The 115343-nt window shown below is 54.9% G+C and carries 91 protein-coding genes, 1 tRNA gene and 1 pseudogene (1 of these 93 only partly in view); 68 read left to right on the plus strand and 25 right to left on the minus strand.

All coding sequences use genetic code 11. The annotated features are described in order from the left end of the window. Positions 1–319: 319 nt before the first annotated feature. Positions 320–395: transfer RNA gene (locus J3U87_RS17015), tRNA-Thr, on the plus strand. A 780-nt stretch (positions 396–1175) separates the two neighbouring features. Here J3U87_RS17015 and J3U87_RS17020 read toward each other — a convergent pair. From J3U87_RS17020 to J3U87_RS17030, 3 genes are all read right to left on the minus strand, one after another. Next, positions 1176–2003 (minus strand): hypothetical protein, encoded by an 828-nt coding sequence (locus J3U87_RS17020; protein WP_237384254.1) that lies wholly within the window; start codon positions 2001–2003, stop codon positions 1176–1178. Positions 2004–2239: 236 nt separating this feature from the next. Further along, positions 2240–3310, minus strand: a complete 1071-nt coding sequence (locus J3U87_RS17025; protein WP_237384255.1) for a hypothetical protein — start codon at positions 3308–3310, stop codon at positions 2240–2242. A gap of 233 nt (positions 3311–3543) precedes the next feature. Beyond that, positions 3544–3903, minus strand: a complete 360-nt coding sequence (locus J3U87_RS17030; RefSeq protein WP_237384256.1) for a hypothetical protein — start codon at positions 3901–3903, stop codon at positions 3544–3546. A 42-nt stretch (positions 3904–3945) separates the two neighbouring features. Here J3U87_RS17030 and J3U87_RS17035 point away from each other — a divergent pair, with 42 nt between their 5' ends. The 12 genes from J3U87_RS17035 (at position 3946) to J3U87_RS17090 (ending at position 17902) form a co-directional block, all read left to right on the plus strand. Further along, positions 3946–4452, plus strand: a complete 507-nt coding sequence (locus J3U87_RS17035) for a DUF2924 domain-containing protein (protein WP_237384257.1) — start codon at positions 3946–3948, stop codon at positions 4450–4452. A gap of 23 nt (positions 4453–4475) precedes the next feature. Next, positions 4476–6029, plus strand: a complete 1554-nt coding sequence (locus J3U87_RS17040) for a recombinase family protein (protein WP_237384509.1) — start codon at positions 4476–4478, stop codon at positions 6027–6029. Positions 6030–6749: 720 nt separating this feature from the next. Further along, positions 6750–7070 (plus strand): hypothetical protein, encoded by a 321-nt coding sequence (locus J3U87_RS17045; protein WP_237384258.1) that lies wholly within the window; start codon positions 6750–6752, stop codon positions 7068–7070. A gap of 445 nt (positions 7071–7515) precedes the next feature. Beyond that, positions 7516–8094, plus strand: a complete 579-nt coding sequence (locus tag J3U87_RS17050) for a sigma-70 RNA polymerase sigma factor region 4 domain-containing protein (protein ID WP_237384259.1) — start codon at positions 7516–7518, stop codon at positions 8092–8094. A gap of 278 nt (positions 8095–8372) precedes the next feature. Further along, complete coding sequence (locus J3U87_RS17055) at positions 8373–8723, plus strand: hypothetical protein (protein ID WP_237384260.1); 351 nt, start codon at positions 8373–8375, stop codon at positions 8721–8723. Beyond that, a complete protein-coding gene (locus J3U87_RS17060; RefSeq protein ID WP_237384261.1) occupies positions 8720–9736 on the plus strand; it encodes a PD-(D/E)XK nuclease family protein in 1017 nt (338 codons plus the stop codon). The genes J3U87_RS17055 and J3U87_RS17060 overlap by 4 nt, the downstream gene beginning before the upstream one ends. Positions 9737–9765: 29 nt before the next feature. Then, positions 9766–10482 carry an ATP-binding protein gene (locus J3U87_RS17065; protein ID WP_237384262.1) on the plus strand — a complete coding sequence of 239 codons (717 nt, stop codon included), beginning with the start codon at positions 9766–9768 and terminating at the stop codon, positions 10480–10482. 77 nt (positions 10483–10559) lie between these two features. Further along, positions 10560–11126 carry a hypothetical protein gene (locus J3U87_RS17070; RefSeq protein ID WP_237384263.1) on the plus strand — a complete coding sequence of 189 codons (567 nt, stop codon included), beginning with the start codon at positions 10560–10562 and terminating at the stop codon, positions 11124–11126. 306 nt (positions 11127–11432) lie between these two features. Next, positions 11433–11879 carry a DUF669 domain-containing protein gene (locus J3U87_RS17075; RefSeq protein WP_237384264.1) on the plus strand — a complete coding sequence of 149 codons (447 nt, stop codon included), beginning with the start codon at positions 11433–11435 and terminating at the stop codon, positions 11877–11879. A gap of 2 nt (positions 11880–11881) precedes the next feature. Continuing rightward, a complete protein-coding gene (locus J3U87_RS17080; RefSeq protein WP_237384265.1) occupies positions 11882–12322 on the plus strand; it encodes an ERCC4 domain-containing protein in 441 nt (146 codons plus the stop codon). Continuing rightward, positions 12319–14538 (plus strand): SF1B family DNA helicase RecD2, encoded by a 2220-nt coding sequence (gene recD2 / locus J3U87_RS17085; RefSeq protein ID WP_449222368.1) that lies wholly within the window; start codon positions 12319–12321, stop codon positions 14536–14538. Before J3U87_RS17080 ends, recD2 begins: the two co-directional genes overlap by 4 nt. Beyond that, on the plus strand, positions 14528–17902 hold the full coding sequence (locus J3U87_RS17090) for a hypothetical protein (RefSeq protein ID WP_237384267.1): 3375 nt from the start codon (positions 14528–14530) through the stop codon (positions 17900–17902). Before recD2 ends, J3U87_RS17090 begins: the two co-directional genes overlap by 11 nt. Before the next feature lie 106 nt (positions 17903–18008). Here the strand turns inward: J3U87_RS17090 and J3U87_RS17095 are convergent, their stop codons facing one another. Further along, positions 18009–18839, minus strand: coding sequence for a hypothetical protein (locus J3U87_RS17095; RefSeq protein ID WP_237384268.1), 831 nt, complete (start codon positions 18837–18839; stop codon positions 18009–18011). A gap of 1713 nt (positions 18840–20552) precedes the next feature. Between J3U87_RS17095 and J3U87_RS17100 the strand changes: the two genes are divergently transcribed. Beyond that, entirely contained in the window at positions 20553–20870 is a 318-nt protein-coding gene (locus tag J3U87_RS17100; protein WP_237384269.1) for a hypothetical protein, read from the plus strand. 101 nt (positions 20871–20971) lie between these two features. Then, a complete protein-coding gene (locus J3U87_RS17105; RefSeq protein WP_237384270.1) occupies positions 20972–21505 on the plus strand; it encodes a hypothetical protein in 534 nt (177 codons plus the stop codon). A gap of 220 nt (positions 21506–21725) precedes the next feature. Here J3U87_RS17105 and J3U87_RS17110 read toward each other — a convergent pair whose 3' ends face one another. Both J3U87_RS17110 and J3U87_RS17115 read right to left on the minus strand, forming a co-directional pair. Continuing rightward, entirely contained in the window at positions 21726–22628 is a 903-nt protein-coding gene (locus J3U87_RS17110) for a tyrosine-type recombinase/integrase (protein WP_237384271.1), read from the minus strand. Between the two features lies 1 nt (position 22629). Continuing rightward, entirely contained in the window at positions 22630–23370 is a 741-nt protein-coding gene (locus J3U87_RS17115; protein ID WP_237384272.1) for a hypothetical protein, read from the minus strand. Positions 23371–23576: 206 nt separating this feature from the next. On the opposite strand from J3U87_RS17115, the gene J3U87_RS17120 reads away from it, so the two are divergent. From J3U87_RS17120 to J3U87_RS17135, 4 genes are all read left to right on the plus strand, one after another. Continuing rightward, on the plus strand, positions 23577–25103 hold the full coding sequence (locus J3U87_RS17120) for a terminase large subunit domain-containing protein (protein WP_237384273.1): 1527 nt from the start codon (positions 23577–23579) through the stop codon (positions 25101–25103). A gap of 159 nt (positions 25104–25262) precedes the next feature. After that, positions 25263–25697 carry a hypothetical protein gene (locus J3U87_RS17125; protein ID WP_237384274.1) on the plus strand — a complete coding sequence of 145 codons (435 nt, stop codon included), beginning with the start codon at positions 25263–25265 and terminating at the stop codon, positions 25695–25697. Positions 25698–25949: 252 nt separating this feature from the next. Then, positions 25950–26303, plus strand: a complete 354-nt coding sequence (locus J3U87_RS17130) for a hypothetical protein (RefSeq protein ID WP_237384275.1) — start codon at positions 25950–25952, stop codon at positions 26301–26303. A gap of 362 nt (positions 26304–26665) precedes the next feature. After that, positions 26666–27574: an amidoligase family protein gene (locus J3U87_RS17135; protein ID WP_237384276.1), complete on the plus strand. Its 909-nt coding sequence runs from the start codon at positions 26666–26668 to the stop codon at positions 27572–27574. A 93-nt stretch (positions 27575–27667) separates the two neighbouring features. Here the strand turns inward: J3U87_RS17135 and J3U87_RS17140 are convergent, their stop codons facing one another. Further along, on the minus strand, positions 27668–29602 hold the full coding sequence (locus J3U87_RS17140) for a COR domain-containing protein (RefSeq protein ID WP_237384277.1): 1935 nt from the start codon (positions 29600–29602) through the stop codon (positions 27668–27670). Beyond that, complete coding sequence (locus J3U87_RS17145; protein ID WP_237384278.1) at positions 29599–30717, minus strand: leucine-rich repeat domain-containing protein; 1119 nt, start codon at positions 30715–30717, stop codon at positions 29599–29601. Before J3U87_RS17145 ends, J3U87_RS17140 begins: the two co-directional genes overlap by 4 nt. 527 nt (positions 30718–31244) lie before the next feature. Here J3U87_RS17145 and J3U87_RS17150 point away from each other — a divergent pair. The 20 genes from J3U87_RS17150 (at position 31245) to J3U87_RS17245 (ending at position 54179) form a co-directional block, all read left to right on the plus strand. Then, positions 31245–32744 carry a phage portal protein gene (locus tag J3U87_RS17150; RefSeq protein WP_237384279.1) on the plus strand — a complete coding sequence of 500 codons (1500 nt, stop codon included), beginning with the start codon at positions 31245–31247 and terminating at the stop codon, positions 32742–32744. Between the two features lie 10 nt (positions 32745–32754). After that, a complete protein-coding gene (locus tag J3U87_RS17155) occupies positions 32755–34251 on the plus strand; it encodes a phage head morphogenesis protein (protein ID WP_237384280.1) in 1497 nt (498 codons plus the stop codon). Between the two features lie 105 nt (positions 34252–34356). Further along, entirely contained in the window at positions 34357–36711 is a 2355-nt protein-coding gene (locus tag J3U87_RS17160) for a DNA adenine methylase (protein ID WP_237384510.1), read from the plus strand. 13 nt (positions 36712–36724) lie between these two features. Next, complete coding sequence (locus J3U87_RS17165; protein ID WP_237384281.1) at positions 36725–37087, plus strand: hypothetical protein; 363 nt, start codon at positions 36725–36727, stop codon at positions 37085–37087. 10 nt (positions 37088–37097) lie between these two features. Continuing rightward, the gene (locus J3U87_RS17170) at positions 37098–37964 is read left to right on the plus strand and encodes an HK97-fold major capsid protein (RefSeq protein ID WP_237384282.1); all 867 of its coding nucleotides are present in this window, start codon (positions 37098–37100) and stop codon (positions 37962–37964) included. A gap of 11 nt (positions 37965–37975) precedes the next feature. Beyond that, positions 37976–38269, plus strand: a complete 294-nt coding sequence (locus J3U87_RS17175) for a hypothetical protein (RefSeq protein ID WP_237384283.1) — start codon at positions 37976–37978, stop codon at positions 38267–38269. Continuing rightward, positions 38256–38714, plus strand: coding sequence for a hypothetical protein (locus tag J3U87_RS17180; RefSeq protein WP_237384284.1), 459 nt, complete (start codon positions 38256–38258; stop codon positions 38712–38714). The genes J3U87_RS17175 and J3U87_RS17180 overlap by 14 nt, the downstream gene beginning before the upstream one ends. Continuing rightward, complete coding sequence (locus J3U87_RS17185; RefSeq protein ID WP_237384285.1) at positions 38711–39064, plus strand: hypothetical protein; 354 nt, start codon at positions 38711–38713, stop codon at positions 39062–39064. Before J3U87_RS17180 ends, J3U87_RS17185 begins: the two co-directional genes overlap by 4 nt. Before the next feature lie 13 nt (positions 39065–39077). Continuing rightward, positions 39078–39569, plus strand: coding sequence for a phage virion morphogenesis protein (locus J3U87_RS17190; protein ID WP_237384286.1), 492 nt, complete (start codon positions 39078–39080; stop codon positions 39567–39569). An 86-nt stretch (positions 39570–39655) separates the two neighbouring features. Then, positions 39656–39949, plus strand: coding sequence for a PadR family transcriptional regulator (locus J3U87_RS17195; protein WP_237384287.1), 294 nt, complete (start codon positions 39656–39658; stop codon positions 39947–39949). Beyond that, positions 39946–40887 (plus strand): hypothetical protein, encoded by a 942-nt coding sequence (locus tag J3U87_RS17200; protein WP_237384288.1) that lies wholly within the window; start codon positions 39946–39948, stop codon positions 40885–40887. Before J3U87_RS17195 ends, J3U87_RS17200 begins: the two co-directional genes overlap by 4 nt. Before the next feature lie 45 nt (positions 40888–40932). After that, positions 40933–41421 carry a hypothetical protein gene (locus tag J3U87_RS17205; RefSeq protein ID WP_237384289.1) on the plus strand — a complete coding sequence of 163 codons (489 nt, stop codon included), beginning with the start codon at positions 40933–40935 and terminating at the stop codon, positions 41419–41421. 139 nt (positions 41422–41560) lie between these two features. After that, positions 41561–45406 carry a tetratricopeptide repeat protein gene (locus tag J3U87_RS17210; RefSeq protein ID WP_237384290.1) on the plus strand — a complete coding sequence of 1282 codons (3846 nt, stop codon included), beginning with the start codon at positions 41561–41563 and terminating at the stop codon, positions 45404–45406. Between the two features lie 285 nt (positions 45407–45691). Next, positions 45692–46258 (plus strand): hypothetical protein, encoded by a 567-nt coding sequence (locus tag J3U87_RS17215; protein ID WP_237384291.1) that lies wholly within the window; start codon positions 45692–45694, stop codon positions 46256–46258. Beyond that, the gene (locus J3U87_RS17220) at positions 46255–46485 is read left to right on the plus strand and encodes a hypothetical protein (RefSeq protein WP_237384292.1); all 231 of its coding nucleotides are present in this window, start codon (positions 46255–46257) and stop codon (positions 46483–46485) included. Before J3U87_RS17215 ends, J3U87_RS17220 begins: the two co-directional genes overlap by 4 nt. Further along, positions 46482–48347 (plus strand): phage tail sheath C-terminal domain-containing protein, encoded by a 1866-nt coding sequence (locus J3U87_RS17225; RefSeq protein WP_237384293.1) that lies wholly within the window; start codon positions 46482–46484, stop codon positions 48345–48347. The genes J3U87_RS17220 and J3U87_RS17225 overlap by 4 nt, the downstream gene beginning before the upstream one ends. Before the next feature lie 4 nt (positions 48348–48351). Continuing rightward, positions 48352–48816: a phage tail protein gene (locus J3U87_RS17230; protein WP_237384294.1), complete on the plus strand. Its 465-nt coding sequence runs from the start codon at positions 48352–48354 to the stop codon at positions 48814–48816. 11 nt (positions 48817–48827) lie between these two features. Beyond that, positions 48828–49505 carry a T4 family baseplate hub assembly chaperone gene (locus J3U87_RS17235; RefSeq protein ID WP_237384295.1) on the plus strand — a complete coding sequence of 226 codons (678 nt, stop codon included), beginning with the start codon at positions 48828–48830 and terminating at the stop codon, positions 49503–49505. A 148-nt stretch (positions 49506–49653) separates the two neighbouring features. After that, the gene (locus tag J3U87_RS17240; protein WP_237384296.1) at positions 49654–53709 is read left to right on the plus strand and encodes a phage tail tape measure protein; all 4056 of its coding nucleotides are present in this window, start codon (positions 49654–49656) and stop codon (positions 53707–53709) included. Continuing rightward, positions 53709–54179 (plus strand): CIS tube protein, encoded by a 471-nt coding sequence (locus J3U87_RS17245; RefSeq protein ID WP_237384297.1) that lies wholly within the window; start codon positions 53709–53711, stop codon positions 54177–54179. The genes J3U87_RS17240 and J3U87_RS17245 overlap by 1 nt, the downstream gene beginning before the upstream one ends. A gap of 646 nt (positions 54180–54825) precedes the next feature. Here the strand turns inward: J3U87_RS17245 and J3U87_RS17250 are convergent. Then, the gene (locus J3U87_RS17250) at positions 54826–56328 is read right to left on the minus strand and encodes an anti-phage dCTP deaminase (RefSeq protein WP_237384298.1); all 1503 of its coding nucleotides are present in this window, start codon (positions 56326–56328) and stop codon (positions 54826–54828) included. A gap of 309 nt (positions 56329–56637) precedes the next feature. On the opposite strand from J3U87_RS17250, the gene J3U87_RS17255 reads away from it, so the two are divergent. The 23 genes from J3U87_RS17255 (at position 56638) to J3U87_RS17365 (ending at position 82418) form a co-directional block, all read left to right on the plus strand. Continuing rightward, positions 56638–57921 carry a phage late control D family protein gene (locus J3U87_RS17255; protein WP_237384299.1) on the plus strand — a complete coding sequence of 428 codons (1284 nt, stop codon included), beginning with the start codon at positions 56638–56640 and terminating at the stop codon, positions 57919–57921. Between the two features lie 101 nt (positions 57922–58022). After that, positions 58023–58403, plus strand: a complete 381-nt coding sequence (locus tag J3U87_RS17260) for a YcbK family protein (RefSeq protein WP_237384300.1) — start codon at positions 58023–58025, stop codon at positions 58401–58403. A gap of 8 nt (positions 58404–58411) precedes the next feature. Continuing rightward, positions 58412–58726, plus strand: coding sequence for a hypothetical protein (locus tag J3U87_RS17265; protein WP_237384301.1), 315 nt, complete (start codon positions 58412–58414; stop codon positions 58724–58726). 49 nt (positions 58727–58775) lie between these two features. Continuing rightward, entirely contained in the window at positions 58776–59759 is a 984-nt protein-coding gene (locus tag J3U87_RS17270) for a phage baseplate assembly protein V (protein WP_237384302.1), read from the plus strand. Between the two features lie 11 nt (positions 59760–59770). Further along, complete coding sequence (locus tag J3U87_RS17275; protein ID WP_237384303.1) at positions 59771–60532, plus strand: glycosyltransferase; 762 nt, start codon at positions 59771–59773, stop codon at positions 60530–60532. Continuing rightward, on the plus strand, positions 60529–60894 hold the full coding sequence (locus tag J3U87_RS17280) for a hypothetical protein (RefSeq protein WP_237384304.1): 366 nt from the start codon (positions 60529–60531) through the stop codon (positions 60892–60894). Before J3U87_RS17275 ends, J3U87_RS17280 begins: the two co-directional genes overlap by 4 nt. Continuing rightward, positions 60887–61150: a PAAR domain-containing protein gene (locus tag J3U87_RS17285; RefSeq protein WP_237384305.1), complete on the plus strand. Its 264-nt coding sequence runs from the start codon at positions 60887–60889 to the stop codon at positions 61148–61150. Before J3U87_RS17280 ends, J3U87_RS17285 begins: the two co-directional genes overlap by 8 nt. Before the next feature lie 12 nt (positions 61151–61162). Further along, positions 61163–61489 (plus strand): hypothetical protein, encoded by a 327-nt coding sequence (locus tag J3U87_RS17290; protein ID WP_237384306.1) that lies wholly within the window; start codon positions 61163–61165, stop codon positions 61487–61489. Between the two features lies 1 nt (position 61490). Then, on the plus strand, positions 61491–62291 hold the full coding sequence (locus tag J3U87_RS17295) for a hypothetical protein (protein WP_237384307.1): 801 nt from the start codon (positions 61491–61493) through the stop codon (positions 62289–62291). Between the two features lie 65 nt (positions 62292–62356). After that, entirely contained in the window at positions 62357–62722 is a 366-nt protein-coding gene (locus J3U87_RS17300) for a GPW/gp25 family protein (protein WP_237384308.1), read from the plus strand. Positions 62723–62844: 122 nt separating this feature from the next. Continuing rightward, on the plus strand, positions 62845–64248 hold the full coding sequence (locus J3U87_RS17305; protein WP_237384309.1) for a baseplate J/gp47 family protein: 1404 nt from the start codon (positions 62845–62847) through the stop codon (positions 64246–64248). After that, a complete protein-coding gene (locus J3U87_RS17310; protein WP_237384310.1) occupies positions 64248–65834 on the plus strand; it encodes a phage tail protein in 1587 nt (528 codons plus the stop codon). Before J3U87_RS17305 ends, J3U87_RS17310 begins: the two co-directional genes overlap by 1 nt. Beyond that, positions 65831–66424: a hypothetical protein gene (locus J3U87_RS17315; RefSeq protein WP_237384311.1), complete on the plus strand. Its 594-nt coding sequence runs from the start codon at positions 65831–65833 to the stop codon at positions 66422–66424. The genes J3U87_RS17310 and J3U87_RS17315 overlap by 4 nt, the downstream gene beginning before the upstream one ends. Positions 66425–66462: 38 nt before the next feature. After that, positions 66463–67446: a hypothetical protein gene (locus tag J3U87_RS17320; RefSeq protein ID WP_237384312.1), complete on the plus strand. Its 984-nt coding sequence runs from the start codon at positions 66463–66465 to the stop codon at positions 67444–67446. A gap of 122 nt (positions 67447–67568) precedes the next feature. Next, entirely contained in the window at positions 67569–68171 is a 603-nt protein-coding gene (locus tag J3U87_RS17325) for a hypothetical protein (protein WP_237384313.1), read from the plus strand. 11 nt (positions 68172–68182) lie between these two features. Further along, positions 68183–68716 (plus strand): hypothetical protein, encoded by a 534-nt coding sequence (locus J3U87_RS17330; RefSeq protein ID WP_237384314.1) that lies wholly within the window; start codon positions 68183–68185, stop codon positions 68714–68716. An 11-nt stretch (positions 68717–68727) separates the two neighbouring features. Beyond that, a complete protein-coding gene (locus tag J3U87_RS17335) occupies positions 68728–72306 on the plus strand; it encodes a DUF4815 domain-containing protein (protein WP_237384315.1) in 3579 nt (1192 codons plus the stop codon). 452 nt (positions 72307–72758) lie between these two features. Beyond that, the gene (locus J3U87_RS17340; protein ID WP_237384316.1) at positions 72759–73118 is read left to right on the plus strand and encodes a hypothetical protein; all 360 of its coding nucleotides are present in this window, start codon (positions 72759–72761) and stop codon (positions 73116–73118) included. Positions 73119–73122: 4 nt separating this feature from the next. Continuing rightward, positions 73123–74292: a hypothetical protein gene (locus J3U87_RS17345; RefSeq protein WP_237384317.1), complete on the plus strand. Its 1170-nt coding sequence runs from the start codon at positions 73123–73125 to the stop codon at positions 74290–74292. A gap of 1 nt (position 74293) precedes the next feature. Further along, complete coding sequence (locus tag J3U87_RS17350; RefSeq protein WP_237384318.1) at positions 74294–74563, plus strand: hypothetical protein; 270 nt, start codon at positions 74294–74296, stop codon at positions 74561–74563. 624 nt (positions 74564–75187) lie between these two features. Further along, entirely contained in the window at positions 75188–76027 is an 840-nt protein-coding gene (locus J3U87_RS17355; RefSeq protein ID WP_237384319.1) for a PP2C family protein-serine/threonine phosphatase, read from the plus strand. Between the two features lie 776 nt (positions 76028–76803). Continuing rightward, positions 76804–81945, plus strand: a complete 5142-nt coding sequence (locus J3U87_RS17360; RefSeq protein WP_237384320.1) for an RHS repeat domain-containing protein — start codon at positions 76804–76806, stop codon at positions 81943–81945. Beyond that, positions 81945–82418 carry an Imm26 family immunity protein gene (locus J3U87_RS17365; RefSeq protein WP_237384321.1) on the plus strand — a complete coding sequence of 158 codons (474 nt, stop codon included), beginning with the start codon at positions 81945–81947 and terminating at the stop codon, positions 82416–82418. The genes J3U87_RS17360 and J3U87_RS17365 overlap by 1 nt, the downstream gene beginning before the upstream one ends. Before the next feature lie 396 nt (positions 82419–82814). Here the strand turns inward: J3U87_RS17365 and J3U87_RS17370 are convergent, their stop codons facing one another. The 5 genes and pseudogenes from J3U87_RS17370 to J3U87_RS35510 form a co-directional block, all read right to left on the minus strand. Continuing rightward, the gene (locus J3U87_RS17370; protein ID WP_237384322.1) at positions 82815–84968 is read right to left on the minus strand and encodes a PAS domain-containing protein; all 2154 of its coding nucleotides are present in this window, start codon (positions 84966–84968) and stop codon (positions 82815–82817) included. Between the two features lie 718 nt (positions 84969–85686). After that, positions 85687–86454 carry an IS21-like element helper ATPase IstB gene (gene istB / locus J3U87_RS17375; protein WP_237380620.1) on the minus strand — a complete coding sequence of 256 codons (768 nt, stop codon included), beginning with the start codon at positions 86452–86454 and terminating at the stop codon, positions 85687–85689. After that, entirely contained in the window at positions 86451–87629 is a 1179-nt protein-coding gene (locus J3U87_RS17380) for a Mu transposase domain-containing protein (protein ID WP_237384323.1), read from the minus strand. Before J3U87_RS17380 ends, istB begins: the two co-directional genes overlap by 4 nt. Before the next feature lie 96 nt (positions 87630–87725). Further along, on the minus strand, positions 87726–87848 hold the full coding sequence (locus tag J3U87_RS17385; protein WP_237384324.1) for a helix-turn-helix domain-containing protein: 123 nt from the start codon (positions 87846–87848) through the stop codon (positions 87726–87728). A gap of 364 nt (positions 87849–88212) precedes the next feature. Continuing rightward, a pseudogene (locus J3U87_RS35510) lies at positions 88213–88830 on the minus strand (ParB/RepB/Spo0J family partition protein); the annotation flags it as partial. A gap of 2153 nt (positions 88831–90983) precedes the next feature. Here J3U87_RS35510 and J3U87_RS17395 point away from each other — a divergent pair. Together J3U87_RS17395 and tnpB are read left to right on the plus strand one after the other, a co-directional pair. Further along, on the plus strand, positions 90984–91919 hold the full coding sequence (locus tag J3U87_RS17395) for a DUF5655 domain-containing protein (RefSeq protein ID WP_237384326.1): 936 nt from the start codon (positions 90984–90986) through the stop codon (positions 91917–91919). 109 nt (positions 91920–92028) lie between these two features. Further along, entirely contained in the window at positions 92029–92406 is a 378-nt protein-coding gene (gene tnpB, locus J3U87_RS17400; protein WP_237384327.1) for an IS66 family insertion sequence element accessory protein TnpB, read from the plus strand. A gap of 1042 nt (positions 92407–93448) precedes the next feature. On the opposite strand, the gene J3U87_RS17405 is transcribed toward tnpB, so the two are convergent. From J3U87_RS17405 to J3U87_RS17450, 10 genes are all read right to left on the minus strand, one after another. After that, the gene (locus tag J3U87_RS17405; RefSeq protein WP_237384328.1) at positions 93449–93904 is read right to left on the minus strand and encodes a hypothetical protein; all 456 of its coding nucleotides are present in this window, start codon (positions 93902–93904) and stop codon (positions 93449–93451) included. A gap of 278 nt (positions 93905–94182) precedes the next feature. After that, positions 94183–94347 carry a transposase gene (locus tag J3U87_RS17410; RefSeq protein ID WP_237384329.1) on the minus strand — a complete coding sequence of 55 codons (165 nt, stop codon included), beginning with the start codon at positions 94345–94347 and terminating at the stop codon, positions 94183–94185. Between the two features lie 154 nt (positions 94348–94501). Next, positions 94502–95182, minus strand: a complete 681-nt coding sequence (locus J3U87_RS17415) for a class I SAM-dependent methyltransferase (RefSeq protein ID WP_237384330.1) — start codon at positions 95180–95182, stop codon at positions 94502–94504. A 539-nt stretch (positions 95183–95721) separates the two neighbouring features. After that, positions 95722–95991, minus strand: coding sequence for a class I SAM-dependent methyltransferase (locus J3U87_RS17420; RefSeq protein WP_237384331.1), 270 nt, complete (start codon positions 95989–95991; stop codon positions 95722–95724). Positions 95992–96941: 950 nt separating this feature from the next. After that, complete coding sequence (locus J3U87_RS17425; RefSeq protein WP_237384332.1) at positions 96942–97232, minus strand: DUF2185 domain-containing protein; 291 nt, start codon at positions 97230–97232, stop codon at positions 96942–96944. Next, a complete protein-coding gene (locus J3U87_RS35130) occupies positions 97229–99439 on the minus strand; it encodes an RHS repeat-associated core domain-containing protein (protein ID WP_337249575.1) in 2211 nt (736 codons plus the stop codon). Before J3U87_RS35130 ends, J3U87_RS17425 begins: the two co-directional genes overlap by 4 nt. Positions 99440–99533: 94 nt before the next feature. After that, positions 99534–102041, minus strand: a complete 2508-nt coding sequence (locus J3U87_RS17435) for an RHS repeat domain-containing protein (protein WP_237384333.1) — start codon at positions 102039–102041, stop codon at positions 99534–99536. A gap of 627 nt (positions 102042–102668) precedes the next feature. Next, positions 102669–106343: an amino acid adenylation domain-containing protein gene (locus J3U87_RS17440; RefSeq protein WP_237384334.1), complete on the minus strand. Its 3675-nt coding sequence runs from the start codon at positions 106341–106343 to the stop codon at positions 102669–102671. 88 nt (positions 106344–106431) lie between these two features. Next, a complete protein-coding gene (locus J3U87_RS17445) occupies positions 106432–106863 on the minus strand; it encodes a hypothetical protein (RefSeq protein ID WP_237384335.1) in 432 nt (143 codons plus the stop codon). Between the two features lie 112 nt (positions 106864–106975). Beyond that, positions 106976–110041, minus strand: coding sequence for a CHAT domain-containing protein (locus J3U87_RS17450; RefSeq protein ID WP_237384336.1), 3066 nt, complete (start codon positions 110039–110041; stop codon positions 106976–106978). A gap of 245 nt (positions 110042–110286) precedes the next feature. On the opposite strand from J3U87_RS17450, the gene J3U87_RS17455 reads away from it, so the two are divergent. The 4 genes from J3U87_RS17455 (at position 110287) to J3U87_RS17470 (ending at position 115102) form a co-directional block, all read left to right on the plus strand. Further along, positions 110287–110787, plus strand: a complete 501-nt coding sequence (locus J3U87_RS17455; RefSeq protein ID WP_237384337.1) for an ACT domain-containing protein — start codon at positions 110287–110289, stop codon at positions 110785–110787. A 216-nt stretch (positions 110788–111003) separates the two neighbouring features. Continuing rightward, complete coding sequence (locus J3U87_RS17460) at positions 111004–113400, plus strand: TonB-dependent receptor (protein WP_237384338.1); 2397 nt, start codon at positions 111004–111006, stop codon at positions 113398–113400. An 86-nt stretch (positions 113401–113486) separates the two neighbouring features. After that, positions 113487–114539, plus strand: coding sequence for a CobW family GTP-binding protein (locus J3U87_RS17465; protein ID WP_237384339.1), 1053 nt, complete (start codon positions 113487–113489; stop codon positions 114537–114539). Positions 114540–114691: 152 nt separating this feature from the next. Beyond that, positions 114692–115102, plus strand: coding sequence for a MerC domain-containing protein (locus J3U87_RS17470; protein WP_237384340.1), 411 nt, complete (start codon positions 114692–114694; stop codon positions 115100–115102). Between the two features lie 91 nt (positions 115103–115193). Here the strand turns inward: J3U87_RS17470 and J3U87_RS17475 are convergent, their stop codons facing one another. Continuing rightward, positions 115194–115343, minus strand: partial view of a TetR/AcrR family transcriptional regulator gene (locus J3U87_RS17475; RefSeq protein ID WP_237384341.1) — the final stretch only. Its footprint extends 426 nt past the window's final position; only the last 150 of its 576 coding nucleotides appear in the window; its start codon lies beyond the right edge, outside the window; its stop codon occupies positions 115194–115196.

Here is a 115343-nt window from a genome sequence, read left to right on the forward strand (position 1 = left end):
CCGAGGTGGAAGGGAGCTAGGCGATGGTGGGTTATCGTAGGCGGCTGCCAAGTTGGAAGGGGGCTAGGCGATGGAGTGCTAACGAGAGAAGGCTACCGAGGTGGAGGGGAGCTAGGCGGTGATTGGAGACTTCCGAGGGAAGACCGTTGTTTTTCGATTTCAGGAGGAAAACTTGTGGCTTTGGGGTTGGCAGAAGGCCACCAATGATGGCATAATTCCGAGTCCTGTTGGGTCCTGACTATTTCCCGACAGGTTTTGAGAACGGTACCAACCACCGCGTTCACGTACAGGTCAGGAAAAAAAGAAGTTAACAAAGAGTGCCGCCATAGCTCAGTTGGTAGAGCGACGGATTCGTAACCCGTAGGTCTCCAGTTCGACTCTGGATGGCGGCACCATCTCCCCTCCAGTGGGAAAGCCCGCAAAGCGCGGGTAACCAAAAGCCCGGAGCAACACGCTTGCGGGTTTTCTGCATTTAAGGTGTTATTTTTTAGTAGTTTGGCGCTGGTGGCATTTCGTGGGATGGTTGAGACCATAGAGGCCAGATAAAAATGCTATCCCCGCCTACGAGTGGCCACCGAGAAGAATATTGCGTTTATCGACCCGTTTTATCGGTTTTATCTGCCCAGCTTGGCCCGCAGGGTTACGAGCAAATCGGCTGGATAAACCCGATAATTTCGACTTCAGACTGAAGCGCGTCGATCTCATTTGGCGGTGTGGAAATCGATTTCTGCAACTAAAAGCGATGTGCAGTTTTGGGTGTCGAAACGGTGGTTCGGGAACGAAGAATGATGCGCGATTTGAAGTGGAGCTTTTATTCGACTCTGGATAGATAGAGCGCCCACAGGAGGTGATTTATGCTATTCGTAACCGAGTTTAAATTATCGCCGGGCTAATCAGTAACCCCGCTTTGCTTTATTGCCATATTTTTACTTCAGAAAAGATAGTATAGTAATCTGGTTTTGAGTTTTGCACGATTGGCCTTGTGTAAAATTTTGACTTGTGATACATAGAAAAAAATTTCTGTGTTTTCTAAGTGTGTATTTTTTTTATTACATGCGGAATGAACGTCTTGATTGATTGCATTGGCACAAGTTATATGCTTTAGGCTTTCTGCGACCTGGCTGTTGCGAATCAAGTCCTTCGTCTTGAAGGAGTGTCTTAATTGAGACAGGCGCTCAGCTTGTTATTAGCCCAGTAATGACAGCTTGATTTATTTTTTTCATTGCGCCCGCTGAGCTTTCAGTGATTTTTCCGTCCTTTCGCATGTACCATTCACTATCTTCGGAGATTTTGAAATCATCTATCCTTGACAGATAGAATGAAAATACCTCTTCGGAATTTACCTTTGGTTCGTATGTGAAATTCATAATATCTAATTGAAATTCTAAAGACCTCAATCCAGACCCTGTGACACTGTCAAGTTGCTTAACTTCATCTTTCAAGTGTAGCGTTTCTATAGTCTGCGAACCTGACTTTTGCATTTTCGTGGCCCAGGATCTTGTGAAACCCCGAATATTGTTTTTGGTGTTTTTCTTTTTTGCTATGTGCTTCTTTGGGTCACCCTGGTATGCATGAAGTAGGTAGCGAGCAGCTTTACTGTCTGAAATATTGTTTTCAGGCGGGAGGGTAACCAATCTTATGATATCTTTAAGAAGTAATAATACAACCTTTAGCGAGTCGATAGTGGGCTTGTTATTAATGTTAAGGCGGAAATATTTTGCTTCAAGCCAGTTGTGTTGATAAATTCCATATTGCTTTAACTCTGGTGTTAGGATTTTCATTGCCTCTAAGTCAAGGTGTAAGTCTGCTCGCATTTCAGTAGTGTCTCTATATTTCACTTCAGATCGCAAGCACGAAATCGGATTATTTATATTTCGGCCATTCAGTTCTTGAAGAACTGCCATTGAAAATGCTGACAACAATGTGCCTTCAAAGTCGGGACTTTGATAGGGAAGACCTGTGAGAAACTCTGGTAGCGACATAAAAGCTTGTTCAAATAGCAACTTGTACCCCTCCCTCGAGATGTTTCGGCTAGATGTTGTTTTATTGAGAGAGTTTTGTTGTGGCCATATAGCCTTGTTGGATTTTGCGCGAATCTACCCGAACCCGGCGGAAGGCATGTCGGGAGATCGGTTCCGCCAAACCTTCTGGTATCTAAAATGCACTTGTCTTTGATTTTCTTGTGAAGCCTTTTTAGGGGTAGTTGTTTTTAAGGAGCGGGAATTAAAAAACAAAAAGGTCAGGGTTTATGCCTTGACTCGGCTGAGGATTGGCTTAAAGCCCACTCTTTTAAAGAAAACGCCTCAAGCACCCTAAGAGACTCTCTGCCATCAACCAGGCAGTAGTACCTAGGGTTACTAGGCTGGGTAGCGAAAGCTTTCAATGTTTCGATTACTGAAGGTGTAATATCATGACAATGTTGTACAATCAGAACATCTGCTGGCTCTTTTGAGAGTCGAACAATTTGGTCTCCATTGGCTCCCAAGTGCTTCATAGTCATTGGAGAAAATTTTGAAGGCCCCTTTAAAAGAAAAGCACCTCTTAATCTCCTTCCTCTGAGATGGAGATGAGATGTGAAAAAATCGGAAGTCTCTCCTCCCCAGTCTTTAGGAGTGGATTCAGACAGAATCCTACCAAGCGCGCTTTTGAAAGTTTTTTCTTTAATATGCTTCATTTCAGAAAAGTTCGAAGACAGTTTGTAATCTCGGACTCGTGAAAACTCATCAAAATTCTCAATGTACACATTGTAGTAGTCATTATAAAGATTCCAGGTGAGATTTCCGGTGTCCATGTCCATCATATGAGGGAGGCCGATTATTAGTGGGTGAAAAAGAAGCTGTTTGCCGGCTTTCCTTTCCAGAAGTGCTACTATTGCAAACTCGCCTCCGTAGTGCAGGCGGGATTTCAGAGTATCTCCAGTTACTTTTTTTACTGTGACCCTAAATACAACATCTAATCCTACACTTTTAAATGACGCACACTCCAGGTGTACCTCTTGCTTGTTGTATATTTCCGGACAGGGCAGGAGTTTGACTACTGAGCAAAAGAGTCGACCTTTCCTGCTTAAAATAAGATGGTCTAGAGATGAGATGTTATTCACCTTGCAAAAATCAACAACAACTTTGGTATAACATTTGTCAAAAAAAATCTGTTTCTGCCATTCAGGAGTGGATGGGGACATTTGGTCAGTAAACCTCTTGATCAACTCCATTCCATTATCTCCTAGAACAGAAATAACCTTTCGGTGATTTACAAAACCTGGGTCTATTATCATTTTTTCGTTTGTCATTTTCTCCCTGTAAATGTCCAAGTCTCAAATGCGCCTTGTTGAGGACGCGCATTCTGCAGGGGTGTAGGTGTATAGTAGTCACCATGCTACCACCTTCCTTTGTTGCCTTCCAGAGGTAGCTCATGAATAATGTTCCTTTCCTGAGAAACGGATTTAGTAAATATTCGATTCTCCAAAAGAATCTTTCAGTTTTCACTTTAAAGCTACAGATCTCTCCGATGGTCAAGAAGGTCTTTTAAGCAACTCGTGGCTAGTCAAAAGCTCGGGACCTGATTTCCAGGGCAAATCTGGCGCTCCCCTGACCCGATTTCCGGTTCTCTCCTGTAGTTAGTCTCCAACCGCGATAAATACGCGGGCAACCAAAACCACCGGAGGCTTCCTTGCAGCACCATCCCAGCGAGATGTCCCCAGACCAAATCCGGGCAGAGGTCGGCGATATCCTCATTCGTGGCTATTTGCGAAGTCACCTCGGCGAGAGCCTTACCCAATCGGGCGAACAGCCAGAATTCCGTACAGGGCTCCAGAAACCCGTTAACGATATCAGGGAAGTGAAACGAGAACCGCTTCGTAATCCCCAGAAAAGACTTGCTGGCAGCGCAAAAAAAGAGCTCCATAGAGACGCTCCTTTTGGACAAAAACAATAAAGAGAGCTGTTTATGTATTCTGAAGTAGAGAAAAAAATCAAGGCCCTCGACCGCATGAACGGCCTTGAGCTTCGTGCTGCCTACATCGAGGTGTTCAACGAGCGTCCCCATTCCCACCGGCACCAGTGGCTGAAACGTCGAATTGCTTGGGGCATTCAGGCGAAAGCTGAAGGTGGTTGGTCCGAACGCTTCATTGCCGAGGCCCAAAAAGCGGATCTCACCGAATTGAGGGTGATGGCGCCTGGTTCTTCCCCAATCAAAAGGAAGAAACAAACGGAGCCCAAGACCGGCGAGGATTCGGCGCTGGACGACACGGGGCGGGACCCCCGAATCCCCAAACCCGGCACGGTCCTGGAGCGGGAGTTCAAGGGCCGCCAAGTTCGCATCACCATCAAGCGCTCAGGCTTCGAGTGGGACGGCAAGGTCTACGCGAGTTTCAGCGCAGCCGTCAAAGCCGCGACCGGCGCCAGTTACTCACCCTATGTCTTCTTTAAGCTGGGGGCCAAACCAAAGTCCTGACCGGAGGCAACGATCGCGTGAGAATGAAAGTCAATTCGAATACCAAGCCAGAGGGGGCCAAACCCGTGCTGGTGGCAGTTTATACCCGCAAGTCCACCGCGAAGGGCTTGAATGTTGAAGACAACACGCTTCAATTTCAGCGGGAGGCCTGTGAAGACTTCATCAAGGCCAAGCGCGGTATCGGCTGGGAAGTCTATCCAGAATATTACGACGACGGGGGGTTCACCGGCGCAAATACCGATCGACCGGCACTGCAACGATTGCTTGCAGATGCGAAGGTTGGGAAGTTCGACGCGATCGCTGTGTACAAAGTCGACCGGATTAGTCGGAGCGTCGGCGACCTTGTGTCCATGGTCGAAGAGTTTCAAAGGCTCAACATTGACTTTGTCAGCGTCTCGCAAAGCTTTGATACCTCGAATTCGATGGGACGCTTGATCTTGAATATCCTAGCCTCGTTCGGCCAATTCGAGCGAGAGACCATCGTGGAGCGAATCCGGGACAAGAGGGACGCCGCCCGGCGAAAAGGAAAGTTCCTCGGTGGCCCTCCGCCTTTGGGCTACGACATACATCCTGAAGGAAAACGGCTTGTCGTGAATGAAGAGGAGGCCGCCACCGTTTGTGAAGTCTTCCAGCTCTACCTGGAGCGCCAATCCATATTGGAGGTCATGGAAGAGTTGGCCGAACGAGGGGTTCGCACCAAGCGGCGGACCACTATTACAGGGCGGATCACGGGAGGCGTCCAACTCTCTCGTCCATATGTTTCCGGGATCCTTCGAAACCGGCTGTACCTTGGACAGGTCGCCTACAACGGGGAAGTCTTTGAAGGGGAGCACAAGGCAATCATCGACGAGCAAACTTTTGCCAAGGCCCAAGCACTGCTCTCCCAGAAGAACCCCCGCGATCGCAGGGCACGGTCGCGCAAGTCGTATGCACTCCTGCAGGGCCTCATCTATTGCCAGCATTCCGGCGAGCTGATGAGCCCGACCTACACGAAGCGGAACGGAAAGAAATACATTTACTATCAGTGCTCACGGTACAACCGAAAGGGGGAGTGTGGTTGCAAGAAACGGCGGATCTCGGCCGCGATGATCGAGCAGGATGTCATCGGTGAACTGCGGCGGATCGGCTCCGATTCCGAGTTCATCGAGTCCCTGATCACACCTGCGGAAGCCAAATATGAGGCTCAGGTTTTTGCGCTCCGAGAAAACGAGGCCAACCTCAAGGTTGAGCGGAAAAGACTCCATGCACGGCTTAGGTATTGCGAACGAAAACCTGAGAAAGCAGAAGAAGTCGAGACCATTCAAGAGGGGCTTGAGGATATCCGTCAGGGTCTGGATCAAATAAGAAACCAGCTTGAACGAATAGGCTTGTTGCCGTTTTCCGCCTCTGATTTCAGGGACGCACTCGCCCGTTTCAACCCAGCTTGGGATGCTCTCTCGTTTGGCGAACGACGTCGTATGGTTGAACTGTTGATAGATCGAATCGTGTTCGACGGCAACGAGGGAAAATTCGGAGCATTCGAGATCGTCGTGAGGAATAGTGGAATCGTCGCCTTGACGGAACAGCACGAGGTTTGAGGTGAAAAAGCAGCGGACCTTCACATTGCCGAAAAGAGATGTCGGCATTCATTCGGCTCCCCAGATACTGGGCCTTTGGGATCTAGAGCAAACTGTGCCAGCAGGTCGCGTCCCGCGAATTTCTCGATTGATGCGGTGTGCTTTTTTGATCGACCAAAAGATTCGAAATGGGGAATATGAAAACCAGGCAGACTTTGCGAGAAAACACCATCTTTCCAAGAATCGAGTAACGCAGATCTTAAACTTGCTACTGCTCGCTCCTGATATCGCGGAGGATATCATTGATCTCCCGTTGGTATATAAGGGGCCTGATCCCATCAATGAGCGATTGGTGAGGCCGCTGACCCATGAACGCTTATGGTCGATGCAGCGAATAAAATGGGCAAATCTCAAAGTTAGAGCCAGGTTGTAATTTTTTGAATAGGGCGTGGTTTGTCCTGCTGACGGACACTTTTGAGGGGCGGGAGAAAATAGAAGGTTGCTGCTTTTTTCTAACTAGCTGGAACCAGGGTGATTAACCTTCTCGTAAAAAGTCTGAAAAAACAGAACGGGGTGTTGACTAACGTGCCTGGTTTGTCGTCAAATACACGAACTTTCGATGTCTTCGTGCTGACTATCACACCTGTCTCAATATAGTCTATGAGCGTTCTTTATGGGTGGTGGTCATTCGTTGCGACTTCGAAAACCCTAATCTTTTCGAATTTCTCAGGAGAATAGCGAATGACCTATTCCACGGTACGCCAATTGTCCGCCCTCCGTCAGTTGCTCTACAAGAAAGTGACCTGTGAGCTTCTCTTCGGTGAAATCAAGGACTTGTACGTGACGAACGGCGAACCACTGCTCGATCCTCCGCCGACAATCATCAAGAAATCCAGATATCCCGTGCGAAACAACCCACCGAAACCTTTTAATCCCGAGGCAACCCTTAGCCAGAGCTGGATCGATTTTTTTGTCGAGTTGGACGAAATCAAAAACGGATGGATTGATCAAATCAAAATCACCAACGGTGAGCCCAGAGAGCTGGAACACGAAAAAGCCTAAGTGATTTGATTCACCCATTCGAATGACACGTAAACGAAAATCGCCTCGCCTGGCTGGCAGGCTTCCAGCCACCGAAGAGGATTATTTTCACATTTTGTGACGCGGTTCCCCTTCGCTTTCTGTAGTTAGTGCATGAACGAAGGAACCTGGCGTCCCACCTGCCCTTCGACGTCATCGATGAGGCTCACTCGGACGCCCCCTTTTTCGTTTACCCGCCCCATTCCAAAGCGCTTATCCAACAAGAGGCACGCCTGACCTGCGGTCCAAAGTAAGCGTGTGGCCACCAAAATACAACCCATTCTGAACATCGACTGACCGGAACAAGCGGAGGTCGTTGTGGGTACTGCTACCGCAGTATCGCAACGGCCTCCGTGTGTCTGCAGGGCCGGTCTGCGATTCGGTACCCGCAACGGCCTTCCTCTGCCCCGGCAGAGGGAGAGCCTTTTTGAAACATCAAGAGATTCGTGAATTGTTCGGCAAGTACCTCGCAGGCTACATCAAGTACAAAGCAGCCCATGTGATTGAAACCCTTGGCCTGCCTCGACATCACGTCGAGGATCTCGAACAGGAATTGATCATCCATCTTTGGGGAAAACAGCCCGATTGGAACCAAACCCTCGGGACCTGGAACTCCTTCGGCAAAATGGTGGTGGACCAGCGCGCCCGTAATTTCATCGACGAATGCACTGCGCAGAAACGGGATTGTCGGAAAACGTGTTCCATGAATGATCCTATCCCGCTAAACGGGGTCAATGAGAGCCCTCTTTTCAGTCAGCACCAGAACCAAACGCGCTTCAAGGCACCATCAACCACTGAAGCGACTCATTTCAGAGTGGATTTAGAGCGATTCCTCCAGCGGCTCCCCGAAGGGCTGGCTGCTGTGGCGCTCGCCTTTCAAATGATGAGCGCTCCCGAGGTAGCTCGGGCCTTTGGCGTTTCTGAGTCGACCGCAAAACGCTACAAGAAAAACCTCCGGCAGCGATTGGCCAGAAGCGGTTTCCAAGATTATTTCAGGTTTGCCTGAGCCGATTTGCCAACCGCGCCTGTAGTTAGTCCTCAACCCAACGAGGGCGGAAGGCCCGAAAAAGACGGGTCGCGATCGACAGCCAAGATGGATGATCCGTTTCTCTCCTGCTTCCGGTATTTAGTCTCCAACACGCCCCGAAGGGTTTCAGCTCCCTCGGGGTCAAAACGGGACACCAAGCTCGATCCTAAAAAAAATAAAAAATCCTGACCGGATTCGCCGCTGGTTTCTGTATTTAGCCCCTACCCATGCCGACCACCTCCCGAAAGGACCCACCCATGCCCAAGCTCATCTACAAATACGAGTTCAAAGACCACGTGTCCATGGACGCCGTCGAAAGCGACCTGGCGCTTGCCCTGATCTCGGCCGAGGCCTTGTTTGGCCAGTCCCGCGTGCTCCTCGAATGCGATCTGGCCGCCGACTTCAAGAGGCGGACCCTGGTGATCCAGGCCGGGAACCAGGTCGGCCAAACCGTGAACACGTTGTTCGTCGGCCTGGTCCATCGTTTCCTCGGCCAAGATGCCTTCTCGCTTTCCCGCATTCACCCCTGCCCCAGCCAGCCACCTCGACACCCGCGCAACCGGAAGAAACGCAGACGCAAAAAGTCTGCGGCCGAGGCTGCATCATGAAACCGAAGACGCTGATCACCTATTCCCAGCTCGCCACCTTCCTGAGCTGCCGCCAGAAAATGCGCTGGCGTTACATCGAAGAGCTGGTGCCGCTGGAACGGGCACAGGCCCTTTCGTTCGGTTCGCTGATCCACGACTGCTTGGAGTCCTGGCACAGCCAACAGGACCTGCCGGCAGTGCTGGATCACATCGATCGGATCTATTCCGATCGAGCCACCGACGAGAAACAACGCGCCGACTGGCATCTCGCGACCGCCATGATGAAGGGCTACGTCAAACGCTACCCCACCGAGGATTTCGAAATCATGGCGCTCGAGAAAAAGTTCGAGGGCCCGATCGTGAATCCGAAGTCGGGCCGCGTGTCCCGGTCCTTCCGGTTCGCGGGTAAGGTCGACGGGATCGTGAAGCGGGGCGACGACCACTTCCTGCTGGAGACCAAGACGGCCTCGCAAGTGGACGCCGCCTACTTGGAACGGCTGTGGCGAGATTTTCAGATCTCGATCTATTCCCTATACGCCCGGCGCGTTTGGGGCCTCGAGATCAAAGGTGTCATCTACAACGTCTTGTGCAAGGCGCGCCTCCAGCAAAGCCGGGGCGAAACCGAGGCCGAGTTCGAAGCCCGCCGCGCAGCGCTGATCGCGAAATCGAAAACTGGTCGGTCCTCCGCGAAGCGACGGCTGCCGGAATCCGACGAAGCCTTCAAAGACCGGCTTGCTGCCAAATACGACGAGCCCGGCATGTTCGTCCGCGAGGAGGTCCTGTTCACCCAAGGTGACCTGCAGCAGGTCGCCGGGGAAATCTGGGACCTGACTCAGGCCCTGCTCGAAGCCCGCCGAGCAAACGCCTATTTGCCGAACCGAGGCGCCTGCTACCAGTACGGCCGCGCGTGCGCCTACCTGCCGTTGTGCCAGTCGCCCGACAACGAACACCTCATCCCCACCTTCTACGAACGTCAACCCCCGCATTCGGAGCTGGCCGAGGAACCGGCCGCAGCCGAAGCGCCCATCTTTTGACCCATACATATAAATAAGGAGACCCCTGCGTGAAACTCCCCACCGAAAAGCAACCCAAGAACCAATCACTCATTTCCCAAACCGTCCTGTTGTACGGCCCAAACAAAATCGGCAAAACCGAGCTGTGCGCCCAGATTCCCGACACGCTGTTCCTCGCTACCGAAGCGGGCCACAACCATGTCGAGGCATTCGTCCAACCGATCAAGAACTGGGAGGATTTCCTTAAGGCGTGTGCCGAGATTGCGAAGATGGACCATTCCTTCAAGGTCATCTGCATCGACACGGTCACAAACCTGCTGTGCTTCTGCACGGACCATGTGTGCGCGCAGCACGGCATCCAGCACGAAAGCGACATGGGCTACGGCAAAGGTTATGCGTTGGTGCGCAACGAGTTCATCCGTGCCCTGACCAAGTTGAGCATGCTCCCGGTCGGCCTTTGGATGACCGCGCACAGCACCGAGAAGGCCATCGAAACCCGAACCGGCACGCGAACGCGGATCGTGCCGAACCTCCCGGAGAAGATGGGACAGTTCATTCTCGACTTGGCCGACATCGTGGCGCTGTGCTCGGTAGATCGAAATGAGAAGGGACTAAACCAGGCCGAACGGGTGATCTACACCAAGCCAAGTCCGGACTACGTCGCCGGTGACCGTTCAGGTCGGCTGGAGGCCAAGCTGCCCATGACCTACGCGGCTCTGGCCAAAGCCTTCGAGGCCACCACCCCCGAACCCCAAACCCAAGCCTAACCATTGAAACTCGGCAAGGCATGACATGGCTGCGGCTCCCGCTTGGCTAGGCAAGGACACTCAGGAGAACCAGAATAATGCGACACATTCACACAACCATCACAGGCATTACGCCCTTACTTATCAACCGATGTTCCGAGGAGACCTACGGCGGCGGACACGCGAGCGGTTCACGCCGGGCTCCGGCCGACGAAGCGGAAGCCCGGCTCTACACCGATGAAGCCGGATTCCCGGTGATTCCGCAGCCGAACCTGCTGCGCTGCATCCTCGATGCCGAGAGACTCATCCAACCCGTTCGCGATCTCCGCACAGCCGCAATCAAGGAAGACAGCTTGGTTGCCAACGGCCTCGATATCGAGGGCTACGAGATGCGGATCCAAAGCGACTGCGGCTGGGCAGTCGACGAACGGACCATTCGCATCCCGTCCACCGGAAAGCGCGTGCTGCGGTACTGGCCGATTTTCCGCGACTGGGCACTATCCTTTGAGATGACCCTGGACACCGACTTCCTCACGGTTGCTTCACTTCGGAAACTGGTGGACATCGCCGGGAGGCGAATTGGCCTGGGTGATTTCCGGCCCGACCGCCGAGGCCCGTTCGGCAAGTTCCGGGTGACCCAGTGGCAGGTCGAGAGTGCAGCCTGAAATCCTGACCCGATCACTCATCCACCAGCATGCTTTCAAAGAGGAGGCGGATCGATCGAAACCCGTTTTGACCCATAGCGCAGGGACCGCCCTCGGTCGCCTACCCGCCAAGCTTCCCGCGAATCTTCAAGCCATCACCAACGCATTCGTGGGAACCGACAACACCTAGCGCAATCGAGTTAACCAGCTCGTTTTAAACCACAAACCACAACACCATTGGCTTGGATTCCCAGGTGCCTGGATGACCGACATCCCGGCGCCCTGGCACCGCTGTGCCCGAATCCAGAGCCGCTAGGAGAAACAACCATGAGTGATTTCGAACAAATCGACCTGGCCGAACTTGACAACAAGTTCGAATCCGAGGAAGCCAGCGAAACAAATCACACACCTGTGCCCGACGGCAAGTATCAGGTGAATGTGGACAAAATCGAACTGACCAGATCCAAATCCGGCAATCCGATGCTCAAGTGGACGTTGCGGATCATCGGACCCACCCAGCGCAAACGGCTGCTTTGGAAGAACAGCGTGATCACCGAGGCCAGCATCAAGTGGCTGAAAAGAGACCTGATCATTGCCGGATTGGTCCTGGCTAAATTGTCGGATTTGGAACATCGGCTTCATGAGTTGCTGGACATCCAACTGGAGGTCAAAAAGGTCACCAAGAACGACTACGAAAACATCTACCTGCAGCGACTGATCGAAATCGATGACCCCGACGCGCAGGCCAGCACCCAAGACAGTGTGCCCTTCTGACCATGAACACGAAGCCCACGGTCGTCATCGATACCCGTGAGCAGCTTCCTTATGCGTTCGCCGACGAGCGGTTTAATTCCGTTCGTCGGGCGCTTCCGGCCGGTGATTACTCACTTGCCGGACACGAAACGGCCGTCGCCGTGGAACGCAAGTCCCTGCCCGACTTGGTCGGCACGCTCATTCGCGGCCGGGACCGCTTTCGCCGGGAGCTGCACAAACTCCAAACCTACGAACGGGCCTGTGTCGTTGTCGAGGGTCATCTGCGCGATGTGCTCGACGGTAACTATCGGAGCAAGGTCCACCCCAACGCCATCCTCGGTTCCGTGATTGCGATCTGCGTGGATCACGACATCCCGATCTATTTCTGCTCCGACCGCGAAGCCGCTCGCCGGTTCACCGAAACCTATCTACTTCGATTTTTCAAAAAGGTGTGTGCGACATGAACAACCACGAAAACAGTACTTCCAAAACCCTGACTGGTGAAGTCTGCCGGATCACCTATCAAAATGGACCCTTCATGATTGGGAAACTTCGAACGGAGTCAGGCGAAGTCAAGACATTCAAAGGGAACCTCTCGGCCCAGGTTGGCCAGCGCATCACCTTGAAGGGGACTTGGAAACACCATTCCAAATTTGGTTGGCAGATGGATGTGGCTACTGTCCAGGTGTCCCTGGATCTTACACCCGAGGGTCTGTGCAACTACCTCGCCGGGAATCCAGCCTTTTCAGGTATTGGAACCGCGAAAGCTGCCGCGATCGCCGATGCCTTCGGTTCCGATTTTGAACGGGTTCTTTTCGAGGAGCCGGAGCGAATCAAGGAAGTGGCCCATGTCCCCATGGAAACGATCGAGAACATCCGGGCTGCTTGGCGCGGGAACCAGACCAACAACGAGGTGATGGCGTACCTCTCGGCCTACGACCTGACCCACCACCAGGTCGCCACCTTGATCAGCACCTATGGGCACGATGTCGTTGGCATTTTGAAAACCAATCCCTATCGAATCATTGAGGATGTCCCTGGTTTTGGATTCAAAAAAGCCGATGAGATTGCGTTGAAGGTAGGGGTCGCTCAGGATGCGGATTGCCGTATTGAAGCGGCCCTACGCCACAAGGTAAGGGAGGAGAAAGAAAACGCAGGTCATTGCTATGTCGACTGGGAAGCCCTTATTGAGAAGACCGAAAAGGACCTGGCTTTGGATGCCAACGATAGCGAGGAGCGAATTGATCGTTGCCTGACCGGCCTCGTCGAAAAGGGAAAACTTGTTCAATCGTCGGTCCACGGCCGTTTCGTGCTGTCGCATCCGCTCATTTATCAATATGAGACGGAGCTCCGGGACATGTTCCACGATGCCTGGAAAACCAACTGTCACTTCGAGTACGAGGACATTGCGTCCATCATCACCGAGGCAGATACGGGCGAGCATCAATTGCTGGCCGGTCAGCGCCAGGCCGTCGAATATGCCTTGCGGCACCGAATCGCGCTCATGAGCGGCGGTGCCGGCAGTGGCAAAACGTTCACCATTCGAAAGGTCAAGGAGATCTACGAGGAACGCAGATTGGCGGTGACCCTTTGTGCGCCAACTGGGAAAGCCGCCAAACGAATGGAGCAGGTCACCGAGATGGATGCCTCCACCATTCACCGGTTGTTGGGGTACCAAGGGAAGCAATTCCGCCGCCTCGATAGAGATCCGATCGATACCGACATCATCATCGTCGATGAATTTTCCATGGTCGACGTCGAATTAGCTTGGGCCCTGTTCCAGTGCATTGACCTGGAACGGACCACGGTGCTGTTGGTAGGCGATCATAACCAGATCGAACCGGTCGGGCCGGGAAACCCGTTGCGGGACCTGATCCGGTCCAAGGCCATCCCCACGGTCATTCTTGATGAAGTGGTCCGCCAAGCGGGAGAGCTGAAAGAGAACTGCATGGCCATCCTGAAAGGCCACGTCATGCCCACTCCCAAAGGGGACGGCAGGAAGCCTTGGTACTCGGTAGAGAACTTCAAGCAGGTCACGATGGTCCAAGAATTCCTGGTGTCCCTCTACGAAGGCCGGCTGGAGCGTGGTCTTGGCTTGGACCCGGTAAAGGATGCCCAGATCCTCACCCCGCAGAGGAAAGGGCCTTTGGGGACCATTGCCCTCAACAAACTGATCCAATCGGCGGTGCAGAAACACCACTATGGAGTGATCGTCCCCCGCGTCGGCGAAAAACAGAAACCGAAGTTCTACAGACACGACAAGGTGATCCAGACGCGCAACAACTATGACTTGGGCGTCATGAACGGCGCGGTCGGTACTGTTTTGGAAGTGGCTTCAAACGGGGTTGTGACAGTCGTGTTCGAGGATCAGACGGTATCCATCGCAGGGAAGGATTTGATAAATCTCGAACTGGCCTATGTCCTGACGGTCCACAAGGCCCAGGGGTCCGAGTACCCCTGCGCCATTGTCGTCGCCCACGAAACCCACCAGTTCTTCAACAACCAAAACCTGCTGTACACGGCTGTCACCCGTGCCAGGAAGACCGTCATGCTGGTCGGCGACGGCTGGGGCGCCAAAGGTGCGGCCCAGAAACGAAACGTCAACAAACGACAAACCCTTTTGGGCACCCTGCTGGCCGGAGAGCCCGTTGATTTGAAAGGAACCGCACATGCCTCGTGATCCCCAAGTGACGCAGTACTATAAAACGTTGACCGCCGTGCCCATTTCGGACGTGGCCCGGGATCTTCTCGGCTCCCGGATCACGGAGGCGTCGGCTCACAGGCTTGAATGTGATTGCCCGCATCACCAAAGCACATCCAAGCGAAGCTTGCACGTGTTCCTGGATACCAACTCCTGGCGGTGCTGGGGCTGTCAGGTCGGCGGGGACGTGCTTCACCTGGTCGAGTTCATCCAGTCAGGCCAATGCACCACCAAGATGCGTGGGTCCATGACGGAATCGCACAAGGCCGCGCGGGACTACCTGGCCAGCCGGTGCGGCTTGAAACCTTTGGGTGCGCATCGCAAATCCGAGGCCGAAATCAAAGCCATGGAGGAAGCATACTTCCATAAGGAGCAATGCTTGACCGCTTTGGCCGCCATTGCCGAGCTGTTCCACAGGCGATTGCTCGAAAACGCTCGGGCACTGGGTTGGATCCGCGAGAATTATGGCCTCACCATGGAAACAATCACCGATCTGAAAATCGGCATTGCCAACCTCTCCAGCCAGGAGACCATCGAGCAACTTCACACAGAATTCGGCATCGAACGCCGCGACGCGATTCGGACCGGCGCGTTCTGGCTGACCGAAAACAAAATGGCGAAGTCCCTGCTCAAGGATCGAGTCACCTTTCCCTATTGGCGCGGCGGCCGGATCGTCTCCATGATTGGACGGAAGACGCCCTGGTCAAAAAAGGACACCATGGGCAAGTACCTGAAACTGCTGGTTCATGATCCCAAAAAGCGTCCCTACGTCGATCCCTGCATGGACAACAGCACCTTTTACAATGAGGACTGCCTGCTTCGCAAACCGGAGCAGGTGCTCATCACCGAGGGCGTGACCGATTGCATCGCGGCCATGCAGCAGGGTCTCGCCGTGATCTCGCCTGTCACAGTCGGGTTCCCAAAAAGGGATGTAGCCCGCCTGGCCGAAGCACTTGCGCACGTCAAGCACGTATTCATCTGCCAGGATAACGAATTGAGCCGGGTCGGGCTGAGCGGTGCGATCATGACGGCGACACTGTTGGAGGAGAAGCACATCGACGCGCGGATTGTCACGCTTCCGTTGGGTCGCAAACAACGAGACGCCCGCGATCAACTTCTCAAGGATTTCGGGATCGGGCCGGACTCGGATCCGAGGAACCTGAAAGCGTCACTGAGGGATCCGAGCGAGGAGGACCTGGCCACTGTCAAACGCTTGATTGCCGACGCCAAGATTGATCTCAACGGCTATTTCACCTTGGGTTACACCGCCGAGGAATTTCAAGAGCTGCTCGCGGAGGCGAAGTCACCCATCGAGATCAAAATTGCCCAACTCGATATCACGCTGGACGACAAGCAAAGGTTCAAGCAGCGCCAGCCGCTCATGGTGGAGATTGCCAAGTTGCCGGAATACCTCAAGGAAAAATGCTTGAAGCTCATCCAGCAACGATACGGGAAGAAGGCGATCACCCTGAAGGCACTTCGAAGCGAGCTTCGGGCCGGGAGCAAAGCCGCGAAAGCCGAAAAAAAATCCGGGGACCAGCGCCAACAGTTGGCGACCCAGCTTCAGGCCGTCAAAGAGGGGTCCTGCCAAGAGGCGATGCTCAAATATCGGTTGGCGGCTGATGATCCTTCCAGGGTCACAAATGAAGAACTGGGCCAGGTCGTGTACCAGTGGTTCAAAGAAAACGGTGCGAAGTTTTTCTACACCCAGCATGAGGAACCGTTCGTGTATTTCCAAAACGAAATCCTGGAGTCGGGTAGCCGGAATGTCGGGAGGCGACGCTCGTACCTATCCGTATTTCAAAAGCACACGGGGCTTACAAAGGAGTCTTCGTCAGGCCGGGTCATCCTCGAAACCCTGCGGAACCTTGCGCGGGAGGAGGGTGTCCAAGTCGCCAACCTAGCCTGGATTTACTCCCAGACGGACACATTCACCGTGTATTTCAACTTGAATAACGACGCCAATGAAATCGCCTGCATCTCACCTGATGGCGTGAGGCTTCTCAAGAATGGCGACAACCCAAAAGGGATCGTGCTTCGTGAATCGGATAAGATGCGGCCGATCCAGTTTATCCCCGATGCCGACCCCGTTGAGGCAGCGAAGCTGGTCGACAGGATCATCATGCAAAACATGACCTGTGCTGCGCATGACCGAAAGTTCGTCATGGCCTGGCTTTCTTGTTTTCTTCTCATCGATTTCGCCGGGACGCGACCCATGACCCGTTTTGAAGGTAAGCAAGGCTCGGGCAAATCGGCAGCCGGAAAAATGATCACGACGCTCATCTATGGTGACCCTCAGTTGCGCACAAGCACCACCCCCGCTGATTATGCCGATGCCGCGAGGAATCCGCTATGCGCCCTGGACAATGTGGAAGTGAAGAACGTCGACACTGAGAAAAACCAGTTTTTTCTTCTCGCGACGACCCAGGCCGTTCGGGAGAAGATCGCCATCGGGACCAATTCCGATGTGGTCAAGACACCGACCAAGTGCCTAATCAACACGACGGGAATCGAACCCCTGGGTGCGGAACTCGGCGAAATCCAGACCCGGCTCTTCACCATCGAGTTCGATGAAGCGCATGGCCGATCCGGGTTCATCGAGTTTTCCGTGCTCAATGAAATCCGAAAGCACCGAGACTACATCTTGTCAGCCTTGATGATTCGGACGGCCGGGGTTTTGGCCTTGATCAAAGCAGGCTGGCACCAAGCCGCCGTGGAATTGCTGGAGAACCGGTTGGGTAACCACAACAAGAAGCGATGCCATGACTACCTTAGCTTGATGTACCTGATGATCATCTGCATCGAGGAGCCGGAAGAAATCGTCGCCGCCCTCCAAACCCTGCGGGAATCTTTCTCCTTCATGATCGAGCGATTGAATGAAGTCACCGAGGAAACGGAGGCGGATGGGAACCAAATCGCACTCGGCCTGTCGATCCTATTTCAGGCATACCGGAAAGCCCTGGAGGCTGACGAGGCGAGGCAGACCAAAGACTCCTCGGCTAGTTTTGGAGAGCGATACCTTATCTCCTTCCATTCGCCTTTTCGGATCAAAAAGGTCTTGGCCAAGGAACTCCTGGTCAGCCTTCAGCGCGTGTTCAAGGATTTCACCGGAAAACCATTTGGTATCCAGAACGCGCGACAGTTGGGCCACCGATTATTGAATGACCGGAAAGCCATCGAAGCAGCCGGGTTTCAACTTGAAAGAGTAAAAGGTAGCGGGAACCGGTATCGGTACACGATCGAGCAGGTCGCTTTTGATGAAGAGATGGACGCCGTGGAGGAGGCCGCAGAAAATCCCGAGCGCCAAAGTAATGAAGCCCTTGTGGTTGCCATGACCCGTTGAGCTAACCCGCAAGTCGAGCCCGCTGGCCGCACCCTTTGCCAAAAATGGCGATGGGCGCGGCCTATTTTGGGTACCAGCCCTCACAAGGAAGGGCTCTGGGTGAGGCTCAATCCTTCGGTTTTTGGAAGCGGAGGATCGAATTGGCTGGCGCCGGTTTGATGATCTCGATGTGGTCCGCTCGCACCTGGCCGATTTGGTCAGCGTCCTTCACAAAACAAATCAGGCCATAGCCATCGCCGAATGGGAACTTGAAGGTTCCCCGATTCTGCCAAAGCGAACCTTCTGTCCAGCCCTTTGCCAAGGCTTTCGCCTGAATCGCAGCCACCTTTTCCCGTGCCGACTCGGCAACGGGCGTCCAAAACGACCAAGAGTCATCGGCGGCTTTTTCGGGAAACAGGTAGGCTTGCTTGCGCCGGTCCTCCTCGGCGCGGTCTCGGTCCTCCGGTGCTGGTTCGAACCCCAGGCGAATCAATGGCTCCATCGATGGAGGCTTGTAAAGGCGGGCACGAAGCGCGAACGCCTTGCGGGCTTTGTCGATCGAGTCTTCGTCGAATGTCACCAAGGCCCAGGCGTAGATTTCTTGAAAGCGCTGCGACACCTGATCGAAAAGCGCTTGCGGCATCTTACCCGTGTGGTGAGCCCACTGGACCTTTTCCATTTGTTGCCACAGCCAGGCGAAATAGATTGGGTCCAGCCGACGATAACAGGTGCCGTTCACACCAAGGTCCCCAGCGAGGCCAGTCGGCCGATCGGTTCGCCAGTAAGTACAATCCGTGGCCACGTACAGCGCCTCATCATCGCAGGACGGACGCTGGTGGGCTTGCCGGTCGTCGCAGGCTTGGCGGACGGCGACGGTATCTTCCTGCGCGGCCGCTTCCTTGGCTTGGTTGGCGAGGTAGGCTTGGTGGGTGCGGTCCAGCATCTCAAGGGTGATCATGGTTCACCTACCTGAAACCGGCTGTTCAGCGTGTTCCCGGAGTGAGGGGCCGTCTGGGATGATGGGTCCATTCTGTGTGTCTCCTTTGGGAATTGGGGTTGGAGACTAACTACAAAAATGAACCCTGAATCGGGTCAAAGGAGATCGTTTTCGTCGTTTTGTGGACCCGCCCCGTCATGGCTCGCCAGTGCCCATCAAACAGGTCAGCCTGGGCGTGATCCGTTCAGAATGGTCACGCCAAGCTGGCCGTGGGGCCGGTCCTCGTTAGAAAACGGGGCAATGTGAGAAGCGCGGAGGCAGGATCAATGGGCATTGCGCCAAATGGGTGCGATCTGGAATGAACAACCCGAAGAGTTCGGTCATGCTTAACATGCTTGCTTTGTAATGCTGAAAGAGGAAGGTGTTAGTTGTTGGTTTCATTCTCGGAAATATGCACCCCTTTTATTTTGCATTTTTGCGTTTTTTCTTTTTTGGGCCTTCTCGACCTGCTGCCTACCTGGTCACCAGAGGCGTCCTTTTCAGCATTTATTTAGGAGCATTTTTCCGCCTTACTACTAACTAAACTAACTATTTTAATATAAATATATATAATACAACAGTTTAGGTCTGGTGGTTGCGCCGGTGGTCCTGGTGGTAGTTCTTCAGGAACAACTCGCCAGGGGGTCTGGGATCTTCGGTTAAGGGTTAAACTAAGTTGTTGAATTCATTAATCTTAACCAGTGTAGCTTTTGAGTTGTCACGGATTCAGTGAACTGGCGCTGGCTCGCCCCCTTGACCAACGACCTGTGCTCGGACGTTCTGAACGGCGACAGCAACTGTTTGAAGCCAAGCAGGATCCTGGGACCGATTCCGGCTCCTTCCAAGTGCGCCCTCAACCGGTTCAGATTTTTCGGCCTGATGTCCTGTCAGAGTGATGAAAGTGGCCACCCCCGATTCATAGAGCCCTGCTTTCGGGCATCCCTGCGCCAACGCCAGGTCCGCAATCACTTCGACTGTTTTCCGAGCTAGCTCCGATCGGCTTCCAAAAGAAAAGGCACCATCGTCGGCCTGGTCACTGGCCGGGAAACCATTCAGCAGGTTACGACGCGTTTCTTCGGCTATCGCCAGGAACTCGGACACCGGCTCGGAGCCTTCAGTGATGCACGGATCCTCGCTTGGCGGCCTGAATGCCGGTTCCGCGGTTTAGTGGTCCTGGCAGTTTGTCGAGATTCTGTTTGCCGTACCCTTGTCAAGCCCATCTGATGGCACAGCCTGGCGAATTACATGGGGCCCGGTTTCCGAAAACTACAGCTTTCGCCAGTGCTCTCCTCGGATTCCCCGAGCCGCCCATGGGCCAACGAAAGAAAACATCCCGCAGGAGCACAACGACACCCAGGACTCCTGTCGGCTTCGTTGGCGGCGTTCTTTGACGGAGCCTGATCTTGACGGTTGCGATCAGCTCGCTCCGATCGTTGGCGGGAAGGCTGTCGACCATTCTTCAAATACGGGTGACCCGATCCGCATTTGAAATCTGTAGTTAGTCCTCAACCGGGCAACTTGCTTCCCGGTAACCATCGGATCGGCTACCGGGCCACGTGCTGGAAGTCGATCACCGGAACCGGCACCGATTGGTGTCGTGAAGACCAGCACGTGGAAGGAAAAAGGAAATATGTATGACCACGTTCAAAATTCTCAAAGCACCGAGACTTGAGACACATGAGTAGGAGTGCGGATTTGACTGAACAGGTAACTTCGAGAAGGCAAGGCGGCCCTGATTCGGCATTGACTGACGTGGAGCTGGGCATGATGCAGACCTTGGACCGGGCCAGTATTGCCACCGAGGCCATCGTGACGACCTTGATGATCCTGGCGGACGAAGGTTCGGACCAGGATGTAATGTTGCGGATCCTGGCGGATGCCGCATCGGCGAACAAGGCGATTGTGGGTGCGATTTCGGCTGTGAATGAGACTGAAAGGAAAGGGGTTGGTGAGGAACGAAAGGCATCGAGAACGGGGCGTCATGGATCGGCTTCGGAGTTCATCGGGCTTTGATAAGTTCTGTTTATGGCGATCGTTGAAGGAGAAAACAAAATTAATGCAGTTTTTTGCCCCCTTTCAGTTCAACGGGTTCAAATTAATCGGAGGTAGCAATTTTGGCAGGAAAAAATTCCCAAGGCTTGAGCAAAAGCGACCTGGCCGATCTCAAAGCCTGGCAAAAGAACAGCGATGTCCAGGTGGGTCCCGGCGCACCGAAAGGAAATGCGAATGCGCTCAAGTCCGGCATCTTCTCCAACAAGGTGTTGGACCCCGACGAACTCAAGCTGTACCGAGCCATCATCGACGCGCTCAACGAGGACTTTACCTTCAACCGGTCGTCCGATCGGCTCCAGTGCGAACTGGTCGGGGTGAACTACGTCAAGCTTGCGCGGGCCTTCGCCGCTGGCGATTTCGAGAACGCCGAGCGGATCGACCGGATGGTCCGGTACCACTTGAAGGACCTGAAGGCCACGAAGTCGGCCCGCGAAGGCGAGACGACCAAGAACGAGCCGCAAACCACACCCGCCGAATGGGCCACCGCACTGCTCGAACGGGTCGCCGAGGCCAAGATCGAATTGAGCAGCGACGATCCCGAAGCGGATGCCGACGCCGCCGAGAAGCCCAAGTCCCGGAAAAGGCGAAAAAAATAGCGACTTTGCCAAAAAGGTTATTTCGCGAGCCTTTGGGCCAAGCGCCTCCTCGTTCACCCCTTCAGGCCGGTTTCGCAAATAACCAAAAGTTAGTCGACATTTTCCAATCCCCGAAACGACTGTTTCCGAAACACGAAGATCAAAAAAGCCCGTGGTTCCATCCGCCGAAAAAATCGCGGATAAAACCACGGGCTTCCATTCGAAACCGAGCCGTCGAGCCTTATAGGTTTTCGATGGCCTCGGCTAAGTCGTCATCCACCACGTGCGCGTAAATCGCGGTCGACGTGATGTTCGTGTGGCCCAACGCCCTCTGAACCAACTTGAGGTTGCCTCCTTGCTGGAGCAGGTGGGTCGCGAAGGTGTGCCGCAACTTGTGCGGGCTGATCCGCTTGGTGATGCCCGCCGCCTTGACCCAGTGCTTGACGCGGGTCTCCACTTGCCGGTGGGAAATCCGTTTCAGGCGGTTCGAGAGAAACAGAGCAGGCTCGCCGTCCACCTTCGGGCGGTACCGCGAAAGGTACGTTTTGAGCAGTGTGCGCAAACTCGACTTGATGAACTTGACGTGTTCCTTGCCGCCCTTGGCCCGGATGCGGAATTTCTTGTCGTCCAAATCGACGTCGTCCACATTCAGGCCGATCAACTCGCTGACTCGCATGCCGGTGCGCAGCAAGATCTCGATCATGACGCGATCCCGAATCGAGATCTTGGTCGCCCTGCTCCGCAGGGTTTTCAGCAGGCGCTTTTTCTCCTGCAAGTTCAGGAACACCGGCAGCTTCCGTTCCGGGTGCCGGACGCGGATCGTCTTGGCCGGGTTGTCGTCTCGGACTTTGGCGGCCATGGCCCAGGAGAAAAAGGCCAGGGCCGAGGATTTGATCCGCTTGATGGTCGCGGGAGCCCTTGGCTGGCCGTCCAATCGGTTTTGGATCTTGGGTGACGCCAACGCGGCCACCAGGTCCTCGCGTGTGACGGTTTCCAGTGTGGTGTCGGGTTCGGTGATCTGGATCGCTTCCGTGAGCAGCGCCAGGTCATCGGTGTACGCGGTGATCGTTTTGGCGGCCCGCCCGTCGGTCTTCAACCAGTTGGTGAAGGCTTCGAGCGTGCCGTCCAGGTTTCGCTTCGCCACCTTACTTGGTCGGCTTGGCGGTTTTGGTTTCGGTCGCCTGGGATTTTTTGGCCTGGGCCTTGACGGCTTTTTCGGGTTCGGTGGCCTTCTTGGCGGCCTCTTTGGCCTTGGTCTTTTCTTCCTTGGCCTGGGCCTTTGCGGCTTCGGCTTCTTTGCGGGCCAGCTCGGCCTTGGCCTTGCGCTCCTCGGCGGCCTTCTCCTTTTCAGCGGCCGACCGGCTCCCCATCGGCAGGTTTTTGGGGATCGGCGCCTTCTCGATGCGGCCAGTCGCTTCCAGCCATTCGAGGTACATCTTAAAGAGCCGCAGGGTCTTTTTGATGGTCGGCTTGGCGCAGGGTTTGCCGTCTTGGGTCATGTCTTTGCGCAGGCAGTGGGGCGATTTGGCGAAGGCGGTCACGCGTTCCTCGGTAATCTCGGTGACCGGCGTGTCGCCGCCGTAAAAGGCGATGACGCGGGCGAAGTCGCGGTCGTAGGAGAGCAGCGTCGCTTCGCCGCATTGCCGCTCCTTGCGCAGGTAGTCGCGGCTGAAAGGGACCCAACACTTGAGCAGCGTGTTATCCGGCGTCGGGTTTCCTTTGGTCGGCTCGGCCGCTTTTTCCGGCTTGGGGCTGGCCGTTTGTTTTGCCTTGGTCTGTGCTGCCTTCACGGGCTTGGTTTTGGGGGGTTGGGTCTTGGCCTGGTTGGTGGCGGGATTGGTTTTGGATTGAATGGTGGCGGCATTGGTCTTGGCTTGGGTCGTCATGGGAAATCTCCTGTTGGTTAATTGGTTAACTTGTCTGTTTGCAATCGCTTATCGCGTTTGCCTGCACATGTAACCTCGGCTTGCCGAAAGAGCCAAGTCCAATCTGCAAGGAGAGCGAAGATTTTTTTGCGGGCTCGGGAGACGGGCTTGTTTGGTACTTAAACACATTGATTTGATTGACTTAAAGCGGGACGTATGGAGCGAAAATGACCCAGCCGAAGAACCAAGATCGCATCATGGCGGAAACGCTCCGCAACCCGGCCAAGTGGGGCGAGGCTTACCTCCGAAATCGGGATGGTAGTCCACGAGAGTACTGGCCTCATCAAGTGGAGGACCTTGAGTGTGAGGCGCCAACCATCGTCCACCTGGACGGGCGGGCGGCAGGAAAAACGCTGTCGCTTTCAACCGACGCCCTTCATTTCGCGTTCACGCGCCGAGGCGGAAAGGGGCTTCTCGCCGCGCCGCATCAGGGCCAACTCGATACGCTGATTGAAGAAATCGAGTTCCAGCTCGAATCGAATCCCGAACTAATGGCCAGCATCGCGACCACCAGGGCAGGCAAGCCCAAGATCGTCCGCAAGCCGTATTTCCGGCTTGAGTTTTCCAACGGGTCGATCTTGTACTTCCGGCCCGCTGGCGCACACGGTGAGAGCTTCCGCAGTCTTCACGTCCAGCGGATCTGGGTTGACGAGGCCGCCTGGCTGTCCGAGCGGGCCTGGAAAGCCCTGCGCCGGTGTCTCGTGTCCGGCGGTCAGCTTCGCGTATACAGCACACCCAACGGCCTGCGAAACACGACCTACTATCGGCTGACCATGTCGCCGAACGTCACGCTCTTCCGTTGGCCGAGCTGGCTCAACCCGAATTGGACCAAGGAGATGGAAGCGGAGCTTCTTGAGTTCTACGGCGGCCGGGACTCGTCCGGCTGGGCCCACGAAGTCGCGGGCGAACATGGGCGGCCGACTTACGGCGCCTTCAACGCGGAGCACCTCAACCTTGCGTTTAAGGAATTACTTGAGTACCAGAAGATCATCATCACCGGGAACGAACTCAAGGACTGCGAAACCGAAGAAGAAGCGGCCAGCCGCCTGGAAATGTTTTTGAACCTGACGCCGAAGTCCGGCGTGTTCTGGCTCGGTGGCGACCTTGGCTACACTAACGACCCGACCGAACTGGTCGTGTTCCGCGAAGACCCGGTCGGTAACCACCCGGTGCTCAAGTTGGTTCTCCGCGTCCACATGGAGCGGGTGGCCTACCCCAACATCGCCCAGACCATCGCGCTGCTGGACCACTATTTCGGATTCGTCGGCCTCGGCGTCGACTACGGCGGCAACGGGATGGCAACGGTTCAGGAGCTGCTGACCCTGGACAAATACAAGCCGCTCGACTTGGAAGGGCGCCTCGAAGGCTTTCACTTCGGCGGGATGACGACCCTCGCGGTCCAGGGCGGTCGGGAGATCCGTAAGCGGACGAAGGAGCTGATGACGTCGCTGATCAGTGGGGCCTTGCAGCGGCGGCAACTGATTTTCCCATCCGATGATAGCGACATCGAAGACGAATTCTCGACCCACACCTACTCGCTCCGCGACGGCAAGATCATCTACAGCAAAGGCAACGACCACATCGTCGACGCCGTGCGCTGCGCGATGCTGGCCAGGGAACGCGGCAACCTTGAGGAAGTTCACGAGGAAACCGTCTCGATCCGGCCGGTTTACACGGATCCGGTTTTTGTGTGAGAGCAAGATCGGGAAATGGCATTCGTAATCACCCAGCGAAAAGTCTCAAACATCTGGTTTTAATACAAAAAATCGCTTCACTTCGTGCCGAAGTCGAGCCAACATGTCGCTGGCTCGGCAGAGCCTTTTCTAAATCCATGATTGAGAAGGGAGGCCTCCGTGCCTCATGTTTCCCCACAGATTGAACCGACAACGTCCAGCCCCGCCTGTGAATTGCGCCGGGTCTCTGAAAGCTGGCAGCACCCCACGGACGCCGCAGGCAGTCTCCAACCGCTCTGGCCCCACTGGATGTTCGAAGAAGACGACTATGACCATTACGTGAGGCTCGACTTGCGCGTCCTTTCCGGTCAGTACCTGACACTGGAGGAGGCGTCGAAGGCGTGCGCGCATGAGGCCCCGGAACCTGACCGGTACATGCCAGCGTTCGAAGCGCCGACCCATGTCCAGGCATATGAAAACGAAACGGGCGGGACGCCGATCAGCCCGGTGTTCCGAACCGACGAAGAGCTTGTCGACTACCTGGCTGAGCACGGCACGTTGAATGGTCAACCAGCTTCACCAGACGAGTGGCGCGCCGTTCTGGACCTGACTTAGCCGACAAATCGAAACGGATGTTTCGTGTCCCTCCGGCGGAGGGCCGAAACGGGTCGGTTTGCGCGCGGGTTTTTGCCCGGATTTTGGGTGCTCGGCTCAGGCTGGAAGTCAAGTCAAAAAGGCCAAAGGAAAACGTCTAACTTTCTGAAAAATATACACTTAAGAGCTTGCGTTCTGATCGAATCAGAGCGAAACTACAGGGGTAGGGCGGGGCGGCTAACCCGCTCAAAAAGAAGAACTTAGGAGTTAATCATGACAACACGAAGCATCATTTCCGCAAAGTTTGGCGATCAAATTGTCAGCACTTACCTTCACAACGGCGGCGAGGAGCAGGTCAACAACCTTCTGCTTGACTTTTACCAAACCGAAGACGAGGTCAAAGAGTTACTTGGCGAAGGCGACCTGAGCAGTTTGGCCGAAACGCCGGAAGCTTGCGACGCTTACCACAAACGCGGTGAGGCTTGGGAAAACATCAAGCCCGTGATCACCAAACACCTCAACGGCCTCCGCCCAAAATTAGACCGGGGTTTGGGAAGCCACTTTCACTTTGATGGGGCCGCCTGGACGTACAACGGGAGGCCGTTAAAGCGGACTTACGGCGGCTAAAGCGGCCAACCGGCCCTCGGGAAACCGGGGGCCTTTTCCGCCTCGCGACGCCGTTTAAAGGCAAACGGCCAAAGGATTGCGAAGGCGACGCCGGGAGACCTGCGGGCCAAAAGCGAGTCAACGCGCTTTGGTCATGACAGGGGCGGATCTCACTTCTCCCGGAGAGAAAAGGGGCTCCGGCCAGTTTGGCTGGGCCCCTTTTCTGCTTGACAAACCGACCTCAGCACACAATCCATAACCACTTCTTTTTATTGAGTTTAATGCCAGAATCAACTTGATACCCCAAACCACCTGAGCGAACATGGGACCACCTTGAAGGGACACGCTCAAGGCGCACAAATTAAATAACTTAGGTGGTCAACATGGACATGCGGGAATTCAAGTTTGGGATCGAAATCGAATGCTTTGGCCGGATGCGCTCGGAAGTCGCCAAGCGCATCCAAACGGTGGTCGGCGGCACCGCCCGACCAATCGGCGGATGGTACGACGAAACCAGCTCCTGGGTGGTCGATGACCGCCAACGCCGCACCTGGAAGATTGTCAATGACAGCTCGATCAACGCGACCCACGGTCAGAAAATCGAAATTGTGAGTCCGATTTTGACCTACACGGATATTCCCCAGCTTCAAGAGGTCGTTCGGGCGGTTCGCCGACTGGGCTGCAAGGTCAACGACACGACCGGGATTCACATCCACGTCGACAAAACCATTTTCACCGCCAAGACCCTGACCAACTTTGTGAAGATTTTCTACAAGCAGGAAGCCCTGCTTTTCGAGGCGCTCCAAGTCCAACCACAACGTGAGCTGAACTACTGCAAATCCACAACGGATTACCTGATCGACAGGCTCAACCAGGTCAAGCCGAAAACCCTTCAAGAACTAAGTGACATCTGGTACGAACAGTACCCCAACCAACGCAGGAACACTAAATACCACAGCAGCCGCTACAGAGCCCTAAACGTGCATGCCGCCCTCACCGGCCCTACAATCGAATGCCGGATTTTCAATAGCACGCTTCACGCGGGAAAAGTTAAGGCTTACGTCCAGCTCGTTTTGGCCATGGCCGCAAAGGCCGCGAATAGCCGATCGGCTCGAGCCGACCAACGGCCCTTTAACCCCGAAAGCGCGAAATTCGACTTCCGGTGCTTTTTGCTGAACTTGGGCCTGATTGGCGAAGAGTTCGCGACCGCGCGCCTCCACCTTTTGAAACACCTGCCTGGCGATGCGGCCTTCAAAAAGGGCCGGAAATCGCGACCGGCGAGGGCGGCCTAGATCCTTTGTCACCCCTGATTGATCCATCAAGCCAATCAGGGACGACAAAGAACCTAGATCGGCTTTGTTGGGTTCAGAGCTCGGATTTGAAGGTTATTTTTTGCGATTGAATACTTTCTCAACAAGTTTAAGCAAGTCCACTTGAAAAAGGCCGGGGATGCCGACCCTGGAGGACAGCAAGTCCTTAACCTTGTCCCACTCGTTGCCGCCATAGTCCTTGTGGTGTTTGAGTTCCAAAACGGTGTCGCGGATTTCGTCCACTGTTTGGACCAGGTCACCACCGTCGATACCTTCGAGGATCTTCCGCAACGGCACGAATTCCTCCGATCGATCACAAGGGAACGCACCGTCCGGTTTTTTGAGGTAAAAGCTCAAGGCTTTGTGGTATTTGAAAAAGTGTGGCTGAGCCTCTTCATGGCAATCCCTACACGGGCAACCGATGCTTTCAGTCACTGCAAGATTGGGGAAATCGCCGTGGATTGCGGTCAGTTCCTCCCGCAGCACCGCCAGGAAATCGCGTTTTTGCCTGCCCTCGATCCAAATATCGATACGGTGTCTGTTGCGATCGGCGCGAATAAGGGCGCGAGCGCCGCTAGTTGTGGCACGCAGCACCATGCCGTACCTCCAGCGCAAGGAGTCCTCGATGGTGCGGTATGACCTCACCATCAGGCGGGGCAAGACGGTGGGTGGCAGAAACTCCGGGTACTGGCACCGGAATTTTGTTGCGCCGCGAAAATCGAAACGGAACTCGGGCTCGTCCTTGGGAAGTAAATTTGGAATTAGGATCTTGGTGTTATTGGAATCCAGTGGGAAGCACAATTCGAACCGACGCATCAACTCGATGAGGTATCCGTGTTTTTCGCGCGGGTAGGTGAACTGCGGGGCGCTGGAGGCTTTTTGGTCAGCGTGGACCGGTGTTTCGAGCAGGTTGGTTAGGGTCGACCGGTCGGTTGGTACAATGCCGTGTGCTTTAATCACCCTCGGGTGGTTGAGGATGCGATAAACCCCGTTGGTCACCCACTCGGGATTGAGCACGTGGGTGTCATCCAAATGGAGATCCTCGAAGTGAATGGCGATGCCCAGGTCGTTGAAAAAGCGGACAAGGGCTTCCTGCTGGCCGGTATGGTCAACTTTGGCCTTGTGGCATAGATGGGAGAATTCGTCGCGAGTGAGAAAAGGTTTTTCGGTTGTTTCCAGTTCCGCTTTGACTTCCAGCCAGGCTTCTGGCCACTGGGTGCGAATCATGGGCACTGCCAGCAATTCCTTGCGGAGCGCCGCACAGAATTCGGCGATACCCTCCGCCCCTTGTTTGCAGGAAGTGCGAATGAAGCCGCGAATATTGGGGAACATTTCTCGGAGCCTCTTAGTTTCGAACTGGTAGTTTGGATGGAGGTCAGATTTATTGAGAACCACCAATACTGGCGCGTCGGGGGCATAGGTGCTTGCGTGGCCGAGCCAATAACTGGGGTCTTCGTCCTGGCGGCCATCGAGGACCACAACGAAGAGGCTGCGACGCGAAAGGAAGAACCTATGGGTGGCGTGCATGATCTCCTGGCCGCCAAAATCCCACAACCGGACTTGAAGTTGGTGGTCGGGGGTGGGGACGAAATAATCGCGGATATTAATGCCGTGGGTTTGGTCTTCATGGGGATCGAAGGGCTCACCCAGCAGTTGTTTGACCAGAGAGGTTTTTCCTGCCTGGCCATGGCCGAGAAGGACCAGTTTGACTTCTGCCAAGGCTCGGGTTGGTCCAGATTGGTCGAAATAGGCCGTCACCGCATCGTGCCCAGCTTCGAATAATTCAAGTGGCGGCGAAACCAACGGATTGCCTTCAATTCCTAACTTCCAAAGTGAAGGTATTTTAAAAAGGACTGAAGGTAAGGTATCGATGTGGTTTTCAGATAGCCACAAAGTGTGGAGTTTTCTGAGATTAGCGAGCTCGGGTATTAGGGCCGTCAGTTGGTTGTTTCTAAGATTGAGGTCGGTGAGGTTGGTGAGGGAAGCAAGCGCCGGGGGAAAGGTCGTCAATTGATGAAGCTCAAGTTGAGATCGTCAAGGTTAGTGAGGGAAGAAAGTTCGGGAGGTATTGCCGTCAGTAGGTTGCTGCCCAGATCGAGGGAGGAAAGGTTGGTGAGGGAAGAAAGCTCGGGAGGAAGTGTGCTCAGTCGGTTACCACTCAGGTCGAGGTGAGAAAGGTTGGTGAGGGTGGTGAGTTCGGGTGGCAGGGCCGTCATTTGGTTGCCGCTCAAATCGAGGTGAGACAGGTTAGCAAGGGAAGCGAACTCGAATGGCAGGGCTGTTATTTGATTGTCCCCCAGAAAGAGGCGGGTAAGGTTGGTGAGAGAACCAACCTCGGGTGGCAGGGTTGTCAGTTGGTTTCCGCCCAGGTTGAGGTCGGTAAGGTTGGTGAGGGAAGCGAGCTCTGGTGGTAGGGCTGTAAGTTGGTTGCCCCTCAGGCTGAGGCCGGAAAGGTTGGTGAGGGAAGTGAGTTCGGGTGACAAAGCTGTAAGTTGGTTGCCCCTCAAAAAGAGTTGGGAAAGATGGGTGAGGGAAGCGAACTTGGGTGGCAGGGCCGTCAGTTGGTTGTCGTTCAGATCAAGAAAGGTAAGGCTCGTGAGGGAAGCGAACTCGTATGGCAAGGTCGTCAGCTGGCTGCCGCTTAGATATAGGACGGAAAGCTTGGCGAGGGAAGCGAACTCGGGTGGCAGGGCCGTCAGTTGGATATTCCTAAGATCGAGGTGGGTAAGGTTGGTGAGGGAAGTGAGTACGGGTGGCAGGGCCGTCAGTTGGTTGCCGCTCAGATATAGGACGGAAAGGTTGGTGAGGGCAGTGAGCTCGGGTGGCAGGGTCGTCAGCCGGTTGTCCCTAAGATCGAGGTGAGAGAGGTTAGAGAGGGAAGCGAGCACGGGTGGTAGGGTCGCCAGTTGGTTGCGGCTCAGATAGAGGCGAGAAAGGTTGGTGAGGGAAGCGAGCTCTGGCGGCAGAGTCGACAGTTGGTTGTCGTCCAGATCGAGGCGGGTAAGGTTGGTGAGTGAAGCAAGCTCTGGGGGGATGCGCCACAGGTCCATATGAGATAAATCTAGCTCAGCTTGCCCAGTTCGGTTTGCCTCGGAAATTTTCTGCTGAGCTCTCTCATAACTCATAACGACTCCTCTTTTACCACAGCTCTGCTCACCCCGCGTGCTCAGCTCACATCCCCAGATGCTTGCTGACGAGCAGGCGGGAAATCCAATGAGCCATTTTCTTATGGCGAAATTAGCCAACCGTAGGGGACACGCTTAATGAGGATGCCTCGCTGGTTGCGGCTCGTTCCTCACATTCTTTTGGAATCCTTTCACGTTCACCCGAGTCTCGCGGTGAGTCTCTTGGTTGGCTACCGGTTTGGTTTTTCCGTGAGTGTTTTGGGTTTGAGCCAAGGCTGACTGCAAGTCTGGGTACGACCAAACCTCCTTAAGCCACGGCTCTCCGATCACATAAGCTCAATACAGGTGCTGGTGTTTTGAATTTGGGGTGAGTTGATTCCTTAATTAGAGATAGAAAAACCAAATAGCGCAAAATCCCTCAACCTGACAATGTCGAACCAGGTCATTGCACGCCATCCCTAATTTGGATGACTCGCCCTCCCATTGGTTTCTGTAATTAGTCCCTAACCAGACATCAGGAGGAATTTTTGCAGCAGACCGAGTCATCCCCACAATATATCCTCACAACAACTGGAATCCCGACCCAGCCACTGGCCACGGCGGCGGCGTTAGACGCGTCCGCTTTCGCTGCGGTCACTGCCGACGATGGGATCCCTACAACGTGGGAGGACCGGGCCAAACAGGCGTGGACCTACTACCTGGAAGAGCCGATCGTCAAAAACGCGATCAACTCGTGGCGGACCTTCGCGGTCGGTGAGGAAATCAAAATCACGTCCGAGGACGACAACCTAAAGGCCGAGGCCACCGATATGGCCCGGCGGCTGAACCTTTCCAGTTGGATCAAGGACATGGTGCTTCAGATGCTGGTCAAGGGCGACGCGGTCGGGTTCAAAAAAGCCGGGCAAGGCGACGTATTGGAAGAACTAGTCTCGGTCAATCCGGTTTCGGTCAAGGTGAAGTACGTCCAAGGCCAGCTCGTCGAAGCCAAGCAGCACTCCGAAAATCCCGGAACCGCCGACGTGCTGGACTTGCCCGTCGACCAGGTGCTGCACCTGAAATGGGACGCGCCGGGATTCAGTCCACGCGGCAATTCCATGGTGCTGCCCGCCTTCCAGAGCATCGAGCTATTGTGGGACTACCGCAAAGCCGAGCGGGCCATCGCCAAGCGCTGGGCCACGCCGTTTCGCCTGCTCAAGGTCGGCGGCTCGTTCGGGCCCAAGCTCGTCATGCCCGATCAGAAAATGCTCGAAACGGTGCGGGACATGGTGAACCGGATGGATATGAAATCCGGCCTGGTCGTTCCATTCTACGTGAATGTGGAGACGCACGGCACCGAAGGCAGCGTGCTCAACGCGGAAGAGAAGGTTCGCGAAGTCAAAGAGGACATCATGATCGCGTTGGGCCTGAGCAAGAGCCTCGTCTCAGGCGACGGGCCGAACTTCGCCACGGCTTCGGTCAGCTTGCAAAAAATGCTGATCATGATCCGCGAAATCAAGCACGCGGCGCTGCGAATGCTCCACTGGGTTTTTGACGACTGGCTACAGGCGCGGGGCCAAAAACGTGGTGCGATCCAGTTTCTGTTCAACGACCTGGACCCGAGCGACGCGGTCGATTTCAAGCGCCTGCTGTTGGAGCTTTACGATCGAAACCTGATCAGCCGGGCAAGCCTGCAAACCAAGATGGACCTGGATCCCGACTTCGAGAAGGCCAACCAAGAAGCCGAGCAGGTGCGGGTTTCCATCGCAGACGACCGGCAGGTGGGCAACATCCTCGGCATGGTGGCCGCAGGCATCATGGGGCCCGAAACGGCGCAGGAGCTGCTCGGCCTTGATCCAGGGAAAAATCCGACGGGGATCAGCCGCGCTGAATCCGATTGGGGCGGGCTGAATGCTGCCGGGAGGCATCACGACGAATTATGTGATGCCTGTGGTCATTTCGATGCAGACGAAAGCCGGTGCCGTGTCCACCAGAGCGACCGGACCTTTGATGAATTCGCCTGCCGCTTTTTCGAACGGTGTGTGGTCTAAGGTGGCAACCATGCAGACACACGCCACGCAGGCCGAAAGTATTCTGGCCAAGCGCATCCGCCTGGCCACCGAGCGAAGCACACAGACTCGAAACCGATATACGGAGCAGGCCATTCGCGAATTGACCGAGGTGCTGGACCAGGCCGAGCAAAACGTCAAAAAGGCGATTACCCGGTATGCGAGCCTGGGTTCCCTGCCGGACAACAAACTCAAGGCCCGCGACGGTCTGGAACGATTGCAGGCCGATATCCAGGAAACCATGCGCGAGCTGAAGAAGGCGCAAACCTTGCGGTTCCGACGTTCGGTCAAGGACGCTTTCAAGCTCGGGATTCAGGGCGGCGTTGACGAGCTGGTCGAAGCGCGCTGGCCGGGCTGGTCGCTTGATGCGGAAGGAGTCCAATCACTGGCCAGGGACGCCTTCACCCTGATCGACCGTGATGCCTTAGACTTCATGGTCAATTACAGCCTGGTACTCGCCGGTGACGTCCAGCGAGAGCTGTCGGGCGGGATCAAGCGCACCATCCTGAGCGGGATCACCACCGGCAAGGGACCAAACGACATCGTCCGAGATCTCGGTCGGGTTGTCCAAGATCCCGAATCGTTTCGACATGCGGGCAGCCGGGTCTTTTCAAAAGCCCAGTACCGAATGGAAGTGATCGCGCGGACGGAAGTGCTGCGTGCCCACAACCAAGGCCGAATGAAATTCCACCGCGAGGTGGGTGTCCAGCGCCTCGAATGGCTGACCATGGCAGACGAACGGACCTGTCCGGTTTGCGGCCCACTGGACGGGAAGGTGTTCCCGATCGACAGGTTCCCGCAGATCCCACGACATCCACAGTGCCGCTGCGGCAGTATTGTGGCCCTCCCGATCGAACTGCTTGCGCCACAACAGATCCGAGACCAGGCCAGATCTAAAACCCGCCGAAAACGGGAAGCCAAGCTGGCGTTCGAGGCCGGTGGAAAGGCCGACCTGGCCAGCCTGACGTATCGCCAACTCGCCGATCTGAGCCAGGAGCACGGCGTGTCGCGGTCGCGAACCAAACGGGAGCTGGTCAGACTGCTCGATCAGGCCGAACCGGGCATTGATCACGGTGAACTCAGCGGGGCAGCCTTGAGGGCCAAGCTGGCCCAGCACGGGATCGGACGGAAGCGATCCAAAACCGAGTTGGCGAATCTGCTCGCCAGAAAGCAGGCCGCGTTGCTGGAAGCCCGAAAGGAAGTCGAGACGATCCGCGCGAATCCGAAATCCAAGCTGTGGGAACTCACCGTGAACGAGCTCCAGGGTCTCGCCAAAAAACGCGGCATCTCGACCTACCTGTCGCGGGCCGAAGTGATCGAACTCCTCGACGAGCGGGACCCAGGACGTAACCATGTGGCCCTGACCGGCAAGGAGCTGGCCGAAGCGAAGAAACGCTTTCAACTGGGTCGCCACAAGACCAAATCATTATTGATCCGGGCCTTGGAAAAGCAGGCAGGCTTGCAGCTCGCGGAGGACCTTTTGGCCTAAACGATCCTTTTTTCGAAAATGTGGTCCGGTTTGCCTCACGGATCTGTAGTTAGTCCTCAACCCGACATGGGCAGCACACCAACCAGGGGACGAACTGTGGAACTCATGCAAACGGACCTGGATCGCATCCAGTTCCTTCTCGAAACGGAGGCGGGCCTTACCCTCGGCGAGGACCTTCGCACCGAAGGCAAAGCCGAAGAGGGCGAGCGTCCCGCCTACAAAACCAGTTACTTGGGAAGCAAACAGAAACTCGTCGACTGGATCTGGAAGCACACACCGGACGGCGTCAAAATCGTCTTCGATGCGTTTGCCGGGTCCGCCGCTGTCGGCTACATGTACAAGACCAAGGGCCTGCAGGTCATCGCCAGCGATCGTCTGCGGATCAGCTATCACATGGCCCGCGCGATCATCGAGAACCAGAAAACGCGCCTCTCGGATGAAGACGTGGCCATGCTGCTGGCGGCCAACGCGGACGCCGGAACCTTCGTTCGTAATCACTTCAAAGGGATGTACTTCAACAAGGGCGTCCACGAGCGCATCGACACGATCCGATCCAACATCGACAAGCTAAAGGGCTACAAAAAGGATCTGGCCCTCTTCGCGTTGGTCCGAACCTGCATGCTGGGCACCGACCACGGGCACTTCGGCAGTCGGACGCCGGACTCGCGTCTGGTGCTCAATGCGAAGGCGTTCGACGAAGGCTTCCAGCGGTTCGTGAAACGGATCAACCAGTTGGTCTTCGACAACGGTCAAGACAACAGGGTGATCCAGGGCGACATCGAGTCCGTGTTGCCGCAGGTCAAGGCGGACCTGGTCTATTTCGACCCGCCCTATGCGACCGAGTTCAGTGCGGCCAATTACACGGCCGTGTACCACTTTGTCGAAGGCTTGATGACCTATTGGAAAGGGATGGCGCTTCGCGATACGGCCCTAAAAACCTTCGAGACCGACCACAAGGCGATCAGCCCGAAAACAGCTCCGGCATTCTTCGAGAAGTTCCTGGGCGCGGCCCAGCACATTCCCATCTGGTTGATCAGCTACCGCGATAAGGCGTTCCCCAACGAGTCGCAAATGCGCGGCATTTTCGCCAAGCTGGGTCGCACGTCCACCATGCGGTCGAAGGATCACAAGTACAACCTCTTCAACAAGCGGGCCTCCGATGCGAACCAACCGAAGGAACGGCTGTTCCTGGCGACCCGAGACTCGGCCAAGTCGAAAGCCGACGTCGAAATCATCCAACTCGACGGGAACGGGCACGAGGAGGAACCGCAGACTGCCGCATGCCACACGGAATTCCCGGTTGAGATCGAGCTAATTCCCAACGCGCCGCTCAAAACCTCGGCGGAACAGCAGTCCCCTCTCGGTGACCCTCAGTTCCGGTGTGTCTTGTGCCGGGTTGGAACAAACAAGAACGGCGACCACTTCAGCCACGCGGAACTGTCGACCCGCTACACCACGGCCATCAACAAGAAGGTCGACCTGAAACACAGCCAGGAATTCGACGACATCGTCGGCGGCATCATCGGTTCGGACTTCGTGGAAGACGACCAAGGCGCCCGTGTGGAAGTCGTCGGCGAGCTCTACCTGGCCGAGAGCGCCCACGCCGCGCTGGCCTACAAGCTGATGAAGCGCGGCATCGTCCGCCAGGTGTCGATGGAGTGCGACTACGCCGAGGGAGAGTGCTCGGTCTGTCACAAGCGGTTCGGCTCCAAGGCCAACTATTGCATTCACTTGGCCAAGTTCAAGGGCGCGCAGTTTCAGGGTCAGCCGGTTTACGAAATTCTACACGGCGTCACCTTCACTGGCCTCGGCCTGCTCGACCGGAAGGGCGCCGACGAAAACGCCAAGATCACCCAGGTCGGGTCCGAACAATCGGGATTCGATCGCCAACCCTCCCAAGGAGAAGACATGGAAGACAAAGCGAAGGACCATGCCGAAGCCGCCAAAGACCCCGGAGACGGCGGTGGTGGGGGCACCGGTCAACCTGAATCCTTGGAGCAGCAGAACCGAGCGCTCCAGGAAGAGAACAAGAAACTCAAACAGCAGGTTCAGGAACTTACCAAGCGGATTGAAGAGCTCGAAGCCGAGCAAAAGGCGGCGGCCAATCGGGTCCGCGCCGAGAAGCTGCTGGCGCAATACGCGAAGAAAGGTGTGTCCTTTTCCACCGACGAAGCGCGCAAAAAGGAGCTCGATCGGCTGGCGGGCCTCTCGGATGAAGCCTTCGCCGCGACCGAGGCCGCTTTGGCAGTTCTCCCGGAACCGTCGGTGCCCAAAGCAGAAAAGGAGCCCGAAAAGGCCAAGACGGAAGCGCCGAAAGCGGCAGCCAACCTGAGTACCGAAGCCCAGGTGCGACCGCACGACGTGGACGACACACCTGCATCCCTCGAAGACGAACTCACCCAAGGCTTCATGGCCGCGTACCGAGAACGGCTCGGCTTTACCGCCAGCGGTTCCTCTTAAAGGAGATTTGTGCATGCCATTTATCTACACGAGCCACCAGAGCCTGTCCTACGGCGACGGCTACCTGCAGGCCGAAGGGCAGACCGGCCAGGTGGTGCGCCTGGTCGGGAATGATCTGTTCGCGGTCAACACCGACCCCACCGAGAAATCGTTCGGCATCCTCATCCGAGACTACAAAGCAGGCGACATGCCGGGCATTTACTGCAACGGCGGGGTGCTGACCACGGATGTGTACGAGGGCTCCCCTGCGGCGGGCGACGAGCTCAAGGTATCCAGCCAAGGGTACCTGACGCCAGGGCCGCAAGCGGGCGAACAGGTGATCGGCCAGGTCATTTCGGCCGATGGCGGCATTCTTAAATTCAAGCTGCTGGTATAGGGAGGATTCTTTGATTGGAACACAGGGGTTGGCCGCAGGCTCCCAGAACTTCATGGCCGCCATGGCCGCGTTGATGCGACAGGCACTGGAATCACCGGAAGGGATGCGCGCTTTGGCGGCGGCGATTGCCAAGCCCATCGAAACCGAGATCAAGCGCAAGGAGATCAGCTCGCTGTTGCTGACCCGGCACGATCTGCCGAAAGGCGAACGTCCGGTTTACCAAAAGAAGCCCAAGGTTCGCGCGTTCTGGATCAGTAAGGACGGTGAGGCACAGATGCAGGAGGTCGGTCGGGACGAGATCGAGTTCCCGACGCATCGAATCCACGCCAACCCGATGGTGGATATCTCCGTGTTGAAGCACGGGAACATCGGGTCCTTGATGGACCTCCAAACGGCTACAGCCGAGCAGATCCGTCGCGAGATCGACAAGCGGACCATCGACGTGATTTCGAGGGCCGTTCCGGCAGAGAACACTGTCACGGTTGCGGGGAGCACCTTGACTGAGGCTGCGCTGAACGAGGCGATGAGCATCATCGAGGATCTGGAATTGACGGTGAAGTTCATCCTCCTGCGCGGTCGTCGTTTCAACGACCTTCGCGGTTGGAACCTGGACCCCGAAACCAAGCTGGAGCTGCGTCAGAAGGGCATCATCAAGAACTACGGGACAGCGTCGATTCTTACGACGTCCGCAGCCCCGATGGACGAGATCATCCTGATCCCGGATCAGGAGGTCGGCAAAATGCCCGTGCGCGAGAAGTTGATGGTCGACTCCATCGAGCAGAAGGGCCGCTTCAAGACCGGCTGGCTGGTGTGGCAGGAGCTGGGCCAGGGGATCACCCGGCCCGACCTGCTGGCCAAGATCAGACTGCAAGGATGAGGAGGTGTGCCTTGAAAACGTTCAAAAGCACGTGCTCGGGCATCTTGATCGTGCCGGAAGCGAACTTGCGCCTGTCGCCTGGTGAATCGTTCATCTGCGATCAGGTCTCCAAAGAGGTTGCGGCGGCCGTCGCCAAAGGGCTCCTGGTCGCGGTAGAGCCGAACGCTGGGCAAGCCGATCCCGAAACGGAACCTCGCCCAGCCAAGGAGATCCGCGAATTGGAGCCCGGCTTGAATGCGCCACGCCCGCGGGGCCGACCCCGGAAAGTGAGAACTCCCGAGGAGCAGTCGGGTGCCGCTGACTGACCTGATCAGCACCCTTAGCCTGGACCTTGGGGACCCAGACGGGCACCTGTTCACGGAGGAATCCCTGAGCAGGTGCCTGCTCAAAGGCTTGTTCCCACTAAGCCGCGACCTCGCCGTGACCTATCGAGTGGTGGACGATGAGATCCAACCCGAGCTGGGCGGCGAGGCTCGTGAGCTGTTGCTGCTGCTCGGCCAGATCCATGCGTGCCAATTGATGCGGGCATCAACCGCCAACGGCTTCTCGTTCTCGTCGGGCGACAAGCGGGTGGACAAAAGCAAGCAACCGGAGCACTGGGCCAAGTTGGAAGCGGATCTCAAGCAGCAATACAAACAGCGATTCGCGGTCCTTCAATCGGACGGCGGGTCGGCGTCAACGGATGACGAGGTGCTGTTGACGCCAGGTTTGGTCCGACCCGTGGTGTACGAGCAAGGGAGCGAGGTGTGACGGTGTTGACCGAGGTGGAAAAGGCGAGCGTCGCGCGCGATGTCCGGGATCTGATCGAGGGGTCCGGGCAAAGGGCGACGCTGCTGCGCGTCACTGGGGCCAAGCTATATGGCTCGGACGACCAGGCCACCGAGCCGATCGGGGAGATCCCAATCGAGCTGGTCGAAACGCCTTCGGTTAACCTGTCGGACAACGTGGACGCGACGGGGCATGTCCTGCCGGAAGCGGACGTCCGTCCCACGGATCGCATCCGTCTGGCCGGCGCCACCTATCGGGTTCAAACCGTGAAACCTCAGAATCTGTTCGGCGTGATCACCCACCAGGTGGTCACGTTGATCCATTTACGGTAAGAGGGGAACGAGGATGGCTGTTAAGCGAACGGGTGATTGGCAGAAGGCCCGCGAGATGTTGAGCGACCGCCGGTTGCAGCGCGTTTCTGAAGCGCTGCAGCAGGCCACGCACAAAGCCTCACTGTTGCTGGTGCGGGAAATCAAGCGCGGGATTGTCGCCCAGGCTCCAGGCGGGAAAGCCTTCGAACCTTTGGCCGAGAGCACCATTAAACGAAAAGGGTCTAGCAAAGCGTTGATCGATACGCCCTTCCTGATTCACCAGATCACCCAACGAATCATGAGAGACAAGGCTTTCGTGGGCTTGCTGCGAGGCACCGACCACCCTAATGGCGAAGACCTGGCCAATATCGGCGCCGTGATGGAATTCGGGGCGACCATCAATCACCCCAATGGAGCCACGATCATCATTCCACCAAGACCGTTCCTGCATCCGGTGATGGAGAAGTATCGGGATGACATCAGATTTTTTTATTCCTGCGCTTTACAGAGGATCCTGGGTTATTGACGATCACGAGGTGGCAGGAGCTTGACTCTTACGATTGTAGGATCTAGAATGGGTATGCTTGAGTCGTACAAAAGCAGGAGTGACAAATGCTACCAGACTTATCAAACAAGGAACACTTAATATTGGGCCTCCTGGTTACTCACGGACAGCTATATGGCTTAGAGCTGGTCAAAAAATCTGAGGGGCAATTAAAACGGGGCACAGTTTATACAACTTTAAGCCGGATGATTGATAAAGGGTATTTGAATTTTTCTGTCGAAGAAAATGCTACTCATTCCGGTCTCCCCCGGCGAAAATATTCTCTAACAGGACATGGTCGCAAAGTGTTTGAGGAGTTCAATGTATATGCTGCAAGCTTTGTAAAGGGGTTTGCCATATGAAAAACTCGGTTATTATTCCAGTTTGGAAAGTAAAACTTGCAATAATCGGTTTTGGCTTGTCCTTTTTTTGCCCCCTTGTAGCGATTAGTATAGCCTTAATGATGTCTCCTGATAAAATATTCTCACAGATCGACAAAGAACAAATGCTTGAAAGCGTCAACATTGCATTTGATTCCACGAGGAATACAGAGTCTTTTGCGAATATTTCATCTGAAGCTTTAGATATAGAATTCCATGGAGTGTTAAGCCATGGGAGCAAACAAGAAAAAATTCTAAAGTTGAAAGACGAAATGAATTGTTTTATTCAAGATGCTTTCGAGAGTGAAACCTTAAATGAAACCATATTCTCGATTCACCAGTACGGGTATGGTTCATTTGAAAAAATGTTGAACCCCATGCTTGAAAATTCACCTGCTTATAATAACGGAAGGAGGGTGAATCAAGACGCATTGGAAATATTTAGAGATAGCTCGATTGCTTTGAGTTTAATCTCAAAAAATACTTTATCCCTGCTTCAGAATAATCAGAAAAAAGCCAACTATTTGGGGATGAAATTAGTCGCCTCTCAATATGCTACCTATGTTTTGACTGGCCTTGGTTTTTTGGGGTTGTTACTTACCTTACCCTTCTTTTTTGTTAACATCGAGACAAAGAACGAAAAAACCTTGTTGATAAAAGCTCCCGGGTGGCGCCTTTCGCTCTTCTCTAGATTGGTTTTTGGACAAAAAGCCTACAGTGCAGAATTCTTAGAGCTTCAATCGAATTTAGATGATGAATATTTTGAGGCGTATTCCGATGGTAGGATTAAGGAAGCAAGCTGGATTCATCTCAGATATATAGTTATATTCTGGACTCTCTTTTTGAAAAAAGTGCTCAGAGGCCCCTTCTACCTTTTCAAAGAGTTAGTGTCAATCCAAAACAAAATCGACAAACTTTAAGCTCTTTATGGCCTTCTGACAGGAGTTTTGATTTATGGAAACACTATGAGTTCATCGCATGGACTATACATCTTCACCGTCTTTAATTGTTTTTCCAGGCAGGGGCAGGTCTCGACTCTGTTTGATGAAGACTGTGTAAGAAGAAACTTACTAATTTGGAGTCTTCAAGGCCCGGCCCTACAGGAAACCATAGAGATGGGACCAAAAAATCAAACTTGTGAGCAAACCAGTCAGGTGACTTTGTGCAAAATAGCGTTGCACCTACAAGGCTTCCAGTTGTACTTTCTCACTGCCCAGTACAAAACACTGATCCGCTCAGCAATGCCACTGGCCAAACAGAGAAACGACCGGTCTACCTACAAAATCACCGGCATCGAGATCAAAGGGGCCATCCCGACGATCAAAGCGGAGCGGTTCTCCACGCTGAGATGCTACACCGACTCGGGATTCTTCATCCGGGTGCGCCTCGGTGAAAATGGCAAGTACATGATTATTGAAGAATACACGGAGACCCAGCCCCATTCCGATTGCTGAGTTACAGAAAGAGAAATAAGGCGATTTCCGTGAGAATCTACTAGTTGTTATCGGTGGAAAATATCGTCGCAAAAAAATGGGGCACTTTTAGTCTCGGGGAAAGGGAGCGAGCTTGCCATTTGAAATGGGGAGGGGCAAGATGGATTTAGCGTGGAAGGATAAAGGATATCTACTACTTCAGTTTAAAATGCGGTGTTATAAGCAAAATGCTATTGAATTTCAAAGTTTTTTTGAAGAGGTAATGGAGGAGGTATATGATGACTTTCGGAAGATAAGGCCTCATGGAAACCTTGGAGATGGTGGGAATGATGGATATCGACCTAGCGTAGGCGAATACTATCAGGTTTACTCTCCTCGTCAGCCACAGTTTAAAGACACCGATGCTGCCAAAAAGTTTAAAGACAATTTTAAAACTCTGAAAGCAACCTGGGGTGAATTTGACAATGTAAAAACGTATTATCTTGTATTTAACGATAAATATCATGGGTCTTCACTTCCCCTGGAAAAGGCACGCATAGAACTAAAAAGAGAAAATCCAGATGTTTTATTTGATATAGTTCTTGCTAGAGATTTTGAAAGGCTGTTTTTAAAGTTAGGTCAAGAGTCTTTGCTTCGACTTGATTTTGATATTGACAGTAGAAGAGCAGTGGAGATCGTTACAAATATTTTTGATCAGGTCAAAGATTTATTGAAAAAAGGGCAAGGTGAAAGCGCCTATGGCTTGTTGCAAGCAAATGAAATTGGGTTACATATACTGAATGATGATCATTTGTTGCATCAGCAAAGGGTTCTGGAATGTAGGTGTTTAATTTCCTTAGAACGAATCCCAGAAGTAAAAGAAAAATGCCAGCACCTACTGCTTGGAAAACCAGAAGATATAGATTTCCTTTGCATCCTCATGGATCTAAGTTTGAGCTGCCGAGACTTTGCTGGATTTGAAGAAAAATTAAACCAAGCCAAACATATCGACCAGGGCAGCATAAGAGCTTATTGCCTCGAGCTTGAGTGTATTATGTTGTCTAATGGTGAGGTGACGGATGAAAACCTGAACTACTTGTACAAAAGAGCCGATTACTCACCGCCGTTTGTAAGTGTGACATTATCCTATGCTTGTGATTATTTGGGAAGGTTTGAAGAGGCAGATAAATGGATGAGGTTTGTAGAAAACAATGACCAAGACGATCTGGCTGCTCACTTGGGGGCGTTGTGTATTTTGCATTCTAGGGGGAATCGAGCCCAGGATCCTCAGAAGAGAGCAGAGATTAATAAAGAGCTACAGGAAAAATCTAAACTTGTTTATGATCACTTTAGTCAATTTGGCCCTCTCTCTCCGAGGGACAGGGTTCTTTTGCAATACTTATCAATTCAGAATGACTTAGAGACAAGGGACTATGAGCAAATTATTAATAAGTCTTCTCATGCGATTTCACTCGTTATGAAATGCTATTTTGATTACCAGATAGCAATTATTCTGACTAAAAATTTGCAAGTAGCTGAGTTGTCAAAAAAGATACTAAGCGAGCTATTGGCTTTTCTTGAGGCATCTTCGTTTTCTCCGCCATTGTTTCTGCAAAAACAATTGTTATTACTGTTTTTGTCTTCGAATATTTCCATGAGCGAAATCAAAGAATACTTCATAAATACTCAGCAAAGGCAGTTACTATCTCTCCTGGAGAATATTGAGGAGAAACGCTTTGAGGGGGCCCTGGAAGAGCTCCGAAACGATTTAGATTTCGCTTACCATCTGGCGCTGGGCGTTAAACGGTTTCCTGAGTTTCGTAGATATTTGTATTCAAAACTTCCTGACTTGCCTGATCATCCAAAGGGTGCTATTTCCCTCATTTTGTCTGTGGACGAGGGTTGTTATGAAGAGACGTTAAAGTTTCTGCAAAATATCTGTTTAGATACCCTGAGCTACTACCATAAAAACTATTTGCTCAAGGCTGTGAGAGACAAGAAGGCGTGGGATATTGAGATTTTCTTACTGGAGAAACTTCTAGGGGAAGAATGGGACTCTGAAAAGCTATGGTCAATTAAATACAGGTTAATCTATCTGTATTATTCATCGCAACAATACCTTAAAGTCATCCTCTTAGGAGAAGAGCTTCTTCTGGCTTGTCTAGAGGAAAACGTTCTTACCAAAGAGGAGGTTAGGCGTGTGCTTTGGGCAACTCTTCAATCATGCCTGTGCCAAGGGAAAGTGGAGTCTCGTTTTTTTGACAGAGCCCTAGATCTGCTCGAGCGCTTTTCTGGCTATGACTCAAGTTTTGATTTTCTCTTGAACACCAAAGCTATTGCAGAAATAAAAAGTAATAACCCAAAAGCAGCAACTGAAACCATACTCAAGGCGATAAAGGAAAAAGGCCTCCTCTCCCTTGAGGATTGTAATAGCGTATTCCAGGTAGTCGTATTTGAATTAGGAGAATCTGAGTGTCTTTCAAATAGCTCGCTTGAAGTGGTTACTCCTGACTCGTTTGTAAAATTTAAAGACAGTGACAAGTGGTATGTGATGAGCGAATCTTCTCTGCTTGAAGCTGTTCCGGTCCCTAAGAAATCTTCAAGGTACAAGGTTTACTTAGGACAAAGACCCAATGTTCCATTCATATTTTCGAGAAAGTTCTCCTCTGAAACACTAGAAATAGAACGGATTTTTTGCTTTAAGAACTATGCGTTTTGGTATGTTTTCCAAAAGATTGGTCATGCAATAAATCAAGATTTGATTCCAGGGGTTGTCTCAATTCCTGTTAAAAAAGATAGCAAAGGATTTGACTTTGGGAATCTAATTTCCGTACTGAAAGAAGAAAGGAATCATGGTGCAGAGTATTTTCACCAATATTGTAACAACAATTGGCCTTTTGCTGCATTAGCAACACATGAAGGAGGAATCCTTTCTGCAGTTCAGAGAATAGCGAGCGAAGGAAGAGGTAGCATACGTTTTAGAGCAGGCGGTATTCAAGAGTATCAAAATCAACTTTGCACAGCGAGAAAGTTAATTGAGGAAAAGCGCTCCTTTTTCCTTGATGGAACATCGGCATTTTTTCTGGTGATTTCAGGTCTATTGGATAAGGTGTGCGATTCTTTCCCTGGTATGAGAGTTCCGCAATCCGTTGTCAATTTATTAGCTCAAATTGTCGATCGATACGAGGATAGAGCCAATTCTAGAGGTTTTCTTGGTCTTCGAAATGATCAGCTTTTGTTGACAGTTATTAGCTCCGAAGATAGAAGAGCTAACAAGGATCAGATCACTAAGGCTATCCAGAAAATCCAGAGCACTCACGAGAGGGTCGTTTTCATTTCCGATGCTAATAGGTCGGATTTTTTTTCAGAAAAAGAAATACTTCCAGAGTTTGCAGATGCAACAATTTTGGCCCAAAAAGAAGGATGCTGCATTCTAACCGATGATTTTTATTACCTTCACCTTAATCACATGGAAACAGGCAAACCCATTCCCGATTACACCTCTTCTCTTGGGCTTATTACCGAAATGCTCACTGCAGGTTTAATATCCTTTGAACAGTATCTTGATTTTTTTCAGTTATTGTCTCGATTTCGTTTTGCCCCTCTACCTCTTGGTGAATCAGAAATTAAAAGGGCAATATTTGGAATGAGACGAATTGTCGAGTTAAATTTTGACAATATTAGTAAATTGAACCTACCTTATATTTTATCCTCTGCGAATGGAGCCATTAGAAAGAAGGTGGGAGTTCTTTTTGCTGATTTTTTTCGAGAGCTTCTCTTTGATCATTCGATTTCTTCGGGAATTATTGGCAAATTATTTGCTGAAATCCTAAAAAATCTTCCAGAGGAAATGGATTCCACTCAAATTGGACAAGAAATTCTCGCCTATTGTGTAATTGCAAGCCAGAAAGGGAAATCTGCAGTACTGTACTGGCCCAGTGATCAAGTGGTTGAACAAAAATTATTTTCGCTTTTTGAAGTTTTAACATTGTGTGATTTTAGAAGAAAGGCTGGATATTCGATATAGATTAATGCTGTATCAGTGCGTCGTTCTTGATATGTTTTTTTTGCCCCCCTCCTTGTTTTCTAAAGTCTGAGCCCACATAAATCTTACCCCATGGTGAAGTGGCTCTCATGGTCTCCGCGGCGGGTGCGATATTAGGATGGGGGCTCTTTTACCGATTGCGCGCTATTAGGGTTTGCATTGAGTGCATGAGCTTGAAAAATAATTTTCGATAAATCCATCAAAATCGACCCGTTTTCCTTCGGCTTTCTGTAGTTAGTCCTCAACCCACCGAGGTTGGAGGACGCCGTGGAAACCCTACGCGACATCGTCGAAGCCCTGATCCGCCTGTTCCAGCGAGAGGTCCATGAACGGGCCGTGCTGGTGCCTCTCGACGACGTCCACGAAATCAAAAGCCCGCCGAGCCTGATCCTTCAGGGCCCGGCCTTGGCCGAGAACCGGTGCCGTCGGGTCCAAGCCTTCGAAGTCTGCAAGGATCTCGACCGGCTGACCTATGAGCGCTGGCCCGCGCCGAGGCTCTACCACCTGGACTTCGATATCGTCGCGACCACGGCCAACGATGCCCAGTTGCTGGATCTCCAGGCGAAGATCACGCGCTTCTATCTCGACCACCCGGTCCTCGCCATCGAGGATCGCGGCGCGTTGAACCTGACCGAGCTGGTGCCAATGGGAAGTCTGCGGCGGGTCAACCTCTCCAATCTCAAGCAAAGTGCCGGTCGCCTTCGCATCGAGGATTGCCCGATCTACGGGAACGCCGTCGAGGAAGGACGACTGATCGTCGACCGCCACTTCGAATTCCGGGGTGGCCTGGTCGAAGACCGTCGGTTCACATCTCAACCTGAGGAGTCGCCTTGATAGCCATCAAAAACCTGTTGTTTCAACCGCTTGCGATCCCGCTGACTGGAGGTCAGAGCCTTCATCTTCAACCAAGAGAGACACAGGAAGTTCCCGATAACCAGATCTCACATGATCTCCTGGCAGCCGAAAAGCGTGGCCTGATCCACATGGAAACCAAGGCCGGAACCCAGTCTGCCAATTCGAAACCCAAACCCACCAGAAGAAAAAGGAAGCCCCGCGCATGACGACCTATCTTTCGCCCGGCATTTACACGAAGGAAACGGATTTTTCCTTCTACGTCAAACAGATCTCCACATCCAGCGCGGCCATGGTCGGTGTCGCCGAACGCGTGCCCATCAATTCTCCCTCACTGGTAACGAGCTGGGAGCAGTTCGCCAACCGCTACGGCGGCTACATCCAGGCCGGATACCTTGCCTACGCGGCCAGGGCCTTTTTCGATAATGGCGGAAGAACCTTGTACGTCAACCGCGTGGCGCACCTAACCGATCCCATGGATCGACAATCGCTCACCGCGGTCTCGGCATCCCACACGCTGCTGGACCGGCGCGGTGTGACCGCCTCGCTCGAAACCGGCCAGGCCGGGACCGACCGCATCACCTGGCAAGCCCGGGAAGCCGGTACTTCGGGCAACGTCCTTTCGGTGGTGCTTGACGCAAGCGGGATCGACACACCGCTTTCCGTCGAAGTCGCCGGCAACGTGATTCGTGTCCACTTGGCAACCGATTCGGCAGGGACCGCCACCAGCACGGCCAATGAGATTGTGGCGGCCATCGATACGGACAGCGAGGCCTCGGCTCTGGTCACCCTTCGATCCGAGGACACGGGTTTTGTCACGCCTGTGACAGAAACCCCGCTGGCCGGCGGAACAAACGGCCAAGCCACCTTGGAAGTTACCGCCATCAATGAAGGGACATGGGGTAATGACCTGACCGTCTACACTGTAGACAGCACGCGACAGCCTACGGACCGATTCAACCTCATCGTCCGCTATCAGAACCGCATCGTCGAAGTTCACCGCGACCTGAGCATGGACGAATCCTCCCGCGACCATGTCGAAGCGGTTGTGAACGAGGCTTCGGAGTTCATCCGGGTCCGGGATCTGGGCAATGGATCCGGCTATCCCGACGACCGGCCCGGTATCGGTGAATTCGTACTGTCCGGTGGTGATGACGGCCTGGCCGGTCTGAATGACCAAGACTTCATCGGTGATGCGGCAGCCCACTCCGGCATTCGCGCCTTTGACGAAATCGATGCGCTCAATCTGGTGGCGGTGCCCGGCGTGACCACGGCGCCCGTCATTCAAGCCGGCATCACCTACGCCGAGAACCGCAAAGACCTGTTGTTCATCGCCGACGCACCGCTGCACCTGGAACCTCTGGAAGTGATCCAGTGGCGGAAAGGTCAAGGCGGCTACACGCACACAGCGTTCAATTCGACCTATGGGGCCGTCTACTATCCCTGGCTGCAAATCAGCGATCCGCTGACCAGCAAAAAGAAGTTGATTCCTCCGAGCGGCGCGGTTTGCGGCTGCATTGCCCGCAGCGATCAGAAAACCAATGTCTGGTCGGCGCCCGCTGGCACGGAGCGCGGTCGGATTTTCAACGTGCTGAATGTCGGCTATCGCGTTTCGCGCGGCGACATGGACGCACTTTACCCGGAAGGGATCAATTCGATTGTGGCCAACCCGGACACGGGCGTCGTGATTTGGGGCCAAAGGACCTTGACTCTCCAACCTTCGGCCCTGGATCGGATCAATGTGCGTCGCCTCATGATGTACATGGAAGAGGCCATCGGCGAGAGTTCGCGGTTTGTCATCTTCGAACCGAATCATCCGCAGACCTGGCGGGCTTTGCTTCGCCTGTTAAATCCGTTTCTTTTGGACATCCAACAGAACGGCGGCCTGTATGAGTTTCGCGTCCAGTGCGACGAGGAGACCAACACGCCGGCCGTCATTGACCGGAACGAGATGCGAGCCCGCGTCTTCGTCAAGCCCACCAAAACCGCTGAATTCGTGGAGTTGAATTTCGTGTTGATCACAACCGGCGCCAGCTTCGACGAAATCTTCGCTGAGACCAACAGGAGGTAACCCTATGGAACACGCGGGAACCATGCCCAAGTCCTTGTACCAGAATTGGCAGTTCGCCATCGAAATCAACGGGTTCGACGTGGCCCTGTTCAAGAAGGCGAGCTTGCCCAAGACCGAGTTCGACGAGACCACCTTCTCGCCTGGCGGGTCCATGTTCGACCAAAAGGTCGCGGGCCGCGCCAAGTTCGAGGACGTCAACCTCGAAAAAGGGATCTTCCAAGACGGCAGCGACGAGGCCGCGCGCGACTGGGTCAAGAAGATCGTCGACGTCAATGCCGGTGTCAGCAAACTGCCAAGCGACTACATGCGCGACGTGGATCTGGTCCAGTACGATCGAACCGGCTCAGAAACCCGGCGCTGGACATTGCACGGTGCTTGGATCAAGTCCCTTGAATACGACGAGCTGGACGGCTCCAGCTCGGAAAACACCCTCGAAAAGCTGGTCATCACCTACCAATACTGGACCTAAAGGAGATTTGGTTGTTTACCTTTGAATTGCCCTGCGGCCTGGAGGCCGAAATCCGGGAAATGACCGGCGCCGAAGAGGAAATTCTCACCAACCAGCGCCTGATCCGCAACGGCTCGGCGATCAATCAAGTGTTGAAGAACTGCCTTGTGCGCCTTGGGGACAACGACTCCCCGACGATGAACGACGTGCTTGACCTGCTGTCGGGTGATCGGTTGGCCCTGCTGGTCGAGCTTCGTCGTGTGTCTCTTGGCAGCGAAGTGGAACTCGAGCTGGTGTGTACCAACCCGACCTGTCGGGAGGCCAACCCTTTCACCGTGGATCTCGGCGCGCTTGAAACCAAGCCCTATGGTGACGCCCGCGAGTTCGAGTTCACCTTGCCGTCATCAAATCGAACAGTGAGGTTCCGGTACTTGGACGGCCACATGGAAAAGCGGTTGGCGACCTTGAAAGAGCCATCGATCGCGTCCGCCATGACGATGCGCATCATCGACATCGACGGGAAGCCGCCGTCCAAAAGGGTCATGCAGGACATGAGCCTTCGCGATCGCCAAGCCCTTCGCGCTGAAATGGACCGTGTCAACGCCGGGATCGACACCGCGATCACTGTGGATTGCGAGGCCTGCGGCGAGCGGTTGCGCACTCGGCTCGAAGCGGAACCGGGTTTTTTGTTTCCCGGAGCCGCCTTGTAAACGACGCATTCTTCCTCGCATACGGGGGGCTCCATTGGGGCTTCCACGACATTCGCCATCTTCCGATTCGGCGGCGACAGGAGTTCGTGGAAGCCCTTGAACGGCAACTGGAATTCGAGCGGCGGGAAGCCGAAAAAGCGAGGCGATGATGGATCTCGGGCTTGGCATTGTGGTGTCCCTGAAAGACATGTTGTCCCGGAACTCCGGCAAAGTTGAGCATGCCATGGAGAAGTTGGACGGGACCGTGGCGCGCACAAGCGAGAGAATGACGCGGAACCTGGAGCGCATCCAAAAGGGCACGATGATGGCTGGCGCGGGGCTCGCCTTGTTGGCGACACCCATCGCTTTGCTTTCGGCGACCGCTGAAACCCATAGGGCGCTCGGGGAGCTGGCCTCCCTGGGCGTCAAAGACTTGCGGGCCTTGGAGAATGCCGCCGAGTCGTTCACCAACGCTTGGGCGGGGACCACTAAGGCGCAGTTCATCACGAGCGCGTACGACGTGCGCAGCGCACTGGCGAATCTCTCCGATGAGGCGGTCGGCACCTTCACCGCGATGGCCGCCCTTGCGGCGAAGGCAACGAAGGCCACAACCGACGAAATGGTGGGGACCTTCACGACGTCCTATGGGATCTTCAAGCCGCTGATGAAGGACATGTCCGACATGGAATGGGCCCGGACCTTCGCCGGCGGCATGGCCCAAACCGTGGCCAGCTTCAAAACGAACGGCAAGCAAATGGCCGACGCAATCAAGAATATCGGCGCGGTCGCGGCCAGTGCCAACGTGCCCATGGAAGAGCAATTGGCGATTCTTGGCCAGTTACAGACGACGATGCCTGGCTCTGAAGCGGGTACGCTCTACAAGGCTTTCATCATGAAGGCCGCCGAAGCGGGTGATAAGCTGGGCGTCTCCATGGTCGGGGCCGACGGGAGGCTCAAGGGCATCATTCCCATGTTGGAAGTGCTCCGCAAGGAATTCCCCGACTTCAGCCAGGCGGCCACACAGGTCGAGATCAAGAAGGCGTTCGGATCCGACGAAGCCGTGAAGTTCTTGCTCCAAATGAGTCAGGGGCTGGACGGTCTGAAAACCAACATCCAGAGCGTCCGCCAGGCGATGGAGACTGGCACCGTGGTCACCGAAAAGATGGCTCGGGCGATGAACCAGGACATCGGGGCCAGTTTCGAGGTGATCCGCCAACAGATTGCCAACCTCATGGAGATTCTCGGGCGGACCCTGCTCCCCATCGTCACCCCTGTCTTGAAGGCGGTGTCCAGCATCATCATGGGGCTTCAATCGATGGCGAAGGCGGTGCCTGGATTGACCGGTGGCGTCCTTGCCCTGATTACCGCGCTTGGGGCGTTCCTGGTTGTAGTCGGTGGCATCGTGGCATCGATCGGCGCGGTGGGCCTGGCGATGCCCGCCATCAAAGCAGGAATCGCCGGGTTTGGTGCCGCCTTGGCCGGGGCCGGGTCGGCCATCGCTTCGGCATTCTTGCCGGTGACGGCAACGATTGCTGGTGTTGTGGCGGCCATCTATTTATTGAAAAAGGCATGGGACACCAACTTCGGCGGCATTCGCGAAATGGTCGAAGGTGCTTTTGCGCGGGTTCGACTCGCCTTTCGGGGCATCCGAACGTTGATTCGATCCCTGCGGGGCAGCGCGGGCGAAATGTCCGCCGAACTCGCCCAGAAGCTGAAAGCGTCCGGACTCATGGGCTTCGTAGTAGGCGTCTTCAAGATCTATTACCGGGTCCGCCAGTTCTTTGCAGGATTCCATGCAGCCATTACCCACGCCTTTTCGAGAGCGGGCGCGATCCTGGGCCCGGCCGTTAAAGCGCTGGTTACCGCCTTTGTGGATCTCTACAAGGCCGGGTGGTCGATCTTGGAGGTGATTGGCATCGTTTCGAGTTCGGCCAACGGGAAGGCTTTCTATGGCCTCGGTGAAGGGCTCGGTATGGTCCTAGGCCTGCTGGTCCAAGTCGGTGCCTTTCTTCTGAAGGTGATCATTTACCCCATTGCCTTCTTGATCAAGCTGGTCGGCTACGTGGTCAAGGCCTTTGTGTGGCTCGGCAAATCCATCGTCAAGGGCATGGTCGCGGGGGTGAAGGCGATCTACACCTACTTCCTGCCATTGCGCCTGGTCGTCCAGGCGTTTCGAATGCTGGGCCGCATGGGCCTGGCCATGTGGGACATGCTCACAGGTGGCACGTCGGTACTCGGCTTCTGGAAAGCGATTGGTAAGGCCATCTGGGACTTTCTCGGGACCCCGTTTCGCTGGGTTGCCGATGCTGCACGGGGTTTATGGCGGGCTTTGAGAAACAGCTTCGCCAACACGGTCCAAATGTGGGAAGGACTGGGGGAAACCATTTGGAACGGCTTGAAGAACACACCCTTGATTCGCGTGTTCTCCCAGTTGCTGGACTTGTCCAAGGTCCTGCAGGAAAAGAAGCGGGCCTTTTTCAACGCCGGGAAGGAATGGATTCTGTCCTTGGCCAAAGGGATCTGGTCAGCGATGACCGCTCCCATTCAGCAGGTGAAAAAGGGTTTGGCCAAGTTGCGCAGCATGCTGTCGTGGTTTGGAAAAGAGAAGGCGTCCGAACCGAAGGTGGGCATCGAACAGGCTCAGGCGGCATCCCATCAGAAGACACCTGAAATCGTCGGTGTGGACTCGCCGGCAACATCTATGATTTGGCCACAACGTTTCCTGGAAAAAATCTGGACATCTGGGGAGAGAATGGTGGCCAAAGCGAAAGCCGGGATGGCGTCTACTCTGACCCCAAGCGCGCAGCGGGCCATTGAAACGGCGCGCGCCCTTCGCGATCAATTGCAATCGGGATTCGGTGCAGTCACCCAACGCTTTCGGACGGTTCTCCAGGAGGCCCGCAAACCGTTCACGCTCCGGCTGCGAGACACCTTCATTGAGACGTTTGGTAGGGCTTGGGAAGCCATGGTCGGCCTCCTGGTGAAGCGGCTCAAAGCAGCGCTCCAGTTTTCGGCCCAAAAGGCTGGAGGAGCTTACCAATACGGGATCAGGCCAGTCGCGGTCGGCGCGATGGCCCTTTCGCCAATCCTGGCAGGCCCCTTACCGGCGGCAGCCGTCGGAGTGGGTGGGTTCCCGGTTCAGCAGATTCAACAAAATGAACCCGTGCGGGTTCAGGTCCAGGGGGCGTCGTGGCGTGCGGCCAAACCCCAAACGATGATCGCACATCAGAGACTGGCTCCAATGACCGGAACGACCGCCACTTACCGCTCGAGCCAACCGGCCCCCACCATCGATCAACCCGTCCTACAGATGGACTCGGGGCGCGACAGGCATCGCGTGTATGCTCGTCCTGGTGTTTTCGAAAAGGGCCAAACGGTTGTGGGCACAAGCCAGGCCATGGCCTCGATTCAGAAAACGGGTCCCAGCTCTGCGTCACCAGCCTTCCAGGGCGCGATCGCTCACGATGGGCAAGTGGTTTCTCGACCAGAGCCAGGTCTGATCGTTCATCAGCGGATACTGGACAATCAGCAGAATACGTGGCGGTACGTGCCTCGCGCGATTGTCCCCGCGATTTCCGACCCAAACCAAAGCTATCGACAAACCGACACAACGTCAGTTGGCGTTCGTGTTGCGGTCCCAGCTACAAATGTCGGCACCGCCTCTCTTGGCGTGCCCCACCAAGAATTGACTGGAATGGATGCCCCGCACCAGCCAATCCGATTGGTCGTGGGTCTGAACGCTTCCGCGAGCGAGCAATCCTTGGCAGCTAACCAAACCCGAACCGCGAATCGAATCGCCGTCACGAGAATAGGGCTTTCACCGACACAGGAAGCCTATCGCGGCGTGGCGTGGGTTGCCCACCAAGTCGTTTCCTCGGTTGAGCACCTGTATCACGCAGTCCAAATGGTTGACCCCATCATGGCTGCTTTTGAAGAAGTGCCTGGATTCCAGCGGACGATCGACGCGGCTATTCCAGTGGATCGGCAGCGGCTCTTGTTTCAATCGCGACAAGGAGCGAGACCAAACCAAGACCAAGTCGCCGAGGCGAGCATCATCGCCCAAACGATCAGGCCCTTCATGGATCAGCTTGCGCAAAAGAACGAGGAATTGGCCGCTCGGCCGATCGACATCATCGTGAAAACAGAATTGGACGGTCGCGAAATCGCCGAGGCGGTCTATCGCGACATACGGGACCAAAAAATCAAGAATTACGAGACGTTTTGATGACTTGGGACACGAAAGAACAGCAAGCATTTTTGGTGGATATTGATACGAGCGAGCGGCTAGCGTTTCAGTTCAATCCGAACGAGATTGTCGATGAAAAGAGCACGGCCTACGCGACCATTCGGATACCGGGGATGTCGCACCCACGGTATCAGTTTGTGGCAGGTGAAGCGCGCCGTATCTCGGTGAAAATTCAGCTCTTCAAGGGCCCGGTGCGACAGCAGGTGGCCTGGCTGCAATCGCTTTGCTATCCAGAGCACGCGGGAACGATGCTCAAGAACGCGCCACATCGCGTGATGCTGGTGTACGGCCAGCTGTATCCGGGCCTGGTTTGCATCGTGAAGCAGGTCAAGGCCCGGTTTTTTGAATTGTTCGATCGAGAAAGCCTGCTGCCGCAGCGAGCCGAAGTGGACCTGACCTTGGAGGAATACATAGAGCGATCAGTCGAGGTAATGGAGGTGCGCTTGTGATTGGGAAAAGCTCGCGGTATCAGATGTCTATTCTGCATCGATTGAAGGATGGGGACATTTTTGGGCTCCGTTCGCTGATTGATATTCCCCCGAGTGCGGATGATCGTTTTCATACGGTGGTGGAGGGTGATCGGATCGATGCGTTGGCACACCTTTACTTAGGAGATGCAAACCTATGGTGGGTAATTTGTGACTCCAATGACATTTTCTTTCCGCTGAAGTTAGAAACTGGATCCACATTACGAGTTCTCGCTACTCAGCGTGTCTGGGATTTTCTTGAGTAAAAGCACTGGGACCAACGTTTCTGTCCGTTCTTGAATGCCCCGATTACCAACGGCCGCCTTTCTCCTCTGCAGGTTCAAAAGCTCATGGTATAGGCCATATGGATCTTATTTCCTCGCTGAAAGATTCGGTAGAAGACCTTGCTAACGCTCTGTTTTGCTCGCCAGGATTACCTGTTTTTGTCTTTGGGGGTCTGTGTGTTGCTGATCACAGACTTGCTCTCGGTTGTTCGGCTCTCTGACGGTTGCGAATATGGACCTGGAGCAACAACTGCCGTTCGTTTCCATTCTGGCCAGTTGTTCACTTTATCGCCAGAACGCTTGAGATTTTTGAAAAAAGTACCGCTTTTCGCCATCATATCTCCTCATTTCTTCAAAAGCTTCTCAAGGCGGTTCAGTGCAACCCCCTCCCGATCTAAATACGAAATAGGCAGTAATTGCAACCTCAATTTCGCCCCTGGTCGTTTCCAGTTGACCGCCAGGCCATTCTTAGAGTTTTTTCGCTTGAGTTCGTATCCAATTCCAAGATTTAAAGAAAACAAATTGAAATAACTCCGTGGCCCAACTCCAATAAAAGGCTCGAACAATACTTTATTAAGGGTGTTTTCGACGGAGATTGAATCTTTGTGAAAATCCAAGGCTTTGCTTTTGGGATAAGGTTCTATAAAAACGACGCGGCGAACTCCGGAGGAAATGATGTGTTTTGCACAATTATGACACGGGAAAGTAGTGCAGAAAATTTCTGCATCCTGAGTGCTAATTCCCATCCGGCTGCAGGTTAGTAATGCTTCCATTTCGGCATGAACAACTCGGCCATATTCAGTTATATCCATAACGGAACTTTGCTTTAGTGCTTTTTTTATCTTTTTTCGCGATTTTTTAGGAGCATCATTGACGATTTTATCAATAATCTTTCTCTTCTCTGTGGTATTTGTGTCATACCCAAGGCGGTAGTCTCTACCGCCTTCAGAGTCGCAAAAAATTCGCTCTTGCTCGTTGTAAGATGGCCAATAGAGACCTCCATCAGCCTTTGGCACATCATTTGCTCCTGTTGCTATTATGTTCGTTCCTTTGGTTAGAACTGCCCCCACCTGCCTCGACAAGTCGGCTGAGCGTAATGCCGAAGAAAAGGCCAAAAACATGGAGTACTCATCAAATGTTGGTGTCACAAATGGATTTCCAAAAATCAGATCGAGTATCCGGGATATTTGTGCCTCTAAATAATTTAAATTGGAGTTAAAAGAAATAAAAAAATCTGAGAGATGAAATGCAGCTCTAACCTGTTGACCATGTTTTTTTGACTCAGCTTCGTCGCGACGGATCAATTTTTCAGCCTGGTCTTCATGCATCCCTTTGCGAATCAGGCGTTGAATACGGTCTGTTTCGCAAGAATATACCCCAAAAATAAATACGCCAGGGTGGTAAATATTTCTAAGTCGCTCTATTTCATAATGGTGTTTGAGAGAGTTTATTATTGTCGCAGTTCGTTTTTTGGGAGTGACTCCGTTGTCATCTTCCGAGGATTCTCGAGTATCGTAGATTCGTGCCGCTGCAGCTAGTGCTAAAATCGAGTTGTCGCCAGATTTTTCTCTTAATTTATTCCCTTCATTCATTAACGCATTGGCTCGCTCGAAGGCCCCATCTGGAATCTTTGCGTCAGTCAAAGTCTCTATAATTTGATTTGAGACTTTGATCGTCTCAACTTGATACTGAAACACTTTCAAAAAACCTTTTATTAAATCACAGACTAAATCCAGAGGAGTACCAATCGCGCCAACGAGCCCAATTATCAACTCAGAATCAGAATACTGAGGTTCTTTCTTTGATTTTTTTGATGTACTTCTACCGCCATTTTGGTTTTTGCTCATTAATTACCTGCAAAAAGGTGAAGAAATTCAGATTTTTTATCACTTTGAAGTCTTAGTTAGAATACACGTTACTTTGCCCAAATGTCAATCACAACAACAATTCAGCCCGCACGCAATTGAGCTGTTCATATGAATTTCATCGAAACCGAAAGCCGGGATATAGGTCTTGTGAAAAGGCTTCCGTGTTTTCCGCAAAGAACTAGATGTCTCTGTGCGCACTTGTCTGGGATCGTGGATTCTTGTGAGCCGAAAACCATTTTCTTCCTGTAGTTAGTCCCCAACACGCCATTTCGGCCAGAGTTGGGGACCATGACCATCGATCCGTTCAAACCGACCTTCCTCATCCAAATCGAGGGCGAGACCCTTGCCGAGGACATTACCCAGGAGATCACGTCTTTTACCTTCGAGGACAACGAGAAGGGACTGGACGTACTCACCCTGACGGTGACGAATCGGAACCATCAGTTCGTCGACCACCCGTTATTCCAGGAAGGCAACGAGATCGTGGCCCGCTGGGGCTACGTCGACAACCTGTCACCGCGCAAAAAGGCGGTGATCAAGGATGTCGATTATGAGTTCCCCGAAAACGGCGATCCGCGAATCCGCCTGAAAGCCTTCGACAAAGGGTTCAAGCTTTCTGGCAAAGAGAACCAGAAGGTGTGGCAAAAGCCCGCGCCGGGGATCTTGTATTCGGAGATCGCGGAGCACATTGCGAGGGCCAATGGCTTATCACCGGTTATCGAGCCGACCCTGACGCCGCACCTTCGCGTGGTGCAAAGCAACCAGTCTGACGCCCACTTCCTTCAAGAGCTGGCCAAAAAGGCCAGGGCCCAAGATGGTGATGGTGCGGCCGGCTATGTCTTCTTCATTCAAGATGACACGCTCCACTTCCACCCGCGCCGACTGGAGCAGGCTCCCGCCATGGTTCTGGAGTACTTCACCAGCCGCCAGGGCTTGCTCCGATCCGTCCGGGTGGATGCTCGATCCCAGGGCGCAAAGGGTGCGGGCACCGAGACCACTACGATCGGGCTCGATCCCAGGAAGAAAGAACCGGTCGTTTACAAGGCCAATAACGACACCACGCCGGAACGCACATCCCTCGGCAAGCGAACCTATCTCGTCGACGCCAACACCGGCGAGGGCGGGTTCAAAGAGCAGGAGACCGGACACGTGGTGCCGACCTTCGAATCTGCCGAAGCGCTTCATGAAAAACCGACCCACGAGCCTTCCCAGGACGCGGCCGAGAGCCAGTTCAAGGAAACCGAACTTCGCCAAGTCGAGGCCACGGCCCAAACCATTGGGATTCCGCAACTGACCGCCAAGGCCAATGTCGAACTTCGTGGCCTCGGCCAAAAGCTGAGCGGAATCTATTACGTGACCTCGATCCGCCACCAAATCGGAGAAAGCGGGTACACCTGCGACCTCCGACTTCGCAGGAATGCGCTGGGCGCCGGTGCCGGGGACAAGTCTGAAAAATCCAAGGGTATCCCCAACGAGCAGGCCGGCCCGGCAACGCCCCAGGAGAAACCGCCAGCCATGGTGACGGTGGACGCGGACACCGGCGACATCATCGAGGATCCGAGGGAGGGGTGATGATCGCGCCTTTCTTTTTCCTTATTGCAACGGCCGTCAGCAGAGTTTGGCCGTCCCCTGGACCTGGCGATCGTGCCCATGTCACATGGCTGACAGCCGACTTGGAACCATCCCGGTTCGCCTGCCGTCATTGCGGCGACGTGGTGATCGATCGCCGACTTCTGGACGCCCTTTTAGCGCTCCAAGGGAAGGTAGGCCGCCCCTTGGTGATTCTCAGCGGGTATCGCTGCCCGCCGCACAACCGGGACATCGGCGGGGAGCTGAGAAGCTACCACACCAAGGGTCAAGCGGCCGACATTCGCGCACCCGGCGTTCCGATCATGGCCCTATTCCAGGCCGCATTGGAGATCCCCGCCTTTCGCGGCGGCGGGATCGGCCTTTACCTCAATCGCAAGTTCCTCCACCTAGACATTCGCCCGCAGCGCTTTCGGTGGATTGTCCCACCACGGAACGCGCTGCCCAACAAAACCCATAGCCATTAGGAGAGTTCATGAACGTTCTCGATTTCCTCCAGGAGTATCAGGCCGCCCTGATTTCTTTGGCCGTTGCCGTGATCGGCGCGGTGAAACTGACCTCATGGGGCCGGGCCAGGGCCGAAGTCCTCGACACCCTCGTGACCATCATCGAATCGTTGGGCCTGAAAGAGGCCAAGGCCGTCATGGCCGTCCAGGAGCGCCGCCTGTCTCAAGGTGCTCAAGATGCACTTGCCCACGCCGTGAGCAAGGCGGATCCCAAGAAAAAGCCCAAACCACTGGGGCAGCGCCTCCTTGGTGAAGCGCTGCGGGGCATCATCCCCAAACGGTAACCCACTCAGCGCGGTCTTTCGGGGCCGCGCCATTTTCGAGGTTTCTTGAATGATTGCGACGGAAGACAAGCAACATGTCGAACGCTACCGAGACCGATGGTTCGGCAAGTACCGAGCGATCGCTCGCGACAACAACGATCCCGAACGGCTCGGCCGCTTGCGGTTGGAAATACCCGCGGTGCTCGGGACCGGCCGAGAGAATTGGAGCGACTGGGCCTCACCCTGCTTCGCTTATGGCGGGCTTGACGATGTCGGTACGTTCCTAGTGCCCGAGGAAGGGGCGAGCGTCTGGGCCGAATTCGAGGGCGGGCAGGTCCAATACCCGATATGGACGGGCGTCTGGTTGGCGAAGAGCAACCCCGGCGAACAGCCCGAGGAAGCTACACGGCTCTGCAGCCATCCGACTTGCTTCGACTGCGAGGACAAGTTGGAGCATGCCCCGCATCCGTTCGACGGGCCGGAGCACCGGAAGTACCACGGGCACCCGCCCTATTACTGCCCGCGCCGGAAGGTGCTCATCAAAACCGAAACCGGCCACACCATCGTGATGGATGACCGCGACCAGGAAGAGTTCCTGAAAATCATCGATCGCGCGGGTCAGATGCTCCACATGGCGTCACCCGTGAAGCGGACTGTTCAAACGGGAAACGCTCGACCGCGCCAAACGAGGGAAGCGGAACGTGGAGACCAGCTCGACCTTCGATCAGACATCCACGACCAGACTGCCAGAATTCAGATCACCGACTTGTCGGGCCAGCACCTGCTATTGGAAGCCCGCCAAGACAAGGAGAAGATCCACCTCGAATCGCGCGACCGGGAGCGGACGAGGTGGCAGAAGGTTCTGCTGGACACCACGTCCGGCAAGGAGAAGGTCCATATCTGGGGGCTCAACGGAGCGCAGGAGGTGCTCATCGACTCGACTGCGGGCCGGGAGAAGATCCAGCTTCGCGACAAGGCCGGTTCCACCGTGATCATGGACGGCGTCACCGGGAACATCGTGGTTCGTGCCACAAAGAAAGTTCTGATCGGGTAGGAAGGCTATCGATGCAACCAAAAGTGTCGGTCGTCATGACCGTCTTCAACCGCCAGGACTACCTCGGCCAGGCCGTGCAGAGCGTTTTGGCTCAGACCTTCCCCGATTTCGAGCTGATCATCGTGGACGACGGCTCCACCGACGCGTCGCCGCTGATCGCCCAGCGATTCGCCCTTCGGGATTCTCGCATTCAGTTCGAGGCCCGGCCTCATCGCGGTCGCATCCCTGCTTTGGCTGATGCCATGGAGCTGGCTACGGGTGATTATGTCGGCTGGGTCGACAGCGACGATCTCTTGGAGCCCGAAGCCCTGGCCGAAACGGTGCGATTCCTCGAGCGGCACCATCATGTGGGCCTCGTGTACACCGACTACCTCGACATCGACGATGAGGGCCACGTCCTCGGCATCGGCAGTCGGTGCCGCGTGCCTTTTTCCCACCACGGTTTGCTGCGGACCTTCATGACCTTTCATTTCAGGCTCTTTCGGCGATCGCTGTTCGACCAGATCGGCGGTCTGACCGACGCCGTGCCCATGGCCGAGGATTACGACTTCTGCTTGCGGGCCTCGGAAGTCGCTCGATTCGGCCGGATCCGAAAACCGCTTTACCGGTACCGGAAACATGCGAATCGGGTGACGGATACCCATCGCCTCGCCCAAATCCACGGTGCCAAAGAAGCGATCCGGCGTGCGCTGGCGCGTCGCGGCCTCGACGCTCAATGGAACCTTCACCTGGAACTCAGAGGCCAATTCGAATTGAGGAGGAAATCGAGTTGACACACCCCACTTCTCCACCATCGGAAGCCTTTTTCTCTCGTGTCTTTGGCGAGTGGCGTGCCGAGTTTCGCGCCATACTCGAAGGCCACAAACAGGACATCCAGGCCCGCCTAGAAAAAATCGAGCTCAGCCTGGAAAAGAAGAGCGACAAGGAACACGTCACCCTGCTCGTTACGGGCCTCCAAGAGGACCTGCGGCGGCACGCTCAGGACATCAATCACATTCAAAACGAGCTCACCCAGAAGTTGAACACCGAAGCGTTGTGGAAACTCATCGGCTTGGTGTTGACGGTGGGCAGCGCGTTCGGGGGACTGATCGGCTTCGTGGTCAGCATGCTCCTGCGGAGTCGCGGTCATGGGTAAACCCGTGGCCCGGCTGGGCGACACCACCAATCACGGAGGCGCCATTGTCACGGGATCGACCGGCACCATCGTCAACGGAAAACCGGTGGCCCGGATGGGTGATCTGCACGCATGCCCTCGAAAGGGTCATGGCCTCACCCGAATCGTTTCGGGCAGTTCGATGACCCTGACGGAAGGAAAACCAACCGCTCGCATGGGCGACACCACGGGATGCGGTGCAGTTATCGTGACCGCCAGCCCCGACACCACGGGATAAGGGAGATGCTAAATGCCAGAAAACAACGTACCTCGTTATTGGGACATCGAGCCCAAACACATCCGACAGTCGTTCCACGCCGAGGGCGTGTGCGTGCCGATCACGGTGCGCGGCGCGCCGAGAGGTTCCCTCGTGGTCCAAAGCCTGGATAGCAGCGTCGCCACGGTGGAGGGCGGTTGGATTCGCTTGGGCCAACAAGTGGGTGCCACCATGATTCTGGTTTCCGATTCGGCGGCGGGCGACAGCATGCGTTACATCCAAGTCGAAGTGTTTGATCCGGGTTCGGGTGGCACCGATCCTTACGGCGGGGGCGATATCCCGCCGGATTGGGGGATTTGAGATGGGATCTGCCACGTTTTCACCCGGCTCGGGCGCAATCTACGACATAACCACGACCTCACCCGTGGCCCATGTGCTACACCTGAGCCACGCGGCCTCAGAAGCCATGCGCCAGGAAGCCGAATCTGCCCTCGAAGCCCACCAGCAGGCGGCGGCCGAGTACAGCCAGCAACTGGACCAACCGGACTTTCACCCGTTCGTGTCATTGCCCGCAGGCACCCTGCAGCGTGATTTGTCGAACGGCCAGCGGCTCTTCGTCCTGCCGGACGGCACCTTTTTGGGAACGACCGACCAGGAACACTTCGTGTTCGTGGACTCCGCCGGCGTTCCGTACCAGATACCGGAGCACGACGGCAAGGTCACCCTTCCCGATAGCCGCGTCTTCGAATTGGTCCCCGAAGCGCGGGCAACGCATGCGACAGATTGGATCCAAGGCCTGCCGGCAGGTGTTCATCCGGTCCAAGTTGCCGACGGGCGGTTCCGTATCGTTTTCGCTACGGGTCTTCGGCTGGATGTCTCCATCCCGGATCGTCGGGTTGTCCTTCTCAATCCGACGGCAACCGTGATCGAGTTGGGTAAGAAGATCCAGGCCATTGGCGAGGAAATCCAAGTCAACCTGGTGGACAACGGCGGGCGTGGGTTCTCGGCCCTGGAATCCCAGCATCGTGGATTCATCGATCAGTCCGGCGACATCCTGTTGAGCTTGGTCAGCGGCGAAGACTTAGCGATCACCTTCCCGACACAAGACCAAAACGGAGAGGAGAATCCTCATCGCTACTACCAATGTGGGGGCCCGGTATGACGTCGTTCGATTTCCTCGGCAAGGGCATCAAGTTCCCATTCCGTTTCGATCGGAAAACCGGTGGCGTGGCCACATCGGAGGTCACCTCTCAAGACCATGCCCGCATCCGTGAGAGCATCGTCCAGATCCTGGGCACCCGAGTTGGCGAACGGTTCATGCGGCCCGACTTCGGCTCGCGTTTGCACGAGCTGGTTTTTGAGCCCAATGATTCGGTGCTCAAGGGTTTGATCCGCCACTATGTAATAGATGCAATTCGAAAGTGGGAAAAGCGTGTGGTGATCACCGAAGTGACGTTTGAAGACGGACCCGAACAGGTGGACGCCAATGTCTTACAAGTACGCATCCACTATCGGCTGATCCAGTCCCCCGTGACGGGGAACTTGGTTTTTCCGTTCCATCGTGAAGGTCGAACCGAACAGCCGAACGGCTAATGAAGGCCTCCCAGCCAGACGTGACCTTTTCAAATTTTTGTGGCCCGGCTTCCCTCCCAAATCTGTAGTTAGTCCCCAACCGAGCAAAGAACTCGGGGTCGAACTCAAGGAGGGAAGCCGCCATGGCCGGAATCCTCAACCACACCAATCGCGACTACGAGTCCATGCGCCGGGAGCTGCTCGACCGCGTCCCGCAGCTCACCGAGCGCTGGACCGATTTCAACCCTTCCGATCTCGGCGTCGTCCTGCTCGAACTGTTCGCTGGCGTTGGCGACATGTTGGCTTATTACATCGATGCCCAGATTTCAGAAGCGTTTCTGCCGACGGCGCGGCAACGACAGGCGATTATCAACCTGTGCAAGCTCATCAGTTACCGTCTCGATGCGCCGGTCGCGGCCTCGACTGAGCTAACCTTCCTGCTCGGGGACCCGCTCGATTTCGACGTGGTCATTCCCAAAGGGGTCCGGTGCCGGGCTTACGTGGACCAGGAACAGATTCCCTTCGAAACCGTCGAGGCCACGACCATTTTCCGGGGGCAAACCCAGACGACCGTCGCCGCGCGGCAAGGCTGGCGGGAGTTGGTGTCCTTTGTCGGGACTGGTCTGCCGTGGCAGGAATACCGCCTGTCGGCCCGAGACGTCGCACAAGACACCATCGCTGTCACCATCAACGGCGAAGTCTGGACAGAGGTGCTTCACTTCCAGGAGTCTGGCCGGGAGGATCGCCACTTTCGTACCGAAACGGACGCACTAGACACGACCAAGGTCGTCTTCGGCGACGGGATTCGTGGTGCGGCGCCTCCGGCTGGAACGGCCATCGGCATCGACTACCTGCGAACCCTGGGTGCGGCCGGGAACCTGGGTCGCAATCTGATCACCCAGTTGCAGGACACCATTCGGGCCAACGGCTCCTCGATCGGTGTATCCGTGGTCAACCACCAACCCGCCACAGGAGGGGCCAACCGTGAGACGCTGGAGTCGGCGAAGAAGCAAGCGCCTGCCGAGCTTCGAACGCTTTGGAAGGCCGTCACCAAGGAGGATTTCCAAGCGTTGGCCGAGGGCTTCCCTGGCGTGGCGAAGGCCCAGATTCTGGATGTGAACGACTGCGGCCATCACCACTACTTCACCGTGAACCTGGCAGTAGCCCCGAATGGTGGCGGTGCGCCATCGCAACTCTTGATGGACGATCTCGCTGCCTTCCTCGAATCTCGCAAATTGATCACGACCGAGATCACGCTGTACGAGCCGTTCTACCGGCCGGTGAATATTGATGCCGAAGTGATCCCCTTGGCAGGCCAGGACCCGGACCTGGTCAAGCTGCGGGTCGAAGAGGCCCTGGCCGACTTTTTCCGGTTTGAGCGGGTCGGCTTCGGCCAGGACATTCACGTGTCCGACATCGTTGCGCTGATCGACAACCTGCGAGGTGTCAGCCATGTCCATCTGTTTTCACCGAGCGCGGACGTGGACATCCGAAACGGGCAGATCCCCGTGTTGGGTGAAGTCCAAATCACCATGGCAGGTGCTTGATGTCCTATTTCGAGGCAAAGCTCTGGGAACTCCTGCCGGACATCTACCGGCTCAATGACCCACATGGCGACCTGGCCGCGCTTCTGAAAAACGTCGGGATCACGCTCGACGAATTGAAGGAGCTGATCGATCAGCTACCGGCAAAGTTTGATCTGGACAAAACGCCCGCTTCGTACGTGCCGCTGCTTGGCGAGCTGGTCGGCCATCGTTTCGCCGCGACCCAGGATGTCGAGGCCCAACGTCGCGATATCCGAGAGGCCGTCGAATTCTATCGACGCAAGGGCACCGTCCCCGCCATTCATCGGGCTTTGGACCAAATTGGGTGGCAAGGGCGGATCCGAGAGACTTTCCGGGATGCAGCACGACTAAATCGGCGAGCCTCGATCAACCAGTCTCGGCTACCAGGCCGTATTTACAGCCTCGGTGTTTACCGCGTTGAAAGCGACAACCAGGTTCAAGGCCTCCGCGATGCCTTGGCCCCGCACCATCCCGCCGGAACCGCGACGTACTATCTGCAATGGTTGAGCACCTTGCTTTCCGCCGAACATCATTTCGAAGCATTCCTCAAACGGTTCATTCAAGGCGTTGCCTTCGTCGACCTGGACGAGACCTTCATCGTGAACCGCAACCCGCTCAATAGCGACCGGCACCTCACCCGCCAAAAGACGATCTGGGAACTGGTCCAGGTGACCAATAGCACGACGCTTCACCAGGGAATCGAAACCGGTGCCGTGTGTCGGAACCACTGGCATGCGCGCGGCACGCGATTTCGAACCAACCTGTCCGTGCTGAACCAAGGCCGCAAACTGCCCAACCTCTGGTTGAGCGAACGTCGCTCTGCGAGCTGCTGCCCGGTCGTCACCGAGGAAACGCGGCTCACCAACGACAAGCCCTCAATGCGCTTGGCCGGTCAAGCCTTGAACCAGGCTCGGCTTAACTGGATTCCTGCGCGGTGCGAGGTACGGTTCCAGCAAAAGGATCTGCTCTCAACGGCTAACCATCCAGAGCGTTCCAGCCAGGACGAATCGAAAAGTTTGTCCCTGGTGAGCCAGGCCCTGCCGTCGCGGAGCTTCCGAACCGGGCACCATGCGCTGTCGGGGAATACCAAGCTACAGGGCGAGACCAGTCGCCAATCCGTCCTCATGTCGGTTCTGGCCGAGGCGACTTGGGCCGAGATCCAATCCGCTGGCGACCTGGTTCACCGCTGGCAGAAGCGGAGACCCGGTTTCGGCTTGAATGGGCGGACCTTGAACCAGGCACCCCTGACCAACGGGACGCTCACCGAGGATCGAGCCACGTTTTCCATCCGCGTCGACACCGGAGCCCCGCGAAAGCGTTTGGTCCAGCCGGTTGCACTAAACCGAGGGCGGCTGAATCGGTCAGGGCTCCGCCTTTCGCGCCAGCGAACCCTGCCGCTGCGTTTGGGGAGCATGGCCTTGAATCAAGCCGGATTCCAAATGACGGAACCAGCCATCGAGTGGCAGTTCCGGCAACGCGATGTCACCACCCAGGATACGGCAACCATTGATTCGGCAACCAACACCTTCACGGCCACCATCTGGCCCGAACCGAGGAGCGACACATGACTCTACATATATATATGGACGCAGCACTGACCGATCCCCTGTCGGAAGGCGACCTGTCCAACCCCGACCAGGACGTGTTCAACGGGACCGACGGCGATTCGAAGGATCGCCAGTTGTTCTTGGCGAACGAGTGGGCCACATTGGCTCAAGCGCTGTCTATCGATGACGTGGTTCTAGAGCTGACCGCGCCTGGCTTCGCGAGCACGGAACTGATCGTCATCGGCGCCGAACAACTCCGCATCGTGAACGGGGGCGGCACCTCCTCGCTCACCATCGAACGCGGCTACGGCGGCACTCAGCCAGCCGAGCATCAGGCGGGCGCCCTCGCCTATTCCGCCTATGACTACAGCCAGATTCAGGTGCAGGTCACCGACACGGCCGAAACCGATGAATCGTCATGGGTCCGCCTGGCCGCTTCCCAAGAGCACCTCGACAGCGCCGACCCTGGTGCCAGTGTCGATTTGGGGCCCAAAAACTATTCCGCCTCGCTGTCCTTTTGGCGGCGCATCACCGTTCCTGCCGGGACACCTGTGCAGAACAAGACAGATCTCAAACTGCGCGTCACCGCCATGGAAAGTCCGATTCTCTAATCCTTCAAACCAGTCAGAGCCAAGAGGAGTCACATACCATGGCCTACCACAGCACAGCGGGCACCGCGCAAAACTCACGGGACCTAATGACCATCCTGCGTCAATACCTGACCGATACCGTGGGGTGGACCCTCCACGACAGCCAGAATGATGCCTCGCCCTACTTCGTCGTGACCGCCACCGGCGAAAGTGGAAAGGAAGACATTTACCTCTATGTGTCCGATGACAACAACGCCAATCGATTGGGCGTGCGCGCCTATCACTATTGGAACCAGGCGAGCCATCAGGGGACCAAGCCAGCCTACAACAGCAGCTACACCTACATTCGCACTTCGGACGGGACACCGTTCCTCTACTGGATCTTCGCCGACCTGGACCACTGGTTCCTCGTCACCAAGCTGGGCGCCACCTACTACGGCCAATACTCCGGCCTGATCTCCCGGTTCTGGTCGGGCGAGGTTGCGGTGGCCCAGTCGACCTTGGATACAGGCACCGAGGTGGTGGCCCAAGTGGATGACGCCAACCATTTCGAAATCGGGAAGCCCTACCTCATCCGAGACAACGTCGACATCGAACGCGTCGAGGTTACCGCGATCGACACGGCCAGCACGCCCCACACCGTGACCCTGGCCAATGTATCCAGATCGTTTGTGGTCGGGTCCAAAATCGGAGAAGATCCGGCGCCCTTGATCGTGGGGAGCAACGACTCCCCGAGCCGGTTTTATGCGACGAACCGGTTCGACGGTTACAGCGGCAACAGCAGCCATCAGGGTGAATGTAAGGCGGCCGATGGTGGCCTTGCCGGGTCGAGCAATCACGACAAGCGCTACGGCCTGACGGTCATGTACCCCTGGCTGACGGCCCACACCAGCCAAGGCTACAACGAGCTTCGCGGCCAGTTAATCGAGGTCTATTCCGTTGGGTCGACCAACTTGGACTCTGAGGACGTGATCCAGCAGGGGACCGAGACCTTCCGCGTGTTCAACCTCAGCAGCGCCGGTTTCTGCGCGGTTCGGGAGTAGCCATATGCCCACCAAGCAAGGGGTCACTCTTCCTATCCGCACAGAAACGGGACAGCGGATTCCCGCGTTCAGAGCGCCGCGTCCGGTCCAACAGGGGCGTCCGCTCGACGGGAGGCTGAACCGTGCCTGAGTCACCAGGCGTGCGGTTTCTTCCCGTGCTGCGCTCTGGGAAGCGATCGCCGCGGTTTCGATTGAACCGGCCGATTGCGCCGGCATCCACTTTCGAGATGCTGGGCCAATCACAGGAGGTTCCTGAACCCGAACGCCAAATCAGCATCGATTCGGATCTTCAGTTGTCGGTGTCTCGACCTGTCGCGGTGGCGCCGGATCTCGTTTTGACCATTTTGCGGCCAACCGTATTGCAAGTCGACCTTCGTGCGGTTGTGTCGGGGCTCCAGTCGACAGCAATCGATACCAGCTTGGCGGTTTATGGTGTGACGCAGGTGGTGGGCGATCTGGTCTGTCGGGTCCAGCAAGGGATGGTGCCCTTCGTGGCTGACATCCTCGTCGACGTCCGGCTTCCCGAGTCTCGGTTTTCCGATCTCCACTTGGTCATTGGCGCGCGTAGGCGCTGGGCCTTGGACAGCCAACAATTCGTGACTGGAAGGCTGGTACTTGAAGCCGACACCACCTGCGAAATCGGGACTTTCAGAACCATCCGAATCGATACCCATCAAACCGTATACCGCGTGGTCCTCCATGAGGAACACGAGATCCAAACCTGAAAGGAGCCTTTGTGCCACTTGGACTCATCACCCGTGCGGGCCGGATCCTGACTGCCCGCCTTCTTTTGGGCGATCCCATCGATGGATTGACCCACTGCGCCATCGGCGACGGTGACGCCACGTTCACCGATCCACTCAATCCGCCGGCGCCGGAGATCGACCAAACCAGCCTGCGACATGAGCGGGCGCGGAAACGCTACTACAAACGGACCTTTCTCAAGGAAGACCCGGAAGGTGTGTTGCGCGTCAATGGGATCCGGTACCTCGAAACCACCGAGCAAACCCAGACCATCGGTGTGTTTTTCCGCTTCGAAGAGCACGAAGCCAACGGCATCACCATCCGTGAGTACGGCTTCTTCGGCGGGGCGGTGACCTATGCCGACGGGCACCAGGATGCCTTGGCGCTTGATGGCGTCCATCACCCCGACACCAATCCAACCGGCCAGGTTCAAAACCCTGGCTATTTGTATGAGTTGAAACACATCCCCGATTTCACCAAGACGTCCGACACGCGCGTGGAGCTGGTCGGCGTCATCAAAGTTTGATGGAGTAGTGCATGTCGATTTCCAGACAGACGTTTGATCCCGAGAAGAATTACAAGGCGGTTCGATTCCATCAGGATCGCGATCTTTTGGATTCGGAGTTGAACGAACTCCAGTCCTTGGCCAGCCATGAGCAACGCAAACTCGCGGACGCTATCTTTGCCGAAGGCGCGATTATTTCCGGCCTGACGGTTACCAAGGCGAGCCATGTTCTGACGCTGGCGCCTGGTGTGGTTTACCTGCAAGGGCGCATCGAGGCCGTGCCTGGCGCGGCGCTCACCTTCGATCCCGCCAAAGACACGGGCGTCGATTATGTGTGGGTTGAGCTTCTGAAGTACGAATATGGGTTCAACCAGGATTCGACCTTGATCAACCCGGCAACCGGAGAACCTACCGCGGAGCGTGAGAAATGGGTTTTGCGATTGTCCGAAAGGAACACGTCCGGAGATTCGCTTCCGACCCATGCGACCGGCCGCCATATCTTGCCCGTTTACAAGTTCGACCGAGCCGATGGTTCGGTGACGCTGGTCGTGAAGCACAAGAACCAACTTGTTCTGGAAGACCTTGTCGGAACGCTACCCGGTGACCGAATTCGCGTTTCCTCGATCACGGAATCGCAACTGTCCTTCAAGGCCGCCGAGGGGATGAATTCGTTGCTGGACAACATGGCCGAACGGACCCATGACCAAGCGGGAAGCTATCTGGTTTCCGGGTTCGATGCCCAAGTGGGTGAGGCCGACAGCGATCATGTTACCGTGATGACGAATGCTGGACGCGCCTATATCCGCGGCTTTCGCCTCCAAAGGGACCTTCCGAGCCATACCCTCGTTCCGGTTTCGAAGGCGGATAAGCGTGTGCGCGGTGAGCAAAAGACCTACAACGGCACAACCCGCCGATATCCACTCAACAGCGTGCCCCTGAAATCAACCGTTCAGGTGGAGGCGATTGTCGAGACGACTCAAAACGTCACGAGGGGCAGTGTCGCCGGCGGAGAGGACCTTCTTTCGCCGAACCCCGTGGTGACTGTTCTCGAGGTGAGTCAAGGTGCGACCGTATTCCAGCCCGGAACGGATTGGAACCAGTCGGGGAACTTCGTCGATTGGACAGGAAACGGGAGCGAACCCGGCATCGGGACAACTTACACCGTTCGTTGGACATATACGCGTCAAATGGAACGCGACGTCGACTATACCGATGGTGGATGGTTTGGGCGGGCTGACTATCCCGGCGCGGGCCTTTACCACTATCTCGTGACGGTTCGCGACTCCCAGGGGGAATCTGGTTTCGTCGCCGCCAATGTGGTCACGCGAACCGCTCCGGTTGGCGGGATCAATGCGCTGTCATGGCTGCCCGTCAACGGTGCCACCGGATACCGAATTTATCGCGGATCAGGTGCAATAGAAGCAGATCAGTTCGGACTGTTGGTCGAACTTCCGCCAGGTGTGACGCGGTTTGAAGACGATGGCGTTGAAGACACTTCGAGCCAGGTTCCGCTAAGCGTTCCTACCTCGCCCGCGATCATGTCGCGAGTACAACTCCAGAGTGGGAATACGGACGTGATCAACTTCGGCCGCGCTGATCGTGGGCAGAAACCCGTTCATGGTTCCAATTGCAGCGTGGACTACGATTACTTCCAAGGAAGGATCGACGTCCTTTATGCGACCGCGTCGGCGATCAAACGCTTGGAAGGTCCGCCCTCCGACGATCCAAAAATGCCGGTTTTGCCGGACGGTGCGTTAGGGCTCACCGCGATTCATTGCCCACCAGACAGCGCGGCAATGACTGCGAGAAACTTTGGCTTGCGACGGATCACCATGGACCAGATTCACGACCTGATTCGGGATGTCGAACAGCTCAAATACAACGACGCAAAAAACCAAATGAACGCAGATCTTTCGCATCGTGATGAGGGCCAGAAAAAGGGAATCTACGCCGACGATTTCTCAAACGAGTCTCAAAGCGATGTGTATCATCCCGAATGGTCGGCCCGAGTGGATACGGTCGGCCGAGTGGTCGCGCCACCGCGAACAACGGTGTCCCACGCGCTTCAAGTTGACACCGTTCGTTCTACCGTTGAGCTTCACGGGTCGCTCGCCTTGCTTCCTGGTGAGGAAACGGTTCTTGTGGAACAGGCGGATTGGAGCGAGTCCAGGAACATCAACCCCTTCGCTGCATATGAAGCACCTTCACCTATTTTTTCGGTTACCCCGAGTGTGGGTCGTCGCGGTTCGACCTTGGTGACTGTTACTGCCAGCTTTTTTCCGCCAAATGTTTCGGCCTCCGTGCGGTGTTCGGGAATTGTGGTGGCGGATGGGGTGATGACGGACGCAGTGGGACGGATGACCGCGAGCTTTATCATTCCTGTTGATGCCCCGACAGGGAATCGGCGGGTATCTGTGTCTGACGGGACAAGGGGCGCAAGTGCGCCTTTGGAAATCAACGGTCCGACCGATATCGCGCGAATCGACCGTGTGGTCATCGATCCCGAGTTCCAAGAAACTCGCATCGTCCGGCGCTCTGTTCGGGACCGTGTCTGGACAACCCGCTTTCAACCCTCAAAGCAGGACCCATTGGCGCAGACCTTCAGTGTTTCGCAAAACCGAGTCATCACTGCCGTCGGCGTTTGGTTTGCCGCGAAGGATCCGACCATTCCGGTCACTGTTCAAGTTCGAGGGGTCACCACCGGTCTTCCGAACGACCAAATCCTCGCAGAGAAAGTGGTTGCTCCCTCCGAGATCACTACAGGAACCGAGACCAAGGTGACTTTCGACGACCCGGTCTATGCCGAAGCGAACACGTCCTATGCAGTGGTGCTTCTGACCCACAGCAGCAGCTACCAAGTGCAGGTGGCGACGTTGGGCCAAATGTCTCAATTGGGCGACCGCGGGATCATCACCAGCCAGGCATATCCGGCCGGCGTATTGTTGGAGTCGAGCAATGCCGAATCCTGGGTTCCCTTGAACGCATCGGATCTTCGCTGCTCGATCTACGGGCAAGCGTTCGAGCCAAACGGTGAAATCTGGTTCCATCCAATCACAGGTGTGAGCTTGAGCAATTTGAACCTCGATGAGTTCAGTCACATTCCCGAGGGGACATCCATCGCTTGGGAATACTCGCTCGATGGTGGAACCACTTGGGATGCGTTGGTGCCTGCCGAGGAAGAGCGATTGCCGAACCTGGCCACACAAATCCTTGTTCGCGCGAAGCTGACTCGGGCTGCGGCGTTGGTCGGCGAAAGCCCCGCTTTGGTTTTCGGCGATGTGGCTCTGGTGGGCTACCTCAATGAGGGTTCGGGAACTTATGTGACTCGGGAGAACACCGTGACGCAAGGGATAGAGGCATCAAAGGTGTATGCCGAAATGAACATCCCAAGCGGAACCACGATCATCTGGTTCTCAAGTAACGACGGCGGCGGGTCTTGGGAGGAGATGACCTTAGAGGAGACTCGGCAGGTCACCCACCAATGGACCGAATACACCTACTCCGTCACGTTCGCCGATCCGTCAGGCCGGGAAATCCGGTACAAGGCGGAAATGGTTGGTACGGCTTTGACCGGTCCTAGAATTCATCGAATTGGGGCGACGTTGAGCTGAAGGAGAAAGTATGGAAATCTAGAAATGGGGGTGCCTAAAGACCGCATTAAAAGGCTTAGATGACCCGAGTTGCCTGGAATAGCGGCTCGGGTCTTGCCTTTCGTCGCTCGAATGGGTCCGTTTATCGAAAAGAATAAATGATTGGGTCAGCACTCATGATGGCGCCAAGGCGCCGCCATTTGGTTTTTTGAGTATTTGAGGAAATTTGCCAAATTGCCTCCAAACTCTGCGCATGTGAGTTCGAGTGGGTTGCGGTGCCTACTTCGGCTGCGAACAAAAGACTGTACCTGAAAAAGCCGGACGGCTATACTCGTGCGTAAAATTTCTCTGACCGGCCGCACGATTTCAGGGCTCTCTTATTTGGGTACAAGTGCCATTAACAGCCTGGTCAGCCTGTACTTGTAGATCACACTGCTCTACTTGAATTAATCTGTAGAAACGGAACATGACTCATGGCAACACACAATCGTTACTCAGTCTTGTTTGAAAGTATTCCCTCCGATGAATTGGTTTCACCCACCGATGTGGTCCATCGCGCAAAGAGAGCCGGGGTTTGGGAACCATACTGTTTGGCGGTGGGCTACGACCCAAATAAGGACGAGGAAAAACTCGTCAGAACGTTAAGAAAGCGCATGAAAAAATCTGTGTTTGAAGGAAAAGTTGTCAAATATCAATCCCCCTATACTGGTCAAATGACAACTGGAGCCCTGGCAAGTGTGTGGAAATACGATCTTGGTCTGATTGACGAAATCCCTTCCGAGTCAAAGGATTTCTCAGAGCTAAACCAAGAATTCAAAGCTCTCCGAGGTTAAAGAAGTGTCACAAAAAATCGACCAACTGAAGAATTTTAAAAATAAAGACTCTCAGCAGGTTGCGGAGTTTTTGCGTGAGGGGCTGCTTCGCATTGAGAAAGGGATGAATCCACTTTTGGAAAGCCCTCCATATCTAATTGTTCAAGCGCCAAAAAAGGGTAGGCGCCTGCAAATCCACGATATTACGGACCCAGATTATGCCGAAGCAGCGCCCATGCCAGAAGAAACCGCATTCTGGAAACGAAAACACGATGAAGCTCGGGAGGAGCTGTTTAAAATCCAAGTAAAAGCTGAGCGAGAAAACAGAAGTGGTTTTTCTCGAAAAATAGCAATAGCATTAGTTGCTATTTTTTTCATCACTACAGCAGGGACAGCCGAATTTATTCGACGTGGTGTTTTCGATGTTCGAAAAAACAAAGGGACAAAGGCCGCACTCAGCCTGGCTGAATCTAACAAATCGCCTTCACCCAGGCAGGAGTACGAGCAAGCTTTTCTACTTTTCTTTGATAACCGCCGAAATGAAGCGAAATCCCTTGCGTGGCACGCTCTAAAAACAGGCAATCCAGAGGTTCGGGCTTTATGTTACCACTTGTTAGGCATGATTTTTTGGGACGAGGGCAATCGAGAACTGGGTCACAAGTATTTTTACAGTGCACTTGATTATGACGGTCTGACGGATTTGCAGCGGGCCGGGATTCTGATTAGTTTGGGCAGGCGACTTCGCGATCAAGATCTTTTAGCAGAAGCTGTATCCATGATAGATGAGGAAAACCCAGGCTACTGGAAGATTCAGGCTGGCCATGCGCGTGCTCAGGTCGACCTTTCCACAGATGCAGAGACAGGTTATCAGTGGGCTTTACTGGGTGCCGAAGCATGTCGAAAAACCGGCGACAAGCGCAAGCTCGCCTGGTTTTTAAAGGATATTTCCACATGGGAAGCAATTCTTTCCATAGCTCCATCCTTCTCTAGTATGGAAGCTCAGCAAATTGCGGTGGAAATGCAGGATAGCCGCCTTTGGCATTTTACCTTGATTCCCGAAGCTCTCATCGCGAAGCAAAATGGGGACGATATTCGGTATAGTTGGATCATCGGGACCTTGGATGCCTACCTCGCTCGGCATCCAAACTCGATGTTACAAGCGAACACCGAATATGTAAAAGAATGGAGTCCCTGAAATGTCAAACACTTTCCCTGTGGGAGACCCGGGTGCCGATGACCCACCAAGATTAAGGATTACTCCTCCAGAGGGGCAGCAACTACAACTGAAAGCCGAAGGTAGAACTTCTCCAATTAGTGCCGTGGGTTCTGAGATTCCCAAACTTGATGAAATTGAACTTTCTCCTCAAGCACTTCAAGCGGCTGAGACTCAGGATGATTTTCCGAAAGCAGATACTTCACCACAACCAGAGGAAGGCCGGCTGGCAGGAATTGATTTGATTGTCTGATTTTTTTCAAGCCTCGCGCTTCTCCAAGCCTCCGCCAGACTCGCTTCTGTTGGAGGCTTTTTACTTTTCAAGTCGCCTTGGGAACCGTGACAAATATCACACAACATGCAGCACAGGGTTACTTTTTAAACATCTGGCATAAAACGGCTTGATCCTCAAAAGGAGCCTGATTCTAGGGTTTTGGGGTCACCTTTTTACCCTATAGCCAGCTTGGTTTTTTGCCGGTAAAACTATCGCTCATCCGGTATGGACGTCATTTTCCCAGGGCCTTCTCTGGGGCTCATACCGGTGTTCGCTTGGGTTCTCGTCGGTGCTCTCAGTGACCGGCGGGAACCTACCCCCTAAAACGATCCGGTCCTATGGGCGTGTCGATCCTTTTCGGTTCGCCTCCTGGTGCCGTCGGTTTTAGGGCCTGTTCTTTTTGCTCACGACAGACGAATGATTCGCTGTTCTTCCGACCCGAGGCTTCGAGCGTTCACTCTCTCGGGATCAAGGGACCTGAACTGTTGCTGTCGTGGCCCTTCCGTTGCTCCCACTCATAGGGGGAACTTGCGCTTTCCGCAGAAATCGAAAAGAGGTTGAATGACAAAGGGAGGATTCCATTGGAGTCGAACCTTTCGCCGCATGATGAAGGTGATCACCTGGCTGGTGAGATGGCCCAATCGAGTACTACAGCACAACGCAAGTCTGCGTTCGTTGTCCGCCTTCGGGGCCACCCATATCGGCCGAGTTCGAGCGGTGAACGAGGATTGCTTTTGGATGGACCCCGACCTGGGCACTTTTGCTGTCAGTGATGGCCTTGGCGGCGAGAACGCGGGCGATGTGGCCAGTAAGCTAGCGATCCGCCAGTTCCAGCGAAGCATGGCGGACGCCAGGTCGAACGACCGTTGGGTTTGGCCGATCCACTGGCCTAAAGCCGATTTTGACCAGGCGCCGAGCTTGTGCTCTGGGATCTTGTTTTGCGCGATCCAAGATTCCCACAAGGCGTTGCTGAAGGCTGTCGAATCCAACCCCGCCTGGTCAGGCATGGGCGCGACGCTCATCGGCGCTATCGTCGCTGATGGAATCCTTCACGTCAGCCACGTGGGCGATTCGAGGGCCTATCTGTGGCGGGATGGGGACCTTCGGCAATTGACCAGGGACCACACCTTGACCCAGGTCCTGCTCGATTCAGGAAAGCTTACGCCGCAACAAGCCCAGGACCATTTCGGGCAGAACCAGCTTTGTTTCTGTCTGGGCTCAGAGAAGGTGGCCATCGAAGAGGTCGAGGAAAAGATCCAGCCCGGTGACCGTGTGCTGCTTTGTTCCGACGGCGTTCATCGCATGATCCAGCATGACCGACTATCGGAGATCTTGGGCGAACCCGGTGTTTCACCCGTCCGGGTCGTCAGGAATTTGATCGAAGTCGCCAATGACCTCGGCGGCAAAGACAACATCACGGCCGTGGTGGTGTTTCTGCCTTGACCGCCCACTTCAATCCAAACGTTGGGTATGCGCCTTTCTGGGCCATCCCGCCTAATCCATCCGCGTCGGCCTGATTGAGGCGATTCATCCAGGGGCTTACGCAAAACGAGAACCCTTGCCTGGAACGAAACCACCCAAACCTGACCAGGCATCCAGCAGACAAATGTAGACATGGAAATGGAAAGATTTGCCGGGGATGTGCGGGTTCCTGTCATGCCCGGCCTTTTTTCCGCAAAGTGGAACGTCTCTGAATGCCAGTGCCGTTCCGCGATTCGAGAGAGATCCTGGTCTTGTAGAGGTGACAGGGGCTGTCCTTTTGACTTGATATCATGGCCCTAGCCCACACCTGGCGTTTTTCAGATGGTTCCACTTCCTTTTTCGAACCATAGCTGGTTTCTCCTTTTCGACCTTTCGCCCTCAACTTGAATGTTTCCAGGCTATCCGCACGATCAGAACCCCAGCCTGAGAGAAGAAAACCAAACCCATTTCATACCAAGGCGATCCGCGCTCCGATGTGCGGCCTGGCCGTGGCCTGCCTTGGCGATAGCCCCTATCCGAGCGGTGCACCCATTCAGCATCGCCCATTGACCATTTTTTTGGACCCGTCCATCGAGTCCCAGGAGTCTTTGATGTTGTTCCCATCCCAATTCCCGCGCCCTATCCGAACGAGCCTTTTATTTTTCCTTCTGGTCCTGCCGCTCTTCGCCTCCGAGACTGAACAGCAAGAGAACGCCGTTTCACGCAATCCAGCCCTAACAGAACCGCAGAACGGTGTCGTGGCACTCTCTTCAGATGCCAACTACCTGGGCGCAGATACGACCGCCCCTCATACGACCGTCAACGAGTTCACCGGCAAGCTCAACATCGCCCTCGACCCGATCGGGGTACCCGGCATGTTCCTGCAGCCCCTTTACAAGTCTCCGCAGGAAAAATATTGCGACGACGAGAGCGGGTTCCGACTCTGCCCGATGAACGAGGCACCCGCCGGCCAGGGGCTAGGTTACGGTTGGAGCTTCAACTTCGGCTACATCTTGGCCCGCAACGCGATCTTTGGGCACGGCACCACGCCGTCCTCGTCCGACTGGGAACGCGTGCGGTTCGTCGATACGGCGGGCAACGTCAGCGTGTTCGGCCGAGATGGCGTCTTTCAGGCCGACGCCTCAAATGGTGGCGCCAGTGATGCCTGCCTACCCGATGGTTGTGCGCCGGTCCATGCCGACATCCACTTCATCGATGATCAGTTGCGCCGGATCACTCGGGCACGCACCTTGGACGGAACCTCCCTAGAAGGCTTTTCCCAAAACAGCTATTTCCTAATGGACCCCAATGGCCAGCGCACTGAGTACCAGGCGGTTCGTCGCGTCACGGATTGGAACAATGCGACGGCCGTGCGCTTCTACCCGGTCGAAATCCGGCTCCCAAACCAACGCACTCTTTCGATCTCCTACGTCGGAGGCAGTGATCCCGACGGCACCTTGCCGGACTCGGCGCTCATCGATCGGGTAGCCGATTCCTTTGGGCGAGCCTTGCAGTTCCATTACGAAGGTGACAGGTTGAAGCGGGTCACTCTGGAATCCGACCAAGGCTCTCAATTGTTGCGCACCTTCGAATACCAGACCGTCCAGGCCGCAGGCCAGGCGTTCACGGTGCTCCACAAGGTGATCACACCGCTGGGGCACGAAACGGTGTTCACCACCGAAGATATCGGCGAGCGGGTACCCTATGTCACCGCCATGACCCTACCGACAGGGGGGACCGTTCGGTATCAGTACGCATCACAGTTGTTCCAATATGTCGAGGTGGATACCAGCGACTGCCGCGCTCCGCGAGATGATGGTTGTGAAGTACTTACCACCCGATCTCGTCGGTACGTGCGCCTCCGCGAACTTTCCTATGCCGGTGGCCGGTACCGTTTTGACTACCGGCAATGGACCTCGGATGAGGAACGCGGCACCTCCTGGGATGAGGGGCGGATCGATGTCACCGTGACCGAACTCAATGGCGGGGTGGCCTATGAGCGGGTGACCAGCTACGTCAACACGCCCATCCACCACACCTTGTTCCAAACATGGGACCAAAGCCACGTCGTTGGCCGCCCCAGGACCCGAACCGTTACCTATCGGGATTCCAGCTACGAAGAGACCTGGACCTATACACCACCGCTCACGATCGGCGGCCATGCCGGTGGCGATCAGGTACAAGTGCATGCGCTCCGCCGTCACAGCCAGCGCGAGGAGCAAGTCTGGCTCGATACCGATTACCACTACTCATGGTTCGATGAAGGGGGCCTCGACGGCCAGCATTTCGATGTCCACTTCATGCAACCGACCGCGGTCATCCGCCAGGCCCGCAATGGTTCCCACGTATTGCGCAAATCCTTTGACTACGAGCATCGGGCCGTCAGAGCGTTTGGCGAACACGACCACACCTTTGATGACCCTTATGCCCTGAATCTCACCAGCGAGGTTTTGGAGACCTTCCAACGCGGCGCGATCATGGAAACCACCGGACGCACGACCTACAAGTACGAGAACGCGATCTTCCCCTTTGCAACGGAAATCCGCCGTTGGCGCAATGGGGACGAGTGCGAGCGCGACACCTTCGCCTACTACCAAACCGGCCCTTTTCGCGGCCTGCTCCTGCAGCAAACCCATGGCGACAGCACCGTGGTCACCAGCTATCACGACTACCGGTTCGGTGTGGCCCAACGGATGGATCATCCCGAGGGCGTCGACACCACGCGCACGATCAACCCTGGCGGCTCGGTGGCCACGGAGACCGTTGATGGCGTGACCCGCAGCTACGCCTACGATCTGGATGGCCGTCTCACGCGAACCGAGCAACCGGATACCGCCGACCTCATCACCGAGTACTCCCAGCCGAGAGCCACCCATCCTTACGTGACCCGTTTCTATCGACTCGATGCCCTGCAACGTAATACCGCCGAGATGGCGCTTCCGATTGTCACCCGAACCAAGAGTGGCAACACGATTCCGGTGATGTTCCGGCAATTCGACACCTGGGGCCGGGAGACCCGCGAAACCATCCGCACGATCGATTGGAAACCTTGGAACCGCGACACGACCTACACCGCATTGGGCTTGATCGAGCGCAAGACCAACGGTCTCGGTGGGGATTGGTCTTACGAGTACGATGTCTTCGGACGTCCCACCCGGATTTACCACACCTGGCGCCAGGCTTCTCGAATCCTTCAGGACACGTCCTTCGCGTATGCCCGAACGGCGGATGGTGGGTCGGTGATCTCCCAAAGCACGACGGCCTACGGCATAGACCGAGCCTTGCGACGCACGAAGGAAACGGATTTCCTCGGCCGCACGACCATGGCGAGCACCAATGGGCAGGGCACCTTCTTCCAGTATTTCCCACACACGAAGGGCTTGGAAATCAAGGTCCGACCCTTTGGCAATGCATCGCTGGAACGCACCACCGTCAGCACCTGGCTGGGACAACGGTTGACCGAAACCCATCCCGAGAGCGCCGAGCCGACCCACTACGCGTACAACAGCCGTGGACTATTGGAGAACCGGTATCAAGGTGCTGCCGCGAACCCCACGACGGTCACTCGATTCGTTTATGACGGTCTTGGCCGTGTCCGGGAAACCTGGAATCGACAAGCCAACGAAGCCAATGAATCGCTCGTGACGACCTTTTCTTACGACGTCAACAACCGCATGTCCGAGGCGGTTCAGTACACCGATGGCGGCTTGCCGGTGACCTATACCTACAAGGATTTCGATGACGCCAACCGCCTGACGGGGATGAGGATCACCCTGCCTCAATTGGACGGGACCAGCCTTGAAGGTGTTGGGGCTCCCTTCGAGGTGATGCCCGGTGAACGTTCCTATGAGTTGGCCATCGCCTACGATGAAATCGGCCGCGAGCGTTGGTTCCAGCATCCCGAGGGCGCCTATGAATCCTATGGCTACCACTACTACGGACAGCCGGAAAGCGTCTACTATGGGTTCGGCCCGAACCATCCCGAGGGGCCCGTCTTCGAGCACCTGATCGAACAAGCCCAATACAACCCGTACAGCGGACAACTGGTGGGCGCGGTTTGGGACCAAGGCGGCTGTGATTCCGAGGCATGTGGGCCCGCGCTTCAACGCATGACAGAGCCCGTGTCTGAGGCAGAGCAACGCAGGCCCGAATTGGACGAAACCCTGGTGCTCGACGTGGCCGCGCTTTCTGAGGTGGCCGAACGCGGTCAAGAATCGGGGATGGGGGTTCTCAACACCTGGTGGCCGGATTCGATGGGACGAGCGGTTACGGTTCAGCTCTTCCCGCATGGCGGTGATCCCGAGTACCTGTATCGGCGGCTCCTCACGACCTACAACGAGTGGGGATTCATCGAATCGTTCTCTCGCGATGACCGCCTGTTTCCCAGCCGAACGGAGATCCGGCACGCCTACACGGATCGCGGGCAGTTGCATTCGTTTTCCGTGGACAACGAGGCCATCACTTATGGCTACGACCAGGTCGGCAACCTGACCAGCCGCTCGGGGATGAGTTTCCACACGGGGACGTCCACGCTCGCGGTGGCCTCGCATTCAGCGAGCTTCGGTCAGGGCAACCGATTCCATCGGGACGGTGGTTACACCTACGACGTTCAAGGCCGGTTGACCCAGACTCCGAACCATTCAGTGCGCTACAACCGCGCTGGCCAAATCTCCCAAGTCCTGAGCGACCGACGGGTCGATGGCGAACACCGCTCCGGTTCAGGGGATCGGCTTTTCCTTTACGACGCCTTCGGTCAACGCGTCGCTGCCGTGCGGGAGAACACGCAGACCGTAACTTACTCCATCCGCCACGCCGACGGCCGGATCATCACCGAGGAAGACTTCGCCACAGGCGCGGGCAACCAACTGAAGCAACGGCGGCAGTACGTCACCCTCCAGGGCAAGGCCATCTATGTCGAAAAGGAGGATTTCCAAAACGGCAAGCCCATCCATGTGGAGAAGACCCACTATTTCCGCGATCGTCTCGGAAACCCGGTAGTGACCTGGAACGGTGAAACCAACGAAGTCATTACGGCGGCCTATGAACCCTACGGCCAACCACTGATCGAAGCGGCACGCCACAAGGGGGCTCACGGCTTCACCGGGCACGATGAAGATCCCAACGGGCTGATCTACATGGGTGCGCGTTTCTACGATCCTGTAGCCGGATGTTTCATGCAACCGGATCGTGCCCGCGACTTCAACCCGTATTTGCCCAACAGCTACAACCTCTATACCTATACTCATCAAAACCCAGTCAGCGGCACCGACCCGAATGGGAATGCGGTAGAAACCGCCTGGGATGTCCTCAACATAGGGATCGGTGTCGCCTCTTTCGCCTACAACGTGCGCGAGGGCAACTGGCTCGATGCGGCCATAGATGCAGGCGGCGTGGTCGTCGATGGTCTGGCCGCTGCGGTTCCTGTTGTACCTGGCGGAGCCGGAACGGCCTTGAAAGTTCTGCGCAACGGTGAAAAAATCGTCGACACTGGAACTGATCTTGTCCGAGCTGCTGACAAAGCGAATGATGCGAAGAAAGCCGCCAATGCGGCTGATGACGCTGGGGATGCGGGAAAAGCTCTTGATAAAGCTGATAGCGCGGCTGACACTGCGAAAGGGGGAACCTACGTGTTGAAGGATCCCGAGACCGGACAAGTCATGAGAACTGGCCGGAGCAAGAATCTCAATCGTCGAAGGGGTGAGCACAGACGCCATCCCGACACAAAGGACCTGCAGTTTAAGGTCGACAAAAGAACTGATAGCTACCCTGAGCAACGAGGAAGAGAACAAGTGATTCACGAAAAGTACAACCCGCCAATGAATAAGCAGAACCCAATTAGCGAGCGTAATTCCAGAAGACAGGAATACCTTGATGCGGCACGACAAATGGAGCAGCGATAATGCCAAGACGAAAGCTTCCCTATAAGGAAGGCGATTTTTTTGCCTTGCCCTTACGGACCTCGGGTTTCGGTGTAGGCATTGCCACCAGAATCAATGGAAAGGGCGGTATTATCGGCTACTTCCTGCCCGAAAAATACCCTGAAGTCCCCTCTCTTGATGAAGTTCAAGAAAAACAATCAGGTGATACCTTTTTTATTGGTCATTTTGGAGATCTTGGTTTTTTTGATGGAGGGTGGAAGGTGATTGGTTCTTCTCCGTCTTGGGATCGCAAGAAGTGGCCCCTCCCATCATTTGTTCGAACCGACCTGATTTCAGGTAAGCATTACCGAATATCCTACCTGGAAAAGGATTTAGATACCGAAATTGAGTGCGTCCTAATTGGAGATGAAGAAGCTTCTCTACTTCCAGAGGATGGGGTATTCGGATACGGTGCGTTAGAAATCCGACTCACAAAGCTCCTAAATTCAAACTGATTCCAAAAATATGAGCGTCTAAAACAAGGGCGGCAAGGTATATGGCACGCAAAGGCGCCTGACTTTGCTGCCTTTTTTGTTCCAGAATGGCAAGTTTGGGATCACATGCCGGCTGGGTGAAGGAAAAATGGAAAAGCCCTGGGTTGATGGCGTATTCGTGTCTGAGGTAGGACAGCTTTTTTATCTATTAAAGGGACACAAGCCCAGTTTGAATCTCAAAAAATGCGTCCCAAACTCCCGGCCTTAAATTTGATTCAACTCCAAAATCTGAGGAAAAGGCCCTGTACTTTAGTTGAGTATGTTGGGATCGGTATGGGGGGTGCTTGGCATGGATCATTCTTGTCGGGACTAATGATTCCATCCTGGATGCCCTTCTGGTGTGCTTTACCTAGTCAGTTAATTTTCAGGATTTTCTTTGGAGATTGTATTTTTATCTGGGATGGATCTTGCGATCCGAATACCAGCATCGCGGTGATGCATCGGGCGCTCAGAAAATGGTTTTTCTGATAAATATATAGGGAGGGTGTCTCGGTGAGGAATAAGGTTCTGTGAGGATGCATTTTGCAAATTTTCTATACTTGGAATAGGTATATATGTTTCACCATCCTTGCTTTTTTGCATTGCACTATTCCATATCCATTCAGGGAAGTTGTCGGTTATTCCGTAGAGCCCCAACTCTCTTAGGGTTAATGCTCTAATTGAAGTAACTACTGGAGGTGAGCTAGTGTTAAAAAATGATTTTAGTTGGATCTTTTCATTGCGATTGTCCTGAAATAGTGCTGGGTGAAAAATTTGCGCTGCATATCTCCACTCATGATCACTTAGCAAGCGAAAGCCTGTTGAATCTTTAAGAAAGATGATCTTGTTTTTTTTGAATTCATACGCTTTCTCTAGATTGTTCATTTCAGATAACCTATTACAAAAAAGCAATGACTCTCGCCAGGTTGTGCTGAAATTTGGGGAATCATTCTGGGCAAATGTTGAGCTCTTGGAAAATCGGTTTTTCTTACCTGTTTCGATGTAGTAACTTTTCATGGCAGATTGAAAAAGCTCTTTTGTTATTCTTGTTTCTGAAACCAAAAAGGGGTTGATTTTTTTAGGCTGACGCTCTAGAGGCGAGTGGAGATAAGATGGGTTATGTTCTGTTTCTGGGGGAAGAATAACTCCGCCTTCTACTCGAATCATTTTAGGATTAAAGCGCATCACTTGGTCTCTGATTGCTGAATGTTGGTGTTTTATACTTTCGCTGTTTGTTTTTATGTCCTTCTTTGATGGTTCTTTTTCAAGATCAGCTGATCTTGCTTCTGTTTCAATAGATGACCCGCTTATGGGCTTGGTGACTCCAAGAACGTTATATACAAAAGGGGGAAAAGGGAGGATTATTTCACGATGCCCCCATGTGAACATTCCCTTTGATAATACCGTTAGTATTATCAATGCAATGACGGTTTTCTCTAGGTGTGAGACAAAGTTCTTGTGGATATTTAAAAGTTTTCTGTAATCTTTTTCTTTCTTGTGCACGGGCAGGTGGCTATTCAAGTGTCTCAATTGATGAACGTTGATCCAAATATATAATCCTAAACAATGGTATACAATATAAACTACCGTAGCGAGGCTGAATTTCAGAGATAAAAAATCAATCTTTAAGCCTAGCATAAATGGCGCCAGTGTAAATATTGCCATCCAGAGTACTTTTGCTCCAAAAAAGCCTGTGTACCTTTCTTCAATTATATTTTTAAGGTTGAATATTGTGTTTTCCTTATTTTGCGTATCTGATTCAAGCTTGCTGGGAAGGGGAACAGGGAGACTTTCTGCAAGAGCTTCCAGCGTTTGAATTGAGTCCTTTTCTAGTAAGGGAACCTCTCGCATTACTCCAAAAAAGCCTTCATATGTTCCCTCGGAGTTAATCATCGGAGATATTGAAATATCAACAAGAATTTCCGTTCTATTAATTGTTCGCCTGCTTGACCGAAAACGGACTGGTTTTTTTGATAACATTACGTGATTCAATATTTTGTCCAGATGTTCATGGTATCTGTCTGGCACTAAAAAACTATTAACTGATTTGCCGACTACAGCAGCAGACTCAAATCCAAATAGTTTCTCAGCACCTTGATTCCAAAATAAAACAGTGCCGTCTATATCCAAAACACCAATAGCATCAATGCTTTGAGCAGCAAACCGAGTAAAGTATAATGCTTCAACTCTATTCTCAAGCCTTTCAAGTGTTTTGTAAAATGTTCTTACAAACATTACTGCCCCTGCTAGAAGCAAAAGTTTTACCAGAGAAACATAAAAGCCGTTATAAAAGTCGAAATCAAGAGTGAGAAATTCAACCCTGCGAGAGTTTGCGAGAGCCCAGTAGATAGAGTCGAGGAGTATTGCGATTGATAAAAAGATAAACCCCCAGTACACAGGGCCAAGAGACTTATTATTATTTATTAACGGCCTTGCCTTAAAATGAGAAGCAGTAACTGCAGGTACAACTATCCAGAGAATAACTAACAACCAAAAAACGGTGATCATTAAAATGTTGGCTGCTTCATCCATGATCGCTCTCCTGGTGATTTTCGATTGTTTTGGCTAGTTGTGTCTTTTTTTTAATTTACCCCTTTGTAAGAAAAATGCCACTGAAAATTTGCTAGGGATTGTAGAGTTTGTCGACGACCTCTGTGTGTTGTTAGGCGATATGAGAAATAGACCCAATAGCAGCACGAAAAGCTGACTCCTCCTTGATGAGAAGAAGGGGAAAGGCTGCGAAGGAAAGGCCAAACTCGATGGATTACTTTGATTTGGAGAGAAAAGTCATGATCGATTCCGGTGATGCTAGGGTAATGCTCAAATTTCATCACAAAACTGGGGCGTGATGCGGATCGCTGAGGAACTCGGTATCTGTAAGCACATGGCCAAACTGTAGGTCCAGCAAGGTGAATGGCAGCCGTACCAAAGTAAGTGTGTTGACGCTATCGGCAACGAACCCACCTTTGACCCGGGGAACGAGACCCGGGCGATGCGCACGTGTCGGGTGCTGAGTTGATGCGAAGTCGGGCTCTGGGCATAAAAAAAGACCCCCAATGGTGGGGGCCTGTGTTTCTCATCGTGTTGTCGTGAGGATTATTCGGTGAATTGAGTTGGGTCTTCGGGGAGGTTCATCAGTTCCATCAACGGCTCCTCGTACAACGCCCAGATCAAACGGTGGATTTCCTACAACTGTTCGAGGAGGTTCCAGATGATCCAAATCGGTTCAGAGGGTCTCGGCTTGGAACGATCAGTCATGAGCGCCTCCCGCTTCCGCCGCCTCGATTGGGTGGGGATGCTGAGGGGTTCGCAGCGACGGCCCATTCATTTTGATCGTGATGCAATGGTGGCGGAGTCGATCCAACAAGGCATCCACCAAGGGCTTGCGATTGAATAACTGATACCACTTCTCGTAATCGAGATTGGTAGTGATGATCGTGGCCTTGTTGCCGTAACGCATCTCGGTCAACTTGAAGAAGGCATTGACCTGTTCGGGCTTGAGCGAGAGATAACCCAACTCGTCGATCACCAAGAGGTCGTAGGAAGCCATCGACTTCAAAACCCGCGAGGTACTTCGGTCCGCCAGGGAAGCGAACAAATCGTCGAGCATGTCCTGGGCGTTGTAAAAACGGACCCGATAACCGTCGAGCAACGCTTTGCGCGCCAACCCAATCGCCAGACCGGTCTTGCCCGTTCCCGGCGTGCCGATGAACACGACGTTCTGCGCCCGTTTGAGGAAATCCAGGGTCGCCAATGAATAGATGCGCGCGCGATCGACCCCAGGCTGCAGGTCAAACGGGAAACTCTCCAGCGCCCAATCCCTGGGTAGCTTGGCCTGGCGTGTGCGGTAGGCCATGGCCCGCTCGGCGCGAGCACGCGACTCTTCGCACAGCAACTGGTACAGCACATCCTCCAGGGGAAGGCCCTCGACCTGGGCGCGGTCGAGTTCGCGATCCAATACCGCAGCCATGCCCCGGAACTTGAGATCTTCCAAGATCGTCTTGAGCTTCAATCTCATTGAAAATCCTCCTCGCCCGCAAGCTGAAAGTAATCCCCGGCGACTTCGTCGAGAACCAACTTCTCCAATCGATGCAGATCGAAGAGCCCGTAATGGTGGGCGTGCTGGAGGGCGGTGAAGAAGGCCTCTTCGGGATAGGTTCGAACCAGATGCAACAGGCGCTTCATGGCGTGGACGCCGCGGCCGGGCACGCGTGTCTTCAAGCGGTCGAGGTAAGTGTCGAGGAGTGGGTTGCGACCGCGTAAAAGATCCTCCTGGGCCGAGGTCCCTTGGCGCGATTCCCGGAGAAAGCGTCGCTGGCGATGGGCGTCCAAGGTGATGCGCTGGTCGCGCTTCTCGCAGAGACCGTGTTCGGCGACCAACTCCCCGCGAAAATACACCTTCAGTTCGGAGAGGGTGCGGTGCACCTCCAACCGCTTGCCCACCAACCGTTCGGGCACGGAATAGCGGTTGCGCTCCACGTGAATGTAACCGGTCGTGTCGACCATCCGAAACAGCGACTCGTAAACCGGCGGGCACACTTTCGGAAGCTCGCGAAGCCCGGGCTTCTCCATGAGGTAGGCCGCCTGCGGGGACATGCCGAGTACCCGTTTGACCTTGCGATTGGCGACCTGATCGCACCAATCCCGAACCGAGGCGTTGAGGTCCTGCAACGACGCAAACGCACGTCCTGCCAGGAAGTTGGTTTCCAGATAACGGAACGGCCTCTCGACGCGCCCCTTGCGCTCGGGATGGTTGATGCGATGGGCCGCGAAGGCGACTCCGTAGGCCCGCGCGAAGCCCGCCATTTCAGACGAAATCTGCGCGTTGGCGCCGCTGCCGGCGGCCAGGACGACCGAGGTGTTGTCGATGAGACAGGTGCGCGCGGCACCGTCCAGGTAGCGAAACGCTTCGGCCAGGAAGCATTTGGCCTCGAACCGTCGGAATCGGCGATAGTAGGCGGCAAAGAGGGTGCGCGAGTAGGCCAGCACCAAGGCGGCACACTGCAGGGTTTGGGTGCGGCCATCGATGAGGACTCGGTGGGGCGAGGTGTCGAACTGCATTTCCTCGCCGGGCTGGAAGGTATACACCCCTTTGCAAGCGGGCGGGTTTCGTAGGTGAACCTCGCGAAGAAACCGCGTCAGAGTGCTGTAGGCGACCCGAATGCCGTGTTCCTGTTCGAGGATTTCGTGCACGCGCGTCCCGTTGCCGCGACAGCGCTGGAAGATTTCGTGGATCAACTCGCTGTGGCGATGGAGTCGACTCGTGGCCGGAGGCGGGGTCTCCTCCGCTCAGCGACGGATCAGGCGTCGAATCGCATTGCGCGAGACACCCGTCTGACGGCTGATCTCCCGCAGCGGCGTGCCCTGCTGATGAAGTTTCTTGATCTGTTCCCGAATGGGTTCTGACAACATCGTGCTGTCTCCTTTCCAATTGTTTCTGCAATGCCTCCCACTCCCGCGTCACCTTCGCGACGTCGCTCATCACGGCGGCCCAACCCGTCTCGTCCAGGCCCTGGCACAGACTCGGCAGTTGCCGGCGCAAGCCGCGAAGTCCATTCGCCAGGCGGCGACAGGTCGTTCGCCACTTCCCCTCGGGCCCTTCCGCGAGCTGACGGCCTTCACCAGCCAGCTCGCGTTCTCGCTTGGCTTCAATCCACAGTCGTGGCTGGTCAACCAGACGTTGGCGTACCACTTGATTGGCGCCCCGGTAGGCCTCGAACCAATCACGCCACTCGCGGCTGCTGAGCCCGTTCTTGGCCGCCGCTTCAATGACCTGGCGCGCATGCGCCGGGTTGGCGCGAGTCAACGGCGCCATCACCCGAACGGCGACCCAGGGAGAAAGCCGTCCCTGCATCACCGCCGTGCGGCCTTCCTCGGGCACCTCCGAGACCAACCGCAACCGACTCCGCACCCAGCTCTGACTGCGGCCGGATTGCTGCGCGATCGCTTCAGCCGTCATGCCCCGTTCTTCGTGGAGATAGCGCAGGGTCAGGCCTTCTTCGAGCACGTCCCAGCAACGGCCGCCCATCCGTGCCAGCAGGGTCAGGAGACCCTGAGTCGGGTCTCCCGGCCAGATTTCGCACTGCACCGTGTCACGACGCAGCTTGTCGCGTGCCGCCAACCGACGATAGCCGTCCAACAGCACCAGTTGGCCGTCGGCGCCTCGAGCCACCGAGACCGGTACAAGTTGGCCTCGGCGATCGAGATCGCGAGCAAGTGCATCGATGACGGCACCATCGAAGATTCGGTGATGGCCGAAGGGTCGTTGGAGTTGATGGACTTCCAATGCGCGGTGAAGGGGTTTGGTGGCAGTCATGCGTCCCAGCCTAAACGGTGCGGCGGAGGATGGGCACGAGTCCTCATTGACACCGGCGTGTTGTTGGTCGATCAACATTCGGTAATAGAGTTGAATTCATGCAGTTACGCATCCTCATTGACCGCTGCCATACCGCTCACGTGGATCCGTATAAGGTGTTCACTTTCAGCAGGTTGGCATCTCGACACGTCCTCATTGACGCGCGTTCTGTCGCCCTGCTGTCCCAGAACCTGAATATTCACAGTGAGTTGCTGTGTTGACGCGCCCTCATTGCGAACGCGATGGGACGGTCGGCCTGCTTGGGTTGGTTTACGCGGCTTGGGGACTGGTGCAAACTTCGCCGGAGGGCGCTTCCGGGGTGGGCGGCGGCGCCAGTAGTCGGGGTTTCGAGCCCGCCACACGCGTTGACTTTCGCGATCATTGGCGCGGTAGTCAGGATCTGACTTGCGTTTTTCCTTCTGCCACAAGGATTTGCGTTGACGCTGACATTCTGGCTTGCTGCAGAAGCGTTGATTGGTGTTTTGGGGACGTCGACGGAAGTAGCATCGACATCCACGACACCTTTGTTTGGCCATGCCTGAGCTCCCGGGTTTCGGTAAGCTGGCATTTTCATATGTTCGACCTGACTGCGCCGATGCCGGGTCAGGTTTTGAGCACCCTGCTCAGCAGACGGACCCAGGGTCCTCTACCGAGCAAAACCCGGGTTCGTTTAGGAAAGCGTCAACAGTAAGTGCTTGGGTAAAGAGATCACCGCCCGGGAAGAAGTGCGGCCTCGGAGGTGAGAACCATGAAAGAGGCTCATCAGGTGGGTAATCGCGTGTCCAGTGCTTAGAACCATTCGAAACAAGTCCTGCCAAATGAAATGAGGGCGTAAAAACGGTACGATAGTCCATCGGACGATGATCACTTCCAGGCTTAGCCTGATCAAGGATCTTCAAGCCGAAGTACAAATCTCGAAAGAATAAAGACCAAATCAGCAGCCAGGCCATTTTCAACGCCTTCGGTTCAGCTTTCACCAGAGCGGTACCTGAAATATCACGTCGCTCTGCTCGAAGGCTTGGAAGCCAATGCCCAGAAGTTCGTCTATTGGGACCTGGGCCCAGGCGAGCGGCCCCAAAAGGTGAAGGCCGAGTTCGAGCACGTTGCAAAGCGAGAGGGGATTCTCGTGCGGGTTCTCTTAGCGCCAGGCGGGAAGAACCTGCGATTGGCCTATTTGGAAAGCGGGATCAGGACTACCGCTATTCGGGTGAGGGGAATAGACGGCGAGGTGAAAGTCGAAAGGCAGGTGGGTATGGAGTTCGGGGAATTTTCGGGGATGACTCAACGCTTAAAAAAGACGCGACGCTGAATTTTCAAGCATTCATATCATCCGAGCAGCTCATTTCCCGGGAGTGGCTTGGCATTTTCCTGGGTCTCCGTGGGTTTCAACGTGCCCCTCGCTGGAAACGATTGCCAAGACCGCGTCGAAATGGTGAATCCCGAACAAGTTTTGCGGGTACGGAAGGTTCTTGGTCAGATTCTTCTTTTGGATGTCTCAAATCGAGATGGATTCACCATCATCTTCGCCTGAACACAGCGATACTCAGACCATGGGAATCCACCCCCATATCTGGCGAAGCGAAGATCGAGACCTGGCATCTGCTGGGATCGATAACCCAGGTCTTCCCCAAGGCAAAAAGGATCTCGGCGGGACTGACGTTTTCGCCAGATCCTTCGCTGGGAACGCTCCAGGTACCAACGAGGTTCCTTGTTTGTTGTACTCGCGAATATGGAAGTCATCCCGGCTCAATGGTAGTTGCCTACGTCGTCTATGGCGTGAGGTAAAGGTGTCAGGATCGGCTTCACCTGCAAAGGTGAGGTTTGGGACCTGGAGGGCAAGCCTTTATTGGAGCCGAAATTGATCAGGGGAGCAAACGGGGAGGCTGTGCGTGATTCCTCGCCAGAAAGTCAGCGGGGCCAAGAGGGTAGGGTCTGGACAGGGAAATGAACCTCCTGTATGGACAAGCACAGTGTTTGTGATTTTTCTAGCATTTTTGGGTTAACCTGGTTGTGATATCTTTCGCGATATACAGAGATGCGACGGTTTATTTCTGGTTAGAAGACGCTTTGCGAGCGTCTTTTTGTACGCGTTGGTGCCGCCCTTTTTGCGGCTTTTGCCCTGATCCTCGGATCAAAGCAATTGCACCGTCACGTTCTCAAGATACCTCTCCCTCAAGTGAAAGGATTCATAAATGTCGAATCTCAAATTGTTTGCCATCCAAAATGACCAAGCCGTCGAACTGCATGGCGAGCCTGTCCAACTCGAAAAAGACCTGCAAGCTTGTGTCGAGCGAAACATGGAAACGTTGCTCGGTGTCCGGTTCCTGGCCTCGGAATACGTGACCAGCAAAAACCATAGTGGCCGCATCGATTCATTGGGCCTGGATGAGAACCATTTTCCTGTGATCGTCGAGTACAAGCGGAACAAAAACCATAACGTCATCAATCAGGGACTCTATTACCTCGACTGGCTCGTGGACCATCAAGCCGAATTTCAGCTTATCGTTGCCGACAAAATAGGTGAGGAGGCAGCGAGAAAGGTTGACTGGACAGGCGTTCGTCTCATTTTGATTGCCGAAAACTTCACCAAGTTTGATCGCTACGCGGTCAATCAAATAGACAGGACCGTCGATCTTTTCCAATACAGCTATCACCGCGCCGAGGGTCTGGGTGGCCCTTTCCTGCTGCTCGACCTGATCAGCTCGCAGTCAGGAGCGGTGCCGAAAAGTGACACCACGGCTCCCAGAAAAGAAACGACGACCACGGTTCGCGATGACACGCACCAGTACCGCCTGAGCAAAGCAAGCCCTGAACTAAAGGCGTTGTTTGACGCGGTATGCGAATTTGCCGGCAGTCTCGGCGATGTTCAGATGAAGGAGTTGAAACACAACGTCGCGTTCAAGAACATTAAGAATTTTGTGAGCGTCCTGGTTTATCCGACCCAGGATCCTATGGTTCGTCTGTATGTGAAGCTGAGCCCGACTGAATTTGAGCTCGAAAATGGCTTCACTGAGGATGTGACCGGAAAAGGTCATTGGGGCACCGGTGACCTTGCCGTTTTCATTCGGAACTGGAGCGACCTAGAGAAAGCAAAGCCATTGATTGAGCAAAGCTATCGGGAGAACTGAAAATGAAAAGGCCCCGGCCTCTTCAGGTCGGGGTTCGTTGCGCCAGATGGCGCCGACCCTAGAGAGGGCGGGCTGAGCCCTGGCGTTTTCGTGTTTTGGTGTATTGTCTATGCCTTCTTTGGATGGTTTAGCTACAATGGGGCTTCGATTTTCGATAGATGGGAGTTTTGCGGTGTTGTGGATGGTACAGCCGAAACGAATTTTTCTTGCGCCAGGGGCGATCAATATCAGGCTTGGCATGGATTCTTTGTCAGAGTTAGTTCGGGACAAGGTGCCCGATGGATTTCGGAAAGGTGACATGATCGTGTTCTGCAACAAAAAAAGAGATAGGGTGAAAATTCTTCATTTCGACGGTAACTACGACCTCTTTGATTACAAATTGGACAAGCTCCGTGTAGCATGGCCTGAAGAAGGTGGATATCGTGCGATTTCCAGGCAGGAGCTGGAGCGCTTTCTTGACACTGGGGCCATCATTACCGGGTGCTAGAAAAAATCGATTCTTTTCAATCGGGACAAAGGCGCCAGTGGGTACCTCTTTGCTCTCGTTTCTGCCCAGCGGCCCATTCGTGGACAGAATTTGTGCCTAGCGCCCAGCGCCGCTACTACTGGCTGGAGGGTTTCGGTGCGTCTTCATTTTTATGGATGATTCCGAGGCGGTTTGAAAGAGCCTGCCATTCTGCCCGGTCGGTCCCAGTTCGGGCAGAAAAAGGGATTCAAGAAAATTGAAAAATAATTTTCTGCCGCTGCTCGTGAACCACGAATCTGCCCCGCAGATAACGTTTTGAGACAGGAAAAAGACCTGCACCACTCCAATTTAGTTCGAACTCCCCGCCCCGTGCGGGTTACAGAAGCCCGAAGCCAAGCGCTTACGGGCTTTTTGCTTTTAAGCGCTTGATTTAAAGCGGTTTGGCCAGGTGGGGCGGCGGTTTGAGGCAAGCGATTTGGGCCAAGGCGATAAAAGTGCCACGCGTTTGGGAGGGGTCCGCGCGGGCAGGAAACCGGAATCCCAGGCCGATTTTATCGGTTTTATCGGCTTTATCGGCTTCCTGCGGGTTACAGATGTGACTCTGGTGAGACGTCTTGAGTTCGATAAAAAGTGAGTTGTTCACGCCGGAATCGAACTTCAAGTTCGAAAAAAAGGCGTAGTTCCCACCCGAGTCGAACGTCTTCGTGGAAAGATCGGGTTTTTACATATTCTTTACATGAGTTTCTGTCCAGAGTGGAACCTCATTGGACAGAATTTCAGTGAACACATTATTCCGGTTCGATGAGCGTCCTCTTTGAGATTGCGTAATGTACTTGAATTTAAGAAGTTAAATGTGGAGTGAATTCTGCCGCAGCAGAGCAGAATCCATCGAAGCGATGATTTGCTGTCCTTGAGTGCGAACCAAATGGCGAGTGCTCGGCTGGATTCGGTCTTGTTGTCCTCAGTAAGGTTCACATGCCATGGGAATGTACTGGCCAGGCCCAGATTTCGATTTTCCATTCCAGGCTTGCGTGAGCATTGGCCGCCGGGCCGACTCATTGTTTCATAATGAGGAGGAGAGGCTGGGATGGTCGGGTCCCTGGCTGCCTATGTGAGGAGTCTTTTTGAGGCGCTGAGCCAACTCGAAAACCCTGCCGTTTTCATTGCCCACCTGCTTTTCGACTTTTACCTCGCCGTCTTTTCCCTTCACCCGAATAGCGGTTGTCCTGATCCCGCTTTGCAAATAGGCCAATCGCAGGTTCTTCCCGCCCGGCGCTAGGAGAACCCGCACGAGAATCCCCTCTCGCTTCGCGACGTGCTCGAACTCGGCCTTCACCTTTTGGGGCCGCTCGCCTGGGCCCAGGTCCCAGTAGACGAACTTCTGGGCATTGGCTTCCAAGCCTTCGAGCAGAGCAATGTGATATTTGAGGTACCACTCTGAAGAAAGCTGAAACGAAATCGGCGAAGATAGCCTACCTGCTGATTTGGTCTTTTTCTTTCGAGATTTGTTCTTCGGCATGAAGATCCTTGATCAGGCCAAGCCTGGAAGTGATCATCGTCCAATAGACTATAGTACCGTTTTTATGCGCTCATTTCATTTGGTAGGGCTTGTTTGGAGTGATTCTAGGAGATCGATCGCGTTCTCTTGCAGTGGAACCAGTCTCAAGCCCAAATCCGAATGTGAGCTTTCCAAATCGCGACTTTGGAAGTGCGAGTCCACGATCGTTGCGTCTCTTCGTAAGCGCTCAATGTGTTGTGGGTAGTAACCCTGAAACCGGATTGAGATAGTGGGACATCTCAAATACGGAGGGCGATGCCTTCATCTTGGGCTTTGCGACGCCATAGATACAGCGTCGCCACGGGGATACCCATTTCTTCTGAAATCTGCTTCACGGGTTGATTCTGCGGGGGCACCATCCGCTGCAGCGTGGCCTCTTTTTGCCCCTCGGTGTATCGATTCATGTTCGTCCTCCAAAGCTGAGAATTCTAACTCAGCCGGGGCGATAACTATCGTGACACATAGGGACGCCGCTCCGTTTAAATTCGGACACCTTTCCAAAAAGGCGGTCGAGCTGTCCGAATTCGAATCGTCAGGGTGTTCGAAATCAAAATGGAATCAGTGTTCGAAATCATGGGAATGCGCATTTAATTGAGGCTTGTACGTCTTCTTTGATGCTATAAAATAGCTAGATGCTTCTTTGTATATTTTTTCTGTTTCAATGATTTGAAAACTTTCACTGGTTATTAAGTGATCTAACTCGGGGCTTTTGAGTCTTCTGATGGGGATGGGGATTAATCCCATTGCACAAAGAACTCGAACAAATTGAATTTGAATAGTCACCAATAATGACTTTTTCTCTTGCAAGCAAGGGGTTGCAGAAATAAACAATCCGTCAGGTTTTAATAATTCATGTATTCTTTGCATGACGCTCTGTGGGTTAGGTACTGTATGCAACATGTTGAAAGCCAGGATCACATCGAATGTTTGGTTTTTAAATTTTTTATCAAAAATGTCCGTTTGCGTGAAATTCACATTCTTAACTTTACAAACAGTAGCCTTATTTTTTGCGATTTTAATCATTTTTGATGATATATCAATGGCATGAATCTCTTTCGCTTGGCTGGCAAGTTCGCAGGATTTTGTACCTGTTCCACATCCATAATCTAAAACAATATCGTGGTCATTGAGATATTTTTCAGTGTTTTCTTTAGTCTTATTATGAATATACTCAAAACGCTCCTCTGTCTTATCATAGTTTTTTGAAGCTTTATCCCAAAACGCTTCCGGTTTGTTCATCTTTTACTCCTCGATTAATAGAGCCACATAGGAGCACCCAGTGCCTTTTCTTTTAATAGAGCCCGGAGAGTTTAGGCTCCCTGTAGTGCTTTTTCCCGTAGTTGGACGCCAGCCGGAAAGGCTGGCGTTTCTCTGTATATCGGTTCTTCAATATCAACACGAAGTTGCAACATATTAAGGGTGTCAAGCAATGTAGGGTCGAACCGAAAATCTATGGAACCCTGGCCTTGAACTTCTCTGAGTTGGACGTGGCATTTTTACTCCCCTTCACGCTTGATCCACGTATGACGATTTCTTGGGGAAATTAGGGCGTTGTTTGTGAACCGGCCCACGATTGCCGAAGACGCCAGTTCTTGGCGGGGATGGCGTCACGAAACACGCAAACGTTCCGTCTGTCGCATGTGAAGCGATCTCTTGGAAAGAGCTCGAGGGGCCTGGAAGGACCCGCCCAACCCGCCGCGACGGCGTCACTTGTGAGATGAAGGGACTGTGCGCTTGCAGCGTTTCGATTAGAACCAGACTGGCCTTCAGGTTTAGGATTACTTCTTTGCGAAAAGGAACCCGGTCCTGCCGGTTTTGTTGAGCGACTCGCTCATGGCGATCTCGAAGCCTGCACAGGCCATGGCGCCGTTGAGATAATCGTTGTCGAAGATTTGCGCCTGGGGAATCAGACCCAATTTGCCGCCGATCGGGAGCAGCCACTTCAGGAACATGCTCGCGCGTGCAATGCACGAGGTGCTGAAGATGAAGACCCCGCCCGGCTTCAACAACTCGTGACAGAGGGCGATGGTGGGTTGGATGTCGGCCACCAAATGGATGACGTTCGGGCCCAGGATTACCTCGAACGATTCCGGTTAGTGGGGAAGGTCGAACACCGCCGCTTGGCTGAAAGCGACATTGGGCAGGCCTTTGGCCCGAGCCTTGAGTGATCTCGATCATCCGGCGGGACGAGTCGATGGCTTTTTTGGCGTAGTAGTCGGCGTGGCGGTCCCAGAATAGCATGGATTTGTCGATTCTGTTCTTCATGGCATCGGACCTCTCTTGTGGGATGACTCGGCCCGCATCCAGCCGCACCTTGTGCTTGTGGGGCTGGCGGGCCTAGGGGCCAAGCCCAGTTTAGGCAAGCTAGATAGCAAACAATAGAAACAATTATGTTCACTTGTGGTACGTTTTTTTGCCACTCACCTGTAACTCATCCAGGAGTGCGCGGCCATGACCACCCTTCCCGACCTTATTTGGGATCCCCTGCGCGTGTTTCTCGCCGTGATGCGCTCGAACAGCCTGGGTTAGGCCACCCAGCAAATGGGTACCAGTCATCCGACGATCCGCCGGAACCCGGCCGTGGTTTACGAGCAAATCCGGGGCTGATAAAACGCAAGCCCACCATTGACCACGAGTAGCGTGGCTTGGCTTGCCCGGGTACCCTTCGATTTGAAAATGATCGGAGAGCTAAATGGGATCTTTACGTTTGGTTCCAAAGAGAACGGAGCCAGGGTTTATCAAGGTGGCGGTTCCCATGGACAAAGAGCCGAATCCGGAAAAAAACTGTCAAAGCCATTTGAGCATCTCCACCCACCGCGGTATGTTGGTCCACGTTGAGAAAAGTGAAGCATAACCGCTGAGTTCCTATCTTTTTGCAAATGGTGGAAGCAATGTAAATACACAGCAAGAGCAAGCTCACGAAAGCGGAAAATGCGAATCGGCTCCAAGGAAACCAATTCACTTTCCCCAAGGCATCAAAGATTAACAAAAGTGCATTTCACTCTTTGATCCTGACAAAACAACCAGACTCTTCATCCCTTTCAAACGAAGCAGGATATGGCGTTTCTAATACTGTGGCAATCAAAGGGTCAATTTCGACTATAGTTGAGGCATTGTACATTGAAAAATTATTGGCATTTTCAACGTACTCCTTGTTCTCCAAACCGGAAAAAACTCGCCATCCGCTGTCTTCCTTACTGTCAGGCTCTTCCCTGTAAAGATAGCCAATTGATTTCCCAGATTTGATGACATCATGACTTGCAATAATGTACCCGACTTGTATTTTCATAGTCTTTTATCCTCGTGGCGATGACTTCGATTTGAAGCCCTATCTTCGAGATGGTACAAAGCAGGGTCATTTTCTGCCTCGATTACCTCTTTCCTAGTGCTCCCTGATTCATCATGCCCTTTTCGTCGCTTTCTCCATTCTTGGCCAGGTTTGTGCCCGACATCAATTTCCCCCGGCTTTAAGGGTTCTTTGGAGTGGGGATCAATCATTTTTCCCCTCTCGTTTCTAGGTTGATTTTTTTCAATTTGCTTCCGTGTCTCTTTTCGGAGCTTTACTCTGCGTTTTGTTGCAGGATTTTTCGTAACATTCGCTGCATCCCCAGCGTTATCAGCCGCATTGGCGGCTTTCTTTGCATCGTTCGCCTTGTCAGCAGCTCGGGCAAGATCAGTTCCGGTGTCGACGATTTTTTCACCGGTGCGTAGAATTTTCAAGGCCGTTCCAGCTCCACCAGGTACAACAGGAACCGCAGCGGCCAGACCATCGACGACCACGCCGCCTGCATCTATCGCCGCATCGAGCCAATTACCCTCACGCACGTTGTAGGCGAAGGAAGCGACACCGATCCCAATGTTGAGGACATCCCAGGCGGTTTCCACCGCGTTCCCATTTGGATCGGTGCCACTGACTGGGTTTTGATGGGTATAGGTATAGAGGTTGTAGCTGTTGGGCAAATACGGGTTGAAGTCGCGGGCACGATCCGGTTGCGTGAAGCATCCGGCTACTGGATCGTAGAAGCGCGCACCCATGTAGATCAGCCCGTTGGGATCTTCATCGTGCCCGGTGAAGCCGTGAGCCCCCTTGTGGCGTGCCGCTTCGATCAGTGGTTGGCCGTAGGGCTCATAGGCCGCCGTGGTGACCGCATTCGTTTCACCGTTCCAGGTCACCACCGGGTTCCCGAGGCAATCGCGGAAGAAGTGGATCTTCTCCAAACGGGTGGGTTTGCCGTTTTCGAAATCTTCCTTTTCGACGAAGATGGCCTTGCCTTGGAGGGTGACGTACTGTCGACGTTGCTTCAGTTGGTTGCCCGCGCCTGTGGGGAAGTCTTCCTCGGTGATGATGCGGCCGTCGGCGTGGCGGATGGAGTAAGTTACGGTCTGGGTGTTCTCCCGCACGGCAGCGACGCGTTGACCGAAGGCGTCGTAAAGGAAAAGCCGATCCCCTGAACCGGAGCGGTGTTCGCCATCGACCCGTCGGTCGCTCAGGACTTGGGAGATTTGGCCAGCGCGGTTGTAGCGCACTGAATGGTTCGGAGTCTGGGTCAACCGGCCTTGAACGTCGTAGGTGTAACCACCGTCCCGATGGAATCGGTTGCCCTGACCGAAGCTCGCTGAATGCGAGGCCACCGCGAGCGTGGACGTCCCCGTGTGGAAACTCATCCCCGAGCGGCTGGTCAGGTTGCCGACCTGGTCGTAGCCGTATGTGATGGCCTCGTTGCCCACGGAAAACGAATGCAACTGCCCGCGATCCGTGTACGCGTGCCGGATCTCCGTTCGGCTGGGGAACAGGCGGTCATCGCGAGAGAACGATTCGATGAAACCCCACTCGTTGTAGATCGTGAGGAGCCGTCGATACAGATACTCGGGATTACCACCATGCGGGAAGAGCTGCACCGTAACCGCTCGGCCCATCGAATCCGGCCACCAGGTGTTGAGAACACCCATCCCCGATTCTTGACCGCGTTCGGCCACCTCAGAAAGTGCGGCCACGTCGAGCACCTGGTTTTCGTCCAATTCGGGTCTGCGCTGCTCGTCGCGGGACACAGGCTCTCCCATGCGTTGAAGCGCGGGCCCACATGCCTCGGAATCACAGCCGCCTTGGTCCCAAACCGCGCCCACCAGTTGTCCGCTGTACGGGTTGTATTGAGCTTGTTCGATCAGGTGCTCGAAGACGGGCCCCTCGGGATGGTTCGGGCCGAACCCGTAGTAGACGCTTTCCGGCTGTCCGTAGTAGTGGTAGCCATAGGATTCATAGGCACCCTCGGGATGCTGAAACCAACGCTCGCGGCCGATTTCATCGTAGGCGATGGCCAACTCATAGGAACGTTCACCGAGCATCATTTCGAAGGGAGCCCCAACACCTTCAAGGCTGGTCCCGTCCAATTGAGGCAGGGTGATCCTCATCCCCGTCAGGCGGTTGGCGTCATCGAAATCCTTGTAGGTATAGGTCACCGGCAAGCCGCCATCGGTGTACTGAACCGCCTCGGACATGCGGTTGTTGACGTCGTAAGAAAAGGTCGTCACCAGCGATTCATGGGCTTCGTTGGCTTGGCGGTTCCAGGTCTCCCGGACACGGCCAAGGCCGTCATAGACGAATCGAGTGACCGTCGTGGGGTTCGCGGCAGCACCTTGATACCGGTTCTCCAATAGTCCACGGCTGTTGTACGCGTAGTGGATCGACTCGGCGCTCTCGGGATGGGTTTCGGTGACCCGTTGCCCCAGCCAGGTGCTGACGGTGGTTCGCTCGAGCGAACCATCGCCAAAGGGGCGAACCTTGATTTCCAAGCCTTTCGCATGTGGGAAGTACTGGAAGAAGGTGCTTTGCCCCATTAGTGCTCGCCATGGTCGTGCGACCGAGAAAATCGGTTTCCTTGGTGCGCCTCAAGGTCCGGTCAACGCCATAGGCCGTCGTGCTTTGGGAGATCACCGACCCGCCATCCGCCGTTCGGGCATACGCGAAGGACGTGTCCTGAAGGATTCGAGAGGCTTGGCGCCAGGTGTGGTAAATCCGGGTGGGACGTCCGAAGACATCGTACTCGTATGACCAATCCCCACCGAGACCGTTGGTCTTGCGTTCGATCAAGCCCAATGCGGTGTAGGTCGTGTCGCGGTTCCAAGGTTTCCAATCGATCGTGCGAATGGTCTCGCGGGTCTCCCGGCCCCAGGCGTCGAATTGCCGGAACATCACCGGAATCGTGTTGCCACTCTTGGTTCGGGTGACAATCGCAAGCGCCATCTCGGCGGTATTACGCTGCAGGGCATCGAGCCGATAGAAACTGGTTACGTAAGGATGGCTGGCTCTCGGCTGAGAGTACTCGGTGATAAGGTCGGCGGTATCCGGCTGCTCGGTTCGCGTGAGGCGGCCATCGAGGTCATAGGTGAACCTGCGGGTCACGCCATCAACGGTCTCCGTGGCCACCGAGCCGTCAGGGTTGATCGTGCGCGTGGTATCGACGCCCTCGGGATAATCCATCCGCTGGGCCACACCAAATCGGTAGTCGTGATAGCTGGTGACCACGGTGCTGTTACCATGGGTTTGCTGCAAGAGCAGGCCACGAAGAGGGCCGGTTTGGTAGTAGGCGAAGGTGTCGCGCTCGTAATCATCTCCATTGCGCCAGCGGCGAATTTCCGTTGCAAAGGGGAAAATCGCGTTCTCGTACTTGTAGGTCGTTCTCTCGGTGGTTTCCGTGATCGCGCCGCGTTGGAAGGTCTCCAAAACCTCGGTGGCGAGATTCAGTGCATAGGGGTCATCAAAGGTGTGGTCGTGTTCTCCGAACGCCCTGACGGCCCGATGCTCGTAGTCAAAGGATTTTCGCAACACGTGGGAACCATTGCGGGCCTGGCGAATGACCGCGGTCGGTTGCATGAAGTGGACATCGAAGCGCTGCCCGTCGAGGCCCCCTTCACCGAACCAAGAGTAGTGGTAATCGGTATCGAGCCAGACTTGCTCCTCGCGTTGGCTGTGACGGCGGAGCGCATGCACTTGTATCTGATCGCCGCCGGCATGGCCGCCGATCGTGAGCGGTGGTGTGTAGGTCCAGGTCTCTTCGTAGCTGGAATCCCGATAAGTGACGGTTCGGGTTCTGTTGCGGCCTACGACGTGGCTTTGGTCCCAAGTCTGGAACAAGGTGTGGTGGACGGGCGTGTTGACGTAGCTGGTCACTCGCTCATAGGGCACCTCGCCATTGAGTTCGGTAACCGTGACATCGATCCGCCCCTCATCCCAGGAAGTACCGCGTTCCTCATCCGAGGTCCATTGCCGGTAATCAAAACGGTACCGGCCACCGCCATAGGAAAGTTCCCGGAGGCGCACGTACCGACGAGACCGGGTGGTGAGTACTTCACAACTGTCATCTCGTGGAGTGCGGCAGTCGCTGGTATCCACCTCGACATATTGGAAGAACCGCGACGCGTACTGATACCGAACGGTCCCCCCTGTCGGCAGGGTCATGGCGGTGACATAGGGTACCCGCTCGCCGATATCTTCGGCGGTGAACACCGTTTCGTGCCCCAGCGGCGTGATCACCTTGTGGAGCACCGTGAATGCCTGGCCTGCGGCCTGGACGGTCTGGTATTCGAAGGTGCGCAACAATCGAGAGCCTTGGTCGGATTCCAGAATGACACGCTGCAACCCGTCACCTGCGTAGTGGAACTGCAAGGCCCGACCAAAGGAATCGGCTACCCGATCAATGAGCGCCGAGTCCGGCAGGGTGCCGTCGGGATCACGGACGCCGACGTAGGAAATTGAAAGGGTGCGTTGGTTTGGGAGCCGGATTTCGACCGGGTAGAAGCGCACAACCGTCGCATTGTTCCAATCCGTGACGCGACGAACCGCCTGGTACTCGGTGCGCTGGCCATTGGGGTCCAATAGGAAATAGCTGTTTTGGGAAAAGCCTTCGAGGGAGGTTCCATCCATGGTGCGTGCCCGTGTGATCCGGCGCAACTGATCATCGATGAAGTGGATGTCGGCATGGACCGGCGCACAACCATCGGGTAGGCAGGCGTCGCTGGCGCCACCATTCGGGGCGTCGGCCTGAAAGACGCCGTCTCGGCCGAACACGCTGACGTTGCCCGCCGTATCGACGAACCGCACGCGTTTTCAGTCGGAGGAGGACGGCGTGGTGCCGTTCCCAAAAATCGCGTTGTGCTGCAGTACTCGATTGGGCCATCCCACCAGCCAGGTGATCACCTTCATCATGCGGCGAAAGGTTCGACTCCGAATGGAATCCTCCCTTTGTCATTCAACCTCTTTTCGATTTCTGCGGAAAGCGAAAGTTCCCCCGATGAGTGGGAGCATCGGAAAGGTCACGACAGCAACGGTTCAGGTCCCTTGATCCCGAGAGAGTAAACGCTCGAAGCCTCGGGTCGGAAGAACAGCGAATCATTTGTCTGTCGTGACAAAAAGAACGACCCCTAATACCGATGGCACGAGGGGGCGTGCCGAAAAAATCGACACGCCCATAGGGCCGGATCGTTTTAGGAGGTAGGTTCCCGCCGGTCACTGGTGTCCCTCCGATCATTTTCAAATCGAAGGGTACCCGGGCAAGCCAAGCCACGCGACTCGTGGTCAATGGTGGGCTTACAACCTCAAGGCCGTGCCCGGCTCCTTCTCACGATAGGCTTTTACCTTGCGAATGATTGCAAGGACCGACCCGGACCCGATAAGAATCCGACTGGTTTTCCTGCAGGATGGACGTCCATGGTGGATTTCCTCCTGGCGCTAGCACGGCTGTGAAACGTCAAACGCGTTTGCGTCTCGTTGGCGGTCGACCATTCGTCCAATGAGCCAAATAAACGGTTCGACCTGGCCGTTCAACACGCAGGTACCCTGGCAAATACTACGAAGCAACGCCTGAACATTCGATGAGCACAAGGCCGAGATCGCTTGACCATTCGTGAGCTGCAATGAGCATGTGGGAATTTCAGGTACGATTTGGGCTCTCAATGTGACGACTTGCTCATCGATCATGAAGGTGATCGGTGCTTCATCATCGGGAAGCTGGATAGACACGGCAAGATCCGGGGCCGGCCAGCCGTCCTTGGCCATCGACTGTTTCACGTAGGCGGAAAAAGCGTTGGCCCAATCCTCTACGTCGGATAGCCCTTGGTGTACGTCGGCGGCATCCATGTGAGTGGTCGTTAGCTGTTGGTCGACTTCACGTTCCGCTTCGATCAGCGCCGCGAGTGTCTTGTCCACGTCCTCTCGTGTATGAGATGCGGAGCAAATGAGCCTTAGCCGGCCTCGTCCACTCTCCACGATGGGATAGGTCACCGCCGATGTTTGAACCCCGCGTTCGTACATGCCCTGGACGATTGCATAAAGCTTGTCCTTGTCGCTAAAGTGCGGGGTGACGATGGGGCCGTCGCCAGTCCCCAGGTCGTACCCCGCCTCTGTGAATCGCGCACGCATGTAACGGGTCGTATCCCAAAGTCGCGCGCACAGCGTGTCGTCCGTGCTGAGTCTTCGCAAAGCCGTCAGGGCCGCGGCCATATCCGCAGGGCTGATCGAAGCCTGGAAAATATAAGCCCTGGCCGACGACTTCAGCAGGTCGACATGCTCCTTCCTGGCGGCGACGATGCCGCCAAGGCTCCCGAGCGCTTTGCTGAGCGTCGTCATGATGAAGTCCACTTGCTCCGTGACCCCTTGATCCGCACAAATACCGGCGCCACGAGGACCGTAGAAGCCAAAGGAATGTGCTTCGTCCACCAAGACCAACGCACCGTACCTCTTTGCGGTGCGCACGATCTCCGCCACAGGGGCCGCGCCTTCGCCCATGCTATATACACCTTCGAGAACGACGAGGACCGTACGGTACGGAGATACTTCCGCCTCCAACACCGTTGCCAAATCTTCGGCATCGTCGTGTTTGAACGTTCGAATGGTCGCGCCGCAAAGGCGAGCACCATCGACGATCGATGCGTGACAAAGCTGATCGAGGACAACGACATCGTTTTTACCGAGAAGACCCGCGATTACCCCGACATTTGCCGTATACCCCGTCGGAAACAGGCAAGCGCCGGGTTTTCCCACCAAATCGGCAAATTCCGTTTCGAAAGCCAGATGGAGATCGGTCAAACCCGACGCCGCTGCAGAGGTTCCCATGCCCGTCCCAAAATTCTCCAGAGCGGTACGGGATTCCTCGATGACTTTTTTGTCCCGGTTCAAACCGAGATATAGGTTGGTGGTCCATATGATGGCCTCTTGCTCTTCGTCGGTATACGCATCGGTCACGGTCCCTCTACTCGCACTACCCGTGCGGATGACCTTGCTGTACGGGTTTCTGCGACTGTCGTTGACCATGCGCATCACTTCCTGCACGAGCTTGCCCTTATCGGTCGCGGACCAGGCGGGCGCTTTCGCGGCTTGAAACGTTGGATGGCTGGATTGAAAATGCGATTGAAAATGGGCGAGTGAGTCCAAGTCAATGCTAGATACTTTTCTCTCGGAACCTTGATTTGTGGTACTACCCATTAGGCTAAGGATGTAATCGGCCAGGGCCTCGGGAGTGGCATGATCAAAAATCGCCTCGGCAGGTAGTTTACGACCCAAGGCTTTGGTCAATCGACTACTCAATTCCGGTGTGGTCAACGAGTCCAGACCAAAGCTGTCGAATGGGAGATTCGGTAAAACTCGTTTGGGATCATTCATGTCGAGGAGAGAGGCGACCTCGCCCTGGATGATCGATACCATTACCGCATGTCGCGCTTCCTTGGTACCCGTCAGACGGTGCACTGGGCCACTTGCGTCGCCAACTGCGGCAACGCCGGCGTCCGCTCGAGATTCCGCAGAACGATGTACTTCCTCCAGGCTCGGAAGTCGGTTGCGATCGAGCTTGTCGTTGGGTAACAGTGGCAACTCCTCGAGGTGCATCACCAGTTGAGGAACCATGTATTTCGGCAGCCGTTTTGCCAAATAGGCTTTCACCGCCTCGTCTGTTACCGCTTCATCCTGACTGACGACATAGATAACGAGTATTTTTTGGCCAACGCCCCCGTCTAGCGCCGCCGCCGCTGCCGCATCAACCCCTTGCATGGATTCGAGCGTGGACTCAATCTCTCCAAGTTCGATTCGAAAACCTCGAATCTTTACCTGTTGGTCGACTCGGCCCAGGAACTCGATCTCACCGTTTTCGCGCCACTGGCACAAATCGCCCGTTCTGTACATCCGCGTTTCCGGAATCGCACCGTTCGGCTCCACTGCGACGAAACGCTCCTTGGTTTGGGCTTCATCGTACAGGTATCCACGTGCAAGCTTATCACCCGCCAGGTACAGTTCTCCCGGAACCCCGACTGGAACCGGCTGCATGGAATCGTCCAGAATGTACGAGCGCGAATTCGGTACCGACCTGCCAATCGTCACCACCTTCGTTCCTGTCGGAACCTCACTGGTTGTCGAGAAAACCGAATCTTCGGTCGGTCCATATGCGTTTACCACCCGCGGACGCCACTCCAGCGCGTGAACTTGGTTGACCAGCGACAGTTTGAGCGCTTCGCCACCAAACACGACACAGCGAATATTCTCCGGCAGCTTTTCTGACGAGAGCAACGCCTGCATCGACGACGGAACCATGACACAGGTTCTTACCTTGTCCGCGGAGGGCAGCTTCGGCAGCTCCAGAGCGTGGTCCGCCAATACGATCGTTCCCCCGAGTGACAAGGACCCCAAGGTTTCCATAACCGAAGTATCGAAACAAACCGAGGCGGCGGCGAGTACCCCTTCCAGTTCTTCATCATTCAACAACTTGCCCATTGCATGGCTCATGGCCACGAGATTTCGTTGCTCGACCGCCACACCCTTCGGTCGCCCGGTAGACCCCGATGTATAGATGACATATGCCAGGTCGGTAGGTGACGGCTCTTCTAGGCCAGCCGCCGTTTGGTCTCTGGCCTCATCGAGCCAAATGAGTTCACCCACGCCTTCGCAAAGCGTCGCCGTATGTTCGTTTTCCACAATGGCTGCCGCCGCACGAGAATGCTCGAGCATGTAACGCACGCGCTCCTGGGGGTATGCAGGGTCAAGCGGCACATAGGCACACCTCGCTCGCAGTACCCCTGCCAAAGTCGCGACAAGCTCCCAAGTGCGGCTCATGCACACCCCGACCAAGGAGCCCGGCGCCACACCACGTGCCGCGAGCTCGCCGGCAATTTCGTTCGCCCGCGCCATGAGGCGCTGAAAGTCGATCTCCGTCTCGCCATCGATGATTGCGATTCGTTTTGGATACCCCCGCGCCTGCTTCGCAACAAGCCCGTAAATGGTCTCTTCCGAATCGGACGCCACCGGTGCCCGAGTCTTTTCGTTGGGCCTGTCGTGATCCCGTCGCTCGTCGAGCATGGCCCCCGGCCGAGCCCAGGAAGTCGCACCCGGGCATTGATTGTCACCTGATTGTCCACCCATTCTTTTCTCCATCCGTCCTTGTGATTCTCGAGAAGGCAACCCAATCCCACTGCGTGTTGATCCGCGAGGAAAAGGACCTCCAAATGGTCTACAACACCAGGCTCAGTCCGTCGTCGAAGTGCAGGTGCAAGCGTGCCTGGCGATCGGCTTGCGGTTGGTGCCAACCCATATGGGCGGCCAACTGCGATACCGACTGCGATGCGCTCACAACACCTTCGTTTTTCATGGTTGCGGCATGGTCGGAGATCGGTGTGATGCCGAAACCGGATTCCCCCATCCGCGGTCCCGAACCCTGTATGCCGTTCTGCTTCGTTACACGCCCGACGCCAAAACAACAGCCGATATTTTTTCGATTTCGATCACCAAAGGCGAAAATGGCCGAAATGGAGGTCCTTCCCGGGGTTCGCCCGTTTTGGGACATGAAAACCAGCTCCGACCGTTTGGGAAAAGGTTCGGCTTCGGAGTTAAACACCTGCGAAATAAGGAGTTTATGCAAGATGCCAGTGGCGCGGCCGGTCAAGCAGGGGCGATCGCAAAAGACGTGGTGGGATCGGTCTGTTCGATGTATCTCCCGAATCACCGCTCCTGCCGAGTCCCACACAAAGGCGCAACAGCGCTTCCGCCGAAAGTCGTCAATCCCAAGGCCCGATCAACTGGAATGCAGCCCAGAAAAAGGGATGGGATACGTCGACCTCGTCTCCGATCAGGGAATCGGGCAGATACTTCCATAGTCCATACTGGGGTGTTCTAACGATGGGATTCCGAATCAAGTCGATTTGGGCCTTTTGCAGGGCCACCGCTTTGTCGTCGCCGGCCTCATGGTAGCGGTAAAAATGCTCCATCAGGTGGGCTGTCGCATAATCGTGCACATTCCAAAATGAGGCAATGATCGAGCGGGCTCCCGCGAATTGGAAGGCGTGAGTCAAACCGATCAGGCCTTCGCCCCCTGCGTCCTTTCCGAGGCCCGTCTCACAGGCGGATAACACCACCAGGTCGGCTTCCAATTGGAGCTCCTCCATGATCTCCCAGCCTTGGAGAATGCCGTTCTCGTCGCCTTCCTGAAAGGCCTGGTTGATCGTCAAGACGAGGCTGGATTCCAGCGGACGTTCGGCATCGAGAAAGCCGTGGGCGGCAATGTGCAGAATGTCGGTGTGCCGGTCCAGGCTTTTGACATGGTCTTCACACGCATCCTGACGCAAGAGAGCGTCGGCTTTGTCGCCAAACAGGGCGGCGATTCGTGTCACTTCTTGTGCCGTTTGCGGCAATCGATGCCATTCTCGGGGGTTGCGTTCGAGGATTGAACGAACCGTGAAATCGATTCCTCGATGTTCAAGGACGGCCTGGTGTGTCCTGGTTTGGGTTTTCAAACGGTGTGCTTCGGCGGGTTCGAGGCGGGTTGCATAGGGCTTCGAAGGGTTTTCTTCCTGGAGATACACCGGGTCACCGATGGCCACCACCCGCGATATGGGCTTGCGGGGCTTTTCTTTGAGTTCTGCATAAACGGTCGCCGAGATCACTGAAGAAATAGGTATGGTTTCGATCAGGTATTGACGCTTCCGGGGGTCGAAAAGGAGCGCGAAGGGTATTATTTGCAGCGGTCCATCAGGGATGATGACCAGTCGTTCGGCAGATTCCAGTTCCGCTTGCAGTGGGGCGATCAGTTGCTCGAACAAAGGTGCGGACTGGGCCTTGAACTCTGAGAACGAAATCTTGGTCACCCCGAATCTGGCGGTGTCGCTGAGGGAGGATCGCACGGCGGCCACCCCCTTTTCGAAGAAGGTTTCTCCCTTTGGAATCGACACGACGCGCAAGTCAGCCTTTTTGCGCACCACGAACACCACCGTTTGCGCTTCGAACACGCAATAGGAGAGCAGCACCGTTCCGGGCTCGAGGGTGTCCCGAACCCGTTCGAAGTCGATGGGCTCGGAGGGCGCCAATTTGGGGTAGGTCGTCCGGATTTGGGCATTGATCGTTTGGTATTCATCGCGAATGTCAAAAAGTTTCCTGCGAAGGCTTTCGACTTCGGGACCGTCACCCCGTGAGCCGGCCAACCGCGCTTGTGTTTGTTCATAGCGAAATCCCGCATTTTTTCGCGCCGCGAGCAATTCTGCCGGCAGGTGGTCGCCTGAAAAGGCGAAATCCCGTTCCGCCATCATTTCAAGCAAGGTGCGGGCTCGGAAACGCTCGAGCAGATGGAAGGCCGCTTCCCTTTGATCTCGTTCCAGCAGCAGCTCGAGCAGATTTTTGTAGTACTCCTGATGTTGCCCTCGGAAGTCGGTCTGGGCTTCAAATGAGCCGCCCAACTGGGCGATTTGAGATTCCAAAACCAAAACCGCTCGATGGTAGCGTTCCTCCGCCTTGACCAGATCGCCGCGCTTTTTTGCCAGATTACCCAAATGGTTCAGGTTGGTTACGAGATTGAGGCTGTCGGGCGCCAGCTTTTCATAGATCTTCAAGGCTTGCAGGAAATACGGCTCGGCCTTTTCCAATGAACCCAGGTTGATGGTCGCGCTACCCAAGTTGGTCAGGCGGATCGCCACATCCAAGCTGTCAGGAGCCAGCTTTTCCACGATGTTCAATGATTGGAGGAAATATCGTTTCGCCTCTTCCGAGGCACTTCGCCTGCTAGCCAGCAAACCCAGATTATTCAGACTGGCTGCCACATCGAGGCTGTCCGGTGCCAGCTTTTCTCTGATGTCGAGGGCTCGGAGGTGATACTGTTCGGCCTTTTCCAAGGCCCCTTGGTAGGAAGCCACGTTTCCCAAGTTATTCAGGCTGTTTGCGACAAAGAGGCTGCTTGGTGCCAGTTTCTCCCTGATTTTCAGGGCTTGGAGGTGGTACCGTTCCGCTTGTTCGAATGCTCGGCGAGAATAAGACACGGTTCCCAAGTTATCCAGACTAGCGGCATGCTCGTGGCTGTTCGGTGCCAGCTTTTCCCTGATTGCCAAAGCTTGTTTGTAGTACCGTTCCGCCCTTTCTATCGCCCCTCTGTAGTAAGCCAGGATTCCCAGGTTGTTCAGGCTGAGTGCCAAATCGAGGCTGTCAGGTGCCAACTCTTTTTGGATGTTCAAGGCTTGAAGGAAAAAGTGTTCCCCCTTTGCCAAGTCCCCTCGGTTGGAAGCCACGTTTCCCAAGTTGCTCAGGCTACCTGCTACGAGGATGCTGCCAGGCGCCAGCTTTTCCCTGACCGTCAAGGCGCGCAGGAAATGCTCTTCCGCCTTGTCCAATTCCCCGCGACTCCAGGCCACCACGCCCAAGTTGTTCACCAGGATCGCCATCAAAAGGGGCGCATTTCGCGAATCGGCCAGGGTATCCCGAGCTTTTTGGAAGGCATTCTCGGCTTTGTCCAAGTGGCCTTGATCTTCGTACATTCGGCCCAAGCGATACTGAATCCAGGCGGCAGGGTGGAGATCGTTTTCGGCTTCGTTCATCGCCGTCCGATAGGCGTGCTCCGCATCCGCCCAGGCCCCGGCTTTCGCGGCGATGTCGCCAATGCGAAACTCAAACCAGGCTTGGTGGGGAAGGCTTCTCCAGAGGGCCGCCCCCGCATCGATCCGGCCTTCTTCCATCAACCGCCTTCCCTTGGTGTAGATTGCTTCCTGATCCTCGTTCAGTTCCGGTCGGATGGCGGCCTGCCACAAACCCAGCGACACGGAAATCACCCGTTCGGCACCATTGCGTTCACCGAAGAGTTTCACGATCCCTCGCGGGGCTTGCTCCTTTTCTATAAGGATCCAGTCGAATGGGGAGGCGAACACCCCCTGTCCGCCTTGTGGATTTGCCGGTGGATTGGGCAGCCGTTCCCAACGGTAGAATACATCGCCTGGCTCGATGCCAAATCGCGCCAACGCCGAATGATCGGAGATCGTTTCGATCACCACCCCAACCGACACTGGAGCCTTTGTCCCTTGTACGAAGCCCATGGCCTGGGTAAAAAAACACGATGCAACCCACAGCATGGCAAGGCGAACCCGACGACTCATTTTGGCCTCCCCTTTACATGCTTCGTCAAGTTTGGATCATTGGAAAAGGAAAGGCGAAATCAAAGAGTCGATTTTCAGAGAATGAATCGACAGCCAAACTCGTCGAGGGTGTTTATGTATTCGTGACCATCGAGGACCAAGCCATTCCGGCCGACATCGTTCCCCGCATGATGTTTCGCGAACAAGAAGGCACCACGTTCATCATGCTGAAATCGGAGGTCGAGCGTCACCAACTCGATTTCGCATTTCCCTGCCGCATGATCAACCTGGATGTGCATTCGTCGCTCGATGCGGTCGGCTTTATCGCCCATGTGGCAAGCGAACTCGCGAAACACGAGATGGGCGGCAATCCGGTATCTGCTTTTTTTCACGACCACTCATTCGTGCCCGATGGGCGAGAGACACAGGCGCTAAAAGTCCTGGCCCAAATAGCGGAACGCGCCGCGACAACCAAGCCTTAAAAAGACCGGATGTCTGTGCCGGGCGATGACCTCCGTTTTGAAAAAAGCATTGAGCTTTCTTTTCGAAAATGATAAACCAATATCAAAACGAACCGAAGGCTCCGGCTTTTGAATCTTCGTAACCTCTCGTTGTACATCAAGTTGTTAAAAACAATTTGCAGGGTGTCTGTCGCCAGCGATCAAATGTCGAGAGGTTCTAGAATTTGGAGATCACCTATGCGCCTACTGCGGCTTATCGCCACCTTTTGGCTGTTTTCTTCCCTCGTGTTATCAGCCGCCGGTCCACTCGCCGGCTTCGTCCACGATCACGCTCATCACGGCATCGCCGATGCCACCGTGACGATTGTCGAATCAGGACACTCGGCTACCACCGATGCCACCGGGCGCTTCCTTTTTGAAAATCTCGCTGTCGGAACCTATCACGTTCAGGCGAAAGCGAATGGTTTCGAGGCCTCGAAACCACTCGCTTTCCATCTCACCAACGAACCGGCTCAATCGCTGAATATCCAGTTAAAGCCGCTCCACCTGGAATCGCTGACCATGACCGTTACAGGCTCCACCCGATCCACCAACGAAGTCAGTCAGGTGGTCGACGTCCTGTCCGGCGAAACCTTGGACCGGATCCGCCGATTTTCTTTGGGCGATACCTTGGCAACCCGGCCGGGAATAAGCAGCACCTCCTTTGGTGCAGCAGCCGGTCGCCCCATCATTCGGGGGATGGGTGGCGACCGCATCCGCGTTTTGGAGGACGGACTGGGGACGGGGGATGTGTCGACCACCAGCGTCGACCACGCCGTCAGCGTCGATCTGGAAGGATTGGAACAAATCGAAGTCTTGCGGGGCGCCGCCTCACTCCGTTACGGAGGTTCTGCAGTCGGCGGGGTCGTCAACATGATGGATCGTCGGATTCCCACCGGCCCAAACGACCAAGCGGTCAGCGGTGTCTTGGAAATCAATGGCGATACGGCATTTGACCGCAAGGGAGGTCGCCTGCGATTGGATGGTGGGCGAAATCGCTGGGCCTGGCAGGTCAATACAACCACAGTTGAAACCGAAGACTACCAAATCCCGGGCAACTCTGAACGCTTTCCCGATGACCACGATGACGACCATCACGATGACCACGATGACGACCATGATGAATCTTCCGAGAACAGTGAAACCCTCGCTGACAGTGCCATGAACCTGAAGAAATGGGGTCTGGGCATGTCCTACACAGCCCCGAACGGGTTGGTGGGCGTTGCCTACACCGATTACCGAAATGAATACGGGGTGCCCGGTCACGAACACCATCACCACCATAAAAACGAAGATGACGATCATGACGATGACCACCACGACGAAGATCATGGCGTCGTCATCGATCTCGAGCAAAAACGGCTTGATGTCGAAAGTTCGCTTTTCATCGATAGCGATACCCTTCCGCAACTGCAACTCAAATTCGCGGCAACGGATTACGAACATACCGAAGCTGAAGGCGAAGCCCTTGGAACACGGTTCGATAACGAGTACGTAGAGGGCCGTCTGGAAGCGGTGACCCAAAACTGGGGCCTTTTCGATCAGGGGCGCGTGGGGCTTCACTATTCCAAACGCGACTTCTCCGCCTTGGGCGAAGAAGCGTTCGTCTTGCCCAATACCACCGAGGGATTTGCGGCCTTTCTATTTCAAGAAAAGGTATTTGCGACTTGGAACTTGAACATGGGAGCCCGTTTCGACCACCGTCGGAATCGCGGTTCCGTTGGATCGGTGGATCACGATCACGATCACGATCATGACCACGATGACGACGATCATGACCACGACGACGACCACAAGAGTGAAGAACGGGAGGAAACGTTTTACAGCCGCGATTTTGATGGCCTCAGCGCTGCGTTAGGCTTCGTTTTCGGTACCCGATCACCCTACAATCTGGCTGTCAACCTCACCCATACCGAGCGCGCTCCGACGGCCGAATCCCTGTTTGCATCCGGCGCCCATATCGCGACCGGCACCTTCGAACTGGGCAACCCCAATCTCAGCCGTGAAACGGGCAGAGGTGTCGACGTCCAGTTGCGCAAAACCCAAGGTCGGCTTCGCGGTGACATCACGCTGTTTTACACGGATTTCGCCAACTACATCTTCGAGAGCTTTACCGGCGAAGAAATCGACGGCCTTCAAGAAGCGGTGTTCACCCAGGCCGACAGCAGGCATTGGGGTGTCGAAGCCCAAATCAACATGGGCCTGTTGGAAAAGGGATCGCATGAAGTGCGGTGGACCCTTCAATACGATCAAGTTCGAGCCCGCCTTCAAAACGGCCCGCCCTTGCCTCGCATCACACCGCAACGCCTGGCCTCCGAACTTGCCTGGAAATGGTCTCAGGTCCACACCTACTTCGAAGTGCAGCGCACGGCATCCCAGGACCGGGTCGCTCCCTTTGAAACGACCAGTGAGGCCTTCACCCTGGTCAACCTCAGCGCCAGCTACCGTTTTCACTATGCGGGCCTCGATCATCAAGTACTCTTGCGCGGTCAAAACCTGACCGATGAGGAGGCTCGACTTCACACCAGCTTCCTCAAGGATCGGGTGTTACAGCCAGGCCGCAACCTCTCGCTTTCCTACCGCCTGAACTTTTAAACAAGCGTTCTCGGCACGGGCCTCGACGCCCGAACCATGGGCACTCATCGGCTTGACGGGGGTGCCTCTCGACCAAAAGGTGTTCCATGATTCCGGTAACCATTCTCAGCGGGTTCCTCGGCAGCGGCAAAACGACCCTGCTAAACCACCTGTTAAAACAACCACACGAGGAGCGCATCGGCGTCCTGGTGAACGATTTCGGTTCGATCGATATCGATGGCGACCTGGTCGTCGGCGTTACCGGCGAAACCCTGAAACTTTCCGGTGGTTGCATTTGTTGCACCATTCGCGATGACCTGGAGCAGGTCGTCTTCGATCTCCTCTCCTCGGAAGATCCCCCGCAACGTTTGGTGATCGAGGCCAGTGGGGTGTCCGATCCAACTTCTGTTGCGATGACGTTCTTTGTCGGTCGTTTGAAGAATCTGTGCCGTGTCGAGACCCTCGTCACCCTGATCGATAGCGAAACCTTCTTCCAAACACCGGTAAACCTCACTCATCTCTTGGAGCGTCAGCTATACGTGGCCGATCTGATCGTGCTCAACAAAAGCGATCTCTGTCCTTCGGAAAAACTGGATGCCGTCAGCACTCTGATCCGCTCTGAATTTCCACGAGCCCGGATCATCCGCACACGTCATGGCGAGGTCCCTTTAGAGCTACTGTTCGAGCGATCGGAATCCGATTTTTCACCGGAGCAAGCGCAAGACCCGATCGAGAGCCATGTCCACACGGTTCACGACCACCACCATCATCACCACACGCCTCACACGCTTATTTTCGAGACCTGGTCGTTCACCTGCGACCATCCACTGGACCGCGAGCGATTGTTTGATGTTCTGAGCCGGCTATCCTCGCAAGTTTATCGGGCAAAGGGATTCGTTCACGCCCAGGATGTCCCCAGCCGAGAAATCGTTTTCCATGTGGCGGGAAAAAGGGTCAACCAGAGTATCGGTAACCCGTGGGGAGCGCGCGCTCCCCAAACCAGACTCGTCTTTATTGCGGAGAAGGGGCATTGCTTCGATGAGCTAAAGGATCAATTGCAGGAATGTACATCACTTAAAAAGCGAACGACTTTCGAAAAGCCGGCTGGTGCCGATGCCTGGCTGGAACGTTTTGCCTCGCGCGTTCGCGCCCGATATTGAGAACCTCGATCAATGAAAAGGTGGTTTGCCATGAATTCGGGTCAGTCTGACAAATTCGGTTCAAGGGCACCTGGGTCGCGGGCTCGGTGCTTTAGGGGACGTGGCCGTATCGGTGGGTCTCAACTCAATTATGAATGGAAAAGGAGCATCTCATGATCGCGATATCCGAACATCGTTTGGATCAATTTGGCGTAGTCGCCAGTACTGCCTGTGCCCTCCACTGCATGATTTTGGGCCTCGCGCCGGTGGCATTGGCCACCAGTGGATTGGGGGCATTATTCGGCCATGAAGCCGAGTGGGCATTCAGCCTCTCAGCCGGCCTCTTGGCCCTGCTCGCCGCCGCTTTTGGCTTTCGGGCCCATGGTTCGGTTCGGGTCGTGGCCATCCTTTTGGGTGGCACCACAGCGCTAATCGTTTCCCGGTTTCTCGAAGAATGGGGCGTTCATGGTTTTGGAACCGTGATCGGAATTTTCGGTGGTCTTGGCCTCGTCAGCGGCCACTTCCTCAATCTCAAGGCCAGACGGGACTGCGAGTGCTGTTCAACCTGCCTTTCCCCGGAATAGGCGGTCACTTGGGCTCAAAGGCAACAGGCTTGGCCCTGTCCATTCCCTAGGCTTCAGCGGGAAAGCTACGAGGGCCGCGGGGATCCCAGGGTCAACTGATCGATGCCGCGCCGGGAAGCAGCGCGGCAAACGACAGTCTGGCTTCGGCCTTCACCTGGTCGGGCTCTTCCCCGGAACCTAGCTGGCGGAGCACCGTGGTCACCTGGGTGTCGAGGTAACGCGCAGCGAGCCGCGGTGTGAC

The sequence above is a fragment of the Sulfidibacter corallicola genome, assembly GCF_017498545.1.
Taxonomy (GTDB): Bacteria; Acidobacteriota; Holophagae; order Acanthopleuribacterales; family Acanthopleuribacteraceae; genus Sulfidibacter; species Sulfidibacter corallicola.

What these genes read in the sequence shown, in the direction of transcription:
- J3U87_RS17030 (WP_237384256.1), bottom strand. Translation starts at nt 3,903, where the DNA reads ATGGAGCTCTTTTTTTGCGCTGCCAGCAAGTCTTTTCTGGGGATTACG.
- J3U87_RS17035 (WP_237384257.1), top strand. Translation starts at nt 3,946, where the DNA reads ATGTATTCTGAAGTAGAGAAAAAAATCAAGGCCCTCGACCGCATGAAC.
- J3U87_RS17040 (WP_237384509.1), top strand. Translation starts at nt 4,476, where the DNA reads ATGAAAGTCAATTCGAATACCAAGCCAGAGGGGGCCAAACCCGTGCTG.
- J3U87_RS17045 (WP_237384258.1), top strand. Translation starts at nt 6,750, where the DNA reads ATGACCTATTCCACGGTACGCCAATTGTCCGCCCTCCGTCAGTTGCTC.
- J3U87_RS17055 (WP_237384260.1), top strand. Translation starts at nt 8,373, where the DNA reads ATGCCCAAGCTCATCTACAAATACGAGTTCAAAGACCACGTGTCCATG.
- J3U87_RS17060 (WP_237384261.1), top strand. Translation starts at nt 8,720, where the DNA reads ATGAAACCGAAGACGCTGATCACCTATTCCCAGCTCGCCACCTTCCTG.
- J3U87_RS17070 (WP_237384263.1), top strand. Translation starts at nt 10,560, where the DNA reads ATGCGACACATTCACACAACCATCACAGGCATTACGCCCTTACTTATC.
- J3U87_RS17075 (WP_237384264.1), top strand. Translation starts at nt 11,433, where the DNA reads ATGAGTGATTTCGAACAAATCGACCTGGCCGAACTTGACAACAAGTTC.
- J3U87_RS17080 (WP_237384265.1), top strand. Translation starts at nt 11,882, where the DNA reads ATGAACACGAAGCCCACGGTCGTCATCGATACCCGTGAGCAGCTTCCT.
- recD2 (WP_449222368.1), top strand. Translation starts at nt 12,319, where the DNA reads ATGAACAACCACGAAAACAGTACTTCCAAAACCCTGACTGGTGAAGTC.
- J3U87_RS17090 (WP_237384267.1), top strand. Translation starts at nt 14,528, where the DNA reads ATGCCTCGTGATCCCCAAGTGACGCAGTACTATAAAACGTTGACCGCC.
- J3U87_RS17095 (WP_237384268.1), bottom strand. Translation starts at nt 18,839, where the DNA reads ATGATCACCCTTGAGATGCTGGACCGCACCCACCAAGCCTACCTCGCC.
- J3U87_RS17115 (WP_237384272.1), bottom strand. Translation starts at nt 23,370, where the DNA reads ATGACGACCCAAGCCAAGACCAATGCCGCCACCATTCAATCCAAAACC.
- J3U87_RS17120 (WP_237384273.1), top strand. Translation starts at nt 23,577, where the DNA reads ATGACCCAGCCGAAGAACCAAGATCGCATCATGGCGGAAACGCTCCGC.
- J3U87_RS17130 (WP_237384275.1), top strand. Translation starts at nt 25,950, where the DNA reads ATGACAACACGAAGCATCATTTCCGCAAAGTTTGGCGATCAAATTGTC.
- J3U87_RS17135 (WP_237384276.1), top strand. Translation starts at nt 26,666, where the DNA reads ATGGACATGCGGGAATTCAAGTTTGGGATCGAAATCGAATGCTTTGGC.
- J3U87_RS17145 (WP_237384278.1), bottom strand. Translation starts at nt 30,717, where the DNA reads ATGAGTTATGAGAGAGCTCAGCAGAAAATTTCCGAGGCAAACCGAACT.
- J3U87_RS17155 (WP_237384280.1), top strand. Translation starts at nt 32,755, where the DNA reads ATGCAGACACACGCCACGCAGGCCGAAAGTATTCTGGCCAAGCGCATC.
- J3U87_RS17160 (WP_237384510.1), top strand. Translation starts at nt 34,357, where the DNA reads ATGCAAACGGACCTGGATCGCATCCAGTTCCTTCTCGAAACGGAGGCG.
- J3U87_RS17165 (WP_237384281.1), top strand. Translation starts at nt 36,725, where the DNA reads ATGCCATTTATCTACACGAGCCACCAGAGCCTGTCCTACGGCGACGGC.
- J3U87_RS17190 (WP_237384286.1), top strand. Translation starts at nt 39,078, where the DNA reads ATGGCTGTTAAGCGAACGGGTGATTGGCAGAAGGCCCGCGAGATGTTG.
- J3U87_RS17195 (WP_237384287.1), top strand. Translation starts at nt 39,656, where the DNA reads ATGCTACCAGACTTATCAAACAAGGAACACTTAATATTGGGCCTCCTG.
- J3U87_RS17200 (WP_237384288.1), top strand. Translation starts at nt 39,946, where the DNA reads ATGAAAAACTCGGTTATTATTCCAGTTTGGAAAGTAAAACTTGCAATA.
- J3U87_RS17205 (WP_237384289.1), top strand. Translation starts at nt 40,933, where the DNA reads ATGAGTTCATCGCATGGACTATACATCTTCACCGTCTTTAATTGTTTT.
- J3U87_RS17210 (WP_237384290.1), top strand. Translation starts at nt 41,561, where the DNA reads ATGGATTTAGCGTGGAAGGATAAAGGATATCTACTACTTCAGTTTAAA.
- J3U87_RS17225 (WP_237384293.1), top strand. Translation starts at nt 46,482, where the DNA reads ATGACGACCTATCTTTCGCCCGGCATTTACACGAAGGAAACGGATTTT.
- J3U87_RS17230 (WP_237384294.1), top strand. Translation starts at nt 48,352, where the DNA reads ATGGAACACGCGGGAACCATGCCCAAGTCCTTGTACCAGAATTGGCAG.
- J3U87_RS17240 (WP_237384296.1), top strand. Translation starts at nt 49,654, where the DNA reads ATGGATCTCGGGCTTGGCATTGTGGTGTCCCTGAAAGACATGTTGTCC.
- J3U87_RS17245 (WP_237384297.1), top strand. Translation starts at nt 53,709, where the DNA reads ATGACTTGGGACACGAAAGAACAGCAAGCATTTTTGGTGGATATTGAT.
- J3U87_RS17250 (WP_237384298.1), bottom strand. Translation starts at nt 56,328, where the DNA reads ATGAGCAAAAACCAAAATGGCGGTAGAAGTACATCAAAAAAATCAAAG.
- J3U87_RS17255 (WP_237384299.1), top strand. Translation starts at nt 56,638, where the DNA reads ATGACCATCGATCCGTTCAAACCGACCTTCCTCATCCAAATCGAGGGC.
- J3U87_RS17265 (WP_237384301.1), top strand. Translation starts at nt 58,412, where the DNA reads ATGAACGTTCTCGATTTCCTCCAGGAGTATCAGGCCGCCCTGATTTCT.
- J3U87_RS17270 (WP_237384302.1), top strand. Translation starts at nt 58,776, where the DNA reads ATGATTGCGACGGAAGACAAGCAACATGTCGAACGCTACCGAGACCGA.
- J3U87_RS17275 (WP_237384303.1), top strand. Translation starts at nt 59,771, where the DNA reads ATGCAACCAAAAGTGTCGGTCGTCATGACCGTCTTCAACCGCCAGGAC.
- J3U87_RS17285 (WP_237384305.1), top strand. Translation starts at nt 60,887, where the DNA reads ATGGGTAAACCCGTGGCCCGGCTGGGCGACACCACCAATCACGGAGGC.
- J3U87_RS17290 (WP_237384306.1), top strand. Translation starts at nt 61,163, where the DNA reads ATGCCAGAAAACAACGTACCTCGTTATTGGGACATCGAGCCCAAACAC.
- J3U87_RS17295 (WP_237384307.1), top strand. Translation starts at nt 61,491, where the DNA reads ATGGGATCTGCCACGTTTTCACCCGGCTCGGGCGCAATCTACGACATA.
- J3U87_RS17305 (WP_237384309.1), top strand. Translation starts at nt 62,845, where the DNA reads ATGGCCGGAATCCTCAACCACACCAATCGCGACTACGAGTCCATGCGC.
- J3U87_RS17310 (WP_237384310.1), top strand. Translation starts at nt 64,248, where the DNA reads ATGTCCTATTTCGAGGCAAAGCTCTGGGAACTCCTGCCGGACATCTAC.
- J3U87_RS17315 (WP_237384311.1), top strand. Translation starts at nt 65,831, where the DNA reads ATGACTCTACATATATATATGGACGCAGCACTGACCGATCCCCTGTCG.
- J3U87_RS17320 (WP_237384312.1), top strand. Translation starts at nt 66,463, where the DNA reads ATGGCCTACCACAGCACAGCGGGCACCGCGCAAAACTCACGGGACCTA.
- J3U87_RS17335 (WP_237384315.1), top strand. Translation starts at nt 68,728, where the DNA reads ATGTCGATTTCCAGACAGACGTTTGATCCCGAGAAGAATTACAAGGCG.
- J3U87_RS17340 (WP_237384316.1), top strand. Translation starts at nt 72,759, where the DNA reads ATGGCAACACACAATCGTTACTCAGTCTTGTTTGAAAGTATTCCCTCC.
- J3U87_RS17350 (WP_237384318.1), top strand. Translation starts at nt 74,294, where the DNA reads ATGTCAAACACTTTCCCTGTGGGAGACCCGGGTGCCGATGACCCACCA.
- J3U87_RS17355 (WP_237384319.1), top strand. Translation starts at nt 75,188, where the DNA reads ATGATGAAGGTGATCACCTGGCTGGTGAGATGGCCCAATCGAGTACTA.
- J3U87_RS17365 (WP_237384321.1), top strand. Translation starts at nt 81,945, where the DNA reads ATGCCAAGACGAAAGCTTCCCTATAAGGAAGGCGATTTTTTTGCCTTG.
- J3U87_RS17370 (WP_237384322.1), bottom strand. Translation starts at nt 84,968, where the DNA reads ATGGATGAAGCAGCCAACATTTTAATGATCACCGTTTTTTGGTTGTTA.
- istB (WP_237380620.1), bottom strand. Translation starts at nt 86,454, where the DNA reads ATGAGATTGAAGCTCAAGACGATCTTGGAAGATCTCAAGTTCCGGGGC.
- J3U87_RS17385 (WP_237384324.1), bottom strand. Translation starts at nt 87,848, where the DNA reads ATGTTGTCAGAACCCATTCGGGAACAGATCAAGAAACTTCATCAGCAG.
- J3U87_RS17395 (WP_237384326.1), top strand. Translation starts at nt 90,984, where the DNA reads ATGTCGAATCTCAAATTGTTTGCCATCCAAAATGACCAAGCCGTCGAA.
- tnpB (WP_237384327.1), top strand. Translation starts at nt 92,029, where the DNA reads ATGCCTTCTTTGGATGGTTTAGCTACAATGGGGCTTCGATTTTCGATA.
- J3U87_RS17405 (WP_237384328.1), bottom strand. Translation starts at nt 93,904, where the DNA reads ATGCCGAAGAACAAATCTCGAAAGAAAAAGACCAAATCAGCAGGTAGG.
- J3U87_RS17410 (WP_237384329.1), bottom strand. Translation starts at nt 94,347, where the DNA reads ATGAATCGATACACCGAGGGGCAAAAAGAGGCCACGCTGCAGCGGATG.
- J3U87_RS17415 (WP_237384330.1), bottom strand. Translation starts at nt 95,182, where the DNA reads ATGAACAAACCGGAAGCGTTTTGGGATAAAGCTTCAAAAAACTATGAT.
- J3U87_RS17425 (WP_237384332.1), bottom strand. Translation starts at nt 97,232, where the DNA reads ATGAAAATACAAGTCGGGTACATTATTGCAAGTCATGATGTCATCAAA.
- J3U87_RS35130 (WP_337249575.1), bottom strand. Translation starts at nt 99,439, where the DNA reads ATGTCCGAGGCGGTTCAGTACACCGATGGCGGCTTGCCGGTGACCTAT.
- J3U87_RS17440 (WP_237384334.1), bottom strand. Translation starts at nt 106,343, where the DNA reads ATGGGTGGACAATCAGGTGACAATCAATGCCCGGGTGCGACTTCCTGG.
- J3U87_RS17455 (WP_237384337.1), top strand. Translation starts at nt 110,287, where the DNA reads ATGCAACCCACAGCATGGCAAGGCGAACCCGACGACTCATTTTGGCCT.
- J3U87_RS17460 (WP_237384338.1), top strand. Translation starts at nt 111,004, where the DNA reads ATGCGCCTACTGCGGCTTATCGCCACCTTTTGGCTGTTTTCTTCCCTC.
- J3U87_RS17465 (WP_237384339.1), top strand. Translation starts at nt 113,487, where the DNA reads ATGATTCCGGTAACCATTCTCAGCGGGTTCCTCGGCAGCGGCAAAACG.
- J3U87_RS17470 (WP_237384340.1), top strand. Translation starts at nt 114,692, where the DNA reads ATGATCGCGATATCCGAACATCGTTTGGATCAATTTGGCGTAGTCGCC.